Origin of the sequence: Mycolicibacterium lutetiense (assembly GCF_017876775.1) — a bacterium.
GTDB lineage: Bacteria > Actinomycetota > Actinomycetes > Mycobacteriales > Mycobacteriaceae > Mycobacterium > Mycobacterium lutetiense.
Window position 1 is genome coordinate 676,355 of sequence record NZ_JAGIOP010000002.1, and the last position, 115,343, is coordinate 791,697.

At 65.6% G+C, this 115,343-nt stretch carries 110 protein-coding genes (2 of these 110 running past the window's edge); 39 read left to right on the plus strand and 71 right to left on the minus strand.

The features are described 5' to 3' along the window. Positions 1–116, plus strand: partial view of a TVP38/TMEM64 family protein gene (locus JOF57_RS12530; protein ID WP_209916856.1) — the end only. 622 nt of this gene lie to the left of the window's left edge; 116 of the gene's 738 nt are visible here — the last part of the coding sequence; its start codon lies beyond the left edge, outside the window; the stop codon is at positions 114–116. A 3-nt stretch (positions 117–119) separates the two neighbouring features. Continuing rightward, a complete protein-coding gene (locus JOF57_RS12535; protein WP_209916858.1) occupies positions 120–596 on the plus strand; it encodes a nitroreductase family deazaflavin-dependent oxidoreductase in 477 nt (158 codons plus the stop codon). An 11-nt stretch (positions 597–607) separates the two neighbouring features. On the opposite strand, the gene JOF57_RS12540 is transcribed toward JOF57_RS12535, so the two are convergent. From JOF57_RS12540 to JOF57_RS12555, 4 genes are read right to left on the minus strand one after another with little or no spacing between them, the layout of a single operon-like run. Further along, positions 608–1,234, minus strand: coding sequence for an RES domain-containing protein (locus JOF57_RS12540; protein ID WP_209916861.1), 627 nt, complete (start codon positions 1,232–1,234; stop codon positions 608–610). Next, complete coding sequence (locus JOF57_RS12545) at positions 1,231–1,758, minus strand: hypothetical protein (RefSeq protein WP_209916862.1); 528 nt, start codon at positions 1,756–1,758, stop codon at positions 1,231–1,233. Before JOF57_RS12545 ends, JOF57_RS12540 begins: the two co-directional genes overlap by 4 nt. A gap of 50 nt (positions 1,759–1,808) precedes the next feature. Next, on the minus strand, positions 1,809–2,972 hold the full coding sequence (locus tag JOF57_RS12550; protein ID WP_209916863.1) for an SPFH domain-containing protein: 1,164 nt from the start codon (positions 2,970–2,972) through the stop codon (positions 1,809–1,811). 20 nt (positions 2,973–2,992) lie between these two features. After that, positions 2,993–3,427, minus strand: a complete 435-nt coding sequence (locus tag JOF57_RS12555) for an NfeD family protein (protein WP_209916864.1) — start codon at positions 3,425–3,427, stop codon at positions 2,993–2,995. Between the two features lie 57 nt (positions 3,428–3,484). On the opposite strand from JOF57_RS12555, the gene JOF57_RS12560 reads away from it, so the two are divergent. After that, a complete protein-coding gene (locus JOF57_RS12560; protein WP_209916865.1) occupies positions 3,485–4,342 on the plus strand; it encodes an Rv1486c family protein in 858 nt (285 codons plus the stop codon). On the opposite strand, the gene JOF57_RS12565 is transcribed toward JOF57_RS12560, so the two are convergent. The 9 genes from JOF57_RS12565 to JOF57_RS12605 all read right to left on the minus strand — a co-directional run bounded on the left by JOF57_RS12565 (position 4,339) and on the right by JOF57_RS12605 (position 13,346). After that, the gene (locus JOF57_RS12565) at positions 4,339–5,370 is read right to left on the minus strand and encodes a ferrochelatase (protein WP_209916866.1); all 1,032 of its coding nucleotides are present in this window, start codon (positions 5,368–5,370) and stop codon (positions 4,339–4,341) included. The two genes, JOF57_RS12560 and JOF57_RS12565, sit on opposite strands and share 4 nt — an antisense overlap. A 4-nt stretch (positions 5,371–5,374) precedes the next feature. Beyond that, positions 5,375–6,184 (minus strand): NADH-dependent enoyl-ACP reductase InhA, encoded by an 810-nt coding sequence (gene inhA, locus JOF57_RS12570; protein WP_209916868.1) that lies wholly within the window; start codon positions 6,182–6,184, stop codon positions 5,375–5,377. 64 nt (positions 6,185–6,248) lie between these two features. Then, complete coding sequence (gene fabG1 / locus JOF57_RS12575) at positions 6,249–7,025, minus strand: 3-oxoacyl-ACP reductase FabG1 (protein WP_209916870.1); 777 nt, start codon at positions 7,023–7,025, stop codon at positions 6,249–6,251. 84 nt (positions 7,026–7,109) lie between these two features. Next, entirely contained in the window at positions 7,110–8,117 is a 1,008-nt protein-coding gene (locus tag JOF57_RS12580) for a VWA domain-containing protein (RefSeq protein WP_209916872.1), read from the minus strand. A 29-nt stretch (positions 8,118–8,146) separates the two neighbouring features. After that, on the minus strand, positions 8,147–9,100 hold the full coding sequence (locus tag JOF57_RS12585; protein ID WP_209916873.1) for a DUF58 domain-containing protein: 954 nt from the start codon (positions 9,098–9,100) through the stop codon (positions 8,147–8,149). Beyond that, a complete protein-coding gene (gene moxR1, locus JOF57_RS12590; protein ID WP_209916874.1) occupies positions 9,097–10,260 on the minus strand; it encodes a chaperone MoxR1 in 1,164 nt (387 codons plus the stop codon). The genes JOF57_RS12585 and moxR1 overlap by 4 nt, the downstream gene beginning before the upstream one ends. 149 nt (positions 10,261–10,409) lie before the next feature. Next, positions 10,410–11,105 carry an NlpC/P60 family peptidoglycan endopeptidase RipB gene (gene ripB / locus JOF57_RS12595; RefSeq protein WP_209916875.1) on the minus strand — a complete coding sequence of 232 codons (696 nt, stop codon included), beginning with the start codon at positions 11,103–11,105 and terminating at the stop codon, positions 10,410–10,412. Between the two features lie 10 nt (positions 11,106–11,115). Continuing rightward, complete coding sequence (gene ripA, locus JOF57_RS12600) at positions 11,116–12,537, minus strand: NlpC/P60 family peptidoglycan endopeptidase RipA (RefSeq protein WP_209916876.1); 1,422 nt, start codon at positions 12,535–12,537, stop codon at positions 11,116–11,118. 230 nt (positions 12,538–12,767) lie between these two features. Then, complete coding sequence (locus JOF57_RS12605; RefSeq protein ID WP_209916877.1) at positions 12,768–13,346, minus strand: Rv1476 family membrane protein; 579 nt, start codon at positions 13,344–13,346, stop codon at positions 12,768–12,770. A 301-nt stretch (positions 13,347–13,647) separates the two neighbouring features. Here JOF57_RS12605 and JOF57_RS12610 point away from each other — a divergent pair, with 301 nt between their 5' ends. After that, positions 13,648–16,476 (plus strand): aconitate hydratase, encoded by a 2,829-nt coding sequence (locus JOF57_RS12610; protein WP_209916878.1) that lies wholly within the window; start codon positions 13,648–13,650, stop codon positions 16,474–16,476. 37 nt (positions 16,477–16,513) lie between these two features. Next, positions 16,514–17,095 (plus strand): TetR/AcrR family transcriptional regulator, encoded by a 582-nt coding sequence (locus JOF57_RS12615; protein ID WP_209916881.1) that lies wholly within the window; start codon positions 16,514–16,516, stop codon positions 17,093–17,095. A 29-nt stretch (positions 17,096–17,124) separates the two neighbouring features. Here JOF57_RS12615 and JOF57_RS12620 read toward each other — a convergent pair whose 3' ends face one another. The 4 genes from JOF57_RS12620 to trxA all read right to left on the minus strand — a co-directional run bounded on the left by JOF57_RS12620 (position 17,125) and on the right by trxA (position 20,313). After that, entirely contained in the window at positions 17,125–17,310 is a 186-nt protein-coding gene (locus JOF57_RS12620; protein ID WP_407666632.1) for a helix-turn-helix domain-containing protein, read from the minus strand. 138 nt (positions 17,311–17,448) lie between these two features. Further along, the gene (locus JOF57_RS12625; RefSeq protein WP_209916885.1) at positions 17,449–19,077 is read right to left on the minus strand and encodes an ABC-F family ATP-binding cassette domain-containing protein; all 1,629 of its coding nucleotides are present in this window, start codon (positions 19,075–19,077) and stop codon (positions 17,449–17,451) included. A gap of 12 nt (positions 19,078–19,089) precedes the next feature. Then, entirely contained in the window at positions 19,090–19,920 is an 831-nt protein-coding gene (locus JOF57_RS12630; RefSeq protein ID WP_209916886.1) for an enoyl-CoA hydratase, read from the minus strand. Positions 19,921–19,938: 18 nt separating this feature from the next. Continuing rightward, a complete protein-coding gene (gene trxA / locus JOF57_RS12635; protein ID WP_209916887.1) occupies positions 19,939–20,313 on the minus strand; it encodes a thioredoxin in 375 nt (124 codons plus the stop codon). Between the two features lie 177 nt (positions 20,314–20,490). Between trxA and JOF57_RS12640 the strand changes: the two genes are divergently transcribed. Then, the gene (locus JOF57_RS12640) at positions 20,491–21,945 is read left to right on the plus strand and encodes an HNH endonuclease signature motif containing protein (protein WP_209916888.1); all 1,455 of its coding nucleotides are present in this window, start codon (positions 20,491–20,493) and stop codon (positions 21,943–21,945) included. A 49-nt stretch (positions 21,946–21,994) separates the two neighbouring features. Here the strand turns inward: JOF57_RS12640 and JOF57_RS12645 are convergent, their stop codons facing one another. The 10 genes from JOF57_RS12645 to JOF57_RS12690 form a co-directional block, all read right to left on the minus strand. Next, positions 21,995–22,687 (minus strand): DUF8548 family protein, encoded by a 693-nt coding sequence (locus tag JOF57_RS12645; RefSeq protein ID WP_209916889.1) that lies wholly within the window; start codon positions 22,685–22,687, stop codon positions 21,995–21,997. A gap of 105 nt (positions 22,688–22,792) precedes the next feature. Continuing rightward, positions 22,793–23,320: a hypothetical protein gene (locus JOF57_RS12650; protein WP_209916890.1), complete on the minus strand. Its 528-nt coding sequence runs from the start codon at positions 23,318–23,320 to the stop codon at positions 22,793–22,795. Between the two features lie 21 nt (positions 23,321–23,341). Beyond that, positions 23,342–24,325, minus strand: coding sequence for a hypothetical protein (locus JOF57_RS12655; protein WP_209916892.1), 984 nt, complete (start codon positions 24,323–24,325; stop codon positions 23,342–23,344). Positions 24,326–24,382: 57 nt separating this feature from the next. Continuing rightward, entirely contained in the window at positions 24,383–24,763 is a 381-nt protein-coding gene (locus tag JOF57_RS12660; RefSeq protein ID WP_209916893.1) for a metal-sulfur cluster assembly factor, read from the minus strand. Then, complete coding sequence (gene sufU / locus JOF57_RS12665) at positions 24,760–25,218, minus strand: Fe-S cluster assembly sulfur transfer protein SufU (RefSeq protein ID WP_209916895.1); 459 nt, start codon at positions 25,216–25,218, stop codon at positions 24,760–24,762. Before sufU ends, JOF57_RS12660 begins: the two co-directional genes overlap by 4 nt. Continuing rightward, on the minus strand, positions 25,215–26,471 hold the full coding sequence (locus JOF57_RS12670; protein ID WP_209916897.1) for a cysteine desulfurase: 1,257 nt from the start codon (positions 26,469–26,471) through the stop codon (positions 25,215–25,217). The genes sufU and JOF57_RS12670 overlap by 4 nt, the downstream gene beginning before the upstream one ends. 1 nt (position 26,472) lies before the next feature. Then, entirely contained in the window at positions 26,473–27,246 is a 774-nt protein-coding gene (gene sufC, locus JOF57_RS12675; protein WP_209916899.1) for a Fe-S cluster assembly ATPase SufC, read from the minus strand. Positions 27,247–27,248: 2 nt separating this feature from the next. Then, positions 27,249–28,427, minus strand: coding sequence for a Fe-S cluster assembly protein SufD (gene sufD, locus JOF57_RS12680; protein WP_209916900.1), 1,179 nt, complete (start codon positions 28,425–28,427; stop codon positions 27,249–27,251). Continuing rightward, a complete protein-coding gene (sufB, locus tag JOF57_RS12685; RefSeq protein ID WP_209916902.1) occupies positions 28,428–29,858 on the minus strand; it encodes a Fe-S cluster assembly protein SufB in 1,431 nt (476 codons plus the stop codon). It abuts the gene before it with no gap. Beyond that, positions 29,855–30,577 (minus strand): helix-turn-helix transcriptional regulator, encoded by a 723-nt coding sequence (locus JOF57_RS12690; RefSeq protein ID WP_234938125.1) that lies wholly within the window; start codon positions 30,575–30,577, stop codon positions 29,855–29,857. Before JOF57_RS12690 ends, sufB begins: the two co-directional genes overlap by 4 nt. 116 nt (positions 30,578–30,693) lie before the next feature. On the opposite strand from JOF57_RS12690, the gene mptB reads away from it, so the two are divergent. The 4 genes from mptB (at position 30,694) to JOF57_RS12710 (ending at position 35,078) form a co-directional block, all read left to right on the plus strand. Further along, positions 30,694–32,370 (plus strand): polyprenol phosphomannose-dependent alpha 1,6 mannosyltransferase MptB, encoded by a 1,677-nt coding sequence (gene mptB / locus JOF57_RS12695; protein WP_209916906.1) that lies wholly within the window; start codon positions 30,694–30,696, stop codon positions 32,368–32,370. Further along, positions 32,367–33,299 (plus strand): ABC transporter ATP-binding protein, encoded by a 933-nt coding sequence (locus JOF57_RS12700; protein WP_209916908.1) that lies wholly within the window; start codon positions 32,367–32,369, stop codon positions 33,297–33,299. The genes mptB and JOF57_RS12700 overlap by 4 nt, the downstream gene beginning before the upstream one ends. Then, positions 33,296–34,078 (plus strand): ABC transporter permease, encoded by a 783-nt coding sequence (locus tag JOF57_RS12705; protein ID WP_209916909.1) that lies wholly within the window; start codon positions 33,296–33,298, stop codon positions 34,076–34,078. The genes JOF57_RS12700 and JOF57_RS12705 overlap by 4 nt, the downstream gene beginning before the upstream one ends. 97 nt (positions 34,079–34,175) lie before the next feature. Further along, a complete protein-coding gene (locus tag JOF57_RS12710; protein WP_209923313.1) occupies positions 34,176–35,078 on the plus strand; it encodes a COX15/CtaA family protein in 903 nt (300 codons plus the stop codon). On the opposite strand, the gene JOF57_RS12715 is transcribed toward JOF57_RS12710, so the two are convergent. Beyond that, complete coding sequence (locus tag JOF57_RS12715; protein WP_209916911.1) at positions 35,075–36,013, minus strand: ATP-grasp domain-containing protein; 939 nt, start codon at positions 36,011–36,013, stop codon at positions 35,075–35,077. The genes JOF57_RS12710 and JOF57_RS12715 overlap by 4 nt on opposite strands. A gap of 32 nt (positions 36,014–36,045) precedes the next feature. Here JOF57_RS12715 and JOF57_RS12720 point away from each other — a divergent pair, with 32 nt between their 5' ends. The 6 genes from JOF57_RS12720 to JOF57_RS30950 all read left to right on the plus strand — a co-directional run bounded on the left by JOF57_RS12720 (position 36,046) and on the right by JOF57_RS30950 (position 42,912). After that, positions 36,046–37,020, plus strand: coding sequence for a quinone oxidoreductase family protein (locus tag JOF57_RS12720; protein WP_209923315.1), 975 nt, complete (start codon positions 36,046–36,048; stop codon positions 37,018–37,020). Positions 37,021–37,323: 303 nt separating this feature from the next. Further along, positions 37,324–38,358 (plus strand): hypothetical protein, encoded by a 1,035-nt coding sequence (locus tag JOF57_RS12725; RefSeq protein ID WP_209916913.1) that lies wholly within the window; start codon positions 37,324–37,326, stop codon positions 38,356–38,358. Positions 38,359–38,610: 252 nt separating this feature from the next. Further along, the gene (locus JOF57_RS12730; RefSeq protein ID WP_209916915.1) at positions 38,611–39,303 is read left to right on the plus strand and encodes a hypothetical protein; all 693 of its coding nucleotides are present in this window, start codon (positions 38,611–38,613) and stop codon (positions 39,301–39,303) included. A gap of 43 nt (positions 39,304–39,346) precedes the next feature. After that, the gene (locus tag JOF57_RS12735; RefSeq protein WP_209916917.1) at positions 39,347–39,820 is read left to right on the plus strand and encodes a hypothetical protein; all 474 of its coding nucleotides are present in this window, start codon (positions 39,347–39,349) and stop codon (positions 39,818–39,820) included. A 2-nt stretch (positions 39,821–39,822) separates the two neighbouring features. Continuing rightward, the gene (locus JOF57_RS31345; protein WP_209916919.1) at positions 39,823–42,660 is read left to right on the plus strand and encodes a KGGVGR-motif variant AAA ATPase; all 2,838 of its coding nucleotides are present in this window, start codon (positions 39,823–39,825) and stop codon (positions 42,658–42,660) included. 69 nt (positions 42,661–42,729) lie between these two features. Beyond that, positions 42,730–42,912: a YegP family protein gene (locus JOF57_RS30950; protein WP_209916920.1), complete on the plus strand. Its 183-nt coding sequence runs from the start codon at positions 42,730–42,732 to the stop codon at positions 42,910–42,912. 122 nt (positions 42,913–43,034) lie between these two features. Here the strand turns inward: JOF57_RS30950 and JOF57_RS12750 are convergent, their stop codons facing one another. Together JOF57_RS12750 and JOF57_RS12755 are read right to left on the minus strand one after the other, a co-directional pair. Continuing rightward, positions 43,035–43,964, minus strand: coding sequence for a DUF1254 domain-containing protein (locus tag JOF57_RS12750; protein ID WP_209923317.1), 930 nt, complete (start codon positions 43,962–43,964; stop codon positions 43,035–43,037). A gap of 61 nt (positions 43,965–44,025) precedes the next feature. Further along, a complete protein-coding gene (locus JOF57_RS12755) occupies positions 44,026–44,958 on the minus strand; it encodes a heme o synthase (protein WP_209916921.1) in 933 nt (310 codons plus the stop codon). A 232-nt stretch (positions 44,959–45,190) separates the two neighbouring features. Between JOF57_RS12755 and tkt the strand changes: the two genes are divergently transcribed. From tkt to JOF57_RS12785, 6 genes are all read left to right on the plus strand, one after another. Next, positions 45,191–47,281: a transketolase gene (tkt, locus tag JOF57_RS12760; protein WP_209923319.1), complete on the plus strand. Its 2,091-nt coding sequence runs from the start codon at positions 45,191–45,193 to the stop codon at positions 47,279–47,281. Between the two features lie 26 nt (positions 47,282–47,307). Next, the gene (gene tal, locus JOF57_RS12765; RefSeq protein WP_209916922.1) at positions 47,308–48,423 is read left to right on the plus strand and encodes a transaldolase; all 1,116 of its coding nucleotides are present in this window, start codon (positions 47,308–47,310) and stop codon (positions 48,421–48,423) included. Continuing rightward, positions 48,420–49,970 (plus strand): glucose-6-phosphate dehydrogenase, encoded by a 1,551-nt coding sequence (gene zwf / locus JOF57_RS12770; protein ID WP_209916923.1) that lies wholly within the window; start codon positions 48,420–48,422, stop codon positions 49,968–49,970. The genes tal and zwf overlap by 4 nt, the downstream gene beginning before the upstream one ends. Further along, the gene (gene opcA / locus JOF57_RS12775) at positions 49,967–50,878 is read left to right on the plus strand and encodes a glucose-6-phosphate dehydrogenase assembly protein OpcA (protein ID WP_209916924.1); all 912 of its coding nucleotides are present in this window, start codon (positions 49,967–49,969) and stop codon (positions 50,876–50,878) included. The genes zwf and opcA overlap by 4 nt, the downstream gene beginning before the upstream one ends. Next, complete coding sequence (pgl, locus tag JOF57_RS12780) at positions 50,875–51,606, plus strand: 6-phosphogluconolactonase (protein ID WP_209916925.1); 732 nt, start codon at positions 50,875–50,877, stop codon at positions 51,604–51,606. Before opcA ends, pgl begins: the two co-directional genes overlap by 4 nt. Before the next feature lie 215 nt (positions 51,607–51,821). Continuing rightward, positions 51,822–52,199, plus strand: coding sequence for an ATPase (locus tag JOF57_RS12785; protein WP_209916927.1), 378 nt, complete (start codon positions 51,822–51,824; stop codon positions 52,197–52,199). 13 nt (positions 52,200–52,212) lie between these two features. Here JOF57_RS12785 and ppc read toward each other — a convergent pair whose 3' ends face one another. The 9 genes from ppc to JOF57_RS12825 form a co-directional block, all read right to left on the minus strand. After that, positions 52,213–55,017, minus strand: a complete 2,805-nt coding sequence (gene ppc, locus JOF57_RS12790; RefSeq protein ID WP_209916929.1) for a phosphoenolpyruvate carboxylase — start codon at positions 55,015–55,017, stop codon at positions 52,213–52,215. A 50-nt stretch (positions 55,018–55,067) separates the two neighbouring features. Then, positions 55,068–55,301, minus strand: a complete 234-nt coding sequence (secG, locus tag JOF57_RS12795) for a preprotein translocase subunit SecG (RefSeq protein ID WP_163661689.1) — start codon at positions 55,299–55,301, stop codon at positions 55,068–55,070. A gap of 44 nt (positions 55,302–55,345) precedes the next feature. After that, positions 55,346–56,140, minus strand: a complete 795-nt coding sequence (gene tpiA, locus JOF57_RS30955; protein ID WP_234938130.1) for a triose-phosphate isomerase — start codon at positions 56,138–56,140, stop codon at positions 55,346–55,348. Between the two features lie 3 nt (positions 56,141–56,143). Then, positions 56,144–57,370, minus strand: a complete 1,227-nt coding sequence (locus JOF57_RS30960; RefSeq protein WP_234938131.1) for a phosphoglycerate kinase — start codon at positions 57,368–57,370, stop codon at positions 56,144–56,146. A gap of 5 nt (positions 57,371–57,375) precedes the next feature. Next, positions 57,376–58,398 (minus strand): type I glyceraldehyde-3-phosphate dehydrogenase, encoded by a 1,023-nt coding sequence (gene gap / locus JOF57_RS12805; protein WP_209916931.1) that lies wholly within the window; start codon positions 58,396–58,398, stop codon positions 57,376–57,378. 87 nt (positions 58,399–58,485) lie between these two features. Beyond that, complete coding sequence (locus JOF57_RS12810; protein WP_209916933.1) at positions 58,486–59,478, minus strand: phospholipase D-like domain-containing protein; 993 nt, start codon at positions 59,476–59,478, stop codon at positions 58,486–58,488. Beyond that, positions 59,475–61,250, minus strand: coding sequence for an ABC transporter ATP-binding protein (locus tag JOF57_RS12815; protein WP_209916935.1), 1,776 nt, complete (start codon positions 61,248–61,250; stop codon positions 59,475–59,477). Before JOF57_RS12815 ends, JOF57_RS12810 begins: the two co-directional genes overlap by 4 nt. Positions 61,251–61,380: 130 nt before the next feature. Then, positions 61,381–62,307 (minus strand): sterol desaturase family protein, encoded by a 927-nt coding sequence (locus tag JOF57_RS12820; RefSeq protein WP_209916937.1) that lies wholly within the window; start codon positions 62,305–62,307, stop codon positions 61,381–61,383. 5 nt (positions 62,308–62,312) lie between these two features. Continuing rightward, entirely contained in the window at positions 62,313–62,975 is a 663-nt protein-coding gene (locus JOF57_RS12825) for a TetR/AcrR family transcriptional regulator (RefSeq protein WP_209916940.1), read from the minus strand. A 119-nt stretch (positions 62,976–63,094) separates the two neighbouring features. On the opposite strand from JOF57_RS12825, the gene JOF57_RS12830 reads away from it, so the two are divergent. Then, positions 63,095–64,003, plus strand: a complete 909-nt coding sequence (locus tag JOF57_RS12830) for a YwqG family protein (RefSeq protein WP_209916942.1) — start codon at positions 63,095–63,097, stop codon at positions 64,001–64,003. 6 nt (positions 64,004–64,009) lie between these two features. Here the strand turns inward: JOF57_RS12830 and whiA are convergent, their stop codons facing one another. From whiA to uvrC, 4 genes are read right to left on the minus strand one after another with little or no spacing between them, the layout of a single operon-like run. Beyond that, positions 64,010–64,987, minus strand: coding sequence for a DNA-binding protein WhiA (whiA, locus tag JOF57_RS12835; protein ID WP_209916944.1), 978 nt, complete (start codon positions 64,985–64,987; stop codon positions 64,010–64,012). Next, positions 64,984–66,045: a uridine diphosphate-N-acetylglucosamine-binding protein YvcK gene (gene yvcK / locus JOF57_RS12840; protein WP_209916946.1), complete on the minus strand. Its 1,062-nt coding sequence runs from the start codon at positions 66,043–66,045 to the stop codon at positions 64,984–64,986. The genes whiA and yvcK overlap by 4 nt, the downstream gene beginning before the upstream one ends. Continuing rightward, positions 66,042–66,956, minus strand: coding sequence for an RNase adapter RapZ (rapZ, locus tag JOF57_RS12845; RefSeq protein ID WP_209916948.1), 915 nt, complete (start codon positions 66,954–66,956; stop codon positions 66,042–66,044). Before rapZ ends, yvcK begins: the two co-directional genes overlap by 4 nt. Positions 66,957–66,993: 37 nt before the next feature. Beyond that, on the minus strand, positions 66,994–69,099 hold the full coding sequence (gene uvrC, locus JOF57_RS12850; protein ID WP_209916950.1) for an excinuclease ABC subunit UvrC: 2,106 nt from the start codon (positions 69,097–69,099) through the stop codon (positions 66,994–66,996). Positions 69,100–69,149: 50 nt separating this feature from the next. On the opposite strand from uvrC, the gene JOF57_RS12855 reads away from it, so the two are divergent. After that, entirely contained in the window at positions 69,150–71,081 is a 1,932-nt protein-coding gene (locus tag JOF57_RS12855) for a gamma-glutamyltransferase family protein (protein WP_307870013.1), read from the plus strand. Between the two features lie 10 nt (positions 71,082–71,091). Here the strand turns inward: JOF57_RS12855 and JOF57_RS12860 are convergent, their stop codons facing one another. The 4 genes from JOF57_RS12860 to JOF57_RS12875 form a co-directional block, all read right to left on the minus strand. After that, positions 71,092–71,544 carry a PH domain-containing protein gene (locus JOF57_RS12860; protein WP_209916951.1) on the minus strand — a complete coding sequence of 151 codons (453 nt, stop codon included), beginning with the start codon at positions 71,542–71,544 and terminating at the stop codon, positions 71,092–71,094. 18 nt (positions 71,545–71,562) lie between these two features. After that, positions 71,563–72,042 carry a 6,7-dimethyl-8-ribityllumazine synthase gene (ribH, locus tag JOF57_RS12865; protein WP_209916953.1) on the minus strand — a complete coding sequence of 160 codons (480 nt, stop codon included), beginning with the start codon at positions 72,040–72,042 and terminating at the stop codon, positions 71,563–71,565. Continuing rightward, positions 72,039–73,367, minus strand: coding sequence for a bifunctional 3,4-dihydroxy-2-butanone-4-phosphate synthase/GTP cyclohydrolase II (locus tag JOF57_RS12870; protein ID WP_209916955.1), 1,329 nt, complete (start codon positions 73,365–73,367; stop codon positions 72,039–72,041). The genes ribH and JOF57_RS12870 overlap by 4 nt, the downstream gene beginning before the upstream one ends. Before the next feature lie 97 nt (positions 73,368–73,464). Beyond that, positions 73,465–74,064 (minus strand): riboflavin synthase, encoded by a 600-nt coding sequence (locus JOF57_RS12875; protein ID WP_209916957.1) that lies wholly within the window; start codon positions 74,062–74,064, stop codon positions 73,465–73,467. 73 nt (positions 74,065–74,137) lie between these two features. On the opposite strand from JOF57_RS12875, the gene JOF57_RS12880 reads away from it, so the two are divergent. Both JOF57_RS12880 and JOF57_RS12885 read left to right on the plus strand, forming a co-directional pair. After that, entirely contained in the window at positions 74,138–74,854 is a 717-nt protein-coding gene (locus tag JOF57_RS12880; RefSeq protein WP_209916959.1) for an LppX_LprAFG lipoprotein, read from the plus strand. Continuing rightward, positions 74,854–76,431 carry an MFS transporter gene (locus tag JOF57_RS12885; RefSeq protein ID WP_234938132.1) on the plus strand — a complete coding sequence of 526 codons (1,578 nt, stop codon included), beginning with the start codon at positions 74,854–74,856 and terminating at the stop codon, positions 76,429–76,431. Before JOF57_RS12880 ends, JOF57_RS12885 begins: the two co-directional genes overlap by 1 nt. 312 nt (positions 76,432–76,743) lie before the next feature. On the opposite strand, the gene ribD is transcribed toward JOF57_RS12885, so the two are convergent. Genes ribD through fmt form a run of 4 tightly spaced genes read right to left on the minus strand, consistent with a single transcriptional unit; the run spans position 76,744 to position 80,754 of the window. Continuing rightward, on the minus strand, positions 76,744–77,748 hold the full coding sequence (gene ribD / locus JOF57_RS12890; protein ID WP_209916962.1) for a bifunctional diaminohydroxyphosphoribosylaminopyrimidine deaminase/5-amino-6-(5-phosphoribosylamino)uracil reductase RibD: 1,005 nt from the start codon (positions 77,746–77,748) through the stop codon (positions 76,744–76,746). After that, a complete protein-coding gene (gene rpe, locus JOF57_RS12895) occupies positions 77,745–78,422 on the minus strand; it encodes a ribulose-phosphate 3-epimerase (protein ID WP_209916966.1) in 678 nt (225 codons plus the stop codon). The genes ribD and rpe overlap by 4 nt, the downstream gene beginning before the upstream one ends. 5 nt (positions 78,423–78,427) lie before the next feature. Beyond that, positions 78,428–79,828 carry an RsmB/NOP family class I SAM-dependent RNA methyltransferase gene (locus JOF57_RS12900; RefSeq protein WP_209916970.1) on the minus strand — a complete coding sequence of 467 codons (1,401 nt, stop codon included), beginning with the start codon at positions 79,826–79,828 and terminating at the stop codon, positions 78,428–78,430. Then, entirely contained in the window at positions 79,825–80,754 is a 930-nt protein-coding gene (gene fmt / locus JOF57_RS12905; protein WP_209916972.1) for a methionyl-tRNA formyltransferase, read from the minus strand. The genes JOF57_RS12900 and fmt overlap by 4 nt, the downstream gene beginning before the upstream one ends. A 160-nt stretch (positions 80,755–80,914) precedes the next feature. Here fmt and JOF57_RS12910 point away from each other — a divergent pair, with 160 nt between their 5' ends. After that, the gene (locus JOF57_RS12910; RefSeq protein ID WP_209916975.1) at positions 80,915–81,700 is read left to right on the plus strand and encodes an alpha/beta hydrolase; all 786 of its coding nucleotides are present in this window, start codon (positions 80,915–80,917) and stop codon (positions 81,698–81,700) included. Between the two features lie 100 nt (positions 81,701–81,800). On the opposite strand, the gene JOF57_RS12915 is transcribed toward JOF57_RS12910, so the two are convergent. The 5 genes from JOF57_RS12915 to JOF57_RS12935 form a co-directional block, all read right to left on the minus strand. After that, positions 81,801–83,312 (minus strand): HNH endonuclease signature motif containing protein, encoded by a 1,512-nt coding sequence (locus tag JOF57_RS12915; protein ID WP_209916978.1) that lies wholly within the window; start codon positions 83,310–83,312, stop codon positions 81,801–81,803. Positions 83,313–83,484: 172 nt separating this feature from the next. Continuing rightward, on the minus strand, positions 83,485–84,021 hold the full coding sequence (locus JOF57_RS12920; protein WP_209916981.1) for a LemA family protein: 537 nt from the start codon (positions 84,019–84,021) through the stop codon (positions 83,485–83,487). After that, a complete protein-coding gene (locus JOF57_RS12925; protein ID WP_209916984.1) occupies positions 84,015–85,835 on the minus strand; it encodes a DUF2207 domain-containing protein in 1,821 nt (606 codons plus the stop codon). Before JOF57_RS12925 ends, JOF57_RS12920 begins: the two co-directional genes overlap by 7 nt. A 48-nt stretch (positions 85,836–85,883) precedes the next feature. After that, positions 85,884–87,884 carry a primosomal protein N' gene (locus JOF57_RS12930; protein WP_209916987.1) on the minus strand — a complete coding sequence of 667 codons (2,001 nt, stop codon included), beginning with the start codon at positions 87,882–87,884 and terminating at the stop codon, positions 85,884–85,886. Further along, entirely contained in the window at positions 87,881–88,639 is a 759-nt protein-coding gene (locus JOF57_RS12935; RefSeq protein ID WP_209916989.1) for a lysoplasmalogenase, read from the minus strand. Before JOF57_RS12935 ends, JOF57_RS12930 begins: the two co-directional genes overlap by 4 nt. Here JOF57_RS12935 and JOF57_RS12940 point away from each other — a divergent pair. Beyond that, positions 88,602–89,549: an alpha/beta hydrolase gene (locus JOF57_RS12940; protein ID WP_209916991.1), complete on the plus strand. Its 948-nt coding sequence runs from the start codon at positions 88,602–88,604 to the stop codon at positions 89,547–89,549. The genes JOF57_RS12935 and JOF57_RS12940 overlap by 38 nt on opposite strands. A 3-nt stretch (positions 89,550–89,552) precedes the next feature. Here JOF57_RS12940 and JOF57_RS12945 read toward each other — a convergent pair whose 3' ends face one another. Next, positions 89,553–90,107: a cytochrome b gene (locus JOF57_RS12945; protein ID WP_209916993.1), complete on the minus strand. Its 555-nt coding sequence runs from the start codon at positions 90,105–90,107 to the stop codon at positions 89,553–89,555. Next, positions 90,104–91,183: a catalase family peroxidase gene (locus JOF57_RS12950; protein WP_234938133.1), complete on the minus strand. Its 1,080-nt coding sequence runs from the start codon at positions 91,181–91,183 to the stop codon at positions 90,104–90,106. Before JOF57_RS12950 ends, JOF57_RS12945 begins: the two co-directional genes overlap by 4 nt. Positions 91,184–91,337: 154 nt before the next feature. Here JOF57_RS12950 and JOF57_RS12955 point away from each other — a divergent pair, with 154 nt between their 5' ends. Further along, the gene (locus JOF57_RS12955) at positions 91,338–91,643 is read left to right on the plus strand and encodes a hypothetical protein (protein ID WP_209916995.1); all 306 of its coding nucleotides are present in this window, start codon (positions 91,338–91,340) and stop codon (positions 91,641–91,643) included. Positions 91,644–92,029: 386 nt separating this feature from the next. On the opposite strand, the gene JOF57_RS12960 is transcribed toward JOF57_RS12955, so the two are convergent. Together JOF57_RS12960 and JOF57_RS12965 are read right to left on the minus strand one after the other, a co-directional pair. Further along, the gene (locus JOF57_RS12960) at positions 92,030–93,190 is read right to left on the minus strand and encodes a tetratricopeptide repeat protein (RefSeq protein WP_209916997.1); all 1,161 of its coding nucleotides are present in this window, start codon (positions 93,188–93,190) and stop codon (positions 92,030–92,032) included. Then, positions 93,187–94,410 (minus strand): ATP-binding protein, encoded by a 1,224-nt coding sequence (locus tag JOF57_RS12965; protein ID WP_209916999.1) that lies wholly within the window; start codon positions 94,408–94,410, stop codon positions 93,187–93,189. Before JOF57_RS12965 ends, JOF57_RS12960 begins: the two co-directional genes overlap by 4 nt. 213 nt (positions 94,411–94,623) lie before the next feature. Here JOF57_RS12965 and JOF57_RS12970 point away from each other — a divergent pair, with 213 nt between their 5' ends. Beyond that, the gene (locus tag JOF57_RS12970) at positions 94,624–95,130 is read left to right on the plus strand and encodes a DUF805 domain-containing protein (RefSeq protein ID WP_209917001.1); all 507 of its coding nucleotides are present in this window, start codon (positions 94,624–94,626) and stop codon (positions 95,128–95,130) included. 119 nt (positions 95,131–95,249) lie between these two features. Here JOF57_RS12970 and JOF57_RS12975 read toward each other — a convergent pair whose 3' ends face one another. Continuing rightward, positions 95,250–96,128: a hypothetical protein gene (locus JOF57_RS12975; protein WP_209917003.1), complete on the minus strand. Its 879-nt coding sequence runs from the start codon at positions 96,126–96,128 to the stop codon at positions 95,250–95,252. 193 nt (positions 96,129–96,321) lie between these two features. Continuing rightward, a complete protein-coding gene (locus JOF57_RS12980; RefSeq protein ID WP_209917005.1) occupies positions 96,322–96,534 on the minus strand; it encodes a hypothetical protein in 213 nt (70 codons plus the stop codon). A 507-nt stretch (positions 96,535–97,041) separates the two neighbouring features. Here JOF57_RS12980 and JOF57_RS12985 point away from each other — a divergent pair. Then, positions 97,042–97,638 (plus strand): hypothetical protein, encoded by a 597-nt coding sequence (locus JOF57_RS12985; protein WP_209917007.1) that lies wholly within the window; start codon positions 97,042–97,044, stop codon positions 97,636–97,638. Positions 97,639–97,687: 49 nt separating this feature from the next. Continuing rightward, the gene (locus JOF57_RS12990; RefSeq protein WP_209917009.1) at positions 97,688–98,044 is read left to right on the plus strand and encodes a hypothetical protein; all 357 of its coding nucleotides are present in this window, start codon (positions 97,688–97,690) and stop codon (positions 98,042–98,044) included. 60 nt (positions 98,045–98,104) lie between these two features. Here JOF57_RS12990 and JOF57_RS12995 read toward each other — a convergent pair whose 3' ends face one another. After that, complete coding sequence (locus JOF57_RS12995) at positions 98,105–98,764, minus strand: DUF4253 domain-containing protein (protein WP_209917011.1); 660 nt, start codon at positions 98,762–98,764, stop codon at positions 98,105–98,107. A gap of 138 nt (positions 98,765–98,902) precedes the next feature. Between JOF57_RS12995 and JOF57_RS13000 the strand changes: the two genes are divergently transcribed. Both JOF57_RS13000 and JOF57_RS13005 read left to right on the plus strand, forming a co-directional pair. Next, positions 98,903–99,226, plus strand: a complete 324-nt coding sequence (locus JOF57_RS13000; RefSeq protein ID WP_209915717.1) for a transposase — start codon at positions 98,903–98,905, stop codon at positions 99,224–99,226. After that, a complete protein-coding gene (locus JOF57_RS13005) occupies positions 99,223–100,113 on the plus strand; it encodes an IS3 family transposase (protein ID WP_209913100.1) in 891 nt (296 codons plus the stop codon). The genes JOF57_RS13000 and JOF57_RS13005 overlap by 4 nt, the downstream gene beginning before the upstream one ends. 246 nt (positions 100,114–100,359) lie before the next feature. On the opposite strand, the gene JOF57_RS13010 is transcribed toward JOF57_RS13005, so the two are convergent. After that, positions 100,360–101,265 carry a DUF308 domain-containing protein gene (locus JOF57_RS13010; protein WP_209917013.1) on the minus strand — a complete coding sequence of 302 codons (906 nt, stop codon included), beginning with the start codon at positions 101,263–101,265 and terminating at the stop codon, positions 100,360–100,362. A 662-nt stretch (positions 101,266–101,927) separates the two neighbouring features. Here JOF57_RS13010 and JOF57_RS13015 point away from each other — a divergent pair. The 4 genes from JOF57_RS13015 (at position 101,928) to JOF57_RS13030 (ending at position 106,158) form a co-directional block, all read left to right on the plus strand. After that, a complete protein-coding gene (locus JOF57_RS13015; protein ID WP_209917015.1) occupies positions 101,928–102,800 on the plus strand; it encodes a hypothetical protein in 873 nt (290 codons plus the stop codon). A 279-nt stretch (positions 102,801–103,079) separates the two neighbouring features. Continuing rightward, the gene (locus JOF57_RS13020) at positions 103,080–103,424 is read left to right on the plus strand and encodes a hypothetical protein (protein ID WP_209917017.1); all 345 of its coding nucleotides are present in this window, start codon (positions 103,080–103,082) and stop codon (positions 103,422–103,424) included. Between the two features lie 97 nt (positions 103,425–103,521). Then, complete coding sequence (locus tag JOF57_RS13025; RefSeq protein ID WP_209917019.1) at positions 103,522–103,824, plus strand: hypothetical protein; 303 nt, start codon at positions 103,522–103,524, stop codon at positions 103,822–103,824. Positions 103,825–104,685: 861 nt separating this feature from the next. Further along, on the plus strand, positions 104,686–106,158 hold the full coding sequence (locus tag JOF57_RS13030; RefSeq protein ID WP_209917021.1) for a flavin-containing monooxygenase: 1,473 nt from the start codon (positions 104,686–104,688) through the stop codon (positions 106,156–106,158). Positions 106,159–106,293: 135 nt separating this feature from the next. On the opposite strand, the gene metK is transcribed toward JOF57_RS13030, so the two are convergent. From metK to mihF, 5 genes are all read right to left on the minus strand, one after another. Beyond that, a complete protein-coding gene (gene metK, locus JOF57_RS13035; protein ID WP_209917024.1) occupies positions 106,294–107,493 on the minus strand; it encodes a methionine adenosyltransferase in 1,200 nt (399 codons plus the stop codon). Positions 107,494–107,639: 146 nt separating this feature from the next. Beyond that, entirely contained in the window at positions 107,640–108,887 is a 1,248-nt protein-coding gene (gene coaBC, locus JOF57_RS13040) for a bifunctional phosphopantothenoylcysteine decarboxylase/phosphopantothenate--cysteine ligase CoaBC (protein WP_209917026.1), read from the minus strand. Between the two features lie 18 nt (positions 108,888–108,905). After that, complete coding sequence (rpoZ, locus tag JOF57_RS13045; RefSeq protein ID WP_163661745.1) at positions 108,906–109,226, minus strand: DNA-directed RNA polymerase subunit omega; 321 nt, start codon at positions 109,224–109,226, stop codon at positions 108,906–108,908. Between the two features lie 91 nt (positions 109,227–109,317). Continuing rightward, entirely contained in the window at positions 109,318–109,911 is a 594-nt protein-coding gene (gene gmk, locus JOF57_RS13050) for a guanylate kinase (RefSeq protein WP_209917028.1), read from the minus strand. Positions 109,912–109,922: 11 nt separating this feature from the next. After that, the gene (gene mihF / locus JOF57_RS13055) at positions 109,923–110,237 is read right to left on the minus strand and encodes an integration host factor, actinobacterial type (RefSeq protein ID WP_209917030.1); all 315 of its coding nucleotides are present in this window, start codon (positions 110,235–110,237) and stop codon (positions 109,923–109,925) included. Positions 110,238–110,865: 628 nt separating this feature from the next. Between mihF and JOF57_RS13060 the strand changes: the two genes are divergently transcribed. Continuing rightward, positions 110,866–111,279 (plus strand): hypothetical protein, encoded by a 414-nt coding sequence (locus JOF57_RS13060; RefSeq protein ID WP_209917031.1) that lies wholly within the window; start codon positions 110,866–110,868, stop codon positions 111,277–111,279. A 176-nt stretch (positions 111,280–111,455) separates the two neighbouring features. Here JOF57_RS13060 and pyrF read toward each other — a convergent pair whose 3' ends face one another. Both pyrF and carB read right to left on the minus strand, forming a co-directional pair. Then, positions 111,456–112,268 carry an orotidine-5'-phosphate decarboxylase gene (pyrF, locus tag JOF57_RS13065; protein ID WP_209917033.1) on the minus strand — a complete coding sequence of 271 codons (813 nt, stop codon included), beginning with the start codon at positions 112,266–112,268 and terminating at the stop codon, positions 111,456–111,458. Positions 112,269–112,270: 2 nt separating this feature from the next. After that, on the minus strand, positions 112,271–115,343 hold the 3' portion of the coding sequence (gene carB / locus JOF57_RS13070) for a carbamoyl-phosphate synthase large subunit (RefSeq protein ID WP_209917035.1). Its footprint extends 287 nt past the window's final position; the window shows 3,073 of its 3,360 coding nt (coding positions 288–3,360); its start codon lies beyond the right edge, outside the window; it ends in the stop codon at positions 112,271–112,273.

Sequence of the window (115,343 nt, forward strand, 5' to 3'; positions counted from 1 at the left end):
TGTCGGTCAGCACAGCCGCTCTCGGCGTCGCGGGCCTGGCCTATGAATGGCGCCTCCACCACCGCGAGCGGGCCCGTGCCCAGGTCACGCAAGGTCACGGAACCGCAAGGAGATAACGCATGGCCACACTGTCCGATTTCGGTGCCCGACTCCTACGGAACCGCCGGTTGGTGCGTGCCCCGATCTGGCTCTACCGGATCCGGGCCGGGGCGCTGTTCGGCCAGAGGATGTTGATGCTGGAGCACATCGGTCGCAACTCCGGCGCGCGCCGCTACGTCGTGCTCGAAGTGGTGGGCCGGCCGAACCCCGACACCGTCGTCGTCGCCTCAGGTTTCGGCGCAAAGGCCCAGTGGTTCCGCAATGTTTCGGTCAATCCAGAGGTCCGGGTTTGGCTCGGCAGTCACCGACCGGCCGCCGCCGTCGCCCAGGTCCTCGACCAGCAGTCCGTCGACCAGGTCCTGGCGGATTACCGCGCGCAGCATCCGAAGACGTGGGAGCAGTTCAAGCTCGTCCTCGAAGAGACCCTCGGCCGGCCGATCACCGATACCGGTGCACCGCTGCCGATGGTGGAACTGCGCTTACAGCCCCGACGCTGATCCGCGGCGCCCTAGTCGGGGGGAGGTTGGATCCGTACCTGACGCCGGGTGGGCCGATGCGCGACGACGATGCCGACGGTCACGCAGGCCTGCACGCCGCCGGTCGGTGACGGGTCGACGGCCCAATCGCCTTGCCCCGCATCCTCGAACAGGGCAACCGCATTGGCGCCGGCGCCGGTGCTGAACCGGGTCTGATAGCGAATTCCGGTGTGACGCCCGGTGGCGAACAAGGCCGCGGCCCAGGCCTGCGGCAGCTCGTAGTCCGGGCAGGTTCCGATCTCGCGGGTCATCCCGACGAACGAGGCCGCCCGCGGTGAGCACGTGTTGGCCAACCATCTGGCGGCCGGCACCCGGACCCTCGACACCGCGGTGCGGGCCGCGGCCTCGAATGTGACCACGCCCTGGCGGACCAGGTCGTGCCCGAAGCGCTCCCGCAACGCTGTCGTGACATCGGTTGCCAGATAACAGGTTCCGTTCGGCGGGAGCAGATCGAAGCGGCCGGTCAGATCTGAGGAGAACCACCACGGCGAAATGCCCACGGTGTGCGCCCGGTACAACAGCTGGTCTGTACGCAACCGGGACCGTGGGAACCCGGAGACATCCGGCGGTGAACCGAGCGCAGGCCGTTGACGGCTCATGCGCTCCAACTCGCGGCGGTCTCCCGCGCCATCTCGATCACCCGTTGCGGATCCCCACCGTGGCGCAGCCAGTCCGCGGGGCACGACCCGTCGAGTAGGTCGCTGGGCGCCCGCATCCACAGCGCGGCCATCCACGGATCGTCGGTGCCCTCGGTGAGCGCGGTCAGCACGTCGCGCAGCGAGGGGATGGTGGCGCCGCTGTCGAGAAACTGCCACGTCGGGTACACGACCCCGCCGTCGTCGAGCGGACAGGCCAGAACCGCGTACCGGGCCACCTTCTGGTGCAGCGCCTGGCGGGTGACGCCGAGCCAGCGGGTCAGCCCTGCCGTGTCGTAGAACGGCCCCGTGATCTCGTCGAACACGTGACCCAACGGCAACGCGGCCACCATGGCGTCGGCGATCTCCTCCGGGTCCCCGAATGCCTCCGGGCCGAGGCTGGCCTCGTCGGCCCGACGCAACCGCTCATGGACCTTCCGGCTCACCGACCGCATGATCTGCCGCTCGAACAATGCGAGATCGGTCATCGCGGCCTCCCAGATGCGTCAACTTCGTCAAGTCTACCGCGTCAAGGAAGTCAAGCGCGGTGCGTGCCACCCTCCAGTTCATTGGGCGGTGATGCGGCACCCAGCGGCGGCGCGGGGGCGCGGGCCTCGGCCTCGGCCTTGGCAACGGCCTGAGCGATCACCGGATCGGTTTCGGTGGAGAACCAGTCGGCGACCTCGTCGCTGTCGTCCTCGGGCTTGGGCAGGCCCTGCTCCACCGGCGGCGGGGTGTAGCGGAAGACCCCGTCCTCACCGGGGACACCCAGCATCTTGGTGAATCCCTGTAACGCCGAACCGAAATCGCTGGGGACCAGCCAGACCTTGTTCGCCTCGCCCTTGGCCATCTCCGGCAGCGTCTGCAGGTACTGGTACGCCAACATCTCCGGAGTCGGCCGCCCCGCCTTGATCGCAGCGAAGGTCTTCTCGATGGCCTTGGCCTCCCCCTGTGCCTTCAGGTACTGGGCGGCACGCTCACCCTGGGCGCGCAACATCCGCGACTGCCGGTCCGCCTCGGCCGCCAGGATCGCGGCCTGCTTGGCACCCTCGGCAGCCAGAATCTGCGACTGTTTCTGACCTTCGGCCTGTTTGATCGAGGATTCGCGGACACCCTCTGCGGTCAGGATCATGGCGCGCTTCTCGCGGTCGGCCTTCATCTGCTTTTCCATCGATTCCTGGATCGACGGCGGCGGGTCGATGCTGCGCAGCTCGACCCGCGCCACCCGCAGGCCCCAGCGGCCCGTCGCTTCGTCCAGCACCCCGCGCAGTTGCTGGTTGATCGAGTCGCGTGACGTCAACGTCTGTTCCAGGGTCATGCCGCCGACGACATTGCGCAGTGTCGTGGCGGTCAGCTGTTCCACACCGACGATGTAGTTGCTGATCTCATATACCGCCGCCTGCGGATTCATGACCCGGAAGTACACCACCGTGTCGATGGCCAGAGTCAGGTTGTCCTCGGTGATCACCCCTTGTGGAGGGAAGGACACCACCCGCTCGCGCAGGTCCACCCGCGCGCGAACCCGATCGACGAATGGCACCAGCAGGGTCAGCTGGCCGCTGACCGTGCGGCTGTACCGGCCGAGCCGCTCGATCACCGCGGCCTCGGCCTGAGGAATGAGCGCAACCGATTTGGCTACGACGATGATGGCAAACACCACCAGCACAATCAGCAATACGAGCCCGGCTACCGCACCATCCACAGTGAGTCCCTCCCTAGGTCTTACGTTGTCCTGAAGACCACCGCGGTGGCGCCGTCGATCCGCACCACGGTTACGTGCTCTCCCGGTTCGTACACATCGTTGTCGTTGAGTGGCCGCGCCGTCCACGTTTCACCATCGAGCTTGACCTGACCGTCGTGCTCCGTCACCCGGTCGAGCACCAGCGCAGACCTGCCTTCGAGCGCCTTGACCGGCTCGGGAAGCCCTTGGCCGGCCTCGAAACGACGCCGCAGCGCGGGCCGGACCAACACCAGCAAGAGCACCGACACCACCAGAAACACCACGCCGTCGGCCCAGATCGGCACGTCGAACAACCAGCTCGAACCTGACGCCGCGAGCGCACCCCCGGCCAACATCAGCAGGAACATGTCGCCGGTCAGTGCCTCTGCCCCGGCGAGTCCCAGTGCCAGGATGAGCCAGATCAGCGGGATGGGCATATGGACACCCTAGCGAATACGACCCGATCGGCGACCGACAATTACACTGCCAGGATCATGTGGTGTCCAAGTGCAACTCTTTCGATGTGGGCCAACGCCTGGCTCGCCGGTGCAGCCGCGCCCGACGACGTCCTCGACGCGTTATCCCAGTGGGCACCAATGCATTCTGTGACGGCCTACGACTCGCAAGCCGCGGTCCGTACCGGATTGCCCTGGCCTGAGTTGGAAGACTCGGGTTCGGTGTCGTTGTTGCAGACACTGCGCACCGCCGTCGGCAGGTCCGGTACCAGGCCCTCGATTCGGATCGCCCTCCCGGTGCCCGGCGACGTCCGCGGATTGCCTGCAGGTTCGCAGTTCCAGCGCGATGCGCTGGCCGTCGGTGAAGCGGTGCTGGTGACCCATGAGGAGCTCGACGGCGTCGGACTGGTGCCGGAATTCGAATATTCTGAATTCGACGACGTCGAAACCGAATCCGCGTACGAGCCGGAGCCGCGGGCGCTCTCGTGGATCGTATATTCACTGCCCGTTCTGCCACCGCCTCAGCACTACGATCTCGGCGGGGCCGAGTACGAGTTGCGCTCAGCCGTGCGCTCAGCCGCCGACACGCTGGTCGCGTTGCGGGCCGGTATCGGTCTGGACGTCGACGATCCCCGCGGCATGGTCGAAGACATCCTCGAAGCCGGGCGGATGCACGTCATGCCCGACCACGCCCCCACCCGAGCGGTGCGGGTGCTGGAGAACGCCGCGCACGTGGATGCGATCATCACCGTGAGTTCGGGACTGATGCCGATCGGCCTGCAGAGTTCCTCGGAAGTTCAGATCGCCGGTGACGCCATGCGGCCGTTGGCTCAGGTCGTGCGCTCTGCCCGGTTGGCCGCGCTCGAGGCCATCCTGCAATCTGCTTGGCGTGACTAGCTTTTCGGGCCACAGCAGTGCGGTGAGCACGGCGCGCCGTTGACGCTGAATCCGTAGCCTGCGACGGGGTCCGGACCGGCGACCCGCAGTGGCTCCGCACCGGTGCGGACCTCCTCGATCAGCCCGGCCGCCAACCGGGCGAAACGTTCGTCGGCGTTCGGGGTGCGGGCCCGTGCGAAGGCGATACCGGCTTGTTCGGCCTGCAGTCGCAGCTCGTGATCGAGGTCCCACACCACCTCGATGTGGTCGGCGACGAACCCGATCGGGCATACGATGACCGCCCGGGTTCCCTTCTGGCCCAACACAGTCAGGTGATCGGCCACGTCGGGCTCCAGCCACGGGATCCGGGGCGGACCCGATCGCGACTGCCACACCTGGTCGTAGTCCGGGTAGCCCGCCGCGGCGGCCACCAGGCGCGTCGCATAGCCGACCTGACGGCTGTAGAGCCGCGGGCCGTGGCGCTCCTCGGCGGCGATGGGCACCGAGTGAGCAGTGAATACCAGCCGGGCCTCGGCGCGCAGCTCGGCGGGCAAGGTGGCGGCCGCTGCGGCGATCGATTCGGCGAACATCTCCACCAACAGCGGATGGTCGAAGTACTGACGCAGTTTGACCAGCTCCGGCGCGTCAGGTCCGGCCGCGGCCCGGGCCCTGGCGATGTCCTCGACGTACTGGGTGCAGCTGGAATACCCACCCCAGGCCGACGTCGTGAACACCGCTGCCCGGCGAATACCGTTGTCCCGCATCGCCGCAACGGTGTCCTCGACGTACGGCTCCCAGTTCCGGTTACCGAAATACACCGGCAGATCGGGCAATTGCAGCCGAAGCTGCTCGATCAGTGCGCGGTTGATCCCATTGATCGGAGACACCCCACCGAAATGCAGATAGTGCTCGGCGACGTCGGCCAACCGCTCGGCCGGGATTCCGCGCCCCCGGGTGACGTTCTCCAGGAACGGCATCACCTGCTCCGGCGCCTCCGGTCCCCCGAACGACAGCAGCAGGAGAGCGTCAAAGGGATCCGAGCGCTCCATACTTCTAGAGCAGCTGGGTGCTGGCGCCGCCGTCGGCGTAGACGATGGTGCCGGTGGTGGCGGGCAGCCAGTCGGACAGCAGGGCGCACACGGTCTTGGCGACCGGCTCGGGGTCCTTCATGTTCCAGCCGACGGGCGCACGCTGATCCCAGCCCTCTTCGAGCAGCCGCATCTGGTCACCGGCTTCGGCGCCGAGCGCACCACCGACGATGGCGCTCATGGCCAAGGTCCGGATCGGGCCGGCCGCAACCAGGTTGGAGCGGACACCGAACGGACCGGCCTCACGAGCGACGAACCGGTTGACCGACTCGAGTGCGCTCTTTGCGACGGTCATCCAGTTGTACGCCGGCATCGCGCGGGTCGGGTCGAAGTCCATACCGACGATGCTGCCGCCCTCGTTCATGACCGGCAGGGTGGCCTTGGCCAGCGAGGCGTAGGAGTACGCCGAGATGTGGATGCCCTTGGCGACGTCCGCGTACGGGGCGTCGAAGAACGGGTTCACCCCCATGCCGGTCTGCGGCATGAAGCCGATCGAATGGACCACGCCGTCGAGCTTGTTGCCCTCGCCGATGACACCGGTGACCCGATCGGCCAGGCTCGCCAGGTGCTCCTCGTTCTGCACATCGAGCTCCAGCAGCGGTGCCGGCTTGGGCAACCGGTCGGCGATGCGCTGGATCAGCTTCATCCGGTCGAATCCGGTGAGCACCAACTCAGCCCCGGCCTCCTGGGCCACCCTCGCGATATGGAACGCGATCGACGAGTCCGTGATGATCCCGGTGACGAGGATGCGCTTGCCTTCGAGCAAACCTGCCATTAGTGCGACTCCTTCTTGGGAAAGTTTCAGTAGACCAATATCTTTGGGGTCAGATCCGGGTGGGTCAGTGACCCATGCCCATGCCGCCGTCGACGGGGATGACCGCACCGGCGATGTAGCTTGCGTCCTCGGAAGCCAGGAAGCTCACCGCGCCGGCGACCTCCGCGGCGGTGCCGACCCGCTTGGCCGGGATGAATTCCAGGGCACCGGCCTGAATCCGCTCGTCCAGGGCACGGGTCATCTCGGTGTCGATGTAACCGGGTGCCACCACGTTGGCGGTGACGCCGGCCTTGGACAGCTCCCGGGAGATCGAGCGGGCCATGCCGATCAGACCGGCCTTGGCGGCCGCGTAGTTGGCCTGGTTGCCGATGCCCCACATGCCGGAGACCGAACCGATGAAGATGATCCGGCCGAAACGCTTGCGCTGCATGCTGCGCGAGGCCCGCTGCGCCACCCGGAAGGCTCCGGTGAGGTTGGCGTTGATGACGTTCTCGAACCGTTCCTCGGTCATCCGCATGAGGAACGCGTCCTGGGAGATACCGGCGTTGGATACCAGCACCTCGACCGGCCCCTGGTGCTCCTCGACCTCTTTGAACGCACGGTCGACGGCCTCGTTGTCGGTCACGTCGCACACGACGCCGAACAGCCCGTCGGGTGCCCCGGACCCACGGTGCGTGACGGCAACCTTATGTCCGTCGGCGGCAAGTCGCTGCGCGATCGCCAGGCCGATCCCCCGGTTTCCACCGGTGACCAGCACGGAGCGGGGAACGAACGCGGGCCGCCCGCCGGCTTCGGCAGCGGCGGTTTCGGCGTCGGCTTCGGAGACAGCAGCGTCACTCATGCCCGCCAACTTATCTCCTCACCAGCATGGTCTGAAAATCGCATCACCGGTGCGGACTGCCGTCCGGCAACATGCGATCGTGGCTCAACCGGGCAGTCTGCGGTTGATCAGCAGGGCGGCCGCCCCAGCCAGGGCCAGCACCAACGCACCCAGCCGCAGCCAACCGAGGCTGGCATCGCCCTTGATGGTCTCGTAGCCGATCTGCTGCTGCAGCGAGGTGAACACCTGCTTGAGCTGTTCCAGGCTGGACGCGGTGAAGGCGTCACCGCCGGACAGCTTGGCGATCCTGCCCAGCATCTCGTCGTCGACCGGAACCGGCTGGCGCTGGTCGTTGATCTCGACATAGCCATACGGCGTGCCGAAGGACACCGTGGAGATCGGCACTCCCTGGTCCTTGGCGGTGCGTGCCGCGGTGTAGGCGCCCTTCGGGTTGTCCGGATTGGACGGCACGGTTTCCTTGCCGTCGGACATCAGCACGATGCGCGCGGGTGGCTTCTCGTCACCGCCGCCGATCACGGCACCGACGGTGGCGATCGCCTGCAGTGCGGTGAAGATGCCCTCACCCGTTGCGGTCCGATCGGCCAACTGCAGCTTGTCGAGACCGTTCTTGGTGGCCTCGCGGTTGGTGGTCGGCTGGACCAGGACGGTCGCCGTCCCGGCGTAGGCGATCAGGCCGAGGTTGATCCCCGGTGTGAGCTGATCGGCGAACTGCTTGGCGGCCTCCTGCGCGGCGGCCAGCCGGCTGGGCGCGACATCGGTGGCCCGCATCGACTGCGATACGTCGATCACCAGCATCACCACCGCGCGATTACGCGGAATCCGCACATCATGGGTAGGACCGGCCATCGCCACCGTCAACAGGACAAGCGAAGCCGCCAACAGGGCCGCGGGCAGATGCCGCCACCTGGTCGGCTGTTTGGGCGCCACACTTTCCAGCAGCTCCATGTTGGCGAACCGCAGGACCCGCTGCTTGCGCGCCCGCTGCACGATGACGTAGTACGCCATCAGGCCCAGCACCACGAAGAGGAAAAGGAACCACCACGGGTGCGCGAAGCCTGTCAGGCTCATCGGACCGAGAATCGGTAAAGTCATGTGCTAGAAGTCTTTTCGCTTTCGATTTCTTATCGTCCAGCCAAGGCGCCACGCCGCCGGCTCGCAACGAACCGCACCACATCGGCGATCCAGTCCCGGTCGGTGCGCAGACTCAGCAGCGGCGCATCGCAACGCCGCAACGTGCGTGCCACTTCTTCGCGGTGCGCTGCGGCGGCGCGCTCGAAGTCACTGCGCAACTGCTCGTCGATGGTGAACTCGCGGGTGACACCGGTCTCGGTGTCCTGCAGCACCACGTCACCGATGGCAGGCAGTTCGACGTCGCGCGGGTCCAGGATCTCGATTCCCAGCACCTCGTGACGACCGGCGATCGCCCGCAGCGGGCGCATCCAGTTGATCGGTCCCAGGAAGTCGCTGATGATCACCGCCATCCCGCGCCGCCGCTCGGGACGACGCAGCGCATCGATGGCCGCGGCCAGATCGCCGCGGACCCCGGTCGGGGCCTTCGGCGTGGTGGCGATCGCCCGCAGCAATTCCTGCTCGTGTATCCGCCCACTCAGTGCCGGAACCCGGCGCACGATGTCGCCGTTGGCGATGATCGCACCGATCCGGTTGCCGCCACCGCTGTTGAGAAATGCGATCGCGGCGGCGGCCGCCACCGCAAGGTCGCGCTTCTCACACCCGGCGGTACCGAAGTCCAGGCTGGCCGACATGTCGACGACCAGCCAGGTCTCCAGTTCACGGTCGGCGATCATCTGCCGCACGTGCGGCGTCTGCGTCCGCGCTGTCACCGACCAGTCCATCCGGCGCACATCGTCGCCGGGCTGGTAGATCCGCGAGTCCCCCGGCTCCGACCCCGGACCCGGGATCAGGCCGAGGTGATCGCCGTGGAGCACGCCGTCGAGCTTGCGGCGCACCGTCAGCTCAAGCTTGCGTAACGCCGCCGTCAACGCAGGGTCCCGAATCTCCCCGCGCTTCAGAGACGGCAGATCCACTGAGCGTCGGGCCCCGGGAGGTGTGGTCACCGACTACCGGCCGCGGCAGCCGCGGCGGGAACGGCGGGCGGAACCGAATGCCCCTGCTGCGGAAGTGCATTCACCTGCGGCAGCGCGACTGTCTGCAGGATCCGGTTCACCACGGTCTCCGCCGACACCTCGTCCGCCAACGCGTCATAGGTCAGCACCAGACGGTGACGGAGCACGTCGGGAATCACCTCGACGACGTCCTGCGGGATGACGTAGTCGCGGCCCCGCACCAACGCCAGCGCGCGGGCTGCCGAGATGATGCCAAGTGAGGCACGCGGCGAGGCACCGTAGGCGATCCACGCCTTGGCGTCGGGCATGCCGAACTTCTCGGGCTCGCGGGTCGCGGTGACGATCCGCACCACGTAATCCACCAGTGCGTGGTGCACGAAGTTGTTGGCCGCGAGTTCCTGGAGCCGCAGCAGGTCGCCGGTGTCCAGGATCTGCTTGGCCTCCGGAGGCTTGACACCCATCCGGTAGATGATTTCGCGCTCTTCCTCCGGCGACGGGTAGTCGACGTTGAGCTTGAACAGGAAGCGGTCGCGCTGAGCTTCGGGAAGCGCGTAGACGCCTTCCTGCTCGATCGGGTTCTGGGTGGCCATCACCAGGAACGGGCTGGGCAGCGGGAAGGTCTTACCGCCGATCGAGATCTTTCGCTCGGCCATCACCTCGAGCAGTGCGGACTGCACCTTGGCCGGCGCACGGTTGATCTCGTCGGCCAGCAGGAAGTTGACCACCACCGGGCCGAGCTCGATGTCGAAGTCTTCCTTGCCCTGCCGATAGATGCGGGTACCGATGATGTCGGTGGGCACCAGGTCAGGGGTGAACTGGATGCGGGCGAACGTACCGCCGACGACCTTGGCGAACGTCTCGACCGCCAGGGTCTTGGCGACACCGGGCACACCCTCGAGCAGCACGTGGCCCTTGGCGAGCAGACCGACGAGCATCCGCTCGACGAGCTGGTCCTGGCCGACGATGATCCGCTTGACCTCGAAGATCGCACGTTCCAGGGTATGCACCTCGGCCTGCAGGCTGCCGTTGGTGGTGGTCTGCGGGGCAGCCGGCGCGGCGTGGGAGCCCGCCGACCCGGGCGGAAAGCCCGGCGCCGGGCTCGAACCGGGATAACCTCCGGCGCCCTGCAGCGGTCCACTCGGTGACGTCATCAACTTCCTCCCACGGTGTTCGACTAAAAAACGATCGACTAAAAAACGCTGGTCTTGCGTATTGCTCATCGGGCAATCGGGTGCCCGCCGTCAACTATTCCAGGCACTTCGAAATCCGTCGACGCTGCCCGGAAGACTTCAGGTTCCCCTCAGGATTCGATGATGCGGGCCGCATAGGGCTGGATGCCTGACATGCGGACCGGACTCACGGTGACTTTTTCCGCGCTGCCCGACGCCTCCAGCATCTTGCCGCCACCGAGATATATCGTCACATGCTGGCTACCGCCCGGACCCCAGAACAGAAGGTCACCGCGCTTTGCCTGAGCCACCGGCACCTTGCGGCCGGTGTTGTACTGGTCTCCGGAGTACTTGGGAATCTGCACCCCGACGCCGGCGAACGCGTACCGGGTGAAGCCCGAGCAGTCGTAGCCGATCTTGCCGGCGTCGTAGTCCACACCGGGGCCCGGGCCGGTCAACGTCCCGCCGCCCCACGAGTACGGCACGCCCATCTGTGAACCCCCGCGCCGGATCGCGTACTCGATGGCCTGTGGGCCACGGACCCGACCGCCGGGGAATGCCGAGGCGGACTGCTTGGGGGCCAGCCCGATCGTCTGCAGGAACTGCGAACCAAGGCTCTGTGTGGTCTGCAGCGCGATCTGGCTGACCTGGAACGAGGCGTTGGCGATGGCGACCGGGTCCCCTGGCGCGCCCGAGCTGGCGATCTTCGGCAAGGTCGGATCCCATTGGCCGGCGTCGGGCGCGGCGTTGGCCGGCGCCACGAAACTGACCGCCGCGAACGCGCATGCGGCGATCAGGATCAGGCAACGGAAGACGTAGGAGCGCAAAGTATTCCAATCAGTATTCGATATAGCGGACGACGTACGGGGTCATCCCGCTCGTGCGGACCGGGGAGACCTTGACCTCCGAACCCGTGTAGGGCGCTTCGAGCATCTGGCCGTTGCCGAGATAGAGCGTCACGTGCTGGCTACCGCCGGGGCCGTAGAAGATCACGTCGCCCCGCCGCATCTGCGAGGACGGGATCTTGCGGCCGGCGTTGTACTGCGAGCCCGAGTAATGCGGCAGCTTGATACCGACGCCGGCGAACCCGTAGAGGATCAGGCCCGAGCAGTCGAACCCGACCGTGTTGGCCCCCGAATCGATGCCGCGACTCGGCCCGGCGGCGTTGCCGCCGCCCCAGGAGTACGGCACGCCCATCTGGGAACCGGCCCGCTGGATGACGTATTCAGATGCCTGCCGGCCGTACACCCGCGGGATGGCACCGTTCGTGTAACCGGTCGGCGTAGGCAGAATCCCCAACTTCTGCAGGAAACCGCGGCCCATGTTCTGCGTCACCTGCGCCGACGTCGACGAGATGCCGAGAATGGTGTTGATGATGGCGACCGGGTCACCGCTGACGAAGGCACTGGGGATCGCCGGCAGCGTCGGATCCCATACGCCATCCCAGTTCTGGCCGGCCTGCACCGGCGCGCCCGGGGCGCGATCCCAGTCGCCCGCCGCCGCCTGTGGTGCCGGCTGCTGAGCCGGGGCGGCCGGGGCCGTCGACGCCGAGGCCTGGTGCACCTGGGCGAGCTGGGCTTGGGCCGCGGCTCGTTCGGAGGTCAACCGCTGCAGTTCATCTCGCTGCGAGCCGAACGTCTGCTGCGCAGTTTTCAACGCGGTGACCGCACTGTCCTGACTGGTCTGGGCGTCGACGGTCGCCTGATCGGCATTGCGCTTGGCCAGGCGCGCGGCCGACTCCCGGTTGACCTGCTCGGTACGGGCGCGTTGCAGATCGGCGATCACCTTGTCGCTGCTGACCGCCAGGGTCTGACCGGTGGCGGCGGCGCTGACGATGTCGGCCGGGTCGGACGCGGTCAGGTACGCACTGGACGGGCCGCTGACATAGGTGGCCGCAGCGAAGGTGTCGAAGCGCTTCTGCGCTTCATCGATGGCGGTGCTGGCGTCGGCGATGCCTTGCTGGCTGGCATCGAGTTCCTGCTGCGCCGTGGCAGCCGCATCGCGGGCGTCCTGCACGTCGACAATTGCCTTGTTGACGGCTTCCTGCTGGGTCTGGATGGCAGCACCCAACTCCTGCAGCTTCTGATCGGCGTTGGCCACCGCGGCGACGAGCGTTGCGACCTGATCGGGTGCCCCCGGCTCAGCGGCGGCCGGGACACCTCCGGACATGGCCGTGACAACCAGCATCCCGGCGGCCACCGGCACAGCCAAGAAACGGCCGTACAGCCGGGACGCCGAGGCGCCAACGGTGCGTCTCATTCGACTCAAGTCTCCTATGGCTCAACGACGGCGTACCGGCGTTTGCTCGGGGCCATTGCACAGAAGTCACATGAGGCACAACTACAACAATGGCTACCGACTGCACCGTACGTCACATCTGTAGCCAAAGAAACATTGGTCACAAATTACAAGTTTGTAATTGCGAATAGTGTGACCAATTAGTGATATTGGAAGCTATACCGAACGAATGTTCGAGGGCTTTCCGGTAACTACTCCGAGGAGGCGTCCGACGCCTCTGACCCGGCCGATTGTTTGCTGCGGCGCTGCAGAACCCGGGCGAAGGCGGCCGCCGCGGCGACGCCGACAACCATTGCGATCGCGAGCGCCGTCCAGGGGAAATCCGGGGTGGAAATCTCGCCGACGAAATTCTGCGCAGATAACACCGGATTACCGGTCTTGGCGACGTCCTGCCCCGCCTCCAAAGTCACCCGATCGATCGTCGGACTGTAAGTGCCGGCAAACGACGGGCTCAGCGCCAGCACGGTCGCACCCGGATTGGCGTGCCCGACCTCCGTGGCGATATCCCGCAGCGGGGTGTCGATACCCGGATTGCTCGGCAGCACGACGATCTTGAGGTCGATGCCCTCCTGTCGGGCATCGCTGACCACCTGGCGCAGGGCTTCGACATCGGCGGCGGGGGCACTGACCCCGTCATCGCGCACGTCGGCCTGCACCGCAGCCATACACTTGGCTACCCCGTCGGGTTGCGCCGCATCGAGCCCTACGGTGTCGCACACCTCGACCGGAATGTAGGCCGGCAGGAACGGGATGACATGGGGTCCGGTCACGCCAGCACGGTACGCCTCGACCGTTCGACCTGACGATGGGGACAGGGGAATCGTCACCGGGTCGAACGTCGATCGTCACGCAGGAGTGATGCTCGGGCTCGAATGCCACTCCAGCGTGACGGTGGGGCGGAGGGTCCGGGCGGACCACCCAGTCGGACGGATCCGCCCGACTGGGTGGCAACGAGTAACCGACAGGGGAAGACTGGACCCCGACTGACCAGGCCTTGCAGGACAAGCGTACTGTTAACGTCGCAACGCCGCCGACACAGCCCGTCGCGGCGAGATCGAGCCGGGAGTTGATGTGAGCAGCGAGAATACGGAAAATTCGTCCCTTAACTCATTTGGTGCCCGCGACACACTAACTGTCGGGGACCAGAACTACGAGATCTACCGACTGGACGCGGTACCCGGTACCGAAAAGCTCCCGTACAGCCTCAAGGTACTTGCGGAGAACCTGTTGCGCACCGAAGACGGCGCCAACATCACCAAGGACCACATCGAGGCCATCGCCAACTGGGATCCCTCGGCCGAGCCGAGCATCGAGATCCAGTTCACCCCGGCCCGCGTGCTGATGCAGGACTTCACCGGTGTGCCGTGCATCGTCGACCTGGCCACCATGCGCGAAGCCGTCGCGGCCCTCGGCGGAGATCCGGACAAGGTCAACCCGCTGTCCCCCGCCGAGATGGTCATCGACCACTCCGTCATCCTCGACGTCTTCGGCAACGCCGGCGCCTTCGAACGCAACGTCGAGCTCGAATACGAGCGCAACTCCGAGCGCTACCAGTTCCTGCGCTGGGGCCAGGGCGCGTTCGACGACTTCAAGGTCGTCCCGCCCGGCACCGGCATCGTTCACCAGGTCAACATCGAGTACCTGGCCCGCGTGGTGTTCGAGCGCGACGGGGTCGCCTACCCGGACACCTGTGTGGGCACCGACAGCCACACCACCATGGAGAACGGCCTGGGCGTGCTGGGTTGGGGCGTCGGCGGTATCGAGGCCGAGGCCGCCATGCTGGGCCAGCCCGTCTCGATGCTCATCCCCCGCGTCGTCGGCTTCAAGCTGACCGGTGAGATCAAGCCCGGCGTGACCGCCACCGACGTGGTGCTCACCGTCACCGACATGCTGCGCAAGCACGGCGTGGTCGGCAAGTTCGTCGAGTTCTACGGCAAGGGCGTGGCCGAGGTACCGCTGGCCAACCGCGCCACCCTGGGCAACATGAGCCCCGAATTCGGTTCCACCGCAGCGATCTTCCCGATCGATGACGAGACCATCAACTACCTGCGGCTGACCGGGCGCACCGACCAGCAGCTGGCACTGGTCGAGGCCTACGCCAAGACGCAAGGCATGTGGCACAACCCGGACAAGGAGCCGGTGTTCTCCGAGTACCTGGAGCTGGACCTGTCGACCGTGGTTCCCTCGATCGCCGGACCCAAACGGCCGCAGGACCGCATCGAGCTGACCGACGCCAAGAACGCGTTCCGCAAGGACATCCACAACTACGTGGAGGAGAACTTCCCGACCCCGCATACCCAGCTCGACGAGGCGGTCGAGGAGTCCTTCCCGGCTTCCGACCCGGCCAAGCTGTCGTTCGCCGACGACGGCGCCGTCGACGTGCGTCCTTCGGCGGCCAACGGCGCCGGAGGCCGGCCGTCCAAGCCCGTCACCGTCACGTCCGCGGAGCGCGGCGAGTTCGTGCTCGATCACGGAGCGGTCGTCGTCGCCGGGATCACCTCGTGCACCAACACCTCCAACCCGTCGGTGATGCTCGGTGCGGCGCTCCTGGCCAAGAAGGCCGTCGAAAAGGGCCTGGCCTCCAAGCCGTGGGTCAAGACCAACATGGCGCCCGGCTCGCAGGTGGTCACCGACTACTACAACAAGGCCGGCCTGTGGCCGTACCTGGAGAAGCTGGGTTACTACCTGGGCGGCTACGGCTGCACCACCTGCATCGGCAACACCGGCCCGCTGCCCGACGAGATCTCGGCAGCCATCAACGAGAACGACCTGTCGGTGACCGCGGTGCTCTCGGGTAACCGCAACTTCGAGGGCCGCATCTCCCCCGACGTCAAGATGAACTACCTGGCCTCCCCGCCGCTGGTGATCGCCTACGGCATCGCGGGCACCATGGACTTCGACTTCGAGACCGATCCGCTCGGTCAGGACCACGACGGCAACGACGTCTTCCTCGCAGATATCTGGCCCACTGCGGCAGAGATCCAGGAGACCATCGCGAGCTCGATCAACCGGGATATGTTCACCGACTCGTACGCCGACGTGTTCAAGGGCGACGACCGCTGGCGTTCGCTCTCCACCCCCGAAGGCAACATCTTCGAGTGGGACGACGCCTCCACCTACGTGCGCAAGGCCCCTTACTTCGACGGCATGCCCGCCGATCCGGAGCCGGTCGGCGACATTTCGGGTGCCAGAGTTCTTGCCCTGCTGGGTGATTCGGTGACCACCGACCACATCAGCCCGGCCGGCGCGATCAAGCCGGGCACTCCGGCCGCACAGTACCTCGATGCCAACGGTGTGGCGCGCAAGGACTACAACTCGCTGGGGTCGCGACGCGGCAACCACGAGGTGATGATCCGCGGCACCTTCGCCAACATCCGCCTCAAGAACCAACTGCTCGACGATGTCTCGGGCGGCTACACCCGTGACTTCACCCAGCCGGGCGGCGCGCAGGCGTTCATCTACGACGCCTCGGTCAACTACAAGGAAGCCGGCATCCCGCTGGTCGTCCTGGGCGGCAAGGAGTACGGTTCGGGCTCCTCGCGCGACTGGGCCGCCAAGGGCACGGTGCTGCTGGGCGTGAAGGCCGTCATCACCGAGTCCTTCGAGCGCATCCACCGGTCGAACCTGATCGGTATGGGTGTCATCCCGCTGCAGTTCCCGGCAGGCGAATCGGCGGCAAGCCTCAAGCTCGACGGCACCGAGACCTACGACATCACCGGGATCACCGCGCTCAACGAGGGCAAGACTCCGAAGACGGTGAAGGTCACCGCGACGAAGGAAAACGGCAGCAAGGTGGAGTTCGACGCGGTGGTCCGCATCGACACCCCCGGTGAGGCCGACTACTACCGCAACGGCGGCATCCTGCAGTTCGTGCTGCGCAACATGCTGAAGTCGAAGTAATCCTGACCGGACCGGACGAAGCAGCGAAGGCACACACGTGCCCCGGGTGACCGACGACCATCTTGCGGCCCGGCGCCGTCAGATTCTCGACGGCGCCCGGCGCTGCTTCGGTCAGTACGGATACGAGAGTGCGACCGTGCGACGGCTCGAAGAAACCATCGGGCTGTCGCGCGGCGCAATCTTTCACCACTTCAAGGACAAGGACACCTTGTTCTTCGAGTTGGCCCGAGAGGACGCCGAGCGGATGGCCGACGTGGCTGCCCGCGAAGGATTGATTCAGGTGATGCGGAACATGCTCGCCGCTCCCGAGCAGTTCGACTGGCTGGCCACCCGGCTGGAGATCGCCCGAAAGTTACGCAACGATCCGGCTTTTCACCGAGGCTGGGCCGAGCGGTCAGCAGAGTTGGATGCCGCCATCACCGAGCGCCTGCGCCGACAGAAGCAGGCCGGTCGACTGCGCGACGACGTGCCCAGTGCGGTCCTGCACATCTACCTGGACCTCGTGCTCGACGGACTGGTGGCCCGGATCGCCTCCGGCGAGGACCCGAAGAACCTCACCGCGGTGCTCGATCTGGTGGAGGACAGCGTGCGGCAGCAGACGTCGGCGGCGGATAGCTGAATCCGGCTACCGCACGGCCGCTGCGTTTGTCATGCCCTGGCCCGGGTGCGGTGATTGGGCCCACCGCGGCTGCGCATCGTCGTTCCTGACTCGCGCAGCAAGCTGTGAATCGAACCGTAGGAACGGCCGGTCTTGGCCACGAGCGAGCGGATGCTGGCACCCCCCTCGTAGGCCTTGCGCAACTCTGCCAGCAGTTCGCCGCGATTCATGTTCATATCCCTCATCGACATCTCCCCGCTTGTGATGTCCCGACGGGTACCCACACTAGAAACGACGCACACACCGATGGGTCGATTTGTCCAACGTCTTATATTGACGTATTCGAAAGTGTGATGGTTCTTGCGAATTCGCGGTCAGGCGAGCTCGATGAGATCCCGGTATTCGGTGGACCAGAAGTCCTCGGTGCCGTCCGGCAGCAGGACCACGCGCTGCGGGTTGAGCGCCTCGGCTGCACCCGGATCGTGCGTCACCAACACCACCGCCCCCTGGTAGCTCCGCAGCGCATCGAGAACCTGCTCTCGTGACGCCGGATCGAGGTTGTTGGTCGGCTCGTCCAGCAACAACACATTGGCCTTGGAGGCAACCAGCCCGGCCAGCGCGAGGCGAGTCTTCTCACCACCGGACAGCGTGCCTGCCTGCTGCTCCAGCTGAGGGCCGGTGAACATGAACGCGCCCAACAGGCCACGCAGGTCCTGTTCTCCGGTATCCGGAGCGGCGTGGCGGATGTTGTCCCACACCGACGCATGGTCGTCGAGCGTGTCGTGTTCCTGGGCGAAGTACCCGATCTTGCAACCGTGACCGGGTTCCATGGTGCCGGCATCGGCATTTTCGGTGCCGGCCAGCAGGCGGAGCAGGGTGGTCTTGCCCGCGCCGTTGAGCCCGAGCACCACCACGCGCGATCCGCGGTCGATGGCCAGGTCGACGCCGGTGAAAATCTCCAACGAGCCGTAGGTCTTGGTCAGGCCCTTGACGACCAACGGGGTCTTGCCGCACGGGTCCGGGATCGGGAACCTGATCTTGGCTACCTTGTCGGACACCCGTTCGGCGTCCAGCTCGGCGATCATCCGCTCGGCACGGCGCAACATATTCTGCGCGGCAACGGCTTTGGTGGCCTTGGCACCCATCTTGGCGGCCTGAACCCGCAGCGCGCCTGCCTTCTTCTCCGCATTGGCCCGCTCGCGGCGGCGACGCTGTTCATCGGTCGCGCGCGCGTCGAGGTACTTCTTCCAGCCCATGTTGTAGACGTCGGCCTCACCGCGCACCGCATCGAGGAACCACACCCGGTTGACGACCTCGTCGAGCAGGTCGACATCGTGGCTGATGACGACGAGCCCACCGGTGTGATTGTGCAGGAAACCCCGCAACCAGCCGATCGAGTCGGCGTCGAGGTGGTTGGTGGGTTCGTCGAGTAGCAGAGTCGTGTCCGACCCGGAACCGGTGTCACTCGCCGCGAACAGGATGCGCGACAGCTCGACGCGGCGGCGCTGACCACCGGACAGGGTGCGCAGCGGCTGCGTCAGCACCCGATCGGGCAGGCCCAGGCTCGCGCAGATGCGGCCGGCCTCGCTCTCGGCGGCGTAGCCGCCCAGCGCCGAGAACCGCTCCTCGAGCTGACCGTACTTGCGGACCGCCTTGTCGCGGGCCGCATCGTCGGCGACCTCGGCCATCAAGACCTGCTGCTTCTCCAGGTCTGCCAACAGCTTGTCGAGCCCGCGGGCCGACAACACCCGGTCACGGGCCAAGACGTCGAGATCACCTTCTTTGGGATCCTGTGGCAGGTAACCGATTTCACCGGTCGTGGTGATAGATCCGGCGTACGGCTCGCCCTCGCCGGCCAGAATCCTCATCGTGGTCGTCTTGCCTGCGCCGTTACGCCCGACCAGTCCGATCCGGTCACCGGGTTGCACCCGCAACGCCGAGCCCTCGAAGGACAGCAGCGTGCGCGCGCCGGCGCGGACCTCCAGGTCCGTTGCGGTGATCACGCTGCTGTCCTCCTATTTGTCGTCAGTAAAAGCCGCGGGCCGTTTCTCGGCGCGCGCAGCAACCGCTTCCTCAAAGTTTGCGGTGAGCAGGCGCACGAAAAGTTGTCCCAGGCCCTCGGCCTGCATGTGCCCTTCCAGGCTAGCGGCGTCCAGTCCACTCCAAAGTGTGCGCTTGGTCAACTCGATACCCGGTCGGGAGAACGCCGCCATCCGGTCCGCCATGTCGTAGCAGGTATCCAGCAGGGCCTCCTCGGCCGTCACGCTGGACACCAGACCGATGCTCGCGGCCTCCCGGGCGTCGACGTCGCGGCCGGTCAACATGATCTCGAAGGCGCGTGACGAGCCGATGGCGCGTGGCAGCAGGTAAGACAATCCCAGCTCACTGGCGGTAAGACCGTTGTTGATCCCGGCGGCCCGGAAGTAGGCGCCCTCGGCAGCGACCCGGATGTCACAAGCCAGAGCCAGGCAGAGCCCGCCACCGATGGCCGCACCGTTGACCGCCGCGATCACCGGCTGATGCAGTCGCCGTAGGGCGAGGATCACATCGTCGAGGATCTCCATCGACCGCAATGCGTACGTCGGTCTGGTCAGCCCGGCCACGTGCGGCACCGATCCGGCCGACTTGTGATCGGCCCCGGACGAGAATCCCCGACCGGCACCGGTCAGCACGACCACGCGCACGCTGTTGTCGTAGCGCAAGTCTTCCAGGATGCCCTTGAGCGGGACCATCACGTCGAAGGCCATCGAGTTCATCCGCTCGGGCCGGTTGAGGGTCACCAGGGCCACATCGGGTCGCGGACGGTCGACCAGTACGAGTTGGTTCTGCGCAGTCACAGACAGCACGCTAGCGCGTGCCGGTACTCACACCTGTTCGGCGTCGCCCTGACCGGCCTGCTCATTCATGGCCGCGTCGATGTCGAACTCCTTGATCTTCTGGACGAGGTCCTCCAGCGCCGCCGGCGGCAGCGCGCCGGCCTGGTTGAAGACCAACTTGCCCTTCTTGAAGGCCATCAGGGTGGGGATCGAACGGATCTCGGCAGCCGCCGCGAGCGCCTGCTCAGCCTCGGTGTCCACCTTGGCGAAGACCACATCTGGGTGCTTCTCGGCAGCCGCGTTGAATGTCGGCGCGAACGCCCGGCACGGTCCGCACCACGACGCCCAGAAATCCACCAACACGATCTCGTTGTCCTTGACGATGTTGTCGAACTCTTCTGAGGTGATGTCCTGCGTACTCACACTTGTCCTAACGTCGGGGCATAGCGGCCTGTTCCCAGCCTATTTCAATAGAGCCGGGGCAACGCGGTTTCGGGATGGCAGCCGACGAACCCGGATCCGCCAAACACCGCAGAACCGTCACCGATGTCCTGAGACATCACACCCGGAGTGTCACCCACCTGTGGCATAATCGAACGTATGTTCGACATCGAGTCGGGTTCCGGTGCGGCGCTGATCGACGCGGTCAGTGCTGGGGCGCGGGCGGAGTCGGTGGCGATCGCGGGTCGGCTTTCGGCGATCGGGGCATTGGACAGCTTCCGGGAACAGGAGCTGGCCGAGTCGATCTTTTGGACCACCGATCCCTTCGAGGCGGTGGCCGCCGAGATTTCGGCGGCGATGCGGATCAGCCGGGGTCGGGCCGGCACCCAGATCCACCGCGCCCGGGTGTTGCGGGACAAACTGCCCCTGGTGGCGGCCCGGTTCGCCGTCGGGGACATCGACTATCGGGTGGTGTGTGTGATCATCGCCCGCACCGGCATCGTGGACGGCGCGGTGTGGGCCGGACTGGATGCAGAACTGGCCGCCCGGGCACACCGGTGGATGCGGCTGTCTGAACGCCAGCTCCGCGACCGGGTGGACCGGTGGATCGCCAAACTCGACCCCAACGGGGTGCGAGTCCCACCCAATGTGAACGATGAGCGGTTCGTCCAGATCGAACCGAGCAGCCCGGGCATGACCTCACTGTGGGCCAACGTGCATGCCGAAGACGGTGTCGCGCTCAATCAACGGTTGGATGCGTTGGCGGCCACGGTGTGTGAACATGATCCCCGCACCCGTGAGCAGCGTCGTGCCGATGCGGTGGGGCCGTTGGCCCGGCTGGAATCACAGCTGCCATGCCGGTGCGGTCGCGACGATTGCCCGGCCACCCAGAAACGGGCCGCAGCCAACGCTGCAATGGTCCATGTGCTGGCCGAGCAGGCCACCCTCGACGGCACCTCCAATGCGCCGGGGTATCTACCCGGCCATGGCATCCTGCCCGCCGAATCGGTGCGCGACCTGGCCGCCAACGCCACACTCAAGCCAGTGGTGGTGCCCGCCCAACCCACCGAATCCGGCGCCCCGGAGGCCGCCGAGCCGGGGTACCGCCCGTCGGTGGCGCTGAGTGAGTTCATCCGATGGCGGGACCTGACCTGCCGGTTCCCCGGCTGTGACGCCCCAGCCGAACGCTGCGACATCGACCACACCGCACCCTGGCCCGCAGGCCCGACACATCCGTCGAACACCAAACTATTCTGCCGGGCCCATCATTTGGTCAAAACGTTCTGCCCCGGCTGGAACGACCGTCAATTCCCCGACGGCACCGTCGAATTCAGATCACCGACCGGGCACACCTACACCACCGAACCCCACGGTGCTGACCTGTTTCCCGTCCTGGGGCAACCGACCGGGGAGGTGAATCTCCCCGAACCCCAAGCCCCGCACCCCAACCGTGCCGCAATGATGCCCAAACGCACACGGACCCGCGAACAAGACCGCCAAGAACGCATCGCCGTAGAACGACACCTACGCGCCGAACTCAACAACGACCTCGCATACGAACGCGACTACCAAGCCTGGCTCGCCGAAGAATACGGACCACCCCCACCCTTCTGAGCGGAACAGTGTTGTGCCGCTCGGGTTCAGCCCCCGAGCGGCAACAACGTCACGACACGAGATCGTGCTGATGTGGACGTCCGGATTCGAACCGCCATATCGCGTGATCGAGTGTGAAGGCATCCCAACCCGCGAATGCGGCCACCTCACGCACCACCTCAGCGGCGCATTCGGCACTCACCGCCCCGAGGTGGCGGGCCACGTACGCCGCCACCACGCGGCCGGCCCTCGCCCCAGGAATCTGCGTGAGCTTCAGCGCGTACTCCCAGGTGACACCCGACCGCTGACCGGGCACCGCACACCATGCCTCCTTGACCTGCTCCCGGCGGCCGTCCTCGCCCGCCACGGCACGCAGGTCTGCGGATGTGCGAACACCCAGTGCGACAAGCGCTTCCACAACCTGTTCGACGGCCACCGACTTCAACGGCGCATTCGCCGTAGTGGAGGTGGGCCGACGGTTCCCGATCTGCGTCGCCCATGGATCAGGCCCGCCCAAATCGGCGATGTTCTGTAGGAGTTCGACGGCGCCATCGGTGTCGGCGTCCGCGCCCTGCGCCGCCCGGTAGCCGCGGTACCGGGCGATGATCTTCTCCACGGTGACGTACTGCGCCCCGGTCGAGTAGATCGAATCAATCACGCACAGCGCCAACGAATCTGGGTATCCGCGCGGGTTGAACCAGCGTTGCGGATCACCGAGATCGCGCAAGCATGCTTCGTGCAATTTTTCGAAGTCCGAGTCCATTGCGATTCCTTCCGGCTGTCCAGGAAACCCCTTCGGCTCCCGGTGTGCTGGAAGCTAGCGAGGTCGGCCGACAGAAAACCGGCGAGAAACCATGCAGTGGCGAAGTTATCCACAGGCCTGTCGGACATTGGCCAGCAACTGGGCTTGGCGCTTTGGCCACCAGACCAACTCCAAGACCAGCGCCGCCAGGTAGACGACCGAGACCACGGCATTGCCGACCGACCCGGATACGGCGTCCCACAACGCACTCGCCGCGGCGACGACGAGCACCAACGGCAGGAGCCAGCGAAACGGTCGTCCCGCTGTGGCGGCCTCATACACGCCCCGGCCATAGTCGCGGGCGGCTTCGACCAGTCGCGGGTCGTCGATCTGCTCACCACGGCGGGCGGCGGCTACGACCCTGACCCGATCAGAGCCGGTCAGCCGTTCCGACATCGGCCAGTACCGGGCCATCCGGCGCGCCATCCAGACGCCGTAGAACGTGCCCACGATGACGAGGACCAGCACGCCGGAGATCCAGAACCCGGAGTCCAGCCAGGAGAGCACACCCAGCACCAAGCCCACGCTGCCGCCGATCATCAGCGCTCGACCCCAGAAGCCGCTGCGCCAGACGAACGCCGGGACGGTCACCATGAACGCATACGGTATCCCCCGCTACCAGTCTCCACCGGTAACGACGTCACCTGGCGCGCCCTTGAGCGTGACCACTTTCCCGGGATCAACAGGGACAAAAGGCATTTCACTTTCCCCGAACCACTCACCGACACTCTTGACGTTCGCCAACGTGTCGGTGGCGGCCAAGTCCTGGGCGTCCGCGTCGTAATAGTCGAACCAAGGCAGACCGGCTTCGACATACGCGTCGCGGTCCACCGGGGTGGGCGGCGGCACCTCACCCGTGATCGCAGTCCACTGCGCCGCGCTGCAGAGATGCACGAACACCCGCTGGGAACGGTCCTCGTCGTAGTCGGAGAGCGGACGGCCGTCGGCGTAGACCTCCTGCCGCATCCTGCCGCCGGCGCCCAAACCCATCGACGGCGCCGCGCTGGGGGCCGGGAGGAGCTCGCAACTGTCTTCGTCGATCATCATCGAGCCCTCGAACCGAGGACGCGCCCGCCACTGTTCAAGCGCCTGCGCGGTGAGACCGACGGCCCGCAACTGGACACCGCCATGGACTTCTTGCCCCGTGATCTGTCCTTCGACCGTTGCCCCGGAGCCGAGCGGCACGGCCACGAACTGGCGGATGAACCCGTCACCGGCATTGATGCCGTCGAGCCACGGCTGGTCGGGCAACGCGACATAGTTCTGCGGACCCCGGGCCAGGCGTTCCTTCCAGCCCGCGCCGCTGACCGCACACACCTTCCCCACACCGACCTGCAGCGCGGCCGGATCGGACGAGTGGAACGACAGCCACATCGCCTCACGTTGGTAGACCGGCAACATGATGCCACCGTGCGCCAGCCACTCGGCCGGCACCCGATCGGGATAGTCCTGGACCCGACGCAACGGAAACGCGCCGAGACCCGGTGGGAGCGGGTGTAATCCGGTCTCCGGGATGCGCAATGTCCGCTCGAATCCGACAGTGACCGAGCCCAACACCAGCTGGTCGTCGAAAACCTTTACCTCAGGACGGTGCTCCATGCGTGCCTCCATATTCGCCTGTTGGCGATATTGGTAGCACCCACCACCGACAGTCCGTCAGACGGTGAAACCGAGCGCCCGCAGCTGTTCGCGGCCGTCGTCGGTGATCTTGTCCGGGCCCCACGGCGGGTTCCAGACCCAGTTGATCTTGATCTCGTTGACCAGCCCGGAGCCCACAAGCGCGGTGCGCGACTGATCCTCGATCACGTCGGTCAGCGGACAGGCCGCCGAGGTGAGCGTCATGTCGATCAGCGCCACGGGGCCCTCGTTGCTCTCTTCGACGTTGAGCCCGTAGACCAGGCCCAGGTCGACGACGTTGATGCCCAACTCGGGGTCCACGACGTCCCGCATGGCCTCCTCGAGGTCGGCGAGCATTTCGTCAGACGCCCCAGTGGCATCCCCGCTCGCTTCGCTCGTGCCCGCCGGTACCTCGCTCATCGCTGTTCCTTCACGTCATCGCTGGCCTGCACCAGCGCGTCTTTAAATGCCATCCATCCCAGCAACGCGCACTTCACCCGCGCCGGGTATTTCGCGACACCGGCGAATGCGACGCCGTCACCGAGTACATCTTCGTCCCCCTCCACGTTCCCGCGGGAGGAAATCATCTCGGTGAAGGCTTCGACCGTCTTGAGGGCATCACCGACGCTCTGGCCGATGACCTGATCGGTGAGCACTGAGGTGGCGGCCTGGCTGATCGAACAGCCCTGCCCGTCGTAGGAGATGTCCGTCACCGTCTCGGCGTCGTCGGAGAGGGTGACCCGAAGCGTCACCTCGTCACCACAGGTCGGGTTGACGTGGTGCACCTCGGTGGCGAAGGGCTCACGCAGTCCGCGGTGATGCGGATGCTTGTAATGATCCAGGATCACTTCCTGGTACATCTGTTCCATTCTCACGAGAAGAACTCCACGGCGCGTCCGATGCCGGCTACCAGACGGTCCACCTCGTCGAGAGTGTTGTACACCGCGAAGGACGCGCGAGCGGTCGCCGCGATCCCGAAGCGACGGTGCAGCGGGTAGGCGCAATGGTGCCCGACGCGTACCGCGACGCCCTCGTCGTCGAGCACCTGCCCGACATCGTGGGCGTGGATCCCGTCGACCACGAAACTGACCGGAGAACCGCGATGTTCCATCGTCGTCGGCCCGATGATCCGCACCTGCGGAACCGAAGCCAGGCCTACCAGCGTGGCGGCCACCAGTTCGGCTTCGTGCGCCTCGACGGCGTCCATCCCGATATCGCTCAGATACCGTGCGGCAGCAGCCAACCCGACGACCTGCGAGGTCATCGGAGTCCCAGCCTCGAACCGCTGCGGGGGCGGTGCGTAGGTGGTCCGCTCCATCGTGACGGTCTCGATCATCGAACCCCCGGTAAGGAACGGAGGTGCGGCGGCCAAAACGTCGTGGCGTCCGTAGAGCACGCCGATGCCGGTGGGCCCCAGCATCTTGTGACCGGAGAACGCCGCGAAATCGACATCGAGCGCGTGGAAGTCAACCGGCTGATGCGGCACCGACTGGCAGGCATCCAGCACGGTGAGCGCACCGACAGCCTTGGCCCGCGACACCAGCTCGGCCACCGGGGCGACCGCGCCCGTGACGTTCGAATGATGGCTGAAGGCCACCACTTTCACCCGTTCGTCGAGCTGCAGCGAGTCCAGATCGATCCGCCCGTCATCGGTGACGGAGTACCACTTCAGCGTCGCACCGGTGCGCTGGGCCAATTCCTGCCACGGAATCAGGTTCGCGTGGTGTTCCAGCTCGGTGGTGACGATCACGTCACCCGGGCCGACCGCACGGTCGAAGCGCTTGTCCCCCAGTACATATGACACCAGGTTGAGCGACTCGGTGGCATTCTTGGTGAACACCAACTCATCTGGCTCGGCACCGACGAACGCCGCGATGTCTGCGCGCCCCTGCTCGTAGGCGTCGGTGGCCTCCTCCATCAGCTGGTGCGCACCGCGGTGCACCGCCCCGTTGGAGTGGGTGAGGAACTCCCGTTCGGCATCGAGCACCTGTAGCGGCTTCTGGGACGTCGCCCCGGAATCCAGGTACGCCAACTGCTTTCCGCCACGCATCACCCGACTCAGAATCGGGAAGTCAGCCCTTACCCGGGCCAGCCCGGCTTGATCCAACGTCGACGCTTCGATGGTCATGTCAGGCTCCGACAGCTTGGGTGAAGCGCACGTATCCGTTCTCTTCGAGCTCGTCGGCGAGTTCCGGCCCGCCCGATTCCACGATGCGCCCACCGACGAATACGTGCACGAACTGCGGCTGGATGTACCGCAGGATCCGCGTGTAGTGGGTGATCAGCAGGATTCCGCCGTGCTCGGCCTCGGCGTAGCGGTTGACGCCCTCGCTCACGATTCGCAGCGCGTCGACGTCCAGACCTGAGTCGGTCTCGTCGAGGATCGCGATCTTCGGCTTGAGCAGCGACAGCTGCAGGATCTCGTGGCGCTTCTTCTCGCCGCCGGAGAATCCCTCGTTGACGCTGCGCTCACCGAACGCCGGGTCGATTTCCAGTTCGGCCATCGCGCCCTTGACTTCCTTGACCCAGTGCCGCAGCTTGGGCGCCTCGCCACGGACCGCGGTGGCCGCGGTGCGCAGGAAGTTGGTCATCGACACCCCTGGCACCTCGACCGGGTACTGCATCGCCAGGAAGAGGCCCGCGCGGGCCCGCTCGTCGATGCTCATCTCGAGGACGTCCTGTCCGTCGAGGGTGATCGATCCGGAGGTGACGGTGTACTTGGGATGCCCGGCGATCGCGTAGGACAGCGTCGACTTTCCGGAGCCGTTGGGGCCCATCACCGCGTGCGTCTCCCCCGACTTCACGGTGAGGTTCACACCCTTGAGGATCGGGATCTCGGTGTTCTCAGCGCCTTCGGTGGCGTTGACCGAGACGTGCAGGTCCTTGATTTCCAGCGTGGTCATAACTAGTTGGCTTTCGATTCGGTGATGGCAAGTTCTTTTTCGATCGCCGCGGTCAGGCGCTCGCGCACCTCCGGGACAGCGATCTTGGCGATGATCTCGTTGAAGAATCCGCGCACGACCAAGCGGCGGGCCTGATCCTCGGGGATGCCGCGGGCGCGCAGGTAGAACAACTGCTCGTCGTCGAAACGCCCGGTGGCACTGGCGTGCCCGGCGCCGACGATCTCGCCGGTCTCGATCTCGAGGTTGGGCACCGAATCAGCGCGGGCACCGTCGGTGAGAACCAGGTTGCGGTTCACCTCGAAGGTGTCGGTACCGGTGGCCTCGGCCCGGATCAGTACATCGCCGATCCACACCGTGTGCGCATCGGGCTTCTTGGAATCCGGATCACCCTGCAATGCGCCCTTGTACAGGACGTCAGACTTGCAGTGCGGCTGAGCGTGATCGACCAACAACCGCGACTCGAAGAACTGGCCGTCGTCGGCGAAGTACGTACCGAGCATCTTGGCGTCACCGCCCGGTCCGGCGAACCGCACGGTCGCCGAGGTGCGCACCACGTCGCCACCGAGGGTGACGTTGACGTGTCCGAGCACCGCGTCCTTGCCGAGCTTGGCGTGGTGTGCGCTGACATGCACCATGTCGTCGGCCCAGTCGGCGATCCAGATGACGCCGACACCGGCCGCGTCACCGACGATGATCTCGACGTTGTCGGCGTAGATTCCGCTGCCGCGCAGATCGACCACGACGGTGGCTCGGGACAATTCCTCGACCCGAATCTGCAGGTGTCCGTAGGCCACCTTGTCCGCACCGGGCCCGTCGATGACGATCTCGATCGGCTCGGCGACCTCGGTGTCACGCTTGACGGTCACCACGGTGGCTGTTTCGAATGACGAGAAGGCCTGGGCCGCAACGCGATCGGTGGGCACACCGCCCTCGCCGAGACGTATGTCGTCACGGCCGACGGTCTCCACGGTCACGCCGGGACGCTCGGTCACGGTGATGCCGGCCTTGCCATTCGCTACGGCAGTGCCGTCATGCAGGCCGCGAAGCCGCTTGAGCGGGGTGAACCGCCACAGCTCGTCGCGACCGCCGGGGACCTCGAAGGCGTTGACATCAAAGGATCCGAACAGCTCGCCCTTATTTGTCACGATCCCTTCGACCGCTCCAGTGAGATTCTGTGTCACTTAACCGACCGCGCCTTCCATCTGCAGCTCGATGAGCCGGTTCAGCTCAAGCGCGTATTCCATGGGCAGTTCCTTGGCGATGGGCTCGACGAAGCCGCGCACCACCATCGCCATTGCCTCGTCCTCGGTCAGGCCGCGGCTCATCAGATAGAACAGCTGATCCTCGCTGACCTTGGACACCGTGGCCTCATGGCCCATGGTGACGTCGTCCTCGCGGATGTCGACGTACGGGTAGGTGTCGCTGCGGCTGATCGTATCGACCAGCAGCGCATCGCATTTCACGCTCGACTTGCTGCCGTGCGCACCCTTGTTGACCTGGACCAGCCCGCGGTAGGACGCCCGGCCACCGCCACGAGCAACCGACTTCGACACGATGTTGCTCGACGTGTTGGGTGCCAGGTGCAGCATCTTGGCGCCGGTGTCCTGGTGCTGACCCTCGCCGGCGAACGCCACCGAGAGCACCTCGCCCTTGGCATGTTCACCGGTCATCCAGACGGCCGGGTACTTCATGGTGACCTTGGAACCGATGTTTCCGTCGATCCACTCCATGGTGGCGCCGGCCTCGGCGCGCGCACGCTTGGTCACCAGGTTGTAGACGTTGTTCGACCAGTTCTGGATGGTCGTGTAGCGGACGCGGGCGCCGGGCTTGACGATGATCTCGACCACGGCCGAGTGCAGCGAATCCGACTTGTAGATCGGCGCGGTACAACCCTCGACGTAGTGCACGTAGGAGCCCTCGTCGGCGATGATCAACGTCCGCTCGAACTGGCCCATGTTCTCGGTGTTGATCCGGAAGTAGGCCTGCAGCGGGATGTCGACGTGCACGCCCGGAGGCACATAGATGAACGAACCACCCGACCAGACTGCGGTGTTGAGCGCGGAGAACTTGTTGTCCCCGGCCGGGATCACCGTGCCGAAGTACTGCTTGAACAGCTCCGGGTGTTCCTTGAGCGCGCTGTCGGTGTCCAGGAAGATGACGCCGAGGGCTTCGAGGTCCTCACGGATCGAGTGGTAGACCACCTCGGACTCGTACTGTGCGGCGACACCGGAGACCAGGCGCTGCTTCTCGGCCTCGGGGATGCCGAGCCGGTCGTAGGTGTTCTTGATGTCGGCGGGCAGGTCGTCCCACGTGGCGGCCTGCTTCTCACTGGACCGCACGAAGTATTTGATGTTGTCGAAGTGGATACCCTCGAGGTTGGAACCCCAGTTCGGCATCGGCTTCTTGTCGAAGGTACGTAGCGCCTTGAGCCGAGCCTCCAACATCCACTCCGGCTCGCTCTTCTTGGCCGAAATGTCACGCACGACGGCTTCCGACAGGCCGCGCTGCGCACTGGCGCCCGCGACGTCCGAGTCCGACCAGCCGTAGCCGTAGTTACCCAGCGACGCGATGGTCTCTTCCTGGGTCAATGGCGTTTCGGGCGTGATGGTCATGTCGCCGCTCCTTGCTTGCTCGCTGTCGATTGGGTTGGAACGTGAGTGGTGCAGGCACAATCACCGTTGACGATGGTGGCCAGGCGCTGCACGTGGGTGCCGAGGATCTCGGCGAACGCCTCACTCTCCGTCTCACACAACTCCGGGAACTCCTCGGCGACGTGCGATACCGGACAGTGGTGCTGGCAGATCTGCACCCCGGGAATCGGACCGTCCACCGGATTCGTCGTGGTGGCATAGCCCGCCCGGGTCAAGGCGTCCGCAACACGCTCTGCGGTGTCGGCGACTCCGCCGGACCCCTCGGTGACGCCGGCCAGGATGGTGTCCATCCGGCGGCGCGCGAAAGTCCGCACGGCATCCTTGCCGCCGATCTCACGCAGTTGTCGAATCGCGGCGACCGCGAGGTCGTCGTAGGTGTGGCCGAGCTTGGCGCGCCCGGCGGCGGTCAACCGGTAGCGCTTGGCCGGACGGCCCCGGCCGCTGTGCTGCCACGCGGCGGCGGCACTGGCCTGCGCATCACCGGCTTCGATCAGGGCGTCAAGGTGCCGACGCACGCCGGCAGCCGAAATGCCGAGCCTGTCGCCGATCTGCCCCGCGGTGATCGGACCCTCGAGCAACAGGTGAATGATCGAACGCCGAGTGTGTCCGTCGGATGCCGGCACGACATCGGCGACCGGCATCGGTGCACCCGATGCGGAGCCCGCAGTCGTCCGACGCATTTTCACAACACCATTGTGACGGAATTCCACCCGCGGTTCCAGCAAGGGCACCCTTACGTGACCTGGGCCACCGCCGCCTGGCGGAGACCGTCTCGGCCGACCGCTACGCTGCCCTGATGGCAAGCCGCCTGTCGACCTTCAGCACATCGATCGCCCGGTGGCACGGCGACGAACGGGCCGTCGGGTCCCCACTCAACGCCGCCGAGGTTGTCGCACAGCGTCGTACCCGGCTTTTCGGGGCCACCGGAACCGTCCTGATGGCGATCGGCGCCCTCGGTGCCGGCGCCCGCCCGGTCGTGCAGGATCCGACCTTCGGGGTCCGACTGCTCAACCTGCCCTCCCGCATCCAGACGGTATCGCTGACGATGACCACCACCGGTGCGGTGATGATGACGCTGGCGTGGCTCATGCTCGGGCGATTCGCCCTCGGCCCCCGCCGGATGTCACGCAGCCAGCTGGACCGGACACTGCTGCTGTGGGCGCTCCCGCTGCTGGTCGCGCCCCCGATGTACAGCAAGGACGTCTACTCGTACCTGGCGCAGAGTGAGATCGGCTACATCGGCCTCAACCCGTATCAGGTCGGTCCGGCGACCGGCCTGGGCCTCGATCACGTATTCACCCTGTCGGTGCCCAGTCTGTGGCGCGAGACCCCGGCACCGTACGGCCCACTGTTCCTGTGGATCGGCGAGAGCATCTCCGCGCTGACCGGTGAGAACATCGTCGCCGCGGTGCTGTGCCACCGCGCCGTGGTGCTGCTGGGCGTCGGGCTCATCGTGTGGGCGACACCCCGGCTGGCCCGTCGCTGCGGCGTCGCCGAGGTCAGCGCATTGTGGCTCGGTGCGTGTAATCCGCTGCTGTTCATGCACTTGGTGGCCGGAATCCACAACGAGGCGCTGATGCTCGGCCTGATGCTGGCGGGCACCGAGTTCGCGCTGCGCGGCATCGAAGCTGCAGCGCCATTGATGCCCCGACCACTGACCTGGCCGCAGTCACGCGAGGACTGGGACCGCTGGTACCCCGCGGGGATGCTGCTGCTCGGCACGGTCCTCATCACGCTGTCCTCCCAGGTCAAGCTGCCCTCACTGCTCGCGCTCGGATTCGTCGCGATGGCCCTGGCCTGGCGTCTGGGCGGCACGATCAAGGCGTTCTTCGTGGCGAGTGTGCCCCTCGGCGTGATCTCGCTGGCGGTGATGGCCGTGATCGGCTGGGCCAGCGGGTTGGGCTTCGGGTGGCTGGGCACCCTCGGCACCGCCAATGTGGTGCGCAGCTGGATGTCACCGCCGACACTCCTGGCCCTGGGCACCGGCCAGGTCGGCATCCTGCTGGGCCTCGGTGACCACACCACCGCAGTGCTCGCGCTGACCCGCGCCATCGGCGTCGTCCTGATCGCGATCCTGGTCAGCTGGCTGCTGTTCGCCGTGATGCGCGGCCGTTTGCACCCCGTGGGCGGTCTGGGCGTGGCCCTCGGCGGCACCATCCTGCTGTTCCCGGTGGTGCAGCCGTGGTACCTGCTGTGGGCGGTGATCCCGCTGGCCGCGTGGGCCACCCGGCCCGGATTCCGTGGTTCCGCGATCGCCATCACGTTGGTTGTCGGGATCTTCGGCCCGACGGCCAACGGCGACCGGTTCACCTTGTTCCAGATCGTGATGGCCACCCTGGCGAGCGCGTTGATCGTGCTGATCCTGATCGGGCTGACCTGGCGCCGACTGCCGTGGCGTGCATCACGCCAACCGGACAACAAGCCACCTCCGACACCCGCACAGCCGCCCGACGCCTACGCTGAATCCCCGTGACCTCGCGTTCTGATCAACCTGTGCTGCTCCGCGGCGTCAGCAAGCGCTACGGATCGACCACAGCGGTCGCCAACCTGGACCTTGATGTGCAGCGTGCCGAGGTATTGGCCCTGCTCGGCCCGAACGGTGCGGGCAAGACCACCACCGTCGAAATGTGCGAGGGATTCATCCGCCCCGACGACGGCCGTGTCGAGATCCTCGGGTTGGATCCCGTTGCCGACAACGCCCAGGTGCGCGCACGGATCGGCGTGATGCTGCAGGGTGGCGGCGGCTACCCCGCGGCACGGGCCGACGAGATGCTCCATCTCGTCGCCTCCTATGCTGCCGATCCTCTCGATCCGGCCTGGTTGATGGACACCCTCGGCCTGACCGAATCCGCCCGCACCACCTACCGGCGTCTGTCGGGCGGCCAGCAACAACGCCTCGCACTGGCCTGCGCCGTGGTGGGTCGCCCCGAGCTGGTGTTCCTCGACGAGCCAACCGCGGGGATGGATGCTCACGCCCGAATTGTGGTGTGGGAGTTGATCGATGCGCTGCGCCGTGACGGTGTCACGGTCGTGCTGACCACCCATCACCTGGCCGAGGCCGAAGAACTGGCCGACCGGATCGTGATCATCGATCACGGCGTGGCCGTAGCCACCGGCACACCCGCCGAGCTCACCCACAGCGGCGCCGAGAACCAGTTGCGTTTCCGGGCGCCGCGCAAGCTCGACCTGTCCCTGCTGGCCGCGGCTCTGCCGGAGCAGTACAAGGCCACCGAGACGGCACCCGGCGAGTACCTGGTCGAGGGGCACATCGACCCGCAGGTGCTGGCGACCGTGACGGCGTGGTGCGCCCGACTCAACGTGCTGGCCACCGATATGCGGGTGGAACAGCGCAGCCTCGAAGATGTATTCCTCGACCTCACAGGACGGGAGCTGCGGTCATGACGAGCGCTCCGAACCGGTTCGCCCCGGGCACCTTCTCCCCCGATCCCCGCCCGGCCAAGGTGCCGGCCATGCTGGCCGCCCAGTACGGGCTGGAACTGAAGTTGCTGCTCCGCAACGGCGAACAACTTCTACTCACCATGTTCATCCCGATCACGCTGCTGGTCGGGATGACGCTGCTGCCGTTGGGCTCGTTCGGCGACGATCGGGCGGGGACATTCACTCCGGCGATCATGGCCCTGGCCCTGATCTCCACGGCATTCACCGGCCAGGCCATCGCGGTGGCTTTCGACCGCCGCTACGGCGCCCTGAAACGCCTTGGTGCCACCGCACTTCCAGTGTGGGGAATCATCGCCGGCAAGTCGCTGGCGGTGGTGACCGTCGTGTTCTTACAGGCAGTCTTGTTGGGCGCCATAGGTTTTGCACTGGGCTGGCGGCCGTCGCCGCTAGGGCTGGCGCTGGGTGCGGTGATCATCGCGCTGGGTACCGGCACGTTCGCCGCGTTGGGGCTGCTACTCGGCGGCACCCTCAAGGCCGAGATCGTGCTGGCGCTGGCCAACCTGCTGTGGTTCGTGTTCGCGGGCCTGGGAGCGCTGACCCTGGAAGGCGGCCCGGTGCCGTCGGCCTTGCGCTGGGTAGCCCGGTTGACCCCGTCCGGAGCCCTCACTGAATCCCTGACCCAGGCGATGACGCTGTCGATGGACTGGTTCGGCGTGGCCGTGCTGGCGGTGTGGGGTGTCATCGCCGCGATCTGCGCCCTGCGCTGGTTCCGGTTCACCTGATCCACACCGGCCCTACTACGGGCTGTAGTTCCTGATCAACTACGATCAGGCCGTGCCCGGCGGAACTGCTTTCCAGCGACTGGTCGACCTGCTGCCCATGCCGAGCCTGCGGCTCCAGCGCCAGATCGCGTTCCTGGTCATCCTCACCCAGGGCGGTATCTCGGTCACCGGAGCGATCGTCCGGGTCACCGCATCCGGCCTGGGCTGCCCCACCTGGCCCCAGTGCTTCCCCGGCAGCTTCACCCCGGTTCCCCACGCCGAGGTCGCCGTCGTGCACCAGGTGGTCGAGTTCGGCAACCGGATGATCACCTTCCTGGTGGTGTTGACCGCCATCGCGGCGGTCCTGGCCGTGACCCGGGCCCGCCGACGCCGCGAGGTGTTGATCTACGCCTGGCTGATGCCGGCCTCCACCGTGGTCCAGGCCATCATCGGCGGCATCACGGTGCGGACCGGCCTGCTGTGGTGGACCGTCGCCGTCCATCTGCTCGCGTCCATGGTGATGGTGTGGCTCGCGGTGCTGCTGTTCGTCAAGATCGGCCAGCCCGATAACGGCACACCGACCACCGTCGTGCCGAAACCGTTGCGGCAGTTGACAGCCCTGAGCGCAGGAATCCTGGCCGCAGTCCTGGTGACGGGCACACTGGTGACCGGTGCCGGACCGCACGCCGGGGACAAGAGCCTCGATCGCGTGGTGCCGCGCCTGGAGGTCGAGATCACCACGCTGGTCCACATGCATTCGTCCCTGCTGGTCGCCTACCTGGCGCTGATCGTCGCGCTGGGATTCGGACTCACCGCGGTACGGGCACCACGCCCCGTCATGGTCCGACTCGGTGCCCTGGTGGCATTGGTGTGCGCACAGGGTCTGATCGGGATCGTGCAGTTCTACACTGGGATTCCCGCGGTCCTGGTCGCCGTGCACGTCGCCGGGGCGGCCGTGTGCACCGCGGCCACCGCAGCGCTGTGGGCCTCGATGCGTGACCGGGTGGAACCCAGCGGCTAGAACCCGCGGCGCGACAGCGGGCCCAGCCCGAAGCGCTCCAGCGCACCCTCGACACCCACTGCGAATTGCCGCTCGGCGTCCTTCCTGTCGTTCTGGTCGAGCTGCCCGAATCCCAGTCCGGGCTCGACCAGCTCCAGCTCCAGCAGGCGCGCATCCTCCGGGCCGCCGATCACATCGACCCGCGCGTACAGCAGATCCTGCGGCTGAAGGTCGAACATGCGGAGCACCGCGTCGATCGCGAGGCGGCCCACCTCCCAGACCTCGTCATCGGGAGCGGCCGGTGACAACGATTCCTCGGCATAGGTACCGGTCTCCTCGAATGCGGGTGACCGTCCGGCCGGCGGCAGGATCGGGGCCTTGGTGAACGCGTGAGACTCCTCACCGCCCAAGAACACCAGCGCCGTCTCACCGTCCGCGATCCGCGGGTCATACGGCTGCACCAGCACCGCGCGGCCGGCGGCCTGCAGCGCCGCGGCGTGGGCCAGGGCCGCTGAGGCATCGATGAAGCGCTGCGCGCCGGTCGAGCCGGCGCCCACCGCGGGCTTCACCACGACTTCGCCATCGGGCACGCTGACCAGCTCGTCGGCCTCGAAATAGCCGGTCGGCACCACCGGAACCCCCATGCGGTGCAGATCCTTGAGGTACCGCTTGTCGGTGTTCCACTCCACGATTCGCGCCGGATTGATCAGGTGCGGCACCGACCGGACCCAGGTCAGGAACTCACCCAGGCGCTCGGTGTAATCCCAGGTGGCCCGCAGGATCACCAGATCGGCGTTCAGGGTCTCCGGGTCGTCCCAGGGCAGCCAGCGGGCATGCAGGCCGCGGTTGCGCAGCGCCCTCACCAGGCCGGCGTCGTCGCCGTCGCCTTCGGGCAACGCGGCACAGCCGGCCAACACGATGCGGGGATGGAACACATCCGGACGGGCAAGCTTCACCCCCGCGATGATAGGTGTGGATGATGGATGGCGTGTATGCCATCGAAGTTGCCGAGACCGGCGGACCCGAAGTCCTGAGCTACGTCGAGCGGCCCGAGCCCGCTCCCGGCCCGGGCGAGGTACTGATCAAGGCCGAAGCCATCGGCGTCAACTTCATCGACACCTACTTCCGGTCCGGGTTGTATCCGCGCGACCTGCCGTTCGTCGTCGGGTCCGAAGTCTGCGGTACGGTCGCCGCCGTCGGTGACGATGTCGCGGCGCTGGCCGTCGGCGACCGCGTGGTCACCGCCAACGCGACCGGCGCATACGCCGATTTGTGCGTCGCCCCAGCTGATTTCGTTGCCTACGTGCCTGACAATGTGGCCCCCGACGCCATCGCCTCGGCGCTGCTGAAGGGTATGACCGCCCACTACCTGATCAAGTCCACCTACCCGGTGCAGCCGAACGACACGGTGCTGGTGCATGCCGGGGCCGGCGGCGTCGGCCTGATCCTCACCCAGTGGGCCACCAGCATCGGCACCCGCGTGATCACCACGGCCTCGACACCGGAGAAGGCCGAGTTGTCTCGGCAGGCCGGCGCGATCGAGGTGCTCGAGTACCCCGAGGATCCGGTCGAGTTCGCCGACAAGATCCGCGACCTCACCGGCGGGGCGGGTGTGGCCGCAGTGTACGACGGGGTCGGCGCGTCGACGTTCGACGCCAGCCTGGCCAGCCTCGCGGTGCGTGGCACGCTGGCCCTGTTCGGGGCGGCCAGCGGTCCGGTGCCACCGGTGGACCCCCAACGGCTCAACGCGGCAGGGTCTGTGTTCCTGACCCGGCCGACGCTGGCCCACCACACCCGCACACCCGATGAATTCTCTTGGCGTGCGGGCGAATTGATCAATGCCATCGCAGACGGATCGATCACCATCACCGTCGGCGGCCGCTACCCGCTGGCCGAGGCGGCCCAGGCCCACACCGACCTGCAAGGGCGCCGGACGGTCGGCTCCGTCGTGCTGGTGCCCTAGACCGGATCCTGAAACCCGAAGGTGATTTGGCTCTAGCTCACTATGACGAACTAGATGTTGTACAGATCGGTAGCAGATATTGCCACCTGGCGACTCCCAGGACTAGAGCTAGATGCACAGCCGTTTCATTCGAGACGCCGCGACCGATAGGGCGGTCTTGCCCTGTGCATCGATAATGCACTCAACGGAAGCCCTGTCCATACTTACCCACGCCTGTAATGACTGCTCTCGGTTCATGCTGTATTCATTGAACATCGAGAAAGCGACTCTTGGGCCGCCAGCAATTCTTAGGATGCAAACGCCATGGATGACACGACGTTCGAAGGCCACAGCCCCAAGGACGTGGCTCGCGATATCTCGCGCGATATCGCGACGCTCCTCGTCGCGCACATGGACGGGTACGCCCTCCTCAACAAGAATCCCTTCGCGCAGGTCGACGGATACCCACCAGAACATCCGGGGTCTGCACCGATACGTATCGATAAGTATCTCGGCGACGCCGCCAAAGACATCGTCCAAGAAATCCGCATCGAACAGCCCACTCTTTACGGAGCAACGCTCTACCAGGAAGAAGAGATCCAGCTGTCGTATATCAAGGGCGAGGACACACGTCGCTACCGAGTCGTCGTCGACCCCCTCGACGGCTCCACCATCTACAGCGCGTTCGGCGTCGGCTGCGTTTCTGTCCTCGTCTACTGGTGGAAGAACCCCGATGACCGGCAGCGCCGCGAAGACATCTGGCAACTGCAGGGCGGATGTATCGCCCTCAATAATGGCTACGCCTTCACGTACACGCTTAACCGGCGCAGATTCCAAGATCCATTCGGCACCGTACGCGCCGACGTCGCCGTTTCGCGATTCGACCAACGCCCCCGCAGCCGCGGCGACTACAGACCCGTCGACATCATCAACCCCAATATCGACCTCGACGACAGAAACCCCGAAGGAAAGTCGACATACGTTCTGGCAAGTACGGCCGGATCCTCGCGCCGACGCAAATCGATCGAAGAAGACCTGGCGCGACACAGTGTGGACATAGACTTCCTCGGCAGTTTCGCTGCCAATCTGTCCGTCTGGGGCGCTGTCCTCGGCACCACCAGCGTGATCATCGATCCGGCCCCGTCCACCATGCACGACGGCAACTATCTGTTGGTGCTGCAAGCACTGAACTGGATCGTCCTCGACGCCAAGACGTGGGATGTAGTTCCTCTTCTGACAATCGCCGAGAGGCACTGCGAACCCACGATTACCCGCGAAGCACGCATTCCACCCATCTACGCGTTCCGCAACCGAGCGGTTATGGAACGATGGCGTGAAAGCAATGACCCCAGATCATAACGAGTGCGACCGCAGTCTGCTTACCGGGAGAGGCTGCCCTACAACATCGCTACAATCGGCCACGGCAGAATGGCGGGCCGCTGCACGGCACCACCCACGATTCGGCGCAAATGCCGTAGCCAGAATTGGGGCGAGGCGATGAGACGGCCACACGTAGGAGAAGCCGGGATATCAAATAGCGCCCATCATCAGGCGATCGCACAGGCGAATATCGATGCCGACAGCACCGGTCAACTCGACAACTTTCGCGCCATGGCACACGACAGCGTCCCAGCCACCAACATCACCGCGGCCAAGGCCCTCGCGTTCGACGACCTCGTAGCTGTCGTCGACGGTCGTACCCTCCAGATCCACTGGCACGCCGGGGACCGTGGTGCCGGCCTGGCCGCCTATAGGAACGCGCAGCGCACTTTCTATGTGCGCCGCGGGGCCTTTGAGGCCCTATGGCATGGCGGTGACGGTTTCATATACTTCAGCCTCAACCACGACACGGCCGGCACCACGGCATTCGGCCCCTTCTGCATTGCCATCGCTACCTCCCTTGACGGCCACCCTGACGCCGCCGTGTTTCCCGCCGACACCGCCCAGCGGTACACCGACTCGAGCGGAGGGATCAACGTCACGCAGGTCATGTCTGAGGTTGGCGACTGGACGGCCCGCGGCGACATCGCCGTCAACGAACTGCACACGGACGTCGTGCCCCCGCCGTCAACGTGGCCAAACCTACTATGCAGCAAGGATCGTTACCTTGAAATCGTTGTCGTCGGTCCAGTACCTCTGGCCGACGTCTTCGAGCTTCGGTTGAACCGTGACGATGCGAAGACACTGAACCGGCTCAGCCGCCAACAGCGACGAGGTGATCTATCCGACCCCACCGACATCGCTGCAGCGCTGGCCTACCAAGCGATTCGTCGCTGGCGCGGCACGCGTCTTCGAATAGTCTGATGGCATGGCTAGACACCGGGAACAGGGTTTAACGCTTGTTGCAATGCCCTCGAGCGGCGACGTGTTCATCGCCCAAGACAGCGATGGCGACTTATGGCTCTTTGAACCGGTGTTCAGCCGCCGAACCAAAGCCACAACCGACGACCTCACGCTCGCCCTCGCACGGCACGATTGGGACGCGGTCGACAGAACATTCCGGACGTGGCCAGAACTCGAGGCCTACCGACAGGACATCGCTCGTGCATTTATCGGCGGACGCACGTCGCGCCAATTCGCCGAGTACGACGAACGCGATGTGGAACTAGTTCTCGAGGAATCCCGCGACATTGATATCGATGAACGCGAGGAAACGCTCGACCTCTTATTTGCCGTGCTCAGATACGCCGAAGTGGTCCGCTCGGCCCCCTACCTCTTCAAGCAAGTCACCGACCGCATTGATGAGCTGCGCCAGCGACGGAGCACGCTGCTCGCAGACGAAAAAACGATGGCTCGAATGGCCCTACCCGCCGCGGCATAAGCATGCGCACGATCACATTCTATTCGTACAAAGGTGGGACAGGACGCACACTCCTCGTGGCCAACACCGCGATACTTGCTGCGCGCTTGGGCATGTCCGTGATGATGGTTGATCTCGACCTCGAAGCGCCTGGGCTGCCCTACAAGTTTCCCAACCAACCTAGAGCCAAACACGGGGTATTGGACTGGCTAACGGCGGAAGAACCGCCCACGGTAAACGACATCGCTACACAACTAGACGTTCCGCGGCCGTTCAGGCCGGGCGGCTCGCTGCACATGGTCGCAGCGGGACCGCCGCCGTCAATCGACTACCTGCACGGGATGAGATCGCTGCAGAAAGGAGCACTGGCGGACGATTCAAGCGTGGCCGTACATATGCTGGTCTCACTCTGCGACGCGATTCGCGATCGATGGGCCCCCGACCTTCTGCTCCTGGACGCCCGCACCGGTGTCACAACTACAAACTTCATCACCACCCGAGTACTGGCCGACGACGTTGTCGCGCTGACCCTGAACAACCCCGAACAGCTCGAGGGCACCCGCGCGGTGCTGCAATCGCTTGTGCCGTTGAGCAAGCCCGGCGACGATACCCCCCTAGGCCTCAGCGTGATCGTTAGCAGAGTCTCCGGGCGCGCCGCTAACATCGGATCATACGAATGGAGCGACGACGAGCTTGCGACCGTCGAATCGGTGCGCGACTACCTTACCGAGCCCGCCTCGCCTCTCAGTTTGACCCTGAACGACCCTCAGGTGCTGCTCCTCCACAATGATGAAAGAGTCGCCGCCCGCGAAACTCTGCTCATGGCTGGCAACACCTCGCTGCAGTCAACCGCCCTGCACGTCGACTACCTGCGCACCGCGGTGGCGCTGTTCGGCGCCGATCTCGATGACAGGATTTCGGCTGCCATCGCTGAAGCCGACGACCAAGACAGCGCCGGCGCGCGGGCCTCCTTCTTCGCCCGTGCTGGACATACCGGTGCCGTGAAACCCGATCCTGCACAACGGATCAGTGCTGACGACACGGACAACCTCAGCCTCACAGACCAAGTAACCCTACTGCGGTCGTTGGCTCTCAACGACCCCGCGCGTACACATGATCTGGCTGAGGCGTTGATCGCGCTCGCCGAAACCCAGCGAGCGCTTGGCGACCGGAGTGCGGCAGTGGAATCAGCGCGCGAAGCCTCTACGCTGCTGTCGCGCCTCGCCGACACCGACACCGAGAAATTCGCGTCTGATGCGTCGCGCAGCCTCGTAACATTGTCGACGTTTCTGGCAGAGTGCGGCGACGTCAACGAAGCATTGGCATCCGCCCAAGCGGCATACGAGAGAACCCAGTCCATCGCCATCACTGGACCGACGGCGGACCGCGCCCGGGCTCTGACTATCCTCACTGCGCGCTACGCCGAGAAAGGCGACGATCAAGCAGCGTTTCAGGCGGCCAGGGACGCTGCCGAGATGTGGCGCTCGCTCACGGCCGGATCCGAAGCCCAACCCGAGCTAGGTCACGCGCTTTCGGACCTGGCTACTCAGGCGGCGCAGGTCGGCGACTACGGGGGCGCGACCCATGCCGCAGAAGAAGCGGTCGCGATCTTTCGGTCGCTGACCGCCGACTACCCTCATCGGTATCTCTCCGACCTTGGCCACTCACTCGCCGGCCTCGCCGCCTCGTACTCCGACGTCGGCGCGCTGCAACCGGCTCACGATGCCGCCGCCGACGCCGCTGACCTATTCCGATCGTTAGCGCAGGCCGAACCAGAGAAGTACCTGGATGACCTCGCTCAGACTCTGGGCAATCTCGCTACCCGCTCGGCCGACCTTGGTCTGTACGAATCAGCGATCACGTCGGCGGAGGAAGCTGTCAGCATCTTCCGCCGTTTGGGCGTCATGGATCCAGATCGTTATCGCCCCGACCTAGCAGCGCTCCTCGCTTCGCTCAGCAGGTGGACTGGGCAAGCTGGCAACAAGGACGAAACAGTCCGTTACGGCCACGAAGCCGTCGACTTGTATCGGTCGCTCGCTGCCAACGAGCCGACTCGCTATAGCGCCGCACTGGCCTCCGCACTGACAGATCTAAGCATCGCAGAACCTTCCGCCACAGACGCCATCGACCTAGCTCAACAAGCCATCAGGCTGTACGAACCCCTCACTGTCGCACAGCCTTACGTGTACTCCTCGATCCTCGGGCGTGCCAAAGAGAACTTGGCGCGCCGTTACGCCCGCGACAATCGCACCGATGCAGCTATCGAGAACGTGCGCGATGCCATACGCCTTTACCACGAAACGGCCGACATCGACGAGTGGCGGCGCATCGAGAGACTGGCGCAGGCGTTGCACGAACTGAGCGGATTTCTGGCTATGTCTGCGACGCAGCTCACCGTCGCCGGACGGGACCCGGAAGCGCACGCCAGACGCCAGGAAGCCCTAACGACGGCCAGCCAGTCTGCCAGTTTCTACCGCCAGCTCGGAAACACAAATTCTGAGCGCTACCTTCCTGCATTAGCGAGTGTGCTCTCCGATATCGCAGATCTTCAGGCGCTCCTCGGTGATGGTGCAAAAGCTCAATCCGCCGATAGTGAAGCTCATTCCATTCACAACCAACTGATTCACGCCAAACCTCCCCGTCGGGCGTCGGGCACAGCCACGCGCATCAGTCGGTTCGAGATCTTCCGGGAAGTGGGGGGTGGGTACAGCTTCCGGCTCAAAGACGCCAATGGCCAAATCATATTAACCGGAACTCCGCAACCCACCATCGCCGGCGCCCGAAACGGAATACGGGAAATTCGCGACATCGCTAGTGAACCCGCTGAGATCATGGACGTCACGGAAGGTGGAACAACATAGTGCCGCGAACAGTCACCGATAGGCACCCATCGACCCCGACCGTCTTGCTGAACATGCGAAAGGCGACTAGTGACAGCCAGATTCGAGATCATCGACGATGAGTTCGGCACCTACAAATTCCAGGTCCGATCACGCGGCGGCGACATCTTGGCTACCAGCGATCCTTACCCGTCGAAGGCATCTGCTCGAGAGGGCATCGCGTCCATCCGATCGCTAGTCCTCGACGGACCGGTGTTGGATCTCACAGACTGACGACTTCGCCGTGACGCTGGGACCATGCGCGCATCGAGTGTAGTGGCGATCGGTGTGTACGAGTCTGCCGCTGCAGCGCACCCAACGAAAGTTGGCGTGCACATCGCTGGCCCCAAACCGCCCTAGACCGCCTGCGCCTCGGGGAACGTCCAGGACCCGTCGAGAATCTCGGGCCTCGGCCGGTACAGCCGCACGATGTAGTTCCACCCCTCGGTGACCGGCAACAGATTCGGCGCGCCGCTCCCACCGAACTGCACCGTGGTGGAGCCGTCCGGATCCTTGACCGCGGTGACGTTGTTCAGCGAGTAGGCATTCTGCGGGTTCGCGGTGAAATAGCCGTCCTTGTTGTAGACCGTCACCGACCAGAACCCGTCCACCGGGACGTCTTTCACGGTCAGCCGGTGCACGGTGGCGCCGTCGTTGCGCGCCGGCACCACCGTGAGATAGAACGCGTCGCGGGCGGGGTTGCCGCCCCAGGCGAACGCCGAGCCGATCAGATGCCGGACCGGCTCCACTTCGTACTTGGGCCCGAACATTCCCCTGGTGTCTGCAAGGGTGGTCGACAGGGTGATGAGTGCGTCCCGAACCGTCTTCTGACTGACCGGATCCCACTGCGGGATCTCGAAGAATCCCGGCTCGTCCTGCGAGACGGTGATCGCATCCTGCAGCGCATGCACTGCGGCCAGGTCAGCGGTATCGCCCGGGTCGACCAGGGTGCGCACCGCCGCGATCGCATAACGGGTGTCGACGGAGTCGCGGCTGAACGTCACCTCGGCCGGCGCATAGGCGACGTTGGTGGTGTAGTGGTCCTCGCTGATGACCTGCAGCGACATGAATCGGCCCGCGCTGTCGGGCAGCGTGACGGTGACGGGCCCGCCGTCGAGATCGAACACCGCCGCGGAGTAGAGGGTGTCGCGGTTCTGCCGGATGACGAGCTGATGATCGATCGGGGTCAGCTCGCGGTTGTGGAAGAACTTTCCGAACCCGCCGTCCTTGACGGCATTGGCGAAGTACACATCGGATTCGGCGCGGGCGAAGTTGTCGGGGCTCACCAATTCGGTCATGCCCACAACGCTGCCACACCAACGGTGTTGGGGCGGCAGTTCGCCGAGCCTAGTGACCGAAGATCGTCGGCAACGCCAACGCCGAATCGACCGCCAGTGCGCAGAACACCACCGCGAGGTAGTTGTTCGACTGCAGGAACAGCCGCAACGGCTTCACCGGCTCGCCGCGCTTCACCCCGGAGTACAGCTGGTGAGCCATCACCAGGAACCACGCACCCGCCAGTAGCGCCACGGCGCCGTAGAGCCATCCGGTGGCCAGCGCCAGCAGAAGCGTGGTGAGCACCGTCAGCCAGGTGTAGATCAAGATCTGCCGGGTGACCTCACGCTCGGTGGCCACGGCGGGCAGCATCGGCACACCGGCCGCCTTGTAGTCGTCCTTGTAGCGCATCGCCAGCGCCCAGGTGTGCGGCGGTGTCCAGAAGAAGATGATGAGGAACATCACCACGGCCGGCCACTGGATGGTGCCGGTGACCGCAGACCAGCCGATCATCACCGGCATACAGCCGGCCGCCCCGCCCCACACCACGTTCTGCGAGGTGCGGCGTTTGAGCAGCAGCGTGTAGACGAAGACGTAGAACGCGATGGTGGCCACGGCCAGCAATCCGGACAACAGGTTTGTCGTCCAGGTCAGCCAGCAGAACGACGTGACCGACAGCACCAGTCCGAAGATGAGGGCATGCCGCGTCGGCACTGAAGCCTGGGCCAGCGGCCGGCGGGCCGTTCGCTTCATCACCTTGTCGATGTCGGCGTCAGCCACACAGTTGAGGGTGTTGGCACCGGCCGCGGCGAGCATGCCGCCGATCAGCGTGTTGAGGATCAGCAGCGGGTCAACAGTGCCCCGGGCTGCCAGCAACATCGCCGGAATGGTGGTGACCAGCAACAACTCGATCACGCGCGGCTTGGTCAAGGCCAGGTACGACAGAATCGTGGACCGTATTCGGCTCGGCGCCCCATGAATGAGCCGGCGCTCGCGAATGCTCACGCAAATAACTCCTCGGGTGGCGTCACGCGGCTTCTACTACAGACGATGGTAGACCGCCGCCCCAACAGCTCGGCATCGCAGGGTCTGTTCCGGGCAACGACGGGGTAAACCACCGGGTATCGGTGGGAGAACCAGTCTGCACCGGACGAGTCCGCCCCACTAGGGTGTTTGAGGTAGCAGCATGGCAACTGCGCCGACGTATCAGCAGATAGATGACGAGGAAGTGACCTTAGTGACCACGGCCGAAGAGATCACCGCTCTCACCCAGCCCATCCACCCCGATGACTGGACCGAAGTCGACAGCGTTGCCGTCGATACCGCCCGGGTGCTTGCGGCGGACGCAGTGCAGAAGGTCGGCAACGGCCACCCGGGAACCGCGATGAGCCTGGCTCCCCTCGCTTACACGCTGTTCCAGCGGCAGATGCACCACGATCCCAGCGACACCCAGTGGATCGGCCGGGACCGTTTCGTGTTGTCCTGTGGGCACTCCAGCCTCACTCTGTACATCCAGCTGTACCTCGGCGGTTTCGGCCTGGAACTGTCCGACATCGAGGCGCTGCGCACCTGGGGCTCGCTGACCCCGGGCCACCCCGAGTACCACCACACCAAGGGTGTGGAGATCACCACCGGCCCGCTGGGCCAGGGTTTGGCGTCGGCGGTCGGGATGGCGATGGCCGCGCGCTACGAGCGCGGGCTGTTCGATCCCGACACCGCTCCGGGCGAGAGCCCGTTCGACCACTACATCTACGTGGTGGCTTCCGACGGCGACATGGAAGAGGGCGTCACCAGCGAAGCGTCGTCGCTCGCGGGCACCCAGCAGCTCGGCAACCTCATCGTGTTCTGGGACGACAACAAGATCTCCATCGAGCACAACACCGACATCGCACTGAGTGAGGACGTGCCCGCGCGCTACCGCGCCTACGGCTGGCACGTCCAGGAGGTCGAGGGCGGCGAGAACGTCACTGGAATAGAAGAAGCCATCGCTGAGGCCAAGAAGGTGACCGACAAGCCGTCGTTCATCGCGTTGCGCACGATCATCGGCTACCCCGCCCCCACCAAAATGAACACCGGCGGCGTGCACGGCTCGGCGCTGGGCGCCGACGAAGTGGCCGCCACCAAGAAGATCCTCGGCTTCGACCCCGACAAGAGCTTCGAGGTGCGCGACGACGTCATCGCCCACACGCGTGAGCTGGTGACCCGCGGCAAGCAGGTCCACGACGAGTGGCAGGTGACCTTCGACGCCTGGGCCAAGCGTGAGCCCGAGCGCAAGGCGCTGCTGGATCGGTTGCAGGCCAAGGAACTTCCTGAGGGCTGGGACGCCGATCTGCCGCACTGGGAGCTCGATTCCAAGCCGGTGGCCACCCGCGCCGCCTCCGGGGCCGTTCTGGCCGCGGTCGGACAGACGCTGCCCGAGCTGTGGGGTGGTTCGGCCGACCTAGCCGGCAGCAACAACACCACGATCAAGGGCGCGAACTCGTTCGGACCGCCGTCGATCTCGACCGAGGACTGGAATGCGACCTGGTACGGCCGCACCTTGCACTTCGGTATCCGTGAGCACGCCATGGGCGCGATCCTGTCCGGCATCGTGTTGCACGGCCCGACCCGGGCCTACGGCGGAACGTTCCTCCAGTTCTCGGATTACATGCGGCCGGCCGTGCGTTTGGCCTCGTTGATGAACATCGATCCGATCTACGTCTGGACGCACGATTCGATCGGGCTCGGCGAGGACGGCCCGACGCATCAGCCGATCGAACACCTGGCCGCATTGCGCGCGATCCCGAACCTCTCGGTGGTCCGACCGGGCGATCCGAACGAGACCGCCTACGCGTGGAAGACCGTGCTCGAGCGCACCGCCAGCACCGGCCCGGTCGGATTGATCCTGACCCGCCAGGGCGTCCCGGTACTCGAAGGCACCAGCGCCGACGGTGTTTCCCGTGGCGGCTACGTGCTCGGCGGAACCCCGGAGGAGAACCCTGACGTGGTGATCATCGCCACGGGCTCCGAACTTCAGCTTGCCGTCGCGGCACAGAAGCTGTTGGCCGACAAGGAGATCAACGCCAGCGTGGTGTCGATGCCGTGTGTCGAGTGGTTCGAGTCGCAGCCAAGGGAATACCGCGATTCGGTGCTGCCGCCCGCGGTGTCTGCCCGGGTGGCGGTTGAGGCCGGAGTGGCGCAGAGTTGGTACAAGCTTGTCGGAGACACCGGCGAGATCGTCTCGATCGAGCACTACGGAGCCTCCGCCGACGACAAGACGCTGTTCCGAGAGTTCGGTTTCACCGCCGAGGCCGTGGCGGCCGCGGCGGAACGCTCCCTGGACAACTAACTCACGACTGGCAGGAGAAGGCGAACATGACTCAGAACCCGAACCTCGCGGCGCTGAGCGCGGCGGGGGTATCCGTCTGGCTCGACGATCTGTCACGCGAGCGGCTGCAAACCGGAAATCTCCAGAATCTGATCGATACCCGCAGTGTTGTGGGCGTCACCACCAACCCGTCGATCTTCCAGGCGGCGCTGTCGAAGGGCACCGCCTACGACGCTCAGGTCAAGGAACTGGCCGAGCGGGGAGCCGACGTCGACGCCACCATCCGCACCGTCACCACCGATGATGTCCGCAACGCGTGCGACGTCCTGGCCAAGCAGTACGAGGCCTCCAACGGGGTCGACGGCCGGGTGTCCATCGAGGTCGATCCGCGACTGGCCCACGACACCGAGAAGACGATCCTGCAGGCGATCGAGCTGTGGAAGATCGTCGACCGGCCCAACCTGCTGATCAAGATTCCCGCGACACTTGCCGGGCTGCCCGCGATCACCGCGGTCATCGCGGAGGGCATCTCGGTCAACGTCACGCTGATCTTCTCGGTGGAGCGGCATCGCGGTGTGATGGACGCTTACCTGGCCGGCCTGGAGGCAGCCAAGGAAGCCGGCCACGATCTGTCCAAGATCCATTCGGTCGCCTCGTTCTTCGTGTCCCGGGTGGACACCGAGATCGATGCCCGACTCGAAAAGATCGGCTCTGACGAGGCTTTGGGCCTGCGAGGCAAGGCCGGTGTGGCCAACTCGCGCCTGGCCTATGCGGCCTACGAAGAGGTCTTCGGGGGCGACCGTTTCGGGGCGCTCAAGGGCGACGGTGCCCGCGTTCAGCGCGTGCTGTGGGCCTCGACCGGCGTCAAGAATCCGGACTACTCGGACACGCTGTATGTCACCGAGCTGGTCGCCGCCAACACGGTGAACACCTTGCCGGAGAAGACGCTGGAAGCGGTCGCCGACCACGGCAAGATCACCGGTGACACCATCAGCGGGACCGCGGCGGCATCGCAGGAGACCTTCGACAAACTCAGCGCCGTCGGCATCGACCTGGTCGATGTGTTCAAGGTGCTCGAAGACGAGGGCGTGGAGAAGTTCGAGAAGTCGTGGCAGGAACTGCTCGACGCGACCCAGGGCCAACTCGACGCCGCCACGCGATGAGCCCGGCCAACGGCAGGCCCGACACCGCCTGGCGTAATCCCTTGCGGGACAAGCGCGACAAGCGCATGCCCCGCATCGCGGGGCCTTGTGCGGTGGTGATCTTCGGCGTGACGGGCGATCTGGCCCGCAAGAAGTTGATGCCGGCCATCTACGACCTGGCCAATCGCGGCCTGCTGCCACCCGGCTTCGCGCTGGTGGGCTTCGCACGCCGCGATTGGGCGGACGAGGATTTCGGCAAGATTGTCCTGGATGCGGTCAGGCAGCACGCCCGCACCCCGTTCCATCAGGAGGTCTGGGACCGCCTCGCCGAGGGATTCCGGTTCGTGCAGGGCACTTTCGACGATGACGCCTCGTTCGAGCGTCTTTCAGAGACGCTGCACAAACTCGATGTCGAGCGCGGCACCAGCGGCAATCATGCGTTCTACCTGTCTATCCCGCCGAACGCGTTCCCCCAGGTCTGCGAGCAACTGTCGAAATCGGGGCTGGCCGACAAGCCGGAGGGCAGCTGGAGCCGGGTAGTCATCGAGAAGCCGTTCGGCCACGACCTCAAGAGCGCCGAGGAACTCAACTCTGTCGTCAACAGCGTGTTTCCCGAGTCGTCGGTGTTCCGCATCGACCACTACCTGGGCAAGGAGACCGTCCAGAACCTCCTGGCACTGCGCTTCGCCAACGAGATGTTCGAGCCGGTGTTGAACTCGCACTACGTCGACAGCGTGCAGATCACGATGGCCGAGGACATCGGTCTCGGCGGGCGCGGCGGCTACTACGACGGAGTCGGCGCCGCCCGCGACGTCATCCAGAACCATCTGCTGCAGCTACTGGCGCTGACGGCGATGGAAGAGCCGGTGAGCTTCTCCCCCGCAGAACTGCAAGCCGAGAAGATCAAGGTGCTCTCGGCGACCCGCCTCGCCGAGCCGCTGAACGAGACGACGTCTCGGGGGCAGTACGCCGCGGGTTGGCAGGGCGGCGAGAAGGTCGTCGGGTTGTTGGACGAGGAAGGCTTCTCCAAGACATCCACCACCGAGACGTTCGCAGCCATCACGCTGGATGTGGACACCCGACGCTGGGCGGGCGTGCCGTTCTATCTGCGCACCGGAAAACGCCTGGGCCGCCGGGTCACCGAGATCGCACTGTTGTTCAAGCGCGCACCGCACCTGCCCTTCGATGCCACGATGACCGATGAGCTCGGCCAGAACGCGCTGGTGATCCGGGTCCAACCGGACGAAGGCATCACCCTGCGTTTCGGGTCCAAGGTTCCAGGCCACATCATGGAAGTCCGCGATGTCAGTATGGACTTCTCCTACGGTTCGGCCTTCGCCGAGGAGTCACCGGAGGCCTACGAGCGCCTGATCCTCGATGTGTTGCTGGGCGAGCCATCGCTGTTCCCGGTCAACGCCGAGGTCGAATTATGTTGGAAAATCCTGGATCCCGCACTCGAGTACTGGGCTAGCCACGGTAAGCCCGATTCCTACGAGTCCGGAACCTGGGGCCCCGAATCATCGTTCGAGATGCTGCGCCGGTCAGGCCGGGAATGGAGGCGGCCGTGATTGTCGATCTGCCCGAGACCAATACCGGGGCGATCAACAAGAAGATCGTCGCACTGCGCGAAGAGGGCGGCGCGATCACTCTCGGTCGGGTACTGACACTCGTCATCGCCCTCGATAGTGAAGCGCTGCTGGAGGAGTCCATCGACGCGGCCAACGCGGCCAGCCGTGAGCATCCGTGCCGCGTGATCGTGGCTCTCCCCGGGGACCGTCTGACCACGGAGGCCCGGCTGGATGCCCAGCTACGGGTAGGCCGCGATGCCGGCGCCAACGAGGTGGTGGTGCTGCGACTGTCCGGCCCGCTGGCCAACCACTCCAGCAGCGTCGTGACGCCGTTCCTGCTGCCAGACACGCCGGTGGTGACCTGGTGGCCCGATCTCGCCCCCGCCGTCCCTGCACAGGATCCGCTGGGCAAGTTGGCGATTCGCCGGATCACCGACGCCACGAACGGCTCTGATCCGCTGGCCTGCATCAAGAGCAGGCTCAACGGTTACACCGATGGTGACACCGATCTCGCCTGGAGCCGCGTCACCTACTGGCGCGCGCTGCTGGCCGCCGCGATCGATCAGCCGCCACACGAACCCATCACCTCGGCGCTGGTGTCCGGGCTCAAGGACGAGCCCGCGCTCGACATCCTGGCCGGCTGGCTCGCCAACCGGATCGACGGGCCGGTGACGCGGACAACCGGTGACTTGAAGGTCGAGCTGACCAGGCCCAGCGAAACCGTGACCCTGGCGCGGCCGCAGACCGGCGTCACCGCAGTACTGAGCCGAACCGGCAAGCCTGATGCGTTGGTGCCCTTGGCCCGCCGCGAAGCCAAGGAGTGCCTGGCAGAGGATCTGCGCCGGCTCGACGCCGACGAAATCTACTACGACGCACTCACGGGAATCGACAAGGTCCAGTACGTATGAGCACTGTTATCGAGCGTTACGCCGACACCGACGCACTGGTGGCCGCAGCCGGAGACCGGTTGGTGGGTGCCATCGCGTCGGCGATCTCCGCGCGTGGTCATGCCAACATCGTGCTCACCGGCGGAGGAACGGGAATCGGCCTGCTCAAGCGCGTCGGTGAGCGCAGCGGCGAGATCGACTGGTCGAAGGTGCACATCTACTGGGGCGACGAGCGTTTCGTACCGCAGGACGACGACGAGCGCAACGACAAGCAGGCCCGCGAGGCACTGCTCGACCATGTCGGGATCTCGGACGTCAACGTGCACGCGATGGCCGCCAGCGATGGCGAATTCGGTGACGATCTCACCGCGGCCGCCGCCGGGTATGCACAGCTGCTGGCCGCCAACTTCGACCCTCCCGGGCCCGAGTTCGACGTGCATCTGCTCGGTATGGGCGGCGAGGGACATATCAACTCACTGTTTCCCGACACCGACGCAGTGCGTGAGAATGACCGCATGGTGGTGGGCGTGGCCGACTGCCCCAAGCCACCGCCACGCCGAATCACGTTGACGCTTCCGGCGGTTCGCAAGTCCCGCGAGGTGTGGCTGGTGGTGTCCGGCGAGGCCAAGGCCGACGCCGTCGCCGCCGCGATCGGTGGTGCCGATCCGGTCGACATCCCCGCCGCGGGCGCGATCGGTCGCGACCGGACGGTGTGGTTACTCGACGAGGCTGCGGCAAGCAAGCTCTGAGCCGACCCACTAGTCGTCCGAGGTGCCGCCCTCCCACTCGCCGGTTCGGTCGGCCAAGGCCTCGGCATAACCGGCCAGGTAGTCGGCCACCTGACGGTTGGGCGTGAGCCGGTCAGTCACCACAGCCGACCGGGCTCGGTGTTCGCAGAATTGCCGCACAACCATTCAGACGCGGTTGGTCCGCGTTTGGTTCCCCACCGGCCATACTGTCTGGCATGGCAGACAAAGGGGACGGCCGCACCCGCCCGAACTCCGGGCGGCAACGAATCCGGACGTTGACGCAGGCTGCACTCAATGCCGATATGACCGTCGAGCAGGTCGACACGCTGCTCACCGATCTCAGCAGCACCCTGGTCGATCTCAACAGGTCGACCGGTGGCCTGGATGTCACGCTCGACCGCTTCAACGAAACCATCACCCGCATCGACGAACTCGCACCTCGCCTCATCGGCATGGTCGAGCGCCTGGAGGCGATCGTGGATCGGGTCGAGGTCATCGTCGGCATCGGCGAGGCCGTGATGGCACCGCTGGCAGCGACGGAGAGTGCGGTGCGCGGAATGATCGACCGGGTCCGCAAGAGCGCCGGCCTGTAGGGCGGGTCCGGATTCAGCCGCTGTTGCGCAGCGCTGTCGCCAATCCGCTCATGGTGAGCAGGATGCCACGCTGCACCCGCTCGTCGGTATCCCCGCCGCGGTACCGGCGCAGCAGCTCGACCTGCAGGTGATTGAGCGGTTCGAGGTACGGGAACCGGTTGAACACCGACCGGGCCAGGGCCGGGTTGTCGGCGAGCAGGTCGTCCTGACCGGTGATCAGCTTGTACATGTCGATGGTGCGGGTGTGCTCGGCGACGATCTTGTCGAACACCCGGGCCCGCAGTTCCTCGTCGGCGACCAACTCGGAATACCGTGCCGCCAAACCCATATCCGACTTGGCCAGCACCTGGGCCATGTTCGACAACACCGTGCGGAAGAACGGCCAGCGTCGGTACAGATCCTGCAACACCGAGAGCCTGGTCTCGTCGTCGGCGATCCACTGCGCGAACGCGCTGCCCGTGCCGTACCAACCCGGCAGCATCACGCGGGACTGGCTCCAGGCCAGCACCCACGGGATGGCCCGCAGATCGGCGATGGAGGTCGTCGGTTTGCGTGAGCTGGGCCGGCTGCCGATGTTGAGTGCGCCGATCTCGCTGACCGGTGTCGAAGCCTTGAAGTATTCGACGAATCCTGGTGTTTCATGGACCAATTCGGCGTAGGACCGCTGCGCCAGGGCGGCCAGCTCGTCGAGCACCTGGTAAGCGGGGCCGGCTTCGCCGCCGAGGCCCTCGACGTCGAGGAGGGTCGATTCCAGCGTCGCGGCCAGCAGCGTCTCCAGATTGCGGTGCGCGATCCGTGGCTCGGCGTACTTCGCCGCGATCACCTCACCCTGCTCGGTGATACGCAACGACCCCTTCACCGCGCCGGGCGGTTGCGCGAGGATCGCGTCGTAACTCGGTCCGCCACCACGGCCCACGGTGCCGCCCCGTCCGTGGAACAGCCGCAACCGAATCCCGGTCGTGCGCGCGGCTTCGACGAGGTCCAGTTCGGCTCGGTACAGCGCCCAGTTGGCCGCCAGGTAGCCGCCGTCCTTGTTCGAGTCCGAGTAGCCCAGCATCACTTCCTGGTGCTGTCCGCGCGCGGTGACGATGCTGCGGTAGACCGGCAGCGCGAGAGCCGCCTGCAGGACCTCCGAACCCTGCTGCAGGTCCTCGATGGTTTCGAACAGTGGCACGATCCCGACCGGTGCGTACACCTCGCCGTGCGCTGCACCCGAAACATCGAGTAGGCCTGCCTCTTTGAGCAGGATCGCCGTTTCGAGCAGATCGGACACCGATTGACACATCGAGATGACGTAGTTGGGCACGGCCTGGGCGCCCAAGACGGTGACCGCCCGCGCCGCCGCACCGATGATGTCGAGTTCCTTGCGGGCCAGCTCCGACAGCTCGGCACCCTCGCCGATCAGTGGTCGCCGGGTGGCGATCTCGGTCGCGAGCAGTTCGACCCGCTGTGCTTCGGAAAGGGACGCGTAGTCGGGATGGACTCCGGCCCAGGCCAACAATTCCGCGACCACCTGCTCGTGCACCTCGGAGTTCTGTCGCATGTCCAGGCCGCACAGATGAAAGCCGAAGACCCGCACCGCTTCTCGTAACCGGCTCAGCCGGTCGTCGGCCAGCACCGCGCTGCCGTGGCCTCGCAGTGAAGCGTCCACGGTGTCGAGGTCTGCCAGGAATTCCTGCGGACTGCGGTAGGCGGTGCGGCCCAGGTCGAGCTCGTGCTCGGGTTGCTCATCGAGTATTTCGCGACCGGCGGCAGTCAGACGCGCATGGATCACCCGCAGTGCCCGCCGGTAGGGTTCGTCGGCACGTGCCGGCTCATCGCAGGCATCGGCCAGCAGGGCCAGCCCCTCACTGATGCTGACCAGCCGGGCCGACATCGACAGCTCTTCTTCCAGGGCGGTGATCTCGGTGAAGTAGTGCGCGAAGGCCACGTGAGCGGCGCGCCCGGTGGCGAGCCGCACCACGCCCGCGTCGACATTGGGATTCCCGTCCCGGTCACCACCGATCCAGCTTCCCGGCCGCAGAATCGGCTGCTCCAACAGGTTCTCCCCCGGCCAGCGGGCCTGCAACGCGTTCCGCACCTCGGCGTTCACCTGTGGGATCACCTCGAAGAATGCCGCTGGGTAGTACCGCAGCCCGGTTTCTATCTCGTCGGAGATCTTGAGTCGCGACAACCGAACGAGCGCGGTTTGCCACAGCGTCAGGATGTTGCGGCGCAACTCGACCTCGATGTCCCGCCCGTCCGCGGTGCGTGTGAGCCCGTGCATGCGCAGCCGCATCAACTCGGTGACCCGATGCTGGGTGTCGAAGACGGTGCGACGCCGGGTTTCGGTGGGATGCGCGGTGATCACCGGTGACACCAGGGCACCGCTCAACGCGTCGGCGACGGCGGCGGCTTCCAGGTCGGCCCGATCGAGCTTCAGGTAGGTGGCGGCCAAACTGCTGTCCTGCGGGGGCTCACCCGCGGCCTCGTGCACGGCGCGTCGCCGCTCGCGGTGGATGTCCTCCGCGACGTTGGCCAATAGAGCGAAGTGGGTGAACGCACGGATGACCGGGATCGCCTGGTGGATATCGATACCGGTGAACAGGTCCGCCAGCTCCGCCCGGTCGATCTCCGAGCGGCGTACCCGGAAGGACTCGACCCGGGCCCGTTCGACCAGGTCGAAGACCTCGGCTCCGTTCTGTTCGCGCACGGTGTCGCCGAGAATCGCACCGAGCAACCGGATGTCCTCACGCATCGGCTCGGTGGCCTCGCGGCCCACCGGAGTGCGCTGAACCGCACCGATCGGATCCAGCGCGGTATCGGGACCGTCAGCCATGTCCCCAGTATCGTTGCCCCGCCGGCGTACCGCACGGCGGGTCAGAGGGTTTAGCCGTACTTGATCAGCAACCCGACGCCGAGGATCGACACCAGCCAGATGCCGGCCACGAACAACGTCAGCCGGTCGAGGTTCTTCTCGACCACGGTGGAGCCGGACAGACTGGACTGGACACCGCCACCGAACAGGGTGGACAGACCGCCACCTTTGGCACGATGCAGCAGCACCAAGAGCACGACCAGCACGCTGGTCACGACCAGAGTGATCTGCAGGGCCAATTCCATGGCTGTAAGACTACCCGGTGAGGTGTCCGGTCCAGGCCCCCGGGTTACGGCAGCGGTCCGCCCGCAGCGATAGCCGACAAGATGGCGAACTGCTCACCGTCCAATGAGGCACCGCCGACGAGAGCCCCGTCCACGTCGCCCTTCGCCACGATCTCACCGACGTTCTTGGCATTGACCGACCCGCCGTAGAGCACCCGGACGCCGGCCGCGAGCTGCGGCGACGCCAGGTTCCCCAGCTCGGCGCGAATGGCCTTGCAGACTTCCTGGGCATCGGCGGCGCTGGCCACCCGGCCGGTGCCGATGGCCCACACCGGCTCGTAGGCGATGACGGCCTGACCGATCTGCTCCGCGCTGAGCCCGGCCAGGGACCCGCGCAGGGAGTTCACGTTGAACTCGACGTGATTGCCCGCCTCGCGCACCTCGAGCTGCTCGCCGATGCAGATGATCGGCGTGATGCCGTGCTTGAACGCCGCAGCAGCCTTGGCGGCCACCAGCTCATCGGTTTCACCGTGGTAGGTCCGCCGCTCGGAATGCCCCACCACGACGAAACTGCATCCGAGCTTGGCCAGGAACGCTCCGCTGATCTCACCGGTGTAGGCGCCCGAATCGTGCCGGGACACATCCTGGGCGCCGTAGGTGAGCCGCAATTTGTCCCCGTCGACCAGCGTCTGCACGCTGCGCAGGTCGGTGAACGGCGGGATGACCGTCACATCGACCTTGTCGAAGTACTTGTCCGGCAAGGCGAATGCGATCTTCTGCACCAGCGCGATGGCCTCGAAATGATTGAGGTTCATCTTCCAGTTGCCGGCGATCAATGGCTTGCGTGCGGCTTTCGGCATGGTCTACGACTCCAGTACTTCGATGCCGGGCAGGGTCTTGCCCTCAAGGTATTCCAGTGACGCGCCGCCACCGGTCGAGATGTGCGAGAAGCCGTCCTCGGCCAGGCCGAGTTGTCGCACCGCGGCCGCCGAATCGCCGCCGCCGACGACGCTGAACGCACCCTTTTCGGTGGCGCCGATGATCGCCTCGGCCACCCCCTTGGTGCCCGCCGAGAAGGCCGGGAACTCGAAAACGCCCATGGGCCCGTTCCAGAACACGGTCTTGGCATTGGACAGCAGCGCGGTGAAGCGCTTGACCGACTCCGGGCCGATGTCCAGGCCCATCTTGCCCTCGGGGATGCGGTCGGAGGCCACGGTTTCCGGTTCGGCGTCGGCGGCGAACTTGTCGGCCACGACGATGTCCACCGGCAGGTGGATCACGTCGCCGTAGGTGTCCAACAGTCGCCTGCAGGTGTCGATCATCTCTTCCTGACACAGCGAGGTCCCCACCGAAACCCCTTGTGCAGCAAGGAACGTGAAGCACATTCCGCCACCGATGACGATGCTGTCAGCCTTGGTGGCCAGGTTCTCGATGACGGCGAGCTTGTCGGAGACCTTCGAGCCACCGAGCACCACGGCGTAAGGGCGCTCGGTCGAGCTGGTCAACTGCTCGAGCACCTTGACCTCGGTGGCCACCAACGTGCCCGCGTAGTGCGGCAGCAGGGTGGCGACGTCGTAGACCGAGGCCTGCTTGCGGTGCACCACACCGAATCCATCGGAGACGAAGGCACCCGGCGAGCCGTCGGCACCCTCGACCAGGGCTGCCAATTCACGGGCCAGCGCCGACCTCTCGGCATTGTCCTTGCTGGTCTCCCGCGGGTCGAAGCGGATGTTCTCCAACAGCAGCACGTCGCCGTCGGTGAGCCCCTCGGCCCGAGCCAGCGCGTCGGTGCCGACCACATCGCCGGCCAACTGCACGTGGCGTCCGAGCTTCTCCCCCAGTGCCGCGGCCACCGGCGCGAGCGACAACTTCGGGTCCGGGGTTCCCTTGGGGCGGCCCAGGTGCGCCGCGACGACGACCTTGGCGCCGGCCTCGGCCAGCGCTTTGAGCGTCGGGACCGAGGCGATGATGCGGCCCTGGTCGGTGATGGCGCCCTCGTCATCGAGTGGGACATTGAGGTCGGAGCGGACAAGTACGCCGCGCCCCTCCACGCCCTCGGCCAACAGGTCAGCGAGTGTTTTAACAGTCATTGGTATTAGAGCGACTTTCCTACGAGTGCGACCAGATCAACGAGGCGGTTAGAGTAACCCCACTCGTTGTCATACCAGGAGACGACCTTGGCCTGGTTGTCGATGACCTTGGTCAGGCCCGAGTCGAAGATCGAGCTGTGCGGGTCGGTGACGATGTCACTCGACACGATGGGCGCGTCGTAGTACTTGAGAATGCCCTTCATCGGCCCCTCGGCGGCGGCCTTCATGGCGGCGTTGATCTCGTCAGCGGGCGCCGGCTTGGCCAGCTCGGCGGTCAGGTCGGTGACCGAACCCGTGGGGATCGGCACGCGCAGCGCGTAGCCGTCCAACTTGCCTTTCAGTTCAGGTAAGACGAGGCCAATTGCTTTTGCCGCACCGGTCGAGGTCGGCACGATGTTCAGCGCGGCGGCACGGGCGCGGCGCAGATCCCGGTGTGGGCCGTCCTGCAGGTTCTGGTCCTGGGTGTAGGCGTGGATGGTGGTCATGAGGCCCTTGACGATGCCGAACTCGTCGTTGAGGACCTTCGCCAGGGGGCCGAGGCAGTTCGTGGTGCACGAGGCGTTGGAGATGATGTTCTGGCTACCGTCGTACTTGTCGTCGTTGACGCCCAGCACGATGGTGATGTCCTCATCGCTGGCCGGCGCCGAGATGATGACTTTTTTGGCGCCCGCATCGAGGTGGCCCTGGGCCTTGTCGCGCTTGGTGAAGATGCCGGTCGACTCGACGACCACGTCGACGCCGAGGTCACCCCAGGGCAGCGCAGCCGGGCCTTCCTTCACTTCGAGGGCCTTGATCTTCTTGTCGCCGATGACGATGGTGTCCTCGCCCTCGAGACTGACGTCTTGCGGCAGGCGACCCAGGATCGAATCGAACTTCAGCAGGTGAGCCAGGGTGGCGTTGTCGGTGAGGTCGTTGACCGCCACGATCTCGATATCGGTGTTCTTACCCTCGGCCTGCTGCACCGCCAGGGCCCGGTAGAAGTTGCGCCCGATGCGGCCGAAGCCGTTAACGCCCACCCGGATAGTCACGTGATTCTCCCTACAGTTGCCGTTAACTGAACTGCACGCCGCCAGCCTAGTTGCGCCAGTGCCTTGCCGCGCGGTTCCGCCAGTGCATCAGATTTCGCGGTCGTGTAGGGCGAGTTGGTCGAGTTCGTGCGGATCCTGGCCGACCAGATCGGCAATGAGCCCGTCATCCGAGAGGTCCATCGGTTCAGAGTGTTTCCAGTCGTGATGCGCTACCTCGTTGAGCCGCTTGATGATGTGGTGGTCGGTCACCTCGATGGCCAACTCGCGACGATGATCGAAGCTGCCCGGGGAGAAATTGATCGAGCCGACGATGGCCCGCTCGTGATCGGCGAGAATCATCTTGGCGTGCAGCTTCATGTGCTTGAGCCGGTGGATCTTGATGCCGACGTCGTCCAGGATGCGCATCCCGCTGACACCTTCGAGGAGCTTGCCTGACTTGAGATGGTGGGCCGCGCGGGCCATGACGTGAACCTTCACGCCACGACGTGCCGCACGGACCAGACGCTCGATGATCACCGGGTCCTGGTATCGCTCATTCTGGACGAACAAAGTGTGTTCGGCCCTGTCGATGAACTCGGCGATGCGATGCCGACCGTTCGTCGGGCACCAGATCAGGTGCGCACCACCGCCGGGATCGAAGTCCTCACGCGCCCAGTCGGCTTCGAAGCAGTCGATGATCTCGGCGACCTCATAGGCGCTGGGTGTGACGACGGCGTAGTCCCGCGTCACGGTGAAGTTCTCCTCGGTCCAGTTCAGCGACTCGACGAACGCATGCTCATCGTCGACCACCATCGACTTCTCGTGCGTCAGGTCGAACGCGGGATTGCTGGCACGGACCTGGATGCCGTACCGCTGCAACGTCTCCCGCGCGACGTCGTTGTCGGTCTCCCCGTCGCGCCGTTCGGGGTTGAGCATGACCTTGACGTCCACGCCGCGCCGGTGGGCGGCCACCACAGCCTCCAACAACGGCAGGTGGCTGAAGGCGAACATCTTGATGCGCACCGACCGGGTGGAATTACCGATCGCGTCGATCACCGGCTGTGCCGAGTCGTCGGGCAGGATGATCAGCGAACGTGTCACGATGGCTCGTCCTCGTATTGGATGCGGTGCAGGTCGGCATATCTGCCGCCCGCGGTCAGTAGCTCGCTGTGCGTGCCCTGTTCGACGACGCGGCCCTCCTCGAGCACGACGATCTTGTTCGCGTCACGAATTGTGCTGAGCCGGTGGGCAATCGTGATGACGGTGCGGTCTTTCATCAACCGCTGCAGCGCGGACATCACCAGACGCTCGGACTCGGCGTCCAGCGCCGCGGTCGGTTCGTCGAGGATGAGGATCGGGCTGTCGCGGATGAGGGCACGCGCGATACCGATGCGCTGACGCTGACCGCCGGAGAGGGTGAGCCCACGCTCCCCGACCGGACTGTCGTAGCCCTGCGGCATCCCGGAGATGAACTCATGGGCATTGGCCAGTTTGGCCATCTCGACGATCTCGTCGTGGTCGGCGTCGGGCCGGCCGAAAGCGATGTTGTCGCGGATGGTGCCCCGGAACAAGACCGTGTCCTGCAGTACGTAGGCGATCTGACGGCGGAGTTCGTGGAGTTTGTAGTCGCGCAGGTCGACTCCGTCGACCCGGACAGTGCCCATGCTCGGGTCGTAAAACCGCGGAATCAGGCTGACCAGACTGGATTTTCCACTTCCGGTGTGTCCGACGACGCCGACGAGCTGGCCGGGTTTCACCTCGAAGGTGACGTCACGCAGCACGGGCGTCGTGCTGTCGTAGCTGAACGCGACGCGCTCGAAGCTGATCGCGCCCTTGATGCGCTCCGCATCGATCGCGTCGGATTTCTCCTCGACCGACGTCTCCGCGGTCAGCAGCTCATTGACGCGGTCCACCCCGACCGAGGCCATCGCGATGGTGTTGGTGAGCTTGGCCAGATCCTGCACGGGCTTGAAGAACGACGCCAGGTACGAGATGAACACCGTCAACGTGCCAGCCGTCATCGCCCCCGCGAGGATGAGCGCCGACCCCCGCCACAACACGACCGCGGTACAGGCGGCCACCACGACGCCGACGATCGGTGACACCACCGATTTCACCCGCCGCGCGTTGAGTGCGGCATCGACGGCCTGCTGGCCGGCGGTCGCCAGCTCGCGTTCCTGCATGTCCTCGCGATCGAATGCCTTGACGACACGGATGGACTGCAGGCCCTCCTCCGCGACGGCGACGATGTCGGATTCGCGTCGGCGCACTTCGTGGGTTGCCGCCTTCACGGCCTTACGGATCCGGGACACGAACAGCAGTAGCAGGGGTGCCACGGCGAGCGCGATGAGCGTGAAGTCCCACTGCAGCCACAACATCATGGCCAACATGCCCACGATGGTCAGCAGGTCGGTTGCGATGCCCAGGGTCGAGGACGACGCGAAGCCCTGGATGGTGTCGACGTCGTCGGTGAGCGTGCTCAAGATGGGGCCGACGCGATGGGTGTCGAAGTAGTTGAGGGACAACTGCTGCAGGTGGTGGTAGGCGCGGGTGCGTAGGTCGTTGCCGATGCGCTGGCCGACGGTTTCGGTCAGGTAGTTGGAGACATATGACGCGATTGCTGCCACCAAGGCGATGACGAACACCATGATCGCCGCGAGGCCGGCGATGTGCATCTTGGTTTCGCCGCCCAGCAGCGGCCCCAGCAGACCATGCAGCCATCCGGGCAGCGGGTGGTGACCGACCACGCTGTCCAGCACAACCTTGAGCGGCCACGGCGCGGCGAGACCGGTGGCGATCTGCACCAGCAGCACGGCAAAGATTCCGGCGATCAGCAACCGGTAGGGGCGAATCAGCTCAAGAATCAGTCGCATCGGGAGCGCCACCTGGATTGTTGGTGTTGACGTCGAAGTTTGTCGCCACACACTACAACGTGACGATGACATCGAAGTGTCACGAACCGGGCGGCCCGGCAAGTGTCGGCAACTCCGGACGCCGACGCGTCTAGTGCACCGCGCCCTGAACCGAAAGTTGCTGCGCCTCACGCTCGACAGTCGTTGCAGTTTCGGCGTTTTCGCTCCATCCGGGCGGCCCGAACAGGTAGCCGAGCCGGCCGCGCCAGGTCCGCGCCCGCCAGACATCGCCGACCATCGCAACGAACTCGTGGTAGTTCACCTTGAGCGGGTTGTAGGTGTCGATGTTCTTGGTCAGGCCGTAACGGACGGGTTCGCCCTCGGCGGCGAAGGTGCCGAACATCCGGTCCCACAGGATGAAGATGCCGGCGTAGTTCTTGTCGAGGTATGGGTTGTTGGCTCCGTGGTGCACGCGATGGTGCGACGGGGTGTTGAACACGTACTCGATCCCACGCGGAAGCCGATCGACCCGCTCGGTGTGGATCGGGAATTGGTAGAGCAGCACGATCGCCTGCGACAGGAAGACCAACCAGGCCGGGACGCCGATCAGCGCCACTCCCACGTACCCGATGGTGGCCAGGAACGATCCGGGAATCAGCCAGGACAACCGCATGGCGGTGGACAGGTTGAAGTACTGGCTCGAGTGGTGCACGTTGTGCGCGGCCCAGAACATCCGAATGCGGTGCGACATCCGGTGCTGCAGGTAGTACGCAAGGTCGGCCAGCACGATCGCCAGCACCCAGACCCACCAGTGCGATGCCGAGAGATGCAGCGGCGTCACGGATGCGGCGATCGCAACCATCGGAACGGTGATGAATTTGTCCAGCGGCCGAAGGATAAAGCCAAGTACATAGATCGACAGGTTCGTGGCACTGTCCCGCCAGGAGATCCCCGCCAGGGGCCGGGCTGATCCCTTTCCGCCCTTGCCGTCTTTGTCGAAGCGATAGCTGAGGAATTCGACCGCCAAGAGCACGAAGTAGGCCGGCATGGCGTAAAGCCCGATCCGCAATGGGTCCATGGCAATTACTCCTTTTCCGCGGATGTCTCCGCCGACGCCTTGGGCATTCCCGCCAACTGCCAGGCCAGCGCCTCACCGAAAAGATCCTCGGGCACCCGGGTCGGATCGATGCGGCGCTGCCGGATCAGTCCCTGGAAGAGCGCGAGTACCACCACGGCGAATCCGTCTGCCGAGACGCTGTCGTCGATGTTGTTGCACGCCAGCGCTTCGGCGAGGATCTCGCGCAGTGAGGCCAGTGTGCGCGCCGACCGCTCCTGCAAAATTCGCATGGCATCGGGATTGCGCACGGCGTGCAACCAGAATTCGGCCTGGATCGCCTCGAACTCGATGTCGTTGTCGGCAATCTCGACGAGCACCTGGCCCAGGGCGGTCAGCGGTCCCCCCTCGGCGCCCTCGGAGACAGACCGGACCACCTGGTCGAGCCGACCGGATGCACGCTCATTCATCAGCTCGGAGAACAACTGCTCCTTGTTGGAGAAGTTCGAATACACCGCCCCGACCGAATACCCCGCTGCGGCGGCGATCTCGTCCACCGACGCCGCGGCGTAGCCCTTGCGGGCGCAAGTCTCGGCGGCGGCATCCAGGAGAGCAGCCCGGGTCCGGGCCTGCGCCTCGGCTCTCGTCAGCCGTACCGGTGCCGCAGCTGCGTTACCTGGATCGTCGACCATATTTCAGATAGTAATCGTTATCCGAAATTGTCGGCTAGCCGCGGCAGCCGAAACCAACTCGATCCGATTAGTGTCCCCAGGGAGATTGAGGTGCTGCTGACACGGGGGTAGGGACACAGATGGAATCGATCGAGACTGTCCGCGAACGCGTCGCGACCGCCGGACGTCAACACCTGGGCGACGAACTCGGAGCGCGATGGACGTCGATGTTGGCCGAGGGCACCCGTTTACGGGCATCCCAGCCCCCCGCGAAACGTCGGTTTGCGCTTCGGCGAAGCGCCGGCCCAGCACCGGTCGGCCGGCTGGGCGGACCTGCGCCCCTTCCGCGAGACGCGGCATGGCCGGTCTGGGAGGGATACGGTCCGCTGGCGCACATCGCCACCCTCGATTGCCGGGAGCTCGTCCGGTACGTGCCGGAGTCGCTCAAGGCTGCCGGATTCCCTCGGGACGGGCTCCTGTCGTTCTTCTACTTCGACGGCCAGGTCGACGATGGCGTCGAGGTCGTCGGCGCACAGTTCGGAACGAATGATGGCGCGAGAGTGATCCATACCCCGGCGGATCTGCCGGTCGCCCTGACCGAGCCTCCGTCGCCGATCACCGCCTACCCGGAAGTTGAGCTTCGGGCTGAACCGGTCCTCACCTGGCCGACGTCGGAGCACCCGGACCTAGACGATGAAAACTGGCCAACCGAGGGATGGAGTGGGCTGTTCGAAACCTTGGATGCCGTGCGGCAGGCAAGTCCCGGACCGCTACATCAGATCGGTGGTCACCCAGACCCCGTCCAAGGCCCCGTCGAGGTCGAAACCGCCTATGGGCAGCTAACGGATGGCGGCCGAAACGAACTCGATTGGAGCGATCCGGCCGTGACGACCGAGTCACGGGAATGGCAGCTGCTCGCCCAGTTCGACACCGATGAGAATGCCGGATTCATGTGGGGTGACTGCGGTGTTCTCTACTTCATGATCCGGCCACAAGATCTCGCGGCAGGGGCGTTCGACCGCGTGAGCTTCACGTGGCAGTGCGGGTAACGACGTTCAGGCGTCGTCGAGCAGGTCCGGGGTCACCGCTGACTCGGTGTCGGGCAGCCCTTCCTGCTTGGCTTTGCGATCGGCCATCGACAGCAGGCGCCGGATACGTCCGGCCACAGCATCTTTCGTCATCACCGGGTCGGCAAGCCGGCCCAGCTCCTCGAGAGATGCCTGCCGGTGCTCGACCCGAAGCTTGCCTGCCGCTGCCAGGTGATCGGGCACTCCGTCACCCAGGATGTCCAACGCACGCTCCACCCGGGCCGCCGCAGCCACCGCGGCCCGCGCCGACCGGCGCAGGTTCGCATCGTCGAAATTGGCCAGCCGGTTGGCCGTGGCACGGACCTCGCGGCGCATGCGCCGCTCCTCCCACGTCAGCCGCGTATCCTGGGCGCCCATCCGGGTCAGCAACGCGCCGATCGCCTCCCCGTCACGCACCACCACCCGGTCAGCACCACGCACCTCACGTGCCTTGGCACTGATCCCGAGCCGCCGAGCTGCGCCCACCAGGGCCAGGGCAGCCTCCGGGCCGGGGCAACTGACCTCGAGCGCCGAGGACCGCCCCGGCTCGGTCAGCGATCCATGGGCGAGGAAAGCACCGCGCCACGCAGCCTCGGCATCGCCGACGCTGCCGCCGACCACCTGCGCGGGCAGTCCACGCACCGGGCGTCCACGAAGGTCGAGCAATCCGGTCTGCCTCGCCAACGCCTCACCGTCGGCGGCCACCCGCACCACATAACGGGTGTTCTTGCGGATGCCGCTGGCCGACAGCACGTGCACCACCGCGTTGTACCCGTACAGGTCGTGGATGTCCTTGCGCAGACGCCGCGCGATGATCCCGAGATCCACCTCGGCTTCCACCACCACCCGGCCGGCCACGATGTGCAGGCCGCCGGCAAAACGCAACAACGACGCCACCTCCGCGCGGCGAGCGCTCACCGAGTTGACTACCAGGCGGCTCAGCTCGTCCTTCACTTCGGCTGTCATCGCCACGGATCGTCCCCTCTCGGTGTTTTCGGCGCCGGCTCCTGGTGCGCGACGTCGACCGACCTCGCAGCTGGCGTGGGAACGGTCGACTCCGGCACTACCCGGCCGGGCGCCGTCGCGCGCAACCGAACTCCCTCCAGCACCGCAGCCAACTTGGCCGGGTCATGTAAAGGTGTACCAGGTCGAGACACGTCAGCAAACTCAACTCGGGCATTGAGGATGTTGGCCGTGCGGACGAGTTGCTCTCGTTCGCGGTCGCTCGGCACTCGGCTGGCATCGACGATGATGTCATGCACGCTGAAGTCCGGAGCATGCTGGGCCAGAACGTGGATGTGACGTTCGGCCGAGAACCCCGCCGTCTCACCCGGCTCTGCCGCCAGATTCAACACGAGCGCACGCCGCGCCGTCGTCGCCCGCAAGGCCGCCGCCAACTGCGGCACCAACACATGCGGGATCACACTGGTGAACCACGACCCCGGGCCGAGCACCACGAGATCGGCACTCATGATGGCCTCCACCGCCTGCCGAGTGGCCGGCGGATCCCCTGGCAGCAACCGCACCCGCCGCACCTTGCCCACTGTGGTGGCGATCGCCACCTGACCGCGGATCACCCGGCTCATCCTGGGGTCGGACTCCAGACCGGCGACATCGGCCTCGATCTGCAGGGCGATCGGGCACATCGGCAGGACCCGGCCCTTCACCCCGAGAATCCGCCCGAGCTCGTCGAGCGCTGCTACCGGGTCGGCCAGCACCTCGTTGAGGCCTGCCAACAACAGATTGCCGATCGGATGACCGGCCAGCGCACCGCTGCCACCGAACCGGTGCTGAAAGATTGTCGCCCACAATCGGCCATGCGGACTGTCAGAAGCCAAGGCCGCCAACGCCATTCGCAAGTCACCGGGAGGCACCACATCGAGTTCGCTGCGCAGCCGGCCCGATGAACCGCCGTCGTCGGCAACCGTCACCACGGCCGTCACGTGCGGGCTGAGCCGCCGAGCCGCCGACAAGGTGGCGTACAACCCGTGCCCTCCACCGAGGGCGACGATCCGCGGGGTCATTCGCGACCCAGATCCCGGTGCAGCACATGAACGGTGAGCCCGTCACCACCCTGCAACCGCTCCGCCAACGCCTCGGCCATCGCCACGCTGCGGTGTTTGCCGCCCGTACACCCGATGGCGACGGTCATATAACGCTTCCCCTCCCGGCGGTAACCGGCGATCACCACGTCCAACAGACGATGGTAGGTGTCGAGAAATTCTCTGGCCCCAGGTTGGCCTAGCACGTAGTCACGCACATCCGGATGTTGACCGCTGTGCGGTCGCAACGCATCCACCCAGTGCGGGTTCGGCAGGAACCGCACATCCATCACGGTGTCCGCATCCATCGGCAGTCCGTACTTGTAACCGAAGGACTCCACGGTGACATTCGTGTAGGCGACGGTCTCACCGCCGAACGCACGCTCGATACTCTCACGCAGCGCAGGAACCGGGAGCGCAGACGTGTCGATCACCAGATCGGCCGCCGCGCGGACCGGTGCCAGCAACGCCCGCTCGGCGGCGATCCCCTCGGCCAGGGTCTGCGTGCCCTGCAGCGGGTGACTGCGGCGGTTCTGCTCGTAGCGGCGCACCAGAATGTCGTCGGACGCCTCCAGGAACAACACCCGCGGAGTGATACTCCGCGCCGCCAACTCGTTGCGCACCCAGTCCAGATCACCGGTGAAGCCCCGCGACCGCACATCCATCACCACGGCCAGCTGGGTGATCCGCGATCCCGCGGCCAACCCCAACTCGACCATGCGGGCAATCAGCTCAGGCGGCAGGTTGTCGGCGACATACCAGCCGAGGTCCTCCAACACCTTGGCGGCGGTACCACGCCCGGCCCCCGACAGACCGGTGACCAGAACCACGTCGATACCCGAATCCGCGTCCGCACCACCGATGATGCTGCCCTCGCGCACGTGTTCGTTCATGCGCGATCCGCCTGGCTTGTCATGTCCCCGTTACCTGTCATCCCGACACCGTCCGTCGATCATCCTCGATAACCGTTGCGGGCACCCCTGAATCGCCCAGTCCGGTGTTGTTCTCACTTGGTTGCTCGCCGCCCGGCTCGATTGGCGGCTCGATTGGCGGCTCGCCGCCGAGCGCAGCCAGGACCGCCCTCGCCGTCGCCACACCGATCCCCGGCACCGCCGTGATCTCCTCCACCGTCGCTTCCTTGAGTCGGGCCACCGAACCGAAATGCGTCACCAACGCCTTGCGGCGCTGTTCACCCAACCCACGCACCGAGTCGAGTGCCGACGCGGTCATCCGCTTGGACCGCTTGCTGCGGTGATAGCTGATCGCGAACCTGTGCGCCTCGTCGCGCACACGCTGCAACAGATACAACCCTTCGCTGTTGCGCGGGAGAATAATCGGTTCGGGCGCCACTCCTTCTTCAGCGGGTACCCACACCTCCTCGAGGCGCTTGGCCAACCCGATCACCGCGACATCGGTGACACCCAGTTCGTCGAGCACCGCCGCAGCCGCGTTGACCTGAGGGGCACCGCCGTCCACCACGAACAGATTGGGCGGATAGGCGAACCGGCGCGGCCGCTGATCAGTACCCGCCTCGGGCTGCGCATCGCTCACGTGCCGCAGGAAACGACGCCGTGTCACCTCGGCGATCGAGGCAACGTCGTCGGAGCGGCCTTCACCGGCAGCCTCACGGATCGCGTAATGCCGGTAATCCGACTTGCGCGGCAACCCATCCTCGAACACCACCAGTGAGGCCACCACATCCGTGCCCTGCACGTGGCTGATATCCACACATTCGATCCGCAGCGGCGCATCGGCCAGGCCCAGGGAGTCCTGAATACTCTGCAGCGCTTCCGATCTCGCGTTGAAGTCACCGGCCCGCTTGAGCTTGTGCTGGGTCAGCGCCTCACGCGCATTGCGTTGGACAGTCTCGGACAGCGTGCGTTTGTCGCCCCGGACCGGCACCCGCAGGCTCACCCGCGAACCACGAAGCCCCGACAGCCAGGCCGCCAGTTCCTCGGCATTCGGCGGGAGCACCGGCACCAGCACCTCCCGCGGCACCGGGTTGGTCGCCTCATCGGCGGCACCCCCCAGTTCAGCCTGGTCACCGTAGAACTGGGTGAGGAACTGCTCGACCAATTGTTGTCGCCCGGATTCACTACCGTCCGCTGTCGCCGCCGGGGCGGCTCCGGGACCGGAATCACGGGTTTCCTCCGGCTCCGAAGGCTTCTCGACGATCCAGCCGCGCTGGCCGCGCACCCGGCCACCACGCACGTGGAACACCTGCACCGCGGCCTCGAGATCGTCGTCGGCAAACGCCACCACATCGGCATCGGTGCCGTCACCGAGCACCACGGCCTGCTTCTCCAGCGCACGCTTGAGCGCTGCGATGTCATCGCGCAGTCGGGCGGCCCGCTCGAAGTTCAACTCCTCGGCGGCCGCGGCCATCTGCTGTTCCATGTCGCGGGCCAGCCGGTCGGTCTTGCCCGAAAGAAAATCACAGAAGTCCAGAACGATCCGCCGGTGCTCCTCAGCACTGACCCGGCCGACGCACGGCGCCGAGCACTTGTCGATGTAGCCGAGTAGGCACGGACGGTCGATCTGCCTGTGCCGCTTGAATACTCCCGCCGAACAGGTCCTGGCCGGGAACACCCGGGTCAGCAGGTCGAGCGTCTCGCGGATGGCCCAGGCATGCGAATACGGGCCGAAGTACCGCACCCCCTTGCGTCGGGGCCCGCGGTACACCATCAGCCGCGGGTACTCCTCGTTGAGCGTGACCGCCAGCACCGGGTACGTCTTGTCATCGCGGTAGCGGATGTTGAAGCGTGGATCGAACTCCTTGATCCAGTTGTACTCCAACTGCAGTGCCTCGACCTCCGTGCTGACCACGGTCCACTCGACACTGCCCGCCGTCATCACCATCTGCCGGGTGCGCGGCGCCAGACTCGTGATGTCGGCGAAGTACGACGTCAGCCGACTGCGCAGGCTCTTGGCCTTACCGACGTAGATGACCCGACCGTGCGGGTCCCGGAACCGGTACACGCCCGGCTCCACTGGTATCGATCCGGGCGCCGGCCGGTACGTCGCTGGATCGGGCACGGTTTCCAGGTTACTGCCGCGATCCGACTCAACTCCGCTACCGTCGAACTGTGCGGTTGCTGGCGTCCACCCGTTCGGTCATCACGCTGCTCAGCGTCGTCGCTGTGGTCCTTGCCGGATGCGCCGATGGCAGCCGGCGCCCGGCCGGGACCTTCGCCGGGCCGTGCCAGATCCTGTCCAACGGCACCCCGGAGCCCAAGGCTCCGCCGGCGCCGACCCTGGCGACCAACCCTGAGATCGGCACCGGTTACCGCAGCGACATGAAAGCCGTCCGCACCTCCACCTACGCGGTCGCCACCGCCAACCCACTGGCCACCGAAGCGGCCTGCAAGGTGCTGCGCGACGGCGGCACCGCAGCCGACGCACTGGTGACCGCACAGGCGGTACTCGGTCTCGTCGAACCGCAGTCCTCCGGGATCGGCGGCGGCGGGTTCCTGCTGTACTACGACGCCGCAGGCAATGCGGTGCGCGCGTATGACGGGCGTGAGACGGCACCGGCCGCGGCGACCGAGAACTACCTGCGGTGGGTATCGGAGACTGACCGCACCGTCCCCAAACCCGATGCGCGGTCATCGGGTCGCTCGATCGGGGTGCCCGGCATCGTGCGACTGCTCGACGATGTCCACCGCCAATTCGGCAAGTTGGACTGGCGCTCTCTGTTCGACCCGGCCGTATCGATAGCCGACAAGGGATTCGACATCAGTCCGCGCCTGGCTGCCGCGATCGACGACGCCGGCGCCCAACTTCGGGTGGACCCCGCCGCCGCCGACTACTTCCTCAACCCCGACGGAAGTCCCAAACCGGTCGGCACCCGCATGACCAACCCGGCCTATGCGAAAACCTTGGGTGCCATCGCATCCGGGGGCGCCCAGGCGTTCTACACCGGCGACATCGCCCGTGCTGTCGTGGCCGCCGCCGCCGATACCAGCGGCGGACGCACGCCAAGCGCCATGACCGAGCAGGATCTCGCCGGCTACGCAGTCCGACAGCGTGACCCGGTGTGCACCACCTACCGTGGACACGAGGTCTGCGGGATGCCACCGCCGTCATCGGGCGGCATCGCGGTGGCAGCCATCCTCGGCATGCTCGAGCACTTCCCGATGAGCGACTACAAGCCGGCCCGGGTCGGCCCGAACGGCGGTTATCCGTCGGTGACCGGGGTGCACCTCATCTCAGAGGCCGAGCGACTTGCCTACGCCGATCGCGATCGCTACGTCGCCGATACCGATTTCGTCCCACTTCCCGGTGGATCACCCGAAACCCTGCTCGGCGGCGCCTACCTCACCGGTCGGGCCGCGCTGATCTCCCGGAATCACACGATGGGTATCGCCGCGCCCGGGGATTTCGCGCCACCGATAACCATGCCGCCTGCGCCGGAGCACGGCACCAGCCAGATCAGCGTGGTCGACCGCTTCGGAAATGCGGCGTCGCTGACCACCACGATCGAGTCGGCGTTCGGATCGTTCCACCTGGTCGACGGCTTCCTCCTGAACAACCAGCTCACCGATTTCTCGGCCGAGCCGATCAGTACCGAAGGCAAGCCGATACCCAATCGCGTTGAGCCCGGCAAGCGCCCGCGGAGCACCATGGCGCCCACCCTGGTCTTCGACAAGACCGGGCCGCACCGGGGTCCCCTGTACGCGATCCTGGGCTCCCCCGGCGGCCCTCTCATCATCCAGTTCGTCGTGAAAACGCTTGTCGGCATCCTGGATTGGAACCTGGACCCGCAGCAGGCGGTATCCATGATCAACTTCGGCGCGGCCAACACGCCCGTCACCAACGTGGGCGGGGAACATCCACTGGTCGACACCATGGCCAACGGCGACCGCGATCAACTGGTCGAGGGCCTGCGCACACTCGGGCATCAGGTTTCGCTGGCCGATCAGCCCAGTGGTCTCTCAGCCCTGGTACGTGCGTCGCCGGGCTGGATCGGCGGGGCGGACCCCCGCCGTGAAGGCGTGGTCCTCGGCGACGCCGGCTGACCGTGCGCCCTCAGCCCGGATTCGAGCGGTAACGGTCGATCAGGTCCCGAACCTCGTCCATCGCTTCGATCGCACGCCCTTTGTCGATGGCCTGGATCGCCATCACCGGGATGTACTCGTCGTCGGGCAGGTCCAGCCGGGCCCAGCGGGCTCCGACCGGGAATGACAGTCCGAGCACCTCCGACCAAGGAATCACCTTGAAACTGATCAGATTCCGGACCGCCACTCCCGACGGGCCGACCCGCAGCCGCGGCCGCGCGAACAGCGTCACCACTCCGGCGATGATCGCCCCCAACAGGGCGATCCCCACCTGATCGGAGGTTCGAAAGAGCACCCCGGTGGAACCCACCTTCAGCAGCGCGCCAACTGCAACGTGCGCCAGAAAAATGATCAGCGCCGCACCGTAGGCGAAATACGGTGTGCGATGGGGTCGGATGTCAACATCCCAGTTATCCGTCGTCATATCTTTAGCCATGGCAGGTCACACGCCGGCGCGCAGTTCCCGCAGGGTCAGCGCCGTGGACAACGCCGCCGACGCCGCCTGGGCGCCCTTGTCCTCGGTGGAATCCGGGAGGCCGGCACGGTCCAGCGCCTGAGCCTCGTTGTCGGTGGTCAGCACACCGTTGGCGACGGGAGTCGAGGCGTCGAGCGACACCCGGGTCAAGCCCTGCGTCACTGCATCGCAGACGTAGTCGAAATGCGGGGTCTGGCCGCGGATGACGACACCCAACGCCACCACCGCGTCGTGGGTGGCAGCCAATTCCTGTGCCACCACGGGGATTTCGATCGCACCGAGCACGCGTACCACTGTCGGCTCGGCGATACCGGCCTCGGTGGCGACCTTGCGTGCGCCATCCAGCAGCGCGTCGCAGATCTGTGTGTGCCAGGTACTGGCCACGATCGCCAACGTCACATCCGAGGCATTGATCTGGGGCAGATCAGGCACTCCGTGGCCGCTCACAGGTTCGAACCCGAATCGGTCGGGCTGGGCGGCCTGCGGTCACCGAGCAGGTACACCGCCTCGTCGTAGTCGTCCATACTCACCGCTTCGTCGTAATCTTCGAGGCCGACGAGGTCGTGACCCATCCGGTCCCGCTTGGTCATCAGGTAGCGGATGTTCTCCGAGTTCGCCCGCACCGGCAGCGGAACCCGCTCGATGATGTGCAGCCCGTAACCGTCCAGGCCGACCCGCTTGGCGGGGTTGTTGGTCAGCAGGCGCATCGACCGGATACCCAGGTCGACCAGGATCTGCGCCCCGATGCCGTAGTCACGGGCGTCGGCGGGCAGTCCGAGCTTCAGATTCGCGTCGACGGTGTCCTCGCCGGCGTCCTGCAGCTGATAGGCCTGCAGCTTGTGCATCAGACCGATGCCCCGGCCCTCGTGCCCGCGCATGTAGAGCACCACGCCACGGCCTTCTCGGGCCACCATCGCCATCGCGGCGTCCAGCTGTGGGCCGCAGTCACAGCGCCGGGAGCCGAACACGTCACCGGTCAGGCATTCCGAGTGCACCCGAACCAGGACATCGTGGCCGTCACTGGTGGGTCCGCTGATATCGCCGCGGACCAGCGCGACATGCTCGACGTCTTCGTAGATGCTCTTGTAACCCACGGCCACGAACTCGCCGTGCCGGGTCGGGATCCGCGCCTCGGCGATGCGCTCGATGTGCTTCTCGTGCTTGCGACGCCACTCGATGAGATCGGCGATGGAGATCAACGCCAGGTTGTGATCGTCGGCGAAAACGCGCAGCTCATCGGTGCGCGCCATATCGCCTTCGTCCTTCTGGCTGACGATCTCGCAGATCGCCCCGGCGGGCTGCAGCCCGGCCAGGCGGGCCAGGTCCACCGCGGCCTCGGTGTGGCCGGGGCGACGCAGCACGCCACCGTCCTTCGCGCGCAGCGGGACCACATGGCCGGGTTTGGTGAAGTCGTCGATCGCGGAGCCGGGATCGGCGAGGGCACGCATCGTGGTCGCCCGGTCGGAAGCTGAAATACCGGTTCCCACACCGTTTTTCGCATCCACCGTGACGGTGTAGGCAGTTCCGTGCTTGTCCTGGTTCACCGCGTACATCGGCAACAGCCCCAGGCGGTCGCAGACCTCACCGTCCAACGGCACGCACAGGTAACCGGAGGTGTAGCGGACCATGAAGGCGACAAGTTCAGGGGTGGCCTTCTCGGCCGCGAAGATGAGATCGCCCTCGTTCTCGCGGTCCTCATCGTCGATCACCACCACGGCTTTGCCCGCCGCGATATCGGCTATCGCCCTCTCGACGGAATCGAGCCTGGTCATCTGCGCCACCTTGCCTGTTCGAATGCCAGGTCCCCACTGCGGGACCATATGCCGACTCCAGTATGAACCACCGAAATCCAGCGGTTATTGCCAGCTCTTACTCACCGGGGCCGGTCATCAGCCGCTCCACGTACTTCGCGATGATGTCGACCTCGAGATTGACCGTCGTCCCCACGGTCGCCTGCCCCAGCGTCGTGAGCTCACGCGTGGTGGGGATCAGCGACACCTCGAACCAGTCATCAGCCACCGCGGACACGGTCAGTGAGACCCCGTCGACGGTGATGGAGCCCTTCTCCACCACATAACGCGACAGCGTGGCAGGCAGACCGATGCGCACCACTTCCCAGTGGTCGAAGGGCGTGCGGGAAGTCACAGTGCCGGTGCCGTCCACGTGGCCCTGCACGATGTGACCACCGAGGCGACTGTTGACCGCGGCGGCCCGCTCCAGGTTCACCTGGCTGCCGACCCCGACCCCACCCAGACTCGAGCGGCTGAGTGTCTCCCCCATGACGTCTGCGGTGAATGCGCCGTCGGGCAGCACGTCCACGACGGTGAGGCAGACCCCGTTCACCGCGATCGAGTCGCCGTGACCGGCATCGGAGGTGACCACAGGGCCGCGGATGGTGAACCGGGCGGCATCCGTCAGCTCCGCTTTATCGACCAGGACGCCCAGCTCTTCAACGATTCCGGTGAACACGTGGACCAGAGTATTCAGTCCACCTCGGGTTGGAGAAAACGCCCGACCGCCGCAAGCCTCTACGATGCAAGTCATGCAGACGCGCCCACGCTTCGCAGTCCAGTCCCTACTCGCCACTGTCTTCGCAGCGACCGCGCTTGTCGCGGGCTGCTCATCGTCATCGACGGAGACGTCGACGGCCCCGCTGCCCGACGCGGCACAGGTCCTCCAGGAGTCCGCGGCCAGCACCAAGGCTCAGCAGAGCGTTCACCTGCTGCTGACCGTGCAGGGCACGATCGACGGCCTTCCCATCGAGAAGCTCGATGGTGACCTGACGAATACTCCTGAGGTGGCCGCCGAGGGCACCACCGACCTCATCGCCTTCGGCCAGAGAATCGCCGATGCGAAGTTCGTCGTCGCCGACGGAAACCTCTACGCCGCGCTCACCCCCGGCGACCCGCTGTCCAACTACGGACCGGCCGAAAAGATCTACGACATCTCGGCCATCCTGAACCCGGACACCGGCCTGGCCAACGTGCTGGCGAACTTCAGCGACGGCAAGGCAGACGGCCGTGAATCGATCAACGGCACCGAGGGTGTCCGGGTGACAGGCACCGTCAGCGCCGACGCGGTCAACAAGATCGCGCCGCAGCTCAAGGCCACCGGCCCGGTCCCGGGAACCGCCTGGATCACCGAGGACGGAAACCACACCCTGCTGCAGGCCAAGCTCGAACCCACCCCCGGGAACAGCGTCACCATGACCCTGACTGACTGGGGCAAGCAGGTCACCGTCACCAAGCCCGCATCCTGATGCGGGCCGCGCAGTCGGTGAGCGCCGGCCGCAACCGCCACATCGCGATCAGCGCGGGCAGCCTCGCCGTGCTGCTCGGCGCCCTCGACACCTACGTCGTGGTCACGATCATGACCGACATCATGTCCGACGTCGGGATCGCGATTAACCAGATCCAACGGGTCACGCCGATCATCACCGGTTATCTACTGGGCTACATCGCCGCGATGCCGCTGCTGGGCCGGGCCTCGGACCGGTTCGGACGCAAGATGCTGATCCAGATCGGACTGGCCGGTTTCGCTATCGGTTCGGTGATCACCGCGCTATCCGGCGACCTGGGCAGCCTGAACATGCTGATTGGTGGTCGGGTCATTCAGGGCATCGCCAGCGGCGCCCTACTGCCCGTGACGCTGGCACTGGCCGCCGATCTGTGGGCCGCGCGTAGCCGCGCCGCCGTGCTGGGCGGCGTCGGCGCCGCACAGGAATTCGGCAGTGTCCTGGGCCCGCTCTACGGCATCGGCGTGATCGCACTGTTCCATCACTGGCAGTACGTGTTCTGGATCAATGTGCCGCTGGCCCTCATCGCCATGGTGATGATCCACTTCAGCCTGCCGAGCAAGCAGTCGAGCGACCAACCCGAGAAGGTCGACGTCGTCGGTGGCGTCCTGCTGGCGATCGCGTTGGGCCTGGCCGTCTGGGGGCTCTACAACCCGAAACCCGACGGCGTGCAGGTGTTGCCCGAGTGGGGAGCTCCGCGACTGATCGGTTCGCTGGTCGCGATCATTGCGTTCTTCGTGTGGGAGAAGGTGGCCCGCACCCGCCTGATCGAACCGGCGGGGGTGAAGTTCCGGCCGTTCCTGGCTGCACTGGCCGCGTCGTTGTGCACCGGCGCCGCCCTGATGGTCACGCTGGTCAATGTCGAACTGTTCGGTCAGGGCGTTCTAGGCAAGGACAAGTACGAGACTGCCTTCCTGCTGCTGTGGTTCCTGGGTGCCCTGCCGATCGGCGCGCTGATCGGCGGCTGGATCGCCACCCGCGTCGGGGATCGCATCGTCACCTTCGTCGGCCTGATGATCGCGGCCGGTGGCTTCTGGCTGATCACCAAATGGTCGAGCACCGTACTCGACAGCTATCACGACCTGGGCCTGTTCCGCCTGCCGGTGCTGGACACCGATCTGGCCCTCGTGGGCCTGGGACTCGGGCTGGTGATCGCTCCGCTCACCTCCGCCGCGCTGCGGGTGGTGCCTGCCGCACAGCACGGTATCGCCTCGGCATTCGTCGTGGTGGCGCGGATGATCGGCATGCTGATCGGCATGGCGGGACTGTCCGCCTGGGGCCTGTTCCGCTTCAATCAGCACCTGGCCGGCCTGGCGGCCGCGGCGAACTCCAGCGAAATGTCGCTGGCGGAGCGGTTGGCGTCGCAGGCAGTCCGCTATCGCGAGGCGTACGTGGCTATGTACGGGGACATCTTCGGGATTACCGCGCTCGTCTGCGCGGTGGGTGCGGTGCTCGGCCTGCTGATCGCCGCGCGCAACGTCCACGTCGACGAGCCGGTGCAGCTAGCCCAGAAGCAGCCGACGGGTGACCGATCCAGCTGATCGGTTCAGCAGCGCTCGACCCCGGGGCTCAGCAAGCGTGGTGCCCGGCCAGCCTCAGTTGGCCGGTCGGGCAACGCAATACGTAGTGGGACACACACCAGCGCGCGGATCGTGCGAGGGGTCCATGCGGGGATGGGGAGCCAGTCCTGCAGTGCAGTCATGCTCGCGTCCTTTGCTCGTGTTCACCTGGCGCACATTCGGCAGTGAAACGCGCTCTGGGACGAGTGTACCGATCGTCCCCGACAATGCCCGGTATTCCTGGGCCGTAATTTAGGTCACCCTAACTAAAGCTGGCTAACTGCTGCAGGCCTGCTATCCGTTGGGCACCAGGCTCAGACGGACGTCCGGACCGATGGCGTTGATGCCGTCGAATCGCCACCGCTGAGCGTGCAGCATGCTGGGCACCCCGATGTCGTCGACCGCAGTGATCGGTCCACCCAGCAAAATCGGTGCGACATACGCCACGATCCGGTTGACCACACCGGCCCGCAGGAAGGCCCCGGCCAGGGTCGGCCCGCCCTCCAGAAGCACATCGGTCCGGTCGCCCAGTGACCGCATCACCTCGTGCGGATCATGCGTCCGGATCAGCATCGTGTGCGAATCATCGTTGAGCACATTGGCGTCCAGGGAAACCTCGCGCATACCCACCACCACCCGCAGCGGTTGATGATCGGCGAGCGTGCCGTCGACTCGTCGTGCGGTCAGCGTCGGATCATCGACGAACACCGTCCCGGTACCGACCACGATCGCATCGGCCGCCGCACGCTTGCGATGAACGTCCGCGCGGGCGGCCTCACTGGTGATCCACTGACTGGAACCGTCCGCAGCGGCGCTACGGCCGTCCACGCTGGTCGCGAATTTCCATGTGACATGCGGCAATCCGGTGCGCTGCTTGTGCAGCCACTCGCGCAGCGGGCCCTTTTCGACCTCATCGGCCAACAATCCGGCACTGACCGTGACGCCGGAACCGGCGAGACGTTTCGCCCCGCCTTCCGCGTCCGGATTGGGGTCGGACACCGCAAAGATCACAGTCGAAATACCCGCAGCCAGAAGCGCATCCACGCACGGCGGGGTGCGGCCGTGGTGATTGCACGGCTCCAGGGTGACGACGGCGGTGCCGCCCTCGGCCCGGTCCCCGGCCACCTGCAACGCCACCACCTCGGCGTGCGGGCCACCGACGGCCTGTGTCCCGCCGACCCCGGCGATCTGCCCGTCGCGGTCCAAGATCACCGCACCGACCGGCGGATTGGGATAGGTCGAGCCCTTGACCTGTTCGGCTTGCTCGATGGCCAGCCGCATCACGGACTCGGGCGTCATAGCGTCAGATGTCGCGAGGCGCTCGCGGCCTGCTGACGCAGGGATTTCACCGCGGCGGCCGGATCGGTCGCGCTGTACACCGCAGACCCGGCGACGAAGCAGTCCACACCGGCCTCGGCGGCCTGCTCGATGGTGTCGGCATTGATGCCCCCGTCGATCTCGACGACGATGGTCAATTCTCCGGAGTCGACGAGGCGGCGCACCATGCTCACCTTGGAGAGCACCTCCGGGATGAACTTCTGTCCACCGAACCCGGGCTCCACCGACATCACCAGCAGGGTGTCGAACTCCTTGAGGATTTCCAGGTACGGCTCCAGCGGGGTGCCCGGTTTCACCGAAAGGCCGGCCTTGGCGCCGGCGGCGCGGATATCGCGGGCCACACCGATCGGGTTGTCGGTCGCTTCGGCGTGGAACGTGACGTTGTAGGCACCCGCCTCGGCGTACGGCGGCGCCCAGCGCTCCGGCTGATCGATCATCAGGTGGCAGTCCATCGGGATGTCGGTCACCTTCAGCAAGGACTCCACCACCGGCATACCCAGCGTGAGGTTGGGCACGAAGTGGTTGTCCATGACATCGACATGCAACCAGTCGGCCCCGGCCACCGCAGCGACCTCATCGGCCAGCCGCGCGAAATCTGCGGACAGGATGGACGGGGCGATCAGGGGTTCTGCCATGGCGATCAGCCTACTTTTAGCGCGGCGGCGAACATCGCATCGGTCCCGTGCCGATGCGGCCACAGCTGGACATGCGGTCCGTCGCCGAGGTCGTCGGCCGGGGCAAACAACTCCCGCGCGTCCACTTGGGTCACCGGATACCGGCGCACCGCGTCGGCCACCACCCCGACCGTTTCGGCCAGATGAGGTGAACAGGTCGCATAGAGGACCACGCCGCCCGGGCGGGTCAGCTTGATGGCCGCGGCAAGCAGCTCACGCTGCAGTTTCGCCAACCCGGGGACATCGCCTGGCTGACGACGCCACCGCGCCTCGGGGCGTCGGCGCAGCGCGCCCAGCCCGGTGCAGGGAGCATCGACGAGGACCCGGTCGAACCCGGGTTCCAGACCCGATTCCCGCCCGTCCACGCGGCGCACGTCGACGTCGAACCCGCGGACGTTCTCCTCGACCAGATCGGCGCGCCGCGGTGCCGGCTCGACCGCGGTGACCCGCGCACCCGAAGCCGCGCCGATGGCGGCCAAGAGGGCGGTCTTGCCGCCCGGTCCGGCACACAGATCGAGCCAGCGGCCGGTGTCCGGGCCGTCGAGTTCGGCCAGGGTGAGCGCGCGGGCCACCAACTGGCTGCCCTCGTCCTGGACCTGGGCGGCGCCGTCGCGCACGGCCGCCAACTGGCCGGGATCGCCGCCGGGCAGGTAGACCGCATACGGCGAGTAGCGACCCACCGTGCCGTCGGCCTGGGCGGCCAGCTCGGCGGCGGTCAGCGCGGTGGGCCGCGCCGCCAGGTGCACCAGGGGACGCTCGTCGTCGCTGGCCAGCAGGGCGTCGAGTTCACCCGCCCTCGCCCCGAGCGCGTCGGTGAAAGCCTGGGCGATCCACCGCGGGTGGGCGTGCACGAACGCCGCATGCCCGACCGGATCGGTGGCCGCAGGCGGTGCCAGCTGCTCCATCCATTCCGCCTCGGTGCTGCGGGAGATCGTCCGGAGTACGCCGTTGACGAAACCGGCTCGGGCCGTGTCGAATTCGATGCCAGCCTGTTCCACGGTGGTGGATACCGCAGCGTGGGGCTCGACCCGGGTACGCAGCAGCTGATAGGTGCCCAGGCGCAACAGGTCGAGCAACACCGGATCGATCTGCTCGGGCGGGCGCCCGGCTGCCGCAGCGATGACCGCGTCGAGCAGCCCCCGGGTGCGGCAGGCGCCGTAGGTCAGCTCGGTGGCGAAGGCGGCGTCGCGCCCCTCGATCCCCCGCTCCCGCAGCAAGGCGGGCAGGGCCAGGTTGGCGTAGGAATCACGCTCGGACACCGCGCGCAGCACATCGAACGCGGCGCGGCGGGCCGGGTCCAGCGGCGTGCGCCTGGTCGGACGCTTGCCGTGCGTTGGCCGGTTCGGACGGTTAGTTGGCCTGCTCATGATGCGTGCACCGAATCCTCCAACCTTGCGCCGCGGGCCCAGTCGGCGGCGTTCATGAGTTTCTTTCCGGGCGGCTGGATCTGCCCGAGCTGTACCGGCTGCGAGCCCGTACCGACCAGCACCGCGTTGCGTTCGACCCGGATCTCACCGGGTTCCAACGAGACCTCCGACTGCGCCACGGTGACCGGACCGACCTTGATCCGCAGGTCCCCGATTGTCGTCCAGGCACCGGGATTCGGGGTGACCGCACGGATACGCCGGTCGATGACGTGGGCCGGAAGATCCCAGCGCACCCGGGCCGACTCCACCGTGATCTTGGGTGCCAGGCTGACTCCGTCGGCCGGTTGCGGCACCGCGGTCAGCGCCCCCTCGGCGATGCCGTCAAGAGTGGACTCCAGTAGTTCGGCACCCGAAACAGCAAGCCGCCCAAGCAGATCGCCCGCGGTGTCGGTGTCGCGTACCCGCTCGGTCACCACCCCGTAGACCGGGCCGGAGTCCAGTGCCGGCTCGATCAGGAACGTCGTGGCTCCGGTCACCTCTTCGCCCGCCGCCAGCGAGGCCTGCACCGGTGCCGCCCCGCGCCAGGCCGGCAGCAACGAGAAGTGCAGATTGATCCAGCCGTGCTGCGGCACGGCGAGCAGGCGTTCGCTCAGCAGCGCACCGTAGGCGACCACCGCACAGCAGTCCGGGGCCAGCTCGGACAGCTCGGCGACGAACTCGTCGGAGTTGGGCTTGGCCGGTCGCAAAATCGGGATGTCGTGCTCAAGCGCCAGCTGCGCGACCGGTGACGGAGCGGGTTTGCCGCGGCGCCCGGCGGCGGCGTCGGGCCGGGTGAGGACCGCGACCACATCGTGGCGGGGCGAGTCGATCAGCCGCTGCAACGACGGGAGGGCGGGCTCTGGGGTTCCGGCAAAGACAAGACGCACCGCCCCAGTTTAGGGATCCGGGGCGCCGCTTCCCTAATGCTGCGTCTCATCAATACCGGGTTAGGAGACTCCCACCTAGGTATTCTCAACGTCACTGCCGAGCAGCCACCACTGGCTTCAAGTGCTATTCCCTCGCTGCCGCACTCAAGGGGTCAGGCCGATGCTCGAGGTGATCGAAAAAGGGTCGTCTACCGAATCTCACCCCACACCACTGCTGTTCGTTCACGGTGGGTGCCTCTCCGCGTGGTGTTGGGACGAACACTTCCTCGACTTCTTCGCAGCGCAGGGATTTCGCACCGTTGCTCTCAGCTGGCGGGGCCATGGCCAAAGCACGTCGGGCAAGCCGCTGAGCAAGTGTTCAATTGCGGATTATGTCGATGACACGCGCGTCGTTGCCGACGATCTGGGCGGCCAGCCCGTATTGATCGGGCACTCCACCGGCGGGTTCGTCGTGCAGAAGTATCTTGAGATTCGCCGCGCCCCGGCCGGAGTCCTACTGGCTTCGACACCGCCACGGGGCATCCTCGGCACCTCGATGAGCGTATGGTTTCGCCATCCATGGACGGCGATGCGGGCCAACACTTTCGGAGAATCACACGAGATCTTCAATACCCCAAAGCTTGCCCGCGAATTTCTCTTCTGCTCCCACACGCCCGAACCCATTGTCGAGGCCGGCGCAATGCGTGCCGAGCCTGACAGCATGCGAGCCGTGTTCCTGGACCAGGTATTCCGCCTGCCAAAACCTCAACGCATTACTACTCCGCTACTGGTGCTGGGCGGCGAAGATGACGGCTTGATCAGCAACGACCAGGTGCATGCAACCGCGGGCGCGTACCGCACCGACGCGGAGCTCTTCCCGAAGATGGGGCACATGATGATGACCGAACCGGGGTGGGCTGCAGTTGCGGAACGTATCCTCACCTGGCTCGGAGCGCGTGGGCTCTGAATCCAGGCAGTGCGGCAGTCCGAAGTTCGGAGTCGCCCGCAGTGCATTCCAATCATGTTGCTTTTCTGCATGATTGGCGATGGCGGATCCTGGGGTGTCGTTATCGGGTGTCGGCCGCATCGGGTGGAGCCAGCAGCTCTTCGGGGTGGAAGTGGTGGTTGAGGGTGTCTTGCCCGGTATCCATCAGGGGTGGCGGGTGCCAGTGGATGCGGCCGGTGCCGGAATCCACGCTGGTGGTCCAGCCGAGTCCGACCAGGCGGTTGTCGGGCCCGCAGCTCAGTGCGAGGTCGGGGGCGTCGGTGTGGCCGCCGTGTTGCCAATCGGCCTTGGCGTGGTGGACCTGGCAGTGGTCGGCAGGGGCGGTGCAGCCGGGGCGGGTGCAGCCTCGGTCGCGGTTGTAGAGCAGCAGTCGTTGTGCTTTGGTGGCTAACCGTTTGGTGCGGGCCATGTAGAGCGGTTCGGCGGTGTAGTGGTCGTAAATGATCAGGTAGTGGAAGCTGTGCGATGCCAATCTGATGAGGTCATTCATCGGCATCCGGATACCCGAACCGGTGACCGCGATTCCGGCGCCGGCTTCCAGTTCGGCCAGGGTCGTGGAGACCACCACGGTGACGGGGAGACCGCCATGCTGGCCGAGCCGTTTTGACATCAACAGTTCGCGCAGTGCCACTTTGAGTGCGTCGTGGTTGCGCTGTGCCTGGGTTCGGGTGTCACGGTCGGCGGCGGCCTGCTGGTCTTGCTGAGCGTGAGAGGCGTCCCGCTCCTCGAAGGCGTCGAGTTCTGCATCGGGGACGTCGGCCTCGTCGATGCCAGGCTCGGGCGCGGCGGCCTCGTCCACGTCAGGCACATCAAGTGGGTTTGGTGAGGGGTTGTACACCGGTTCGGGATCATCGGGATTGTTGAGGCCGGGTGCGCCCCACACCCCGGTGACGGCTCGCAGATAGGACGCGGTCTCGGGGTCCAGCCAGCCCTGCACATGGACCAACCCATCGGCGTCTTGTTTGCCGATCCGCAGCCCGCGCAGGTGTGCGGCGACATCGGGCGAGTCGCCGTCCTGGTTCAGCAGATACAGCAGTTTGTCTGCCGCGGCTTTCAGTGTTTCGGGGGTGTCGCGGGTGGCTGCGGCCACCAGGTCGGATTCGATCTGGGCGAGTTCGGCTGCGCTGACGTATTTTTCGGCATTCGCCACGGTGTTGCGGATGATGGTGATGTGTTCGGTGTTGATCGTCCCCGCTGCCAGCGCCTGGGCGCATGCGGGCAGAAGCGGTTCCAGCACCTCACCGCCGATGACATATCGCGGCCCCAGTTCGGCGGCTGCGGCGACTCGGCGTGAGGCTTCCTTGCCGCTGATCCGCATCCGGGTGGCCAGCACATCCTTCCAGGACTTGCCGCCGATCTCGTGAGGAGCGGCCTGAGCCATCAGGGCGGCTTGGATGCGGTGATCGATCATGGCCGAGGCGCGGGCCTGCTGCTCGCGCTGGGACTGGATCGCCAACAACTGCGCCGTGTCGAATCCGGAGAAGTCCACGTCGACCAGCGTCGCGGTCGCGGCCAGGTGGCCCGCCAGCGCGGTCTGCACCGCGCCCCGGTTCTGCGCCAAGCCGACCTTCATGATTCGAACACTAGTTCGATAGTCCGACAAGAAATCGCTGCTTGGGACCGATGTGACCAAAGTGGCCAAAGTTTTTTCGGTGGCGCAGGCCAGTCTGCCTGGCCCAACGGTTGCCCAACCGCCCCCCTGATCTCCGATGCAGCGGACCATGGCATTGCGGCGGCAGCGGAGCCTAACTCGGCGTCTGGTAGTACTCCCGTTCCGACACTCCGGCCAGTGGCGCGAGGTACACCCAGGGGATGGTGCCGACGAGGCGGTTGAGGGTAGCGACGGCGTCGTTGTAGTACTGCCGGGCGAACGCCAGCTTGTTCTCGGTGTCGGCCAGGTTGTCCTGCAGATTCAGGAAGTTGGCCGACGAATTGAGTTGCGGGTAGGACGATCCCAGTGCCAGCATGCCGGTCAGCGCGCTGTCCAGATCATGCTCGGCAGCGCTGCGTTGCACCACCGAGGCGCCACCGGTCGCCGAGGCCAGGGCGGCCTGGGCACCGCTGACCCGGCCGAGAACCGCCGTCTCATGCGAAGCGAACGTCGCCACGGCCTGCACGAGCGCCGGGATCAGCGCAGCCCGGCGGGTCAACTCGACGTCGATGCCGCCGAGCGCCTCGGCGACCCGCACGTCCGCCGCGCGCAGCTTGTTGTAGCCCACGACGAAGCCCACCAGTACCGCCACCGCGAGCACCAGCACCACGATCAACAGCAATCTCACCATGAGCCGCCTCCTCCCCCTCCGCCACCACCGCCGCCGCCTCCACCGGATGACGATGACCCGCCGCCCGACGATGAGGAGGACGACGACTGCGAGGCGGTGTACGCCCCGATGGACGACGATAGTGCCGATTCGAAACTCTCGAAGTCCGTATCGCCTGACCCGCCGGTGAAACCGTGGCTGCTGTCCGACGAGGACGACGACGAGTTGTACCAATCAGGTTGGGGTGCAGCGGCCCCCAGGGTGTCCTGATATTTCTTGGCCCACAGCGCAGCGGCACCGCCGGCCACCGCGAACGGAATGTAAGCCAGGTAGAGGTCTTTGCGGGCGGCGAAGTCGAACCTGGTCTCGGCCGAATCAGTGGACAGCAGCCGGTGGAAACCCTCGGCCCGCGACCACAATTCACGGCCGGCCGGGGTCCGACGGGTCCCCACACCGCCCTTCCAGGAACTTACGGAGAACACGAAGAACGCCGCGAACGGCAACCCCCACAAGGTGATACCGAACCAGAGGAAGAAGCCGGCCAGCGCGGCGAAGAACGCCGCGACATTGGCGACCCGGATCCACAGTTCCTTGCGACGCTTGACCATGAAGCCGCCGTCGAGGGCCCATTTGCGCACCGCGACAACCATGTCGGCCTTGGCCTTGCTCAGCTTCTTTCCCGATTCTGCGTTGTTCTTGGCGGAGAACTCGGCCCCCACCGACATCACCTTGAGTGCCGCACCCACGTCGATGCCGACCGGATCGACATCGGCCCACTCTGCCGGTTTCGCGAGACCTTTGATCTTCCAGTGTTTGTCGCTGACTTGCCGCAGCTCCACGAGCCCCCGCTCGGCCAGGTGGAACAGAGTCGCGCTCAGCCCGTTCGTGGGAACCGTCTCGGTGCGGATGTACTCGGTCTGCACCGGCCCGAGCCCCTCCGGCGGGGCGTACTGCACCGGAAATCCCGGTGCCGGTTCAACGGTGGTCCGGGTCCAGAAGTAGGCGAGCAGTCCCATACCGACGCTCAGCAAGGCGATCCACAACAGTGCGCTCACCGATCGGCCGAGGATCCGGTCCCAGGTGTACGGCCAGGGCAGGGTCGTCTGAGGCGGTGTCGCCACATCGACGCCGGCGCGCAGCGTCACCGGCGTGTGGGGCTCCAGGTCGGTCGCCGTCAACCGTACGGTGTTGCCTTCGACGCGCAGATCCGTGCAGGCACCGCCGACACCGAATCCGACACTGCAACCGGCGCCGGTCACCTCGGCCGGCAGAGTGACCGAGATGTCGGCCCGCTCGATCGTGTTGTTCCAGGCCGGGGCGATGACGTTCCAGTAGAACGCCGACGAGGCCGCGGGGTCTCCGGTGTTCGCGGCGAACTGACGCCTGGCACCGACCTCGCCCGGATCGAGGACACCGTCGATCGTGTAACGCATCTCGAAGACGTGGTTGCCCCAGTCGATGGTGGAGTCCGGGTCACCGATCTTGGCCACCCGGAAGCGTTTACCGTTCTCCCACAACAGTTGATAGGTCATCGGTGACCCGTCCATCGTGATCGAGGTGATCTCGGGTACCTGCCGGAGCCGGGAGTTATTCTGATTGGCCACGTCCCAGTACCGGAAGATGCCGTGTCGCCCGCTGGGGAAATTGCCGGTGATGGTCTCGACCGCGACCATCCGCCCGTTGGCGTCCACAGTGAAATCAGCGCGGTAGTCGGTGATCACCACCGGATCGGCCGGGCCGGGGCCCGATGCGGACCCACCGGTGAACACCAGCGGCCACAGCAGGCCAAAGGCGATGAGCCCCAACGTGAACAACCAAGACAACACCCGGCGCATGGCAGCCTCCTGGTTCGGCACTCACCGGTACCGGGTGAGGTGTTGGCATCACCCTATGTGCAACGGGTCGATTTGGATACGACACGGTTGCTGATCCTTGCGGGCGCTGAGCACCGCGGTGGCCCGGCGTAGTGCCGCCGCCATCTCCAGGCCCCCGTCGCGCGGAACCCGGACCAGCATCCGGCTCACCTCGGCGTCGGCGTCCAGGCCGGGCGGGCGACGCGCACCGGTCGGCAGGTCCACCGGCCCGAGGATTTCCGCGGACTCGGGCAATTGGGCGGTGTCGAGCAGAGCCGCGGTCGCCGTCGTCGTGCCGTCGATGGCCGCCATGTGCACAGCCGGCGGCAGGCCCACCTCACCGCGGCCGTCGAGCTCGGCATCGGCATGCCCCACCGGATCCCACCGGATCAGCGCCTGCACGGTGGCGATCGCCGACTCGGCGACCACGGCCACCACGCCGCCGTCGGTGCGCGGTCGCACCAGGGCCGCCGCAGCCATCCACCGGCGCATCGTGTCCTCGGCGGCCCGCAGATCCTGCCGGCCCAGCAGTGCCCACGCGTCGAGTAGTAGGGCTGCGCCGTAGCCGCCTTCGGCGATCGGCTCCGCGCCGGGCGTACAGACGACCAGGGCCGGCCCATCCCCCACCGCACTGACCATGGCGTCGCCGCCCGAGGTGATCACCGAGGTACCGGCAAAGGCGCGGCCCAGCTCCTCGGCGGTGCGTCGGGCCCCCACCACCACTGCTCGTACTGCATTCGAACCGCAACGCACACAACGCAATGCGGGCTCGGCCCGGCCACACCACCGACACTCCGCGGCCGCACCGCCCCGGTCCGGCAGGGCCAGCGGGCCCGTGCAATGCCGACAGCGCGTCACCGCACGGCACCGAGCACATGCCAACGCGGGCACGTATCCGCGTCGTGGAACCTGGATGAGCACGGGGCGCTCCGCCTGCAATGCCGAGCGGGCCGCCTGCAGCGCCATGGACGGCAACCGGGCGGTGTGGGCGGCCGGATCACGCTCCTGGGCGTAGCCGCTGTCCTCCAACGCGACCACCCTCGGCGCAGCGTCCCTGACCACCGCCCGGGTCGCCACCACGTCGTGGGCCCAGCGGGTGCGTACCAGCGCCTGCGCCTCGGCGGTGCGCGCGTAACCGCCGATGATCGCGGCGCAGCGCAACTGGTGGGCGCGCAGCATGGCGACCTCACGGGCGTGCGGATAGGGCGCGCGCGGCTCGGCGAGGTTGTCGTCACCGTCGTCCCACACCAGGACCAACCCGAGGTTGGCCACCGGGGCGAACACCGCGCTGCGGGTGCCGATCACCACCTGGGCCTGTCCCCGCAGCGCCGCCAGCCAGCGGCGGTACCGAGCCGACGGGCCCAAACCGGCCGACAACGCGACCACCCGCGACGCGGGCACCTGTTCGATCGCCGCGGCGTGGAGCGCGTCGACGTCGCGCTGGTCGGGCAACACGGCCACCACGCCCAGCCCGGCGTTCACCGCGACAGCGGCCGCCTCAGCCAGCCGCTGTGCCCAGTCCTCCCCGGGTAGTGCCTGCCACACCGCCCGCGCCGCACGGCCCTCACCGATTGCGGTCAGGAACTGTTCGCCGCGGCCGTAGCGGGCCCAGGCACTGGCGTCGACAGGGGCGACCGGCACCAGCTCCGGTTCCTCGGGGGTCTGCTTCTCGACTCTGGCGTGGCGCGGCGGCACCGCCAGGCGCAGGACGTCCGCACGTGTCCCGGCGTAGCGGGCCGCGACGGCGTCGACGAGCCGCCGGACCTCGGGGGTGAGCACCGGTTCCGGTGAGACGACGCGATCGAGCCAGCCGAGCTTGCCGGTGTGGTCGGTGTCGGAGCGTCGCTCCAACAGATATGCGTCGACCAGCCTGCCGTTGAAACGCACCCGGACCCGCACACCGGGCTGGGCGTCGTCGGACTGTTCTTCCGACACCAGGTAGTCGAACTCCCGGTCCAGGTGCGGCACTGTGAGCAGAGGAAGCACCCGCGCGATGGGCTCATGCTGGGCTGCGCGGCGGGTGATGGTCACTGTGCAGGTTTAGCAGGAGGCTCTGTCGCGCGTCCGAAGAAGAGGCCGGCGGTGATCAGCACCAGTGACGCCGCGTAGCCCCACCAGATCGGGACGGCGAGCAGTTGGTCACCACGGACGAACTGGCTGATGCCGATCATCGCGTCCGACACCGCGAAACACACGGCCCCGAGCGCGGTCCACGGCGTGGGCAGCCGGGCCAGCAGCGCGGTGCACACCATCGCACCCAGCACCGCGATGTAGGCGACCACCGGCACCGCCATCCCCTGTTCGACCAGGCGCGGCCAGAACCAGGTCAGCAGCGCCACACAGGCCAGGACGGTGAGTGCGACGGCGATCAGCCGCGGCGTCGAACGTCGCGCCAGCGGCACCAGCGCACCGAGAAAGCACAGATGCGCGATGAGGAAGGCGCCCAACCCCAGCACGAACGACGGCTCCCACCACGGAATCGCGAGCAGGAAGTCGCCGAGTGCCGAGAACACCAGCGCCCCGACGAGCCAGCGCCGTTCCCGCACGATCGGATGAGCGCACGCCGCCGCGGCCAGCAGGACCGCGGCGAGCGCCTTCACCGCAGGTTGGAGGGTGAACTGACCCGTCAGGTCCGCGCCCGTGGGCAACCGCGTCGCCGTGACGATCAGGAACACCCCGTAGCCTGCCGCGACGACCGCGGCCGCCACCCACAACCACACGGTGAAGCGGTGTGCGTACGGTTGCGGAATGTCCGTTGCTGACGCGTTACCAGCTGTTGATGCCATCCTGCAGAAGGTACTGGAGGCGGTGCCGTTCCAACTGTCGACCGACATTGGTGTCGAGGAAGCCCGTCGCCGGTTCAGCGAGATACCGCGGTTGCCGGTCCACCCTGACGTGAAGACCGAGGACCGAGAGGTACCCGGACCGGCCGGACCGGTCCCGGTCCGGGTGTACCGCCCGCCGACCGCCGACGGCGCGACTCTGCCGGTGGTGGTATTCATCCACGGCGGCGGTTGGGCGCTGGGTGACCTGGACAGTTACGACGGCACCGCCCGTCAGCACGCGGTGGCCGCCGACGCGGTCGTGGTGTCGGTGGACTACCGGTTGGCCCCGGAACACCCGTACCCCGCCGCGGTCGACGACGTATGGGCCGCGACGCAGTGGGTGGCCGCCAACGCCGCAGAACTGGGCGTCGACGCCGACCGCATGGCCGTCGCCGGGGATTCGGCGGGCGGCAATCTCAGTGCCGTCGTCGCGCAGTTGGCCCGTGACGCCGGCGCTCCCCCGCTGCGTTTCCAGCTGCTCTGGTACCCGGCCACCACCTGGGACACCAGCCTGCCGTCGTTCACCGAGAACGCCGAGGCACCGATCCTGGGGCTCGACGCGGTCCAGGGGTTCTCCCGTTGGTACGCAGGCCACGTCGACCTGTCCGATCCGCCCGCCACGCTGGTGCCGGCCCGTGCGGCCGACCTGTCCGGACTCCCGCCGGCCTACATCGCGGTGGCCGGGCATGACCCGTTGCGCGACGACGGCATCCGTTACGCCGAAATGCTGGCTGCCGCCGGTGTTCCCGTGCAGCTCGACAACGCCGAGACCCTGGTGCACGGCTACGTCGGCTATGTCGGTGTGGTTCCGGCGGCCACCGAGGCGTTCGACCGGGCGATGGCCGCGCTGCGTGCGGCACTGCACGACTGACCGCTAATGCTCCGTGTTGTTCCTGCTGGGCCACAACGACATTCGACGAATGATCCCGTCGCGTAGCGCCACGGTGTGGAACAGGACGGCGCAGATGTGTGCGGTGAAGGTCGCGAACAGCAGGTAGGCCGCGACGGTGTGGGCGGCGCGCAACGCCGCGTAGAGGGTGATGTTGTGCGGGGCGATCGCCGGAAGGTGCAGCGCCCCGGCCAACACGACCGGCGACTGGGCGGCCGACAGCATGGCCCACCCGATCAATGGCTGCACCAAAAGCAGTGCGTACAGCAGGTATTCGGAATAGCTGGAGATGCGCCGCTCCAGCGGTCCCATCGTCGCCAGGAACGGCGGGAGTCGGCGGGTGAGCCGGTTGACCAACCGAACGACCGCGAACACCAGGATCGCGATGCCCAGCGGCCGGTGGATCGCCAGCAACAACGGGTAGTAACTGAGCGCTGCGATCATGGTGACGCCGATGAAGAACTGCGCGATCACCATGACTGCCATGGACCAGTGCAGCAGTCGGGCGGCCAGGTTGAACTGTTTCGTTTCGGTGGTCACTGCGCACCCCCGGGGACGACGACTGCGCTGGGCGGCTTGGGTTCTCGGGCCCGTCGGTTGAACGAGCGGGCATAGACCGCCGACCGTGCGCTCGGCAGCGGATCGTCCGACGCTGCCAGCCCCGCGGGCAGTACCAGTGGGTCGAAGTTGATGTCGCGGGCGTTGCCGGGAGCCTCGGTCTGCACGGCGTCGATGGTGATGGTGCCCGCGTCGATGGTCGGGCGGTTCGCCGGCCACGGCAGCGTGGCGTCGTGGGTGGGATCGGCGGGGTCGGCCAGGGTGAGGATCAGCTTCCAACTGACCGGGCCGCGTTCGATCGTGTCGATGAGGGCGTCGAACAGAACGTTCGCGCCGTTGCCATGTGTCTGCTCGGCGGGCTGGTCCGATGCCAGCGGCACGGCCGCCCAACGGATCGCCGTCGTCTCACCCTGGCCATTGGTGGCGCGAAAAGCGTTGAGACTGCGGTAGGTACTGTCGGCGAATCCTGCGCTCGGCGGAGCCGCCTTGATGATCTTCATCGCCGCCGCAGTTTCCGGATGGCCGGCCAGGAACGCCGCCATCACCTCCGGGTCCGGCTTGCCCGTCTGCACCTGGGGCCGCGAAGCCAGCATGCGCTCGAAGAATCCCTGCGGCGTGCTGTCCGTGAACACCGGGAGATTGACCATCGCGGTGCGCCACTGCTCGCCATCGGGCAGCCGGAACATCAGGCCGAGCCCTCTGACCGTGTCGAGTTTGTCCGGTTGATCGGGCAGCCCGCCGGACAGCGAAAACCGTCCGACGACGGGCACCGTGCCGGGTTTGAACACCGCCGCTTTGCACACCTGGACGCCGGCACCCGTGCTGGTGAACGTTCCGGTGGCGGCCAGACCCTTGGCGTGGTTGCGCCGGAATCCCTCGTGACGGCCGGAGACCTGCTCAAACCGGTCGGCGAAATCGGCCGGAGTCAGCGCGTCGGGCCGCAGCCACCCCGTCGCCTGGGCCAATCCTCCGACGCCGGCAGCCAACACTCCGCCGACCGCGGCCAAACCGAGCAGCGTTCTCCTTCGGTTGAGCTCCGGAGCGTCATCGGATTCCATCGTCGTCGCACCCCTCTTCTCGGCCGGACGCCTTCCAGTGTGAAACGGTATGCCGTCGCGGACCGTTCATTCGGCCGAGTGGGATGCCGTGTCTGTGTCTACGGGGGCTGGAGTTGATGCGCTCACTCGTGTTGAATCTTCGGAACAACGTCTCATGATTGAAGGGTGGATAATCTTGCCCGACTCAGAATTATTCAATCCGAGCGGAAGACCGACAGCGAAATTCCAGGTCGGTTGCGCCGTTGGGAAACCCTGGACGATGGCGGTCGAATGGCTGGGGAGTTATTTTGAGGACTTGGACCCTGATGAAATCCTGACAGTCGAGTATGTCATTTCTCAAGAAACTCCAGAGACGCCTTGCATCGACATAATCTCTGCAGATTTCGTGGAGGTCGGACTGAATTCTGCATGGGACGCCTTCAGGGTTCTGGATTCGAAGGGCAACGAGCTTGCACTCTGAGGTCAGGCGCATAGTTCATCGTGGAGTGCGACTTGTGAAGAGTGAGACTAAATTGTCCGATTCAGGTGCATTCAATCCGGACCGAAGACCTACAGCAAAGATACACATACGCTGCGCCGCAGAGAGGCCGTGGACGATGGTACTCGAACCACTGGGAGTCCATTTCGAATATGTAGGCCCCGATGAGATATTGACCGTCGAGTATGTCATTTTTGAAGAAAAGCCAGAGATTCCCCGGATAATCGCTATTGAAGCAGATATTGTCGAGGTCCGAATAAGTTCTCCGTTGGATCATTTCAGAATTCTGGATTCGAAAGGCAACGAGCTCCCAATTTGAGGTGCGCCGTCATCACCGTGGCTGGAAAACTCGACGAACCGCCCCGGGGTCAACCGATGTGCCTGGAGGACACCAGCTTCGCGGTCAGCACGCCGAAGCCGGTCAGCAGGAGCGCCGCTCCGACCCCTGCCGGTATCGCGACGCCTGGTGGGTTGCTCGTCGCCAAGAGCGTTAGCCACGCCGCGATCACCAGCACCGTCGCCGGCAGACCCCATCGGCGCTGAACGAGTCGCTGGACGCCGGGCGGAAGCCGTTTCGTTTGTTCCTCGTACAGCCAAGCGACCCCCGCCGCTGCGGCGACCACCGAAGCCGAACCAAGAATGCCGGCCACCACGGGTGTCGCCAAGGCATCCAGTAGGGCCAGCAGGAATATGCACCAGAAGAAAAAGGTGACCACAGCGATCACCGAAGTTCTGCGTACGATGTCGCGGGCCAGCCCGGTCGCGTCGATCAGGCCTCCATCTATCGCCGCTGCGGCGAGCGCCGAGTCGACAGCGCGGACGAATCGGAATCGGCATCGGGCAACCAGGGCGGCGATCTCATGGAGGTGCGATCCGCCGGGATCCAGCCGTAGCGCTTCCATCATGTAGGCATCCGCGCGCCGTAGGCGGCCGCGCCGCCGGACGTAGATATACAGCCACACGATCGCCCAGATCACCAGGAGCAGGCCCCTGCTGAACAGAGTCCCCAGCGCTATCCAGAAGACGTCTTTCTTGCTGATCGCGGCCATGTCGAAATATTTGACCGGGGCCATCTCGACCATCGCTTGTGACAATGGGCCCAGGGGCGAGGCGGGGGCAATGCTGCGGATCGACCGCGCCGTGGACTCCGCATTCTTCCGCCGTCCGGCATCGATATAGGCGAGCGTCAGTGTGTGAAGGTAGTAGGCATCGGTGTGGTCAAGTTGCGTTGCCGCACGAGCAGATTCAACCGCCTCGTTGGGCTTTCCGGCACCGTCGAGGATCGCACGCGCCCGAGTGTTGTGCACCCAGGCCTGCCGCGGGTCGACAGCTAGAGAGCGTTCGGACCACCGCCGGCCTTCCTGCACATCTCCGCACTCGACGAGTGCGACGGCGAGTAGACCCAGCAGTTCGGCGTTGTTCGGGTCGCTTTGCAAACCGTCGCGTGCTGCCTGTGCCGCGTCCTCGTGGCGATCGAGATCGAGGAGTACCCGCACTCTCTCCGCGGCACGGTCGGCCATCGACGTCATCGCCGCTTCTTTCTCCGCACCAGGTAGCGCTCGAGTTCGGCGTATTCTTCCCGGTTTTCGGCGAACGCGACATAGTTCTGCGCCAGGCTGAACCACGACGTAGTGCTGGCCTGGGTGTCCTTGAGTGCCGCGTCGAGGTGACGTTGGTTGACCGGCTGGGTGGAGCCGCGTCGCACCGAATCGTGCAGGGCGAACTCGACTGCACCGCGACACAGCCCGGCCAGATCCGCGCCCGAGTACCCGTCGGTGCGGTCTGCCACGGTAGCCAGGTTCAACCGATCCGTAGGGCTGGTCCGCAGATGGTGCGCCAGGATCGCCTCTCTGGCGGGCCGATCGGGCGGCAGCACCAAGACCTTGCGGTCGAAGCGGCCGGGACGCAACAGCGCGGGGTCAACATCCCACACCTGGTTGGTGGCCCCGAGTACGAGTAACCCCTCGTTGTCGCTCGTCGCCCCGTCCAGTTCGAGCAACAACTGATTGACGATGCTGCGGACGAAACTCGATGTCTGTGCGCGCTTATGGCCCAATGCGTCTAGCTCGTCGATGAACAACACCGTCGGACGCATCTGCCGGGCTTCTTCGAAAACACCCTTGATGTTGCGCTCGCTGTTGCCCAGCCACTTGTCGAGGATGTCGGCGATACCGACGTGGATAAAGAACAGCCCGAGCTCGCCCGCCAGCGACTTCGCCAAGAACGTCTTGCCGCAACCGGGCGGCCCCCACAAGAGCAGGCTCGACCGCAGCGCATGCCCGAACGACTTGCGGAGTTCCTCATTGCGCATGGGTTCGAGGAAGCTCATCCGCAGCCGCTGCTTGACGTCGTCCATACCAGCCACATCATCGAGCGTGAACTCCGGACGGACGATCTCCATCAAGTCGCTGACCGGGATGGCGTCGTCATCTCCGTCTGCCGTGGCCCATGCTTGGTTCTGCGGCACCTTCGTCGGCGGTGGCTGTGGCGCGGAAGTCACCTGCTCAGTCGCGGTCGGTTGCGGTGTCGGCGTGGGCATGCCGAATCCGGCCAGCGCGGCGTTCTTGCGCGCCAAGGCGTCGGCGTCGTCTTGGGACTGTTGCAGCAGCAGTTCGCAGTGGCCTAGAGCGGCGACGTGCTGACCGTCATCGAGAAGCAGATCTGCCAGGTGCAGGCGTAGCGCCCGATTCGCCGGGTCTGCGCGGACTGCAACATCGATCGCAGCCAGAAGCTGAGGGTCTACAGCCATTCCGTGCCATCCTCCCACCCACAACCGGTCAACCAACGAGACCGAGCAGCGATAGCGTAATCACCGGCCTCTGTGAGGGCTTCTACTCCACACAAATTGCATGCATTGCTGGACGCAACGTTGTACCGTGCGCGTTGGTCTCAACGCCCCAATGGATGGGGCAGCGGAACTCAGCCGGTTCCGTGCACAACCGAATAATCGAGCAGAGGACCAATGACCCGCAACGAGGAAACCTCGTCCGACACGCACTACCCATCCGAGCCACTCGGTGCAACCGATCCGCGCGACCTCACGCTGCCGCTGTACGAAGCCACATTCGGCCAGGCAGTGTCGCGCTTCTTCCGCAGCTACGCCCGCTTCTCCGGTCGCGCGTCGCGCAGCGAGTACTGGTGGGTCCAGCTGGCAGTCGCAGTAGCCGCCATCTTCTGCGTGGCCATCGTCGCCGTAGCCGGAGACCCCAGCGCGCTCGGGCGCTTGTCCCTGGTTCCCGTGGCGGTATTCGTACTGGTGTGCGCGGTTCCAAGCTGGGCACTGTTGGTCCGCCGACTCCATGACGCCGACTTGTCAGGATGGATGTCCCTGCTATTCCTGTTGCCCTACATCGGTTCCGTGTTCCCGATCATCTTCGGCGTCCTGCCCGCCAAGCCGCTTGGTGAACGTTTCGACCGCCGTGATGACTACGACGATGATGATGACTACGACGATGATTCGGCTCCCTGATGGGATGCGATCGGTGGACCTTCCGAGTGGCCGCCGACATCGATCTCTCTTAGCCGCTGGCACCACAAGTGCCGAAGTGGTCTCTGCCCCGTCGCGGTGACCGGGGGCTCCGGCTCCGACTACCCGCGTGGTAGCTCCGCGACCTGGTCGAGGGCGTCCGCGAATGGCCCGCCCACCAGAAGCGCAATGGATTGGTTGTCCGCGTCAATACGAGTGATCGGCTGCACCGAGCCGCCATACCAAAAGTAGGTGTTGTAGCTGACGACCCCGCCAAGTGGATTGTCAGCCGCACTGACGGTGGCCGATGCGATGAACGGTGCCGCTTCGAGCGTGGACGTTCCCACTCGGTGCAGGAACAACAAGCCGCGGTGCGGCACGCTGAACAGCACGCCCAACGGCGCGACATCATCGAGAACCGTCTCGATCAGCCGCGGCATGTTCAGGGCCTTGGATGCGATGAACAACGAGTCCCCCGACAACGCAAACACATCATGGTCCAGTGCTTGAGCATCGGCAGGCTCAGCGTCGGTGTTGCGCTGACCGATCTGAAAAACCAAATCGATGTCGCGGCCGGCGACGTCACTGTCGCTGACCGTCTGCACGGTGGTGGGCAGGTCGCGCCGTAACTCGGCCACGAGTCCGTCGAAAGCCGGTCTGGCATATTCCAATGACAGATCACCACTTGTGTCCGGCGTGATCAGCCGGGTCCGCATCTGAGCGAGGAATTCGGCGTCGGGCAACTCCGACATCGGTGGGGCGTCCAGCCCAGCCAAGAATTGGTCGACCTCGATACGCACTGCCTCAGGCAACTCATCGATCGGCACCTCACGGCAGCGCGTGTGCATGTTGCTCAGCCACAGTACGGTGCCCGTGTCGGTGGCCAAACGATCGTCGCCTGGTGTATCACCGGGCGCAGGGTGCACCGTCATTCCACGACGCTGCAGGTCGTTGATCACGAGCTCGCGTACGTAACGGTGACGGGCATCCTCCGTCGCCAAGACCGCTTTCTTGCCTCGAGGCTTCCAAGGAAAGCGCACAGTTGCCTTTCTCTCGGCAAGGCCGACGGGAATCGAATGCAAAGTATGGGTCAAAACCTGAGCGACCGTACGTGGAATCGCACCAACTCAGGTCCCACCTAGGCGAGGCCGGTGCCGATCCTTCGACACACCGCCCCCTGGGAGAGAGCCAGCGCTACTGGGGATCTCCCAGCAACAGACCGAAATTCGCGATGCGCTGCGCGCGATGATCGACGAACTCGATCCCCATGATCACCTTTTCCGCACCGTCGATCAGGACGTGGTCGCCTACGCTGATTGTCTGGTCTCCCAGCTGGGCCGGTTCGATCTCGGCAAAGTGGCCACGTCCAGTGATGGTGATCCACCTCAACACCGTCAGCTCCATCATCTTGTCCAAGTTAACGGGCGGATCGATCGCTCCAAAACTGAATTTCCGAAGCCGACATTTTCGTGGGCTGAAAACTCTCACAGGACATTCGGCTTGCGAAGCGAACTTCGGCGCGAAGCGCAACTACGGGACGCGCCGCCCAACATCGGCCTTGCTTAGTACATCGGCACGCCGAGCAAAGATCGATGGGCGGGTCCTGTCGCCTGGACGGCAAGTCACCGGAATTCGGTGATCTTTCCGGTCACGAACTGTTTGACGAGTTATCCACCGTCGCAAACTGATTCGACATAGAATAGGTGGGCGTGGTCCTGCGATCCAGCCGCTCAGGCCTCCGTGAAGTCGAGCAAGTTCCACCACGGCAAACGACTAACTCCGACCTGGGGGCGTCCGCTTATCGAAGTGACACGCCTGCGCCAGGAGTGATAGCACCGTCAGTGATTCCGTACCTCGGCGCCGAGTGCGCACAGTACGCTTCCACGAATGCAGAGGCTCCTGGCCGTTTCCGCCGTGCTCGGCGCGCTTCTCACGGGTTGCGGCGACGCAGGCGAAGAGGCGTCCGCGACGACGTCACCGACACCCACGAATGCGCCGCCGGTCGACACGTCGCTTCTCATCCCCACCATCAGTATCAGCTCTGAAGGGTGGGGTGCGACGCCGCCGGACAAGGCAGCAATGGGAAAGATGTTCGCCTGGATGACGGTCGGAGGTGGCCGCGATATGAAGCAAGCTCTCGCTGATATGGGCAGAGCGATAAAGGGGTTGCCCCAGGCCCTTCGCGACCAGGACAGCGCGACCGTGATAGCGATGTGCAATAGCGTCAGCGAACCGTTGACCGACCGATTGCCTGCCAGTGCGCAGACCCCGGATGCGGACTTGACCTCCGCTCTGAACGCACTCGTTCAGGACGGGGCGGCGCTGCAGAAGACGTGTGACACCTTGGAGGGTCTGACTGCGAAGGCACAAGAAGACGCCCTCAAGGCGCCGCTGCTTCAGATCGTCGATGATGGCCGGTTGGCACAGATGATCTTGGAACGTGACTTCGGGATCTTCCGCGAGTTCGAATCGGAGTTCGAGCGAGCTCGCGTGGCCGAAGGCGGCGGTTGAGGATTCGGCCGGTGCCATGCCCGTCGAACAAACAACCAGGAACAGCAAGATGACTGACCAAACCGACATCTGGATCCCGTACGGGTCTGGATCAACGATCGGCCAACGAGGTTCCGACGACGGCGTGATCGTCCTCGACGAGCAGTACGCCCAAAATGCCCGGATCACCCTCGAACGCGACTGCGAGGGCTATGGGAAGCCGCCGATCCCGTACTCCATCACCTGCGGGGCCTACGGATGGATGATGCACACCTGTTTCCTCAATAGCGAGGCCCAGGCGCGCCGGCAATTCGACGATATGAAGACCGCCCTTGCGGCGATCGTGGACCGGTTACCCGATAGCGAACAGGAGATCCCTGACGAGATCCTGGACGCCGTCCACGATTTCGTCGATCGGTACCCATAAGATCCACCGGGTCAGTGCTACTCGTAGCCGAAGCTCATTGGCGCCGATCGGGTCAGGATCTCAGTCCCACCAGAAGCTCCAGAAATTCCACTCGGCCAGCCCGTCGCGGAGCACCTCTGGCGGTAGGCCCTGGTCGATATTGTCGGGGCAGAACACGTAGTGCTCGCGGAGCAGAGCGTCGAGTTGCTCCGCTGACACCGGGCGACGGCTCACCTGCACCGCCATCGTGTCGAACCCGATACTGATCAGCACCGCGCCGAACCGGTCCTCCCATGAGCGCAACACGGCGCTGAAGTCTGCGCCGGACAAACCGTAATTCGTCCCACCCCACCAACCCAACGCCGCCGGAACATCGGCGGGCCGGGTGACAGAGACCAGTAGCAGCCTGCCATCTATGCCAATTCCGAGCGCCCCTGCGTCCAGGTCCGTTCCGGGCTGTGGGGACGCCAATTCCGTGACGGCCGGCACTGTCAGATCCTCGTCGTCGTTACACGTCAAAACAGCTAGCGCGTCGGGGATTTCGTCCCCCGGGCCGTCCATCTCACCGAAGGCCCACGGCTGGTCGAGCCGGCCTTTGGGGAAGCCCTCTGCATGCAGCGGCCACAGCCCGGTGTGCGGGAAAACTTCGGCGAGCGCACGGATCAACTCCTCGAGTTGATCGGCGGGCAGGACGTCGGCGCTGATCCACGCGACAGCCGCACCTGCACCCTCCTCGGTCACTACGATCCGGCCAGGCGGCAGGGTGATTCCCGCTAACGCGCCTACGTCGGCTGCGGGCAGTTGCCCCGGGGTGAGGTTCCCCAGAAGTAGTGGACATCTGAGATAGCGGGACGGTGGTCCCCTTGGAAGGATGTTCGTATGTCTGGTCGTCGGCGTTCGTTTACCCCGGAGTACCGGGTGGAGGCCGCGCATCGGGTGATCGATTCGAATCGGCCGGTGGCTGAGGTTGCCCTGGAGCTGAATCTGCATGAGAACCTGCTGCATAAGTGGGTGAGCCAGGAGCGGCGACGGATGGCCGCCGCCGAAGGCGGCGGGGTTGCCGATCCTGGTGATGGGCAATCGCTTTCACCGGATGAACGTGCTGAGTTGGTACGGCTGCGGGTGAAGGTCACCGAGCAGGCAAAGGACATCGCGTTCCTGGAAAAAGCCTCGGCGTACTTTGCGGGCAAGCATCTAAAGTGAGCCGGTTTGAGCTCATGGCCGCAGAGTGCGCCTCCCACGACGTGACCCGCATGGCCCAGCTGCTGGGGGTGTCCACCTCGGGCTACTACAAGCATCGGTACCGGCTGTCGGCCAGTGAGCCGACGCCACGGGTCCAACGACGCCGGGATCTGGAAGTCAAGATCTTGACCCACCACAAGGACTCCGGCGGCACCTACGGCTCGCCGCGGATCACCGCTGATCTGCACGACGCCGGAGAACGGGTATCGGTCAACACCGTCGCAACGATCATGGCCGACCTGGGCATCGAGGGCATCAGCCCACGCACCTTCAAAACGACCACGGTCGTCGATCCTTGTGCGTCGTTCCCGCCTGATCTGGTCGGCCGCCGGTTTGACCAGGGTCGTATAGATGCGGTGTGGTCCTCCGACATCACCTACCTGAGCTGCGGGGAAGGCGACATGTACCTGTGCGCGATCCGCGATGAGCATTCGCGCCGCGTCTTGGGCTGGGCGGTCGATGACCACATGCGCACCGGGTTGGTGACCACCGCGGTGGATCGGGCGGTGTTCACCCGCGGCGGCCACGTCAAGGGCGTCATACTGCAATCGGACCGCGGCACCCAGTACACCTCCCACGATATGGCTGCCGCAGCCAGCGCCCACGGGCTGCGGCGCTCTATGGGTGCCACCGGCATCTGCTGGGATAACGCCGGCGCGGAGGCGCTGTGGTCGACGTTCAAACATGAGTACTACTACCGGCACACTTTCGCCACAATGGCTGAATTGATTGCAGCAGTTGACAATTGGATGCGATTCTACAATCATCAACGTCGGCATTCAGCGATCGGAATGCGCTCACCCATCACCTACGAGCGCAGCCTGAATGTCACCCTGGAAGCAAGCTAACCGCGTCCACTTTTCCTGGGGAACCCCAGGGTGGCACGGAACATCTTCGGCTCCTTCGCAATGAGCTTCGATCGCTCGACCCGCTCGGCCGGCGACAGCGCCTGTTCGCACCAGGAGTGTACGAAACAGAACCGACATGGAGGCCTGAACGGATCCTTCAAACACTGTGCACGCCGGTCAATTCCGTGCTTGCTCGGGAGCCGGCTTCACCGCCGGTTGGACTATGAACGGTTCTGGATGCATGGATCATTGGGGCTCCTCCGGGCTTGGATCCTGCGGGGCCGAACTGTGTTCGGTGCGCCACTGGGCGTACCGCTGGCCGATGATTGCGTCCATGCGTTCCTGGTTCTCCCAGGTGTAGGGCACGTGATACGGCGAGGGCAGTCCGACGGCCAACGTGTCCTCATAGTCGTCGAAGTAGCAGGGTGATTCGATACGGTAATAGCTGCGGGTGAAGGCATTGCCCTCATCGGTCAGGTCACGCTCATCCAAACAGCCATCAGATTCCCGGTAGAGCTCAAGTGCGGTCACCCGCCGAGCCTGATAATCGTCGAACATGTCGCTACCCGGCTGGGCGTAGTCACCGCTGAACAGTCCCCGCGACAGCAGCCAACCGTAGAAGAACGCCGCCGGCACAGCCGCCTGCTCGTCGTCGTCGAACCCGGCATCCATGGCACCAGCGGTGTGCCAGTCGATCTTGTCGTACACATACGGATCGGCGAACCCTTGTGGGACTGCCTCATCCGAGCCTGCCTGCGAGGCTGCCCCAAGCTGCGTCACCAACTGCGGCAGCACCAACACCGTCATGCTGAGCATCACACCACCCAGTCCAATGACAGACAACAGACCCGACGAGATCCCCCACCACACCGTCCCAGCGCCCATAATCGCACCGATCACGCACGCCAGCAGCAACTTCGCCGGGCCAGGTGTGGCCCCGCTGACATACCCGGCAGGACGTCCCATATCCGTATCCGACTGCAGACGAAGAGATTTCACCGCAAAGTAGATCCCGGCGGCAATCACCACCCAGCCCACAAACGGGATCACCGATCCTCGACTGTTCCCCTCCGGCGGCGGGTTGAACGCCATCAAGGCACCACAAACCACCCACAGGACTCCGAGCAGAAATGCCATCGACCGCGCCGTCACGGCATCAGTATCACCGCAATGCCCGAGGCGCGACCCCGCGACCGCGGATTGAAACCTTATATCACCCTGTTGATGACTCCTCCCCGCCCAGTGACCGCCGCTGCCAAAACCGGCTGCGGGCAACAGAAATGGCTCCGCCCAGGCGGGTCCCTAACGTTCCGGAAGGAACGACGTGTGCGCAGGCTCACCAGGTTCCTCTTGCCGCCATAGTCGCCCACAATAAGGACAGATGACGTCGAGTCGTTGGTACGGGAGCAGGTATCTGTCCAACAGACAAGAAAGAACGTCGCTGTCCGATGCGTCCGGCCAATCTGAGAAGTGCTGAGCCATCCAGGAATCGCGCCGTCCGCTTCGGACTGCCGCAACGTATTCGGCGGCAGCGGCAGTCCAAGACGCCAGACCGGCTTCCTCGTCAGCGATAGATATGACGGAGAACTCTTCTGGCGCAGGGCGCGCATTCGTCGACACACGTTCCCCGCAACGACACCTGAACTGCATATGACAAGTGTTCCTTGCCGCCATGCAGGGGGCAACGTCGACGAGTGAACAAACCCGCCGGCCTCCCCCGCATCAACCATTGCAACATGACCTGAAACGGATCAACTCAGGCCGCTGCACCCGAATCTTCGAATCCGTATCCGCCGTTCGGGCATGATTGCGCGGTGAACTCGCGGCGGATGAGGGTCCTGGACCGCATGTACTGGCTGGGCTGGATTGGTCCGTTCCTGTACCTGGGGGTCGGTATCTATATGAGCTGGCTGGCGATTCGGTGGATTCTGAACACCCCCATGCCGAACCAACTGCTCGCGTGGGTGCTCCTGGCGATTGGTCTCGGCTGTCTACGGCAGTCCTACAAAGAGTTTCTCAAACCCCGCGATGACGACCCGGCATTCTCGCCACTCGACCAAACAGAGTCGCCCCCGTGGCGGCACCCACTCGCGCCTGAGCTGCGGGAACAACTGCTGTCCACGTTGGCCTTGCTGAAAACTGCCGGGATTCTCGACCCCGGCGAGGTATCCGATGACGAGGTCGTCGAGTGCGCTGAACATACCGAAGTATTCGAGGACATGGGTATCCACTCCGTGATGATGGTTCTGGAAACGCTGGCAGAGGAACGGGATCCAGCGTTTCGCCCCCTCGAGTTCTTCGCCGACCAGGAGTTCTGCGACGACGACGCATTCGAGATGGTGCGTGAATTCGCTCGCATCAGCGGATATGCCGGCCCGTTGCGCCAGATCACGTGCGACCTGACCGGCGACTACCCACAGGGTCCCGACTATGACCCGATGCCCAACGCCTTCATCGAATTCGAGATGGGCACTGCCCGATACTCGCTACCGTTCACCATGTACCGCAAGTACCTACCGAACGGGCTGATCGAACAATTGGCACCGATCTGCGCCCCACCCGAACGAGCGGAACGCTTCTACCAAGCGTGGGACAGCGAGGGTCTGTACATGACATACACGACCCCCGCGCAGATCGCGGAGTTCAACGCCGCCCGGGGACCGAAACCATCCTGGGTGGAAATCTGACTAGCCGACCGCGCCGCTACCACAAGCGTGTCAACCCCTAGCGAGGATTGTCCGTTGTAAGTGGTCAGGCTCGCGCAGCGCGCCCCTACCCGCTGCGTCGTATTGAATGAGCCAAACGGCATTCACAGCAGTTATTTTCGGTTGATAGCGACGGGTTTTCCTGGGTACCGTGGACTGAGCTCGAAGACACCCCGACGTTGATGTGCGATTACATGAGAGAGAATTGGAATGGGCGGTTTCATTCGCCTCCAGGACGGCGACTGGTCATGGAGAAGTTCAATGACCAGCTTCTTGTTCGATTTTCTTGAGGACACGTTGCCGGACGGGCAGGCGCGACGAGATATTCACGAACTGAATGAACACAATGTCCTGATGCTCGATTTGCGGGACCCATCGTGCATCGAGATGGTGGATCTTATTGCCGACCAGCTTCTTTCGTGGGTGGCGAGAAACGCCGCAGACCCTGAGGCGCTACACAAGGGCTACAGCGAACTGGTCGACCTCGCCAAGCAGCAACAGGCTCACAACCAGGCGGCGACCGAATTCGGAGGCTCAGGGACACAGTCCAAGGCAGCACCTGCAAGACATCTGGGAACTGACTTAGGCGATCTGGGGCCTATGTGAGTCCCCAATGCTGAACGTGCGGTACTTACCAGATGGTCATGTAGCGCCGGCCTACTTGTCGGCCCCCCGTCCAAATCGCAGCTGAGTGAGGCAAGCCATGGTAGAAGCGTTTAGGCCCAGCGATATTCCACATTACTTTCTGTTCTACGAAATGACCGAAGCAAATGGTCGACACATGCTGGACCAGCTGGATAGACGCGTGGACGCTGGAAGTGCAGAAACAGTATGTTTCGGTGGAAATGAGATCGTTGTCACCGTCGATTTCGAAGATGGTGTGGTGACGCTCGACTTCATTGGCGCCGAACTGAGTTGGGGCGACGCGGTTCTTACTCAGAGTATCGGAGAATTCCGCGCGCTCCTTCAGCGCTGCATCGACCACTACGCGTCCAACGGGCCATAATTCTTGGACTCAGGCCGGCCTTGGAACACCGGTCGAAGACATCACCAGCCTGCTGGCCGCGCACGCACTCGACCTGCCGGTCAAACTGGCTGTCTGCGTCGGGTTCGGCGTCGACACGCACCACGGTGTGTGTCACGACCACCACGCTTTGGCACGCACCCGTGACACAGGTATCGAATTGTTCATCAACCCCCTCATGTCAATGGTTTGGGGGTTCAACCTCGACGCTGTTGCCAACCGGGTGCTGTACAGGAACGACATCGCATACACGACAACGCCTTTCGAGGTTGCCGCAGCAATCGAAGCATTCCGCGACCACACACCACTACGCCCCAGACGAATCATTCCAGCGTGATATGCGTGGGGATCTTGCCGGGAGGCGACGGTCGATGAGGCCATGGCACTCCTGGTGGAAGTAGGCGGGATAGGCACGTCGAGCGGCTCAGGCCGCGCATGCGGGTGGCCGACCGTGTACCGAACCCAATCGACGCCCCACCGCTCACCGCCGGGCTTACGGATCTCGACGGTCATCGTGTCGGGCAACCCGGCGGCTTGGATGTACTCGGTCGACAGCTCGCCCGCCCGGAGCATTTCACCAAGGGGCTCGTGTCTGGCGGCAGCGGTGCCAGACCGAGTCCCCATTGGGTGTCACCGTTGAAGTGGTGCAACGGATCCGAGAACGTCTAGATATCTTTGCGCGCGGAGATCTCCGACGCCCCTCCGACGCGTGATCACGGTGGCCACCCCAACCAAACGTATTCGATCTCGACCCTGGTCATACGGTGGAACCGGAGGTTACGTTGGATGTGCGACCCAAACACGGCGTCCACCTGATCGCGGACGCAACCGGGAGGTGGCCCGATGCCCGACTTTCACACCCTCATCGTCGGCGCCGGATTCTCCGGTATCGGTGCAGCCATCGCGCTGGACAAGGCCGGCCTGCATGACTACCTGATCGTGGAGGCCGGCGGCGGGGCCGGCGGGACCTGGTTCTGGAACACCTACCCCGGTGTGGCCGTGGATATCCCGTCGTTCTCCTACCAGTTCTCCTTCGAGCAGTCGCAGAACTGGTCCCGTACCTACGCCCCGGGAAACGAGTTGCGCGCCTACGCCGACAACTGCGTCGACAAGTACGGTCTGCGGCCGCGGATCCGGTTCAACGCCACCGTCGCACGCGCGGTCTTCGATGACGACGAGAGTCTGTGGCGACTCGAACTGGATTCCGGCGACACGCTCACAGCCCGGTTCCTGATCAACGCCAGCGGCGTGCTGACCATCCCGAAGCTCCCCGAGATCGACGGCGTCGACTCCTTCGCCGGGACCACCGTGCACACCGCCCGCTGGGACCACACCCAGGATTTGTCCGGCAAACGGGTGGCGATCATCGGTACCGGCGCCTCGGCGGTCCAGGTCATTCCTGAAATCGCGCCGAAAGTGGAGCAGCTCACCGTTTTTCAGCGCACACCCATCTGGTGCTTCCCGAAGTTCGACGTGCCGATCCCGCCGGTCGCCCGCTGGGCGCTACGGCTGCCCGGTGGGCGAACGCTGCACCGCCTGATCAGCCAGGCGTACGTCGAGTTCACCTTCCCGCTGGCGGCGCAGTACTTCACGATCAACCCGTTCGCCAAGCGGGCGGGCGCGGCCGGACGGGCCTATCTACGCCAGCAGGTCCGGGATCTCGAGGTGCGCGACAAGCTCACCCCGCGGTACGCGGTGGGATGCAAGCGGCCCGGCTTCCACAACACCTACCTGGCCACTTTCAACCGGGACAACGTCCGGTTGGTCACCGAACCGATCGACAAGATCACCGGGTCCGGGGTCGCCACCACCGACGGGGAGACCCATGACGTCGACGTGCTCATCCTGGCGACCGGCTTCAAGGTGATGGATGTGGACGCGCTGCCCTTCGACATCGTGGGGTCGAGTGGGCAGTCGCTGAGTGAGTTCTGGGAGCAGCACCGGATGCAGGCCTACGAAGGTGTGAGCGTCCCCGGCTTCGCGAACTTCTTCTCGGTGATGGGCCCGTACGGCTACGTCGGGTCGTCGTACTTCGCGTTGATCGAGGCCCAAACCCGCCATCTGGTGCGGTGTATCGCGCAGGCCGACCGCCGTGCGGCCCGCCGCGTCGAGGTGCGGCAGGAGGCCAACGACCGGTACTTCGCCGAGATGATGCGCAAGCGTCACCGCCAGATCTTCTGGCAGGACAGCTGCTCACAGGCCAACAGCTACTACTTCGACCGCAACGGCGACGTGCCACTGCGGCCGGCCACCACCGTCGAGGCGTACTGGCGCAGCCGGACTTTCGACCTCGACGACTACGCGTTCACCTCGTAGGCACCCACACTCACGCCGAGATCAACGCGGTGGTCGTTCCGCCCGACGGATCACGACGATGGCGTCGATCTGGCGGTGATGCTGCCCAGAAAAGCAACAGCCCCCGATCAGCGATCGGGGGCTGTTGTCTGACGACTAGACCGAGGCCTTCAGGTCCTCGACCTTGTTGAGCTGCTCCCAGGGCAGCTCGATGTCGGTGCGCCCGAAGTGGCCGTAGGCCGCCGTCTGGGCGTAGATGGGCCGCAGCAGGTCCAGGTCGCGGATGATCGCGCCGGGGCGCAGATCGAACACGCTGCTGATGGCCTTCTCGATGCGGGCCGGATCGACCGTCTCGGTGCCGAAGGTCTCGACGAACAGACCGACCGGGGCGGCCTTGCCGATCGCGTAGGCCACCTGGACCTCGACGCGCTCGGCCAGCCCGGCGGCGACGACATTCTTGGCCACCCAACGCGTCGCGTACGCGGCCGAACGGTCCACCTTTGACGGATCCTTGCCCGAGAAGGCGCCACCGCCGTGGCGGGCCCAGCCACCGTAGGTGTCGACGATGATCTTGCGGCCGGTCAGACCGGCGTCACCCATCGGGCCACCGAGCACGAACTTGCCGGTCGGGTTGACCAGCAGGCGGAAATCGGAGGTGTCCAGCGTCGCGTGGTTGAGGTCGGCCAGCACGGTGTTGACGACCTTCTCCCGGATGTCCGGGGTCAGGGTGCCGTCCAGGTCGATCCCGTCGGCGTGCTGGGTGGACAGCACCACGGTGTCGAGCCGCACCGGCGTCTTCCCGTCGTACTGGATGGTGACCTGGGTCTTGCCATCCGGACGCAGATAGTCGACGACACCGTTCTTGCGGACCTCGGTGAGGCGCCGTGCCAACCGGTGCGCGAGTGCGATGGGCAGTGGCATCAGCTCAGGGGTGTCCCCGATGGCGTAGCCGAACATCAGGCCCTGGTCGCCGGCGCCCTGGGCGTCCAACGGATCGCCGGCGCCTTCGACGCGGGCCTCGTGGGCGGTGTCCACACCCTGGGCGATGTCGGGTGACTGCGCGCCGATGGCGATGTTCACACCGCACGAGGCGCCGTCGAAGCCCTTGGTCGACGAGTCGTAGCCGATATCCAGGATGCGGTCACGCACGATCTTGGGGATGTCTGCATAGGCGGAGGTCGTGACCTCGCCGGCGACGTGTACCTGACCGGTGGTGACCAGCGTCTCCACCGCGACCCGCGACTTGGGATCCTGCTCCAGCAGCGCGTCGAGCACCGAGTCGCTGATCGCATCACAGATCTTGTCGGGGTGTCCTTCGGTTACCGACTCACTGGTAAACAGGCGACCTTGGCTCACGGTCTGCTTCCTTCCTTGCCGATCTGAAAAAGTTTTTCAGTCTCAGAACTACTTAGTTAGACGAATGATATCCATGCCCTGTTGCACCCAAGCGCGTGGGACGCCGATGCGCAACCCTTATCCGCACATTGGTACGTACCGTCGCGTCACCCGTCGTGCGTGCCGAGGAACGCCCCGATCGCGTCCACGATACGGGTGGCCATCAGAGTCTTCGAACCGTGTTCCAATGCGGCCTCGGCGCCGTCGGCGCTCAGTAACCAACCGTCGTTGTGGTCCACCTCGAACGCACGGTTCTCCCCCACGGCATTCACCACCAGCAGGTCGCATCCCTTGCGCTGAAGTTTGGCCCTGGCGTGGAACAGCACGTCGCCATTGGCATCGCCGGTCTCGGCAGCGAAGCCGACAATGGCCCGCATGTTCGGCAACTGCCCCTCGGTCCGGGCGCGGACCGCTCCGGCGAGCACGTCATCGTTGCGGACGAGGTCGATGGAATTGGGCTCCGACGCGCTGCCCTTCTTCATCTTGCTGGTGGCCACCTGCGCAGGCCGGAAGTCCGCGACAGCCGCGGCCATCACCAAGACGTTCGATTCGGCCGCGTACTTGGACACCGCATCACGCAATTGCGCGGCTGACCCGATGTGCACGACGTCGACGCCGGCCGGATCGACCAGACCGGCGGTATTTCCGGCGACAAGGGTCACCTCCGCGCCCCGCTGGGCCAGGACGCGGGCCACCGCGTATCCCTGCTTGCCGGAGCTGCGATTGCCGATGAACCGCACCGGGTCGATGGGCTCACGGGTCCCGCCGGCAGTCACCAGGGCCTTGACGCCGGCCAGGTCGTAGGGCAGGGCGTCGCCCCGCTCCAGCAGCACCTGCGCGAAAGTAGCGATCTCCTCGGCCTCAGGTAGGCGTCCGGCACCGCTGTCGGCGCCGGTGAGCCGTCCGGATGCGGGTTCCAACACCACCGCACCCCGGCGGCGCAAGGTGGCCACGTTGTCGACGGTGGCCGGGTGGAACCACATCTCGGTGTGCATCGCCGGGGCGAACAGCACCGGACATCGCGCCGTGAGCAGGGTGGCGGTCAGCAGGTCGTCGGCACGGCCGGCCACGGCACGCGCCAACAGGTCGGCAGTGGCGGGGGCCACCACGACGAGATCGGCCTCCTGCCCGATGCGGACATGCGGTACCTCGTGGACGTCGGTGAAGACGCCGGTGTGTACCGGATTGCCCGACAGGGCTTCGAAGGTGGCGGCGCCGACAAAGCGCAACGCCGACTCGGTCGGAAGTACCCGCACGGAGTGGCCCGCCTCGGTGAGTTGGCGTACCAGGGTGCACGCCTTGTAGGCGGCAATGCCGCCGGCGACACCGACGACAATTCGCTTACTGGCGCTCACGTGCCGGCCCGGCCTGTGCTACTCGCCGCCCTCGGTGTGCTCGAGCAGGTCCTCGTGGATCTCCCGCATCGCGATCGACAGCGGCTTCTCCTGCAGACCGGGCTCGACCAAGGGGCCGACGTACTCAAGAATGCCGTCGCCGAGCTGGTTGTAGTAATCGTTGATCTGTCGCGCCCGCTTGGCGGCGTAGATCACCAGCGCGTACTTGCTCGACGCGCGGTCCAGCAACTCGTCGATGGGCGGGTTGGTGATGCCCAGCGGCGTGTCGTAGGCGCTGGCGACGGACGAATCGATGTCGTCCGCAGCGGCCAGCTGCGCATCGGCGTGCGGGGTGCTCACGAAAAAGTCTCCTGGCGGTTGCGTGAATGCGGTTACTGAACAGCCTGCTGGTGGCTCGCGGATCCGATCGCGCCGGTCCCGCCACGATGAGTCAGCGGCTGTGCACCAGCAAGGATACCAATTCAGCGCATGCGGTATCCAACTGGCGGTTCACCACAACCTGGTCAAAGTCCGATTTTGCGGCCATTTCGGCCCGCGCCGTCTCCAAACGCCTGGCCATGACCTCGGGCGTCTCGGTGCCTCGGCCGGACAACCGGGCGACCAGTTCATCCCAACTCGGCGGCGCCAGGAACACCGACACCACCTCGGGCATGGCCTGCTTGACGGCCCGCGCCCCGGCCAGATCCACCTCGATCAGCACCGGGCGCCCGGCACGGGTGGCATCCCGAACCGGCTGGGCCGGCGTCCCCGAGCGTTGCAAACCGCCGTGGATATCGGCCCATTCGAGCAGCTCACCGTCATCGATGAGCTGCTGAAACTGCTCTTTGGACACGAATGTGTAGTCGACGCCGTCGACCTCGCCCGGTCGCGGTGCCCTGGTCGTGACCGAGACGGAGAAAAATAGGTCGGGAAGCCGCTCCCTCAGACAGCGGACCACAGTGGACTTCCCGACGGCGGAGGGGCCGGACAACACGACGACCGGAGCCGTCGCTGTGTGTTGCCCAGCCCCTCTACCAGCGCTCAATGCGGAAGCCTCTACTGGTCGAACTTCTCCAGGAGGGCCTTGCGCTGACGATCGCCGAGGCCGCGCAGACGGCGCGTCGGGGCGATCTCCAGCTCGGTCATGATTTCCTGCGCCTTGACCTTGCCGACCTTGGGCAGGGCTTCCAGCAGTGCGGAAACCTTCATCTTGCCCAAGACCTCATCGGTCTCGGCGTCGGTAAGCACCTGCTTGAGGTTGGTGCCGCCGCGCTTGAGCCGATCTTTGAGCTCGGCACGAATACGACGTGCGGCAGCAGCCTTCTCCAACGCTGCCGCGCGCTGCTCGTCGGTCAACTGGGGAAGTGCCACGGTTTCCTCCGTCTCCTGGCGTTTTCTCTTCGGCCATCACTTGTTTTTTACGGCTGGAGTGCAAACCAGCCAGCGACGACGAACCTACCCACGCTGGCCGACTAACGCTAACCCCACCCCCTGGTAACGGCGCTAAAAGCCCAGCGTGTAGTGCGCTCCGGCAGCCTGCGGATTTTCCCCGAATCGGTCGCCCAGCATCGCCCACGACGCCGCATCGAACCGGATATTCCTGCATGTCAATGCTTTTCGAGCCACAGACAGCTAACTACCGTGGCCACTGACACCGGTGGGGGCACCCCCGGACCTGGTTACCACCGGGTATTCGAGAAAATTTTCGCTGGTCACGGCGTGTCGGGCGTGTCGTGGCAGCGACGCACACATCAATTGAGGCTCCGTTGATACGCCTCACACGCTCGACTTATGCAGCCAAAGCCCCGGATCGGGCCCATAACTGACGCTCGTGCAGATATATCTGCAACTTTCTGGTGTTTGCGCTGCGCAACGGGGCTACCGGGCGGGCGCCTAAGGCAAACACATGGCTGCCATAGCCAATACATAGACGACCTTCATAGCCTGCTGTGGTCGGGGATCACTGAGTGACACTGACTCTCCCGAAGGGAAGCTAAAAATGAATTTCAAGCGCCTGACCAGCAGGTCCGTGATGATGGCCGCTCTCGGTGCGGCGGCTTTGACCGCAGGTATCGGCCTTGCCAACGCGCAACCTGGACCGCCATGCCCCATGGGCACCTGCCAGGGGCCCGGCGGACCCGGTGGAGGTCCCGGCGACCGCGGGCCAGGTGGCCCCGGCCGACCCGGTGACCGCGGCCCAGAAGGACCTGGATGGCCAGGTGGCCCGGGAGGCCCCGGTGACCACGGCCAGCACTGGGGCCCGCCTCCCCCAGGCCTCGCCTGGCGCGGCATGGACCAGGGCCGATTCGACCACCAGCCGTTCAGCTACAACGGCAGTTGGGTGACACCGATCTTCGATCCGGGCTACAACGCGTGGGGCTTCTGGTTCTTCGGAATCTGGATTCCGTTGTGATTCGCTCGACCGCAGTACACCTGGCTGCGCATTGACCACATTGGTTGGGAGCAAGCGCTTCTCGACCCTCTCACCGTTTTCTACGCCTGGGTCGTGGTAGCTCGCTTGAAACCACCTCGGCGAGCACGACCAAGGTGTGGAAAACGATGCAGGAAGGCCCGAACGCTTCGTAGCCGTCAGGCGAGATAGGCGACCTCGTCGCGGAGGCGTTCGGCCGCCGCGCGCACCTCGGCTACCGCCGGGCCCGCCCGGAGCACCTCACGCGAGACCGTGGGCAGCACCAATTCGGCCCCTCCGAACCCGCCCAGTGCGTCGGCACGCCCACCTTGGGCCCCGACACCGGGCACCAGCACCGGCCCACCCAGCGCGCTGAGATCGGGCAGTTCGGTCACCGTCGCCCCGACCACCACACCGACCGAGCCGGTGGGTGTGCCTGCGGCTCGATTGACGGAGGCCACATCGTCGACGACGGACTGCGCCACGGTGCGTGACCCGGCCATCGCGCGCTGCACACTGGCCCCCTCCGGGTTGGAGGTGGCGGCCAGCACGAACACTCCACGACCGTTTGCCGCGGCGACGTCCAGCAGGGGCTGCAACGAACCGAAACCCAGATACGGCGACGCGGTCACGGCGTCGGCCGCCAGCGGTGAATCTCCGGCCCAGGCCGCCGCGTAGGCAGCCATCGTCGAGCCGATATCCCCACGCTTGGCGTCTGCCAGCACCAATACTCCGGCCTCGCGCAGCGCCGACATCGTGCGTTCCAGCACCGCAAAACCCGCTGAGCCGTAGGCCTCGAAGAACGCCACCTGCGGCTTGACCATCGCGAATCCGGCGAACGCCGTCACACAGATGTCGCTGAACGCGGCCAGACCGTCAGCGTCGGTGGAGAGACCCCACGCCCGCAGCAGTTCGGGATGCGGATCGATGCCGGGGCACAGCGGCCCCCGCTCCGATACTGCGGCGGCCAACCGTTGCCCGAAAGCGTCCATCGTCAGCGCGATTCCAGCTCGCTGTGCAGCTCCTGTAGTGACATCACACCGATGTCGCCGCGGATGGCCGCCTCGATGCCCTGCACCGCAGCCGAGGCGCCCTGCACCGTCGTCACGCACGGGATGTTCATCGACACTGCGGCCGAACGGATCTCGTAACCGTCGACACGCGGCCCGGCATTTCCGTACGGCGTATTGATCACCATGTCGACCTCGCCTGCCTTGATGGCGTCGACGGAGGACGGCAGGGGACGGTCGTCGCCTCCACTCGGCTGTTCTGAGTGCTTGCGCACCTCGTCGCAGGGAATACCGTTGCGACGCAACATCTCTGCGGTACCCTCGGTGGCCAGCACCCGGAATCCGAGATCAGCCAGCCGCTTGACCGGGAACACCAGCGAACGCTTGTCGCGGTTGGCCACCGACACGAAGACGGTTCCCGAGGTCGGCAGCGACCCATAGGCCGCGGTCTGGCTCTTGGCGAACGCGGTACCGAAGTCGTGGTCGATACCCATCACCTCGCCGGTCGACTTCATCTCCGGTCCCAGCAGCGAGTCGACCTGGGCACCGTCAGCCCGGCGGAACCGGTGGAACGGCAGCACGGCTTCCTTGACCGCCACCGGGGCGTTGCGGGCGATGGCCGCCCCGTCGCCGGTCTTGTTCAGAAGACCCTCGGCACGCAACTCGGCGATGGTGGCGCCCAGCATCACCCGGGCACAGGCCTTGGCCAGCGGCACCGCGGTGGCCTTGGACACGAACGGCACCGTACGGCTGGCGCGCGGGTTGGCCTCCAACACGTAGAGCACATCGTCCTTGAGTGCGTATTGGACGTTGAGCAGACCTACCACGCCGATGCCGTGGGCAATGGCCTCGGTCGCGCGGCGCACCGCTTCGATGTCGCTGCGGCCCAACGTCACCGGGGGCAGCGCGCATGCCGAGTCGCCGGAGTGGATACCGGCCTCCTCGATGTGCTCCATGATGCCGCCGATGTACACCTCGTTGCCGTCACACAGCGCGTCGACGTCGATCTCGATCGCGTCCTCAAGGAACCGGTCGACCAGCACCGGGTGTTCCGGGGACAGCTGGGTGGCACGGGTGATGTAGCCCTCCAGGGTGGCCTCGTCGTAGACGATCTCCATGCCGCGACCGCCCAGCACGTACGACGGGCGCACCAGCACGGGGTAACCGATGTCGGAGGCGATCCGCCGGGCCTGCTCGAAGCTGGTGGCGGTACCGAACTTCGGGGCCGGCAGTCCGGCGTTGACCAGAACCTCGCCGAAAAGTCCGCGGTCCTCGGCCAGGTCGATGGCGTCGGGCCCGGTGCCCACAATCGGGACTCCCGCGTCTTCTAGGCGCTTGGCCAGGCCCAGCGGCGTCTGGCCGCCGAGCTGCACGATCACCCCGGCGACGCCGGGACCGGTTCCGTCCTCGCCCTTACCCGAGGCGTCCTCTGCGTGGTAGACCTCCAGCACGTCCTCGAACGTGAGCGGCTCGAAGTACAACCGGTCGGCAGTGTCGTAGTCGGTGGACACCGTCTCGGGGTTGCAGTTGACCATCACGGTTTCGAACCCGACCGCACTGAGCGTGGTCGCGGCATGCACACAGCTGTAATCGAATTCGATGCCCTGGCCGATCCGGTTCGGCCCCGAACCCAGGATCAACACCTTGGGCTTCTCGGTCTGCGGGGCCACTTCGGTCTCGGCGGCGGGGTCGAGCTCGTAGCTGCTGTAGTGGTACGGCGTCTTGGCGTCGAACTCGGCCGCGCAGGTGTCGACGGTCTTGTACACCGGGTGGATGTCGAGCCGGCGACGCAGCGCCCGCACCCCCGACTCGCCGGCCAGTTCCGGTCGCAACGCGGCGACCTGACGGTCCGAGAGCCCGCTGTGCTTGGCCCGCCGCAGCAGCTCGGCATCAAGCACCGGCGCTTCGAGCAGTTCGGCGCGCAGCGCGACCAGACCGGCGATCTGCTCGATGAACCACGGGTCGACGCCGGAGGCCTCGGCCACCTGCTCGACGCTGGCCCCCAGCCGCAGTGCATGTTCGATGTCGTAGAGCCTGCCGTCGACCGCGGTGCGCAGACCGGTCAACAGCTGGTCGACCGTCAGATCGGGATCCGGGCCGGTCCAGAATCCGGCCCGGCTGGTCTCCAGCGACCGCATCACCTTGCCGAGCGCTTCGATGAAGTTGCGGCCCAACGACATCGCCTCACCGACCGACTTCATCGTGGTGGTCAGCGTGGCGTCGGCGCCGGGGAACTTCTCGAAGGCGAACCGCGGCGCCTTGACGACGACGTAGTCCAATGTGGGCTCGAAGCAGGCCGGGGTTTCCTTCGTGATGTCGTTGACGATCTCGTCGAGGGTGTAGCCGATGGCCAGCTTCGCGGCGATCTTGGCGATCGGGAAGCCCGTCGCCTTCGAGGCCAGCGCACTCGACCGCGACACACGTGGGTTCATCTCGATGACGATCAGGCGACCGTCGCGTGGGTTGATCGCGAACTGGATGTTGCAGCCACCCGTGTCCACACCCACTTCGCGCAGGATGGCGATGCCGAGATCGCGCATGATCTGGTACTCGCGGTCGGTCAGCGTCATCGCCGGGGCGACGGTCACCGAGTCACCGGTGTGCACGCCCATCGGGTCGAAGTTCTCGATCGAGCAGACCACCACCACGTTGTCGCGGTGGTCGCGCATCAGCTCGAGCTCGAATTCCTTCCAGCCATAGATCGATTCCTCGATGAGCACGTTCGCGGTCGGCGAGGCAGCCAGGCCCTCACCGGCCATCCGCTCGACGTCCTCGGCCGAGTACGCCATGCCCGAGCCCAGCCCGCCCATGGTGAAGGACGGACGCACCACGACGGGCAGGCCCAGCTCGCCGACCGTCTCACGGACCTCGTCCATCGTGAAGCAGACTCGCGACTTCGCGGACTCGCCACCGACCTTGGCGACGATGTCCTTGAACTTCTGCCGGTCCTCACCGCGCTGGATCGCGTCGAAATCGGCGCCGATCATCTCGACGCCGTAGCGCTCCAGGATGCCCTGGTCGTGCAGGGCGACGGCGGTGTTCAGCGCGGTCTGTCCA

What these genes read in the sequence shown, in the direction of transcription:
- JOF57_RS12535 (WP_209916858.1), top strand. Translation starts at nt 120, where the DNA reads ATGGCCACACTGTCCGATTTCGGTGCCCGACTCCTACGGAACCGCCGG.
- JOF57_RS12540 (WP_209916861.1), bottom strand. Translation starts at nt 1,234, where the DNA reads ATGAGCCGTCAACGGCCTGCGCTCGGTTCACCGCCGGATGTCTCCGGG.
- JOF57_RS12545 (WP_209916862.1), bottom strand. Translation starts at nt 1,758, where the DNA reads ATGACCGATCTCGCATTGTTCGAGCGGCAGATCATGCGGTCGGTGAGC.
- JOF57_RS12555 (WP_209916864.1), bottom strand. Translation starts at nt 3,427, where the DNA reads ATGCCCATCCCGCTGATCTGGCTCATCCTGGCACTGGGACTCGCCGGG.
- JOF57_RS12560 (WP_209916865.1), top strand. Translation starts at nt 3,485, where the DNA reads ATGTGGTGTCCAAGTGCAACTCTTTCGATGTGGGCCAACGCCTGGCTC.
- JOF57_RS12565 (WP_209916866.1), bottom strand. Translation starts at nt 5,370, where the DNA reads ATGGAGCGCTCGGATCCCTTTGACGCTCTCCTGCTGCTGTCGTTCGGG.
- inhA (WP_209916868.1), bottom strand. Translation starts at nt 6,184, where the DNA reads ATGGCAGGTTTGCTCGAAGGCAAGCGCATCCTCGTCACCGGGATCATC.
- fabG1 (WP_209916870.1), bottom strand. Translation starts at nt 7,025, where the DNA reads ATGAGTGACGCTGCTGTCTCCGAAGCCGACGCCGAAACCGCCGCTGCC.
- JOF57_RS12580 (WP_209916872.1), bottom strand. Translation starts at nt 8,117, where the DNA reads ATGACTTTACCGATTCTCGGTCCGATGAGCCTGACAGGCTTCGCGCAC.
- moxR1 (WP_209916874.1), bottom strand. Translation starts at nt 10,260, where the DNA reads ATGACGTCACCGAGTGGACCGCTGCAGGGCGCCGGAGGTTATCCCGGT.
- ripA (WP_209916876.1), bottom strand. Translation starts at nt 12,537, where the DNA reads ATGAGACGCACCGTTGGCGCCTCGGCGTCCCGGCTGTACGGCCGTTTC.
- JOF57_RS12620 (WP_407666632.1), bottom strand. Translation starts at nt 17,310, where the DNA reads ATGAACATGAATCGCGGCGAACTGCTGGCAGAGTTGCGCAAGGCCTAC.
- JOF57_RS12640 (WP_209916888.1), top strand. Translation starts at nt 20,491, where the DNA reads ATGTTCGACATCGAGTCGGGTTCCGGTGCGGCGCTGATCGACGCGGTC.
- JOF57_RS12645 (WP_209916889.1), bottom strand. Translation starts at nt 22,687, where the DNA reads ATGGACTCGGACTTCGAAAAATTGCACGAAGCATGCTTGCGCGATCTC.
- JOF57_RS12650 (WP_209916890.1), bottom strand. Translation starts at nt 23,320, where the DNA reads ATGGTGACCGTCCCGGCGTTCGTCTGGCGCAGCGGCTTCTGGGGTCGA.
- JOF57_RS12655 (WP_209916892.1), bottom strand. Translation starts at nt 24,325, where the DNA reads ATGGAGCACCGTCCTGAGGTAAAGGTTTTCGACGACCAGCTGGTGTTG.
- JOF57_RS12660 (WP_209916893.1), bottom strand. Translation starts at nt 24,763, where the DNA reads ATGAGCGAGGTACCGGCGGGCACGAGCGAAGCGAGCGGGGATGCCACT.
- JOF57_RS12670 (WP_209916897.1), bottom strand. Translation starts at nt 26,471, where the DNA reads ATGACCATCGAAGCGTCGACGTTGGATCAAGCCGGGCTGGCCCGGGTA.
- sufC (WP_209916899.1), bottom strand. Translation starts at nt 27,246, where the DNA reads ATGACCACGCTGGAAATCAAGGACCTGCACGTCTCGGTCAACGCCACC.
- sufB (WP_209916902.1), bottom strand. Translation starts at nt 29,858, where the DNA reads ATGACCATCACGCCCGAAACGCCATTGACCCAGGAAGAGACCATCGCG.
- JOF57_RS12690 (WP_234938125.1), bottom strand. Translation starts at nt 30,577, where the DNA reads ATGCGTCGGACGACTGCGGGCTCCGCATCGGGTGCACCGATGCCGGTC.
- mptB (WP_209916906.1), top strand. Translation starts at nt 30,694, where the DNA reads ATGGCAAGCCGCCTGTCGACCTTCAGCACATCGATCGCCCGGTGGCAC.
- JOF57_RS12705 (WP_209916909.1), top strand. Translation starts at nt 33,296, where the DNA reads ATGACGAGCGCTCCGAACCGGTTCGCCCCGGGCACCTTCTCCCCCGAT.
- JOF57_RS12710 (WP_209923313.1), top strand. Translation starts at nt 34,176, where the DNA reads ATGCCGAGCCTGCGGCTCCAGCGCCAGATCGCGTTCCTGGTCATCCTC.
- JOF57_RS12725 (WP_209916913.1), top strand. Translation starts at nt 37,324, where the DNA reads ATGGATGACACGACGTTCGAAGGCCACAGCCCCAAGGACGTGGCTCGC.
- JOF57_RS12730 (WP_209916915.1), top strand. Translation starts at nt 38,611, where the DNA reads ATGGCACACGACAGCGTCCCAGCCACCAACATCACCGCGGCCAAGGCC.
- JOF57_RS12735 (WP_209916917.1), top strand. Translation starts at nt 39,347, where the DNA reads ATGCCCTCGAGCGGCGACGTGTTCATCGCCCAAGACAGCGATGGCGAC.
- JOF57_RS31345 (WP_209916919.1), top strand. Translation starts at nt 39,823, where the DNA reads ATGCGCACGATCACATTCTATTCGTACAAAGGTGGGACAGGACGCACA.
- tal (WP_209916922.1), top strand. Translation starts at nt 47,308, where the DNA reads ATGACTCAGAACCCGAACCTCGCGGCGCTGAGCGCGGCGGGGGTATCC.
- zwf (WP_209916923.1), top strand. Translation starts at nt 48,420, where the DNA reads ATGAGCCCGGCCAACGGCAGGCCCGACACCGCCTGGCGTAATCCCTTG.
- pgl (WP_209916925.1), top strand. Translation starts at nt 50,875, where the DNA reads ATGAGCACTGTTATCGAGCGTTACGCCGACACCGACGCACTGGTGGCC.
- JOF57_RS12785 (WP_209916927.1), top strand. Translation starts at nt 51,822, where the DNA reads ATGGCAGACAAAGGGGACGGCCGCACCCGCCCGAACTCCGGGCGGCAA.
- ppc (WP_209916929.1), bottom strand. Translation starts at nt 55,017, where the DNA reads ATGGCTGACGGTCCCGATACCGCGCTGGATCCGATCGGTGCGGTTCAG.
- secG (WP_163661689.1), bottom strand. Translation starts at nt 55,301, where the DNA reads ATGGAATTGGCCCTGCAGATCACTCTGGTCGTGACCAGCGTGCTGGTC.
- tpiA (WP_234938130.1), bottom strand. Translation starts at nt 56,140, where the DNA reads ATGCCGAAAGCCGCACGCAAGCCATTGATCGCCGGCAACTGGAAGATG.
- JOF57_RS30960 (WP_234938131.1), bottom strand. Translation starts at nt 57,370, where the DNA reads ATGACTGTTAAAACACTCGCTGACCTGTTGGCCGAGGGCGTGGAGGGG.
- JOF57_RS12815 (WP_209916935.1), bottom strand. Translation starts at nt 61,250, where the DNA reads ATGCGACTGATTCTTGAGCTGATTCGCCCCTACCGGTTGCTGATCGCC.
- JOF57_RS12820 (WP_209916937.1), bottom strand. Translation starts at nt 62,307, where the DNA reads ATGGACCCATTGCGGATCGGGCTTTACGCCATGCCGGCCTACTTCGTG.
- JOF57_RS12825 (WP_209916940.1), bottom strand. Translation starts at nt 62,975, where the DNA reads ATGGTCGACGATCCAGGTAACGCAGCTGCGGCACCGGTACGGCTGACG.
- JOF57_RS12830 (WP_209916942.1), top strand. Translation starts at nt 63,095, where the DNA reads ATGGAATCGATCGAGACTGTCCGCGAACGCGTCGCGACCGCCGGACGT.
- whiA (WP_209916944.1), bottom strand. Translation starts at nt 64,987, where the DNA reads ATGACAGCCGAAGTGAAGGACGAGCTGAGCCGCCTGGTAGTCAACTCG.
- yvcK (WP_209916946.1), bottom strand. Translation starts at nt 66,045, where the DNA reads ATGACCCCGCGGATCGTCGCCCTCGGTGGAGGGCACGGGTTGTACGCC.
- rapZ (WP_209916948.1), bottom strand. Translation starts at nt 66,956, where the DNA reads ATGAACGAACACGTGCGCGAGGGCAGCATCATCGGTGGTGCGGACGCG.
- JOF57_RS12860 (WP_209916951.1), bottom strand. Translation starts at nt 71,544, where the DNA reads ATGACGACGGATAACTGGGATGTTGACATCCGACCCCATCGCACACCG.
- JOF57_RS12870 (WP_209916955.1), bottom strand. Translation starts at nt 73,367, where the DNA reads ATGACCAGGCTCGATTCCGTCGAGAGGGCGATAGCCGATATCGCGGCG.
- JOF57_RS12880 (WP_209916959.1), top strand. Translation starts at nt 74,138, where the DNA reads ATGCAGACGCGCCCACGCTTCGCAGTCCAGTCCCTACTCGCCACTGTC.
- JOF57_RS12885 (WP_234938132.1), top strand. Translation starts at nt 74,854, where the DNA reads ATGCGGGCCGCGCAGTCGGTGAGCGCCGGCCGCAACCGCCACATCGCG.
- ribD (WP_209916962.1), bottom strand. Translation starts at nt 77,748, where the DNA reads ATGACGCCCGAGTCCGTGATGCGGCTGGCCATCGAGCAAGCCGAACAG.
- rpe (WP_209916966.1), bottom strand. Translation starts at nt 78,422, where the DNA reads ATGGCAGAACCCCTGATCGCCCCGTCCATCCTGTCCGCAGATTTCGCG.
- JOF57_RS12900 (WP_209916970.1), bottom strand. Translation starts at nt 79,828, where the DNA reads ATGAGCAGGCCAACTAACCGTCCGAACCGGCCAACGCACGGCAAGCGT.
- JOF57_RS12910 (WP_209916975.1), top strand. Translation starts at nt 80,915, where the DNA reads ATGCTCGAGGTGATCGAAAAAGGGTCGTCTACCGAATCTCACCCCACA.
- JOF57_RS12915 (WP_209916978.1), bottom strand. Translation starts at nt 83,312, where the DNA reads ATGAAGGTCGGCTTGGCGCAGAACCGGGGCGCGGTGCAGACCGCGCTG.
- JOF57_RS12920 (WP_209916981.1), bottom strand. Translation starts at nt 84,021, where the DNA reads ATGGTGAGATTGCTGTTGATCGTGGTGCTGGTGCTCGCGGTGGCGGTA.
- JOF57_RS12925 (WP_209916984.1), bottom strand. Translation starts at nt 85,835, where the DNA reads ATGCGCCGGGTGTTGTCTTGGTTGTTCACGTTGGGGCTCATCGCCTTT.
- JOF57_RS12940 (WP_209916991.1), top strand. Translation starts at nt 88,602, where the DNA reads ATGTCCGTTGCTGACGCGTTACCAGCTGTTGATGCCATCCTGCAGAAG.
- JOF57_RS12935 (WP_209916989.1), bottom strand. Translation starts at nt 88,639, where the DNA reads ATGGCATCAACAGCTGGTAACGCGTCAGCAACGGACATTCCGCAACCG.
- JOF57_RS12950 (WP_234938133.1), bottom strand. Translation starts at nt 91,183, where the DNA reads ATGGAATCCGATGACGCTCCGGAGCTCAACCGAAGGAGAACGCTGCTC.
- JOF57_RS12955 (WP_209916995.1), top strand. Translation starts at nt 91,338, where the DNA reads ATGATTGAAGGGTGGATAATCTTGCCCGACTCAGAATTATTCAATCCG.
- JOF57_RS12960 (WP_209916997.1), bottom strand. Translation starts at nt 93,190, where the DNA reads ATGACGTCGATGGCCGACCGTGCCGCGGAGAGAGTGCGGGTACTCCTC.
- JOF57_RS12965 (WP_209916999.1), bottom strand. Translation starts at nt 94,410, where the DNA reads ATGGCTGTAGACCCTCAGCTTCTGGCTGCGATCGATGTTGCAGTCCGC.
- JOF57_RS12970 (WP_209917001.1), top strand. Translation starts at nt 94,624, where the DNA reads ATGACCCGCAACGAGGAAACCTCGTCCGACACGCACTACCCATCCGAG.
- JOF57_RS12980 (WP_209917005.1), bottom strand. Translation starts at nt 96,534, where the DNA reads ATGATGGAGCTGACGGTGTTGAGGTGGATCACCATCACTGGACGTGGC.
- JOF57_RS12990 (WP_209917009.1), top strand. Translation starts at nt 97,688, where the DNA reads ATGACTGACCAAACCGACATCTGGATCCCGTACGGGTCTGGATCAACG.
- JOF57_RS13000 (WP_209915717.1), top strand. Translation starts at nt 98,903, where the DNA reads ATGTCTGGTCGTCGGCGTTCGTTTACCCCGGAGTACCGGGTGGAGGCC.
- JOF57_RS13020 (WP_209917017.1), top strand. Translation starts at nt 103,080, where the DNA reads ATGACCAGCTTCTTGTTCGATTTTCTTGAGGACACGTTGCCGGACGGG.
- JOF57_RS13025 (WP_209917019.1), top strand. Translation starts at nt 103,522, where the DNA reads ATGGTAGAAGCGTTTAGGCCCAGCGATATTCCACATTACTTTCTGTTC.
- JOF57_RS13030 (WP_209917021.1), top strand. Translation starts at nt 104,686, where the DNA reads ATGCCCGACTTTCACACCCTCATCGTCGGCGCCGGATTCTCCGGTATC.
- JOF57_RS13060 (WP_209917031.1), top strand. Translation starts at nt 110,866, where the DNA reads ATGAATTTCAAGCGCCTGACCAGCAGGTCCGTGATGATGGCCGCTCTC.
- pyrF (WP_209917033.1), bottom strand. Translation starts at nt 112,268, where the DNA reads ATGGACGCTTTCGGGCAACGGTTGGCCGCCGCAGTATCGGAGCGGGGG.